The sequence below is a fragment of the Thiomonas islandica genome (assembly GCF_055383445.1).
Map to the genome: position 1 here is coordinate 227,190 of NZ_AP042391.1, position 113,309 is coordinate 340,498.

Below are 113,309 nucleotides of genomic sequence, written 5' to 3' on the forward strand. Positions count from 1 at the left end.
TGAACGTGCGCATGCTTATGGCCGAACCTGAAGGCAAGGAGACGGTGGCATGGTTCGGCGGCGGTATGGACCTGACGCCCTATTACGGCTTCGAGGAGGACGCGGCGCACTTTCACCGCACCTGCAAGGCAGCGCTGGCGCCGTTCGGCGACGATCATTATCCGCGCTTCAAGGCCTGGTGCGACGCCTATTTCTTTCTCAAGCACCGCAACGAGCCGCGCGGCATTGGCGGGGTGTTTTTCGACGACTACGCCGATGGCGGCTTCGACCGCGGCTTTGCGCTGATCCGCGCAGTGGGCGATGCCTTTCTGCCTGCCTATCTGCCCATCGTGGAGCGCCGCCGCGCCCTGCCCTATGGCGAGCGCGAGCGCGACTTTCAGGCCTACCGCCGCGGGCGTTATGTCGAGTTCAACCTGGTGTGGGATCGCGGTACGCACTTCGGTCTGCAATCGGGCGGACGCACCGAATCCATCCTGATGTCCATGCCGCCGATCGTGAAGTGGCGCTACGACTGGCATCCCGAACCGGGTTCTCCCGAGGCGCGGCTGTATGAGGTGTTTCTCAAGCCGCGCGACTGGGCCGCCGAGCCGTGAACCTGACCGCTGCCGCCATGCTGCCGCGCATCGGCCTGCTCGGCGGCAGTTTCGACCCCATCCACAACGCGCATCTGCAGCTTGCGCACAGTGCCTGCACCGAACTGGCGCTGGACGCGGTGTGGTTCATCCCCGCGGGCCAGCCGTGGCAGCGCGAACCACTGGCCGCCAGTGCGCAGCAGCGCTGGGAGATGGTGAATCTGGCCATCGCCGGCCTGCCGGGGCTGCGTGCCTGCGACATCGAGATCAGGCGCGAGGGCCCCAGCTACACCATCGACACCGTGCGCGCATTGCGCACCGCCCACCCCGACACCGCATTCACCTTCATCCTTGGTGCCGACCAGTTGCGCAACCTGCCCACCTGGAACGACTGGCGCGAGATCGTCGCGCTGGTCGATCTGGCCGCTGCGCGTCGTCCCGGCTATGACGATAGCGCCCCGCCCGAGCTGCTCGCCGCACTGGCTGCGCACGGCCACCGCCTGCACCGATTGGCCATGCCCGAGATCGATCTGTCGGCCACCCGGGTGCGCGAGCGCATCGCGCGCGGCCTGCCGCTTGACGCCCTGGTGCCCGCGGCTGTGGCACACTACATCGCACGACATCGCCTCTACCAGCACTGAAACCGCATGGATATCCGCAAACTGCAACGCACCATCGTCGACGCCCTCGAGGCCGTCAAGGCGCAAGACATCGAAGTGTTCAACACCGAAGCACTCACCAGCCTGTTCGACCGGGTGATCGTTGCCAGTGGCACTTCCAACCGTCAGACCCGCGCGCTGGCCAGCAGCGTGCGCGACAGCGTCAAGGCCGCCGGGTTCGAGGTGCGCAACCCAGAGGGTGAGGAAACCGGCGAATGGGTGCTGGTGGACTGCGGCGCTGCGGTGGTGCACATCATGCAGCCGCCGATCCGCGCGTATTACCGCCTGGAAGAACTCTGGGGCGCCAAGCCGGTGCATCTCAAGCTGGGCGGGGCGAAAAAAACGGGGGGCCGGGCAGCGGTCAAAGTGATTGCCCAGGGCCCGGACAGCCGCCCCGACGCGCCGGAGGAAGCCACCGACGCGCCCGTGCGCAAGACCGCCCGCCAGACCGCCGCCACCAAGCGCCCTGCGGCCAAGAAAGCCGCAGCGGAACGACCCGCGACGAAAACCGTCCCGGTGCGCACCTTGCCCGATGGTGAAACCAGCGTCGAGAAAAAGCGCGTCACCCGTGTCGTCGGCACGGCTGCCGGCGCGCGCCCGGCCCCATCGGCTGCGTCCACGCCTGCGCGCAAGCGGGCCGGAACCGACAGCGCAGCGCCTGCTGCCAGAGGTGCGGCGCAAAGTCGGGGAGCAAAACCTGCGACTGCCAAAAAAACCGCGGTCAAGACCGCCACGCGCAAGGCCCCGGCCAAGCGGGTGGCCGCCAAGAAGCTGATGTCTTGACCGCTTGCCAGGGCACGCTGCTGGGACCGGTTGCGGATGAAACTCTGGCTGCTCGCCGTCGGTCAGCGCATGCCGCGCTGGGTGGACGAGGCCTATGCCCACTACGCCAAGCGCCTGCCGCCCGAAACCCCGCTGCTACTGAAGGAAATCCGTGCCGAAACCCGCAGTTCCAACCTGAGCACAGAGGCGGTGATGGAGCGCGAGGCGCAGCGCATCAACGCCGCGCTGCCGCTGGGCGCCCGTGTCGTGGCGCTCGATGAGCACGGCCAGCGCCTGAGCACCGCCGCGCTGGCCGAACAGTTGCGGCTCTGGCGGCAGGACGGGCGCGACGTGGCGCTGGTCGTCGGCGGTGCGGACGGCCTGGCGCCGCGCATCAAGCAGCGCGCCGACACCCTGCTGCGCCTGTCCGATCTCACCCTGCCGCACGGCCTGGTGCGGGTGCTGCTGGCCGAGCAGCTCTACCGTGCCCACAGTCTGCTCAGCGGGCATCCGTATCACCGCGCCTGAATCCCCCCCAATGAGCGCCTCTTGTCGCCCCGCAATCCCCATGACCTTTCCCACCGCAGACAGTCTCTGGGCCGATGTGCTCGCCGTGCGCCGGCAGCAACCGCTGGTGCACAACATCACCAATCTGGTGGTGATGAACTACACCGCCAACGCCCTGCTCGCACTGGGCGTATCGCCCGTGATGGCGCATGCCCGCGAGGAGGTGCGCGACATGGCGGCAATCGCGCAGGCGCTGGTGCTCAACATTGGCACCCTCTCGCCCGATTGGATGGACGCCATGGGCATGGCGCTGGCCACCGCCCGCAGCCGCGGCATCCCGGTGGTGCTCGACCCGGTGGGTGCCGGGGCCACGCCGTACCGCAACCAGGCCATCGCCGCACTGCTGGCGATCGGCAGCCCCACGGTCCTGCGCGGCAACGGCTCGGAAATTCTGAGCGTAGCCGGAATGGGCGCCGCCACCCGCGGCGTGGACAGTGCGGCCGCATCCGACGACGCAGTGGCCGCCGCGCGCGATCTGGCCGCACGGCTGGGCGCGGTGGTGTGCGTCAGCGGCGCCACCGACCATCTGCTCGCGCCCGATGGCCGCCACCTGCGCCTGAGCAACGGCCACCCGTGGATGACCCGGGTCACCGGTGTGGGCTGCGCGGCCAGCGCGCTGATCGGCGCGTTCGGCGCGGTGCAGCCCGATGCGTTTGCCGCCACCGCCGCGGCCATGGCCTATCTCGGCGTGGTGGGCGAAGTGGCAGCGCAACGCGTGCAGGCCGCGGGCGGCGGCGTGGGCCAGCTGCAGATCGCGCTGCTCGACGGCCTGCAACTGCTCGACGCCGCCACCTTCCACACCCGCCTGCGCCTGGCCCATGACTAACAGGCCGTTGAAAAACGTCGCGAGGATGGCCAGATGCAAGGCGCACGGCGCGCAGCGACCGAGACATATCAAATAGATAGGCGAGGCAGCGAGCACCGTGCAACGCCGCAGATGGCCCACCGCAGTAGTTTTTCAACGGCCTGCTAAAGGCGCCCGCCGCTGGCCGCTGGCTGCCTTGCGGCTGCATCTGGTCACCGACGCCGCGCTGTGCGGCCCGCGCGGGGTCGAAGCTGTGGTTGCTGCCGCGGTACGCGGCGGAGTGACCTGCGTGCAGCTGCGCGAAAAGCAGCTCGACACCCGACGTTTCATCGAACGCGCCCGCGCGCTCAAGTCGCTGCTTGCGCCACTACAGCTGCCGCTGATCATCAACGACCGGGTCGATGTCGCGCTAGCGGTCGGCGCCGACGGGGTGCATGTCGGCCAAAGCGACATGGCGCCCGCCGAGGTGCGCCGGCGGATGCCGCACGCGCTGATCGGCCTGTCGGTGGAAAACGCCGCGCAGGTGCAGGCCGCGGCGCACTGCCCGGTCGATTACCTGGGCGCGAGCCCCGTCTTTGCCACACCAAGCAAGACCGACACCGCCCCGCCCCTCGGCTTGGACGGGCTGCGCATGCTGCGCAGTCTCACCCGCCTGCCGCTGATCGCCATCGGCGGCATCGAACTGGGCAATGCCGCGCAGGTGATGGCCGCTGGCGCCGACGGTCTGGCCGTGGTGCGTGCGCTGTGCGCCGCGCCCGACCCAGCCGCCACCGCGCGGGCGCTGCGCCGCGCCACCGACCTGCAACCCCTGCCATGATCTCCGCCGCCGACCCCATCGCCCTGCCCTCCCCCACTGCGCGCTACGCCCGCGTGCTCGCCATCGCCGGCTCCGACAGCGGCGGCAGCGCCGGCATCCGGGCCGACCTCAGGACCATCGCCGCGCCGGGTTGCTATGGCATGACCGCGATCACCGCCAGGCCTTCAGCCCGAACTGATCGCTCAGCCATAGCAGCCAGGCGATGATCAGCGGCATTGCCGCGCGGCTGACTACGCGCCGCACCAGCACTGAGCCGAGCTCGATCGCCGCCAGCGCCTGCGGCAGACCCAGCCCGGGGCGCAGCGACGCTCCACCTGCATGACCAGCAGCCCCACGCCCAGGCTGAAACACAGCGCCAGCGCGTCCCCGAATTCGAGCACACGTTCCGGCACCCGAACCGAGGCATTGGACGCATGCGCGGCGTCGGTCGAGGCTGTTTTGGCAGACCTCTCAAGGCTGGGTGGGTCTGGCGAGCATGGAGGGCATGGGCGACATTGCAGCCGGTTCGGCGGGTGCCAGCGGCCGGTAGACCTGCGCAAACCGCCGCTGCTCCACAACCCCGTAATCTCCAGCAGCGTACTGCAGCACCCAGTCGCCTGCGTTGCCGTGCAGCAGGTCGCCTCCTGCGCTGCGCGCGATGCGAAACGGGTGTGACATCTGCCGCGCCAGGACCGGAACGGGCTTGTTGATGTAAGCGCCATCCTGTCCGGCTTGCGTGGGCGCGAGGGGCAGGTAGCGGGCGTCGAAGCGGGCGCGGGAAACACTCCAGCGGTCGCCGGTCGATCCGGTGATGATGGCGTCGCTGCAGGCATAGCGGTTCGGGCCCTCGCGGCTGATGAGTTCGCCAGGATGGGCGGCAAAGCGCACCTGCACCGTTTCCTGCTTGATGTAGAGGGCTGCCTGCGGATCGGTGCGCAGATCCAGGTTTTGCAGCAGGGGCGGCGTTGCGCCGGTCATCTGGAGTTCGCTCATTTGCCGTCCAACTCTTCCCAGCGCTCCAGCGCCTGCAGCAGCTCCTCCTCGATCTGGGCATAGCGTTGCTGCATCTGTGCGATGCGTGCCGCCGCCAGGGCCGAGGCGTAGTTTGCCGGGTCGGCGATCTCGTCGGACAGCGCCTTCTGCTCGGCCTCGAGCGCGGCGATGCGCCCGGGCAGTTCATGCAGTTCGCGCTGCTCCTTGTAGCTCAGCTTACGCCGCGACGCAGGCGAGGACACGGACGGCGCGGCCCTGGATGCGGCCGCCTCCGGCCGCGGCGGCGGGGCCGGCTTGCCTGCTGCAGACTGCAAGGCACGGGCACGCTGCGACTGAAGCAGCCAGTCGGTGACGCCGCCCTCAAATTCGCGCCAGCGGCCCGGATCGTCGGGAGTGGATTCGCTGACGATGGTGCTGGTGACCACGTTGTCGAGAAAACGCCGGTCGTGGCTGACTAGGAACACGGTGCCGGGAAAGTCCTGCAGCAGTTGCTCCAGCAGTTCGAGGGTGTCGATATCCAGATCGTTGGTCGGCTCATCGAGCACCAGCACATTGGCCGGGCGGGCGAACAAACGCGCCAGCAGCAGGCGGTTGCGCTCACCGCCCGACAGCGACTTGACCGGCGAATGCGCCCGCGCTGGCGAGAACAGAAAGTCGCCCAGATAGCTCATCACGTGCTTGCGCTGTCCGGCGATTTCCACCCACTCGCTGCCGGGGCTGATGGTGTCGGCCAGAGTGGCATCGGGGTTGAGTGTTGCGCGCATCTGGTCGAAATACGCTACCTGCAGGCGGGTGCCCAGGCGGACGATGCCGCTGTCTGGCGCAATCTCGCCGAGGATGAGCTTGAGCAACGTGGTCTTGCCCGCGCCGTTGGGGCCGATCAGTCCCACCTTGTCACCGCGCAGGATGGTGGCGGAAAAGTCGCGCACGATGGTGCGCCCGTCGAACGCCTTGCTCACGCCCTGCAGTTCGGCGATGATCTTGCCGCTGGACTGACCGCCGTCCACTGCGAGCCTGACCCGCCCGAGCGACTCGCGCCGCGCGGCACGCTGCCGACGCAGCGCCTCGAGCCGCTGGATGCGGCTGACACTACGGGTACGCCGGGCCTCCACGCCTTTGCGAATCCACGCCTCCTCCTGCGCCAGCAGCTTGTCGGCGCGGGCGTTGCTTGCCGCCTCGTCAGCAAGCTCCTGTTCCTTGCGCGCCTCGTACGCGGCGAAATTGCCGGGATAGCTGCGCAGAACTCCGCGGTCGAGCTCGATGATGCGCGTGGCCACCGCATCGAGAAATGCGCGGTCGTGGGTAATCAGCACCAGGCTGCCGCGAAAGCCGGTGAGCAGTTCCTGCAGCCAGGCAATGGCATCGAGGTCGAGGTGATTGGTCGGCTCATCGAGCAGCAGCACGTCGGGCGCGGCCACCAGCGCCTGGGCCAGCGCCACGCGCTTTTGCATGCCGCCCGACAGGCAGCCCACGCGCGCGCTGCCGTCGATCTGCAGGCGCTGCAGCGTTTGCTCGACACGCGCTTCCCAGTTCCAACCGTCGAGCAGCTCGATGCGGGTCTGCAGCGCGTCCAGATCGTCGTCGGGCGCATGGCGCTCGAAGCGCTCGCGCAGGCTGCGCGCCTCGGCCACGCCCTGGCTGACCACGTCGAACACCGTCGAATCCGCCGAAAAATCCGCCTCCTGCGGCACATACACCCGGCGCAGGCCCTGCTGGACCTGCACCAGCCCGTCATCCGGCGACTCCAGCCCCGCCAGGATGCGCAGCAGCGAGGACTTGCCCGTGCCGTTGCGCCCGATCAGGCCGACGCGCTCGCCCGTCTCCAGCGTCATGGCGGCATGGTCGAGCAGGGCCACATGGCCGAAGGCGAGGCACAGGTCGGAAACGGAAAGAACGGCCATGACTGGTTTTCGAGGCGATACAGGGTGCATTGTGCCTGCCCGCCGCCCGGCAGCCCGGCGGCGCTACCATGCCCCAATGGATACCCTGCGAGCAGAACTCGCCGCACTGGCCGCCCGTCTGATCGTCGAAGACGGCCTGGACTATGGCAGCGCCAAACGCAAGGCCGCACGGCGTCTGCTGGGCGAGCATGCGGCGCACGACCTGCTGCCGAGCAACGACGAAATCGAGCAACAGGTGCGCGAGGAACTCGCACTGTTCCACGCCGACACCCAGCCGGCACAGCTGCTGCAGCTGCGCCGTGCAGCGTTGGCGCTGATGGAGTTTTTCGTCGCGTTCAACCCGCATCTGGCAGGTGCGGTGTGGAACGGCACCGCCCATGCGCATTCCGACCTGCATGTGCTGCTGTTCACCGACGACACCAAGGGCGTGGAAATTCACTGCATCGACCACGGTCTGGCCTACCAGGTCGGCGACGCGGCGCACTACGCCGGGCGCGGGAGGGTGGAGCGGTTGACCCTGCACTGGCCGCTGCCGGCCGGCGGCATGGTGACTGCGCACCTGAGCCTGTACAGCGAAAAGGACCAGCGCGGCGCGCTGCTGCCCGACGCACAGGGCCGCACCCCGCGCGGCACCCTCGCTGCGCTGCGGCGCCTGTTGGCAGCGGGGCCGGACGATGGCGGTCAAACCCCGGCGAACTGAGGCTGCTTTGCCGGCCATGCACAATGCGAGCCATCCTGACAGATGCGCCCCAAGCTATGAACAAGATCAATCTATGGATTTCCGCCGCCCTCGTTGCCCTGATCGTCGCAGTGCTGGCCAATGCCTGGTACCAACACCGCCGCACCGTGCCGGTCCAGGTCGAAAACAGTGCTGTCTCGGCGTTTTTTGCCGACAAACTGACTGATCTCGAAGGCAAGACCATCGATCTCGCGCAGTTCAAAGGCAAACCCCTGGTGGTCAACTTCTGGGCCAGCTGGTGTCCGCCGTGCATTGCGGAAATGCCGGATTTTTCCGACTTTTACCAGAAGAACAAGGACAAAGGCATTCAGATGGTCGGAATTGCGCTGGACAACCCGACCGCAGTGCGCAACTTCCTCAAAGCGCATCCGGTGAGCTATCCCATCCTCCTGGGCGGGATGAACGGTCTTGCGCTGAGCACCAGCCTGGGCAACAAGCAGGGCGGCCTACCATTTACCGTCGTGCTCGATGCCAGAGGCGACGTGGTGTTCCAGAAGCTGGGCAAAACATCGCTTGACGAACTCAAGAACGCCGTCCCTGCGGGAAACTGACAGCCAGACCGCTCCCCCCTTTGACCGCCCACCGCACCATGAGCCTGCCGCGCATCCTCGTTCTTCATGGCCCCAACCTGAACCTGTTGGGGCAGCGTGAGCCGCACATCTACGGCGCCACCTCACTGGCCGACATCGACCGGGCACTCCAGGCGCTTGGCGCCGAGCTGCAGCTGGAGGTCGTGCACTTTCAGAGCAATCATGAAGGCGCGCTGATCGACCGCCTGCACGCCGCGCGCACCGACGGCACGCGCTTTGTCATCATCAATCCTGCGGCTTACACCCACACCAGCGTGGCGCTGCGCGATGCGATCGCCGCCACCGACCTGCCTTTCATCGAGGTGCACCTGAGCAATGTGTACCGCCGCGAGCCGTTTCGCCACCACTCTTATTTTTCGGACCTGGCGCTGGCGGTCATCAGCGGTTGCGGCGCACACGGCTACCTGCTGGCACTGCGACACGCCGCCGCGGAACTGTCGAATGGCAAGAATTGATGGTCTAATGCGTCATATTCCAGCGAATTAACGACAGATCATGGATTTACGCAAACTCAAGACGCTGATCGACCTGGTCTCGGAATCGAATGTGTCCGAGCTGGAGATCACCGAGGCCGAAGGCACGGTGCGCATCGTCAAGGCGCCGCCCCAGCCCATCGTGCAATACGCCCAGATGCCCGCACCGATGGCGTACACGGCACCGGCCGCGCCGCCGGCGCCACCGCCTGCGCCTACGGTGCCCGCCGCACCGGCGCAGGCCGAACCCGAAGCACCAGGCCATGTGCTGAAGTCACCGATGGTCGGCACGTTCTACCGTGCCTCGTCGCCTGGTGCGGCACCCTTCGTCGAGGTAGGCGATGCGGTCAAGGTCGGGCAGACGCTGTGCATCATCGAGGCCATGAAAATCCTCAACGAGATCGAATCGGACAAGGACGGTGTGATCAAGGCCATCCTGGCCGAGAACGGTCAGGCCGTCGAATTCGGCCAGCCGCTGTTCGTGATCGAGTAAGGGCCTGGCGGCTGCGCACCGGCCGCGGCGACCTGCGCGGCCCCAATCTCTGCCCAGCTCGACCGGGTGCAGCCGCCTCATTCAGTACCTGAACGGACAACGCGCATGTTCAAAAAAATTCTTATCGCTAACCGCGGGGAAATCGCCCTGCGGGTGCAGCGCGCCTGCCGCGAACTGGGCATCCAGACCGTAGTGGTCTATTCCGAAGCCGATCGCGAGGCCAAGTATGTCAAGCTCGCCGATGAAGCGGTGTGCATCGGGCCTGCGCCCTCTGCGCAGAGCTATCTGCACATGCCGGCGATCATCTCCGCTGCCGAGGTCACCGACGCCGAGGCGATCCACCCCGGGTATGGCTTTCTGTCGGAAAACGCCGACTTTGCCGAGCGGGTGGAAAAGTCGGGCTTTGCCTTCATTGGTCCGCGGCCCGAGTCGATCCGGCTGATGGGCGACAAGGTCAGCGCCAAGCAGACCATGATCCGCTCCGGCGTGCCCTGCGTGCCCGGCTCGGACGGCGCGCTGCCCGACGATCCGCGCGAAATCACCCGGATTGCCCGCGCCATCGGCTATCCAGTGATCATCAAGGCAGCAGGCGGCGGCGGCGGGCGCGGCATGCGGGTGGTGCATACTGAGGCGGCGCTGCTCAACGCGGTGACCATGACCCGCAGCGAGGCCGGCGCGGCATTCGGCAACCCGGCGGTATACATGGAGAAATTTCTGCTGCAGCCGCGGCACATCGAAATCCAAGTGCTGGCCGATACCCATGGCAATGCGCTGTGGCTGGGCGAGCGCGACTGCTCGATGCAACGGCGGCACCAGAAAATTCTCGAGGAAGCGCCGGCCCCCGGGATTCCGCGCCGACTGATCGATCGCATCGGCACGCGCTGCGCGGATGCCTGCAAAAAAATCGGCTACCGCGGCGCCGGCACCTTCGAGTTCCTGTACGAAAACGGCGAGTTCTACTTCATCGAGATGAACACCCGGGTGCAGGTCGAGCATCCGGTGACCGAGCTGATCACCGGGGTGGACATCGTGGTCGAGCAGATCCGCATCGCCGCGGGGGAGAAGCTGGGCTTGCGCCAGCGCGCAGTGCAGTTCAAGGGGCATGCAATCGAGTGCCGGGTCAACGCCGAAGATCCATACAAATTCACCCCGTCGCCCGGGCGCATCACCACCTGGCATGTGCCCGGCGGACCCGGCGTGCGCGTGGACTCGCACGCCTACGCCAACTATTTCGTGCCGCCAAACTATGACTCGATGATCGGCAAGATCATCACCCACGGCGCCACGCGCGAGCAGGCAATCGCACGCATGCGCATCGCGCTGTCGGAAATGGTGGTCGACGGCATCCAGACCAATATTCCGCTGCACCGCGAGCTGATGGTTGATTCCCGCTTCCTCGAAGGCGGCACCAGCATCCACTATCTCGAGGAATACCTGGCAGCGCGGCACCAGGACTGAACCGCCATGCCCTACCGCGAAGTCACCATTGCGGTCGGAGAGGAGCAGGCCGACGCGCTGTCGGATGCGCTGCTCGAACTCGGCGCGCTCAGTGTCAGTGTCGAAGACCGCTTCGGTGACACCGCGCAGGAGCAGGCGCTGTACGGCGAGCCAGGCATGCCCGCGCCGAAGTCGGCCTGGGCGCAGTCGCTGCTGCGCGCATTGTTTGCCGACCAGGCGCAGGCCGACGCCGCGCTGGCCGCTGTGCTGGCAGCCCAGGCCCTGCCCGATCTGCAGGGCGTGCAGCAGACCACGGTCGAAGATCAGGACTGGGTACGGCTGACGCAGTCGCAGTTCCAGCCGGTATCGATCGATGACCGGCTGTGGATCGTGCCGAGTTGGCACGATCCACCCGACACCGCTGCCCCGGTCATCCGCCTCGACCCGGGGCTGGCCTTCGGCACCGGCACGCATCCGACCACGCGGCTATGTCTGCAGTGGCTGGCGCGCCAAATGCTGCAGGGTAAGAGCATGCTCGACTATGGCTGCGGCTCGGGCATTCTGGCCATCGCGGCGGCCAAGTTTGGCGCTGCGCCGGTGGTCGGGGTGGACATCGACCCCGATGCGGTGCAGGCCACCACGGCCAACGCCACCGACAACCGCGTGACCCTCCAGGCCGGCCTGCCCGATGCCGTCACCGGGTTACGCTTCGACCTGGTGGTGGCCAATATTCTGTCGGCGCCGCTCAAGCTGCTAGCTCCGGCGATCGCCGCGCATGTGCGCCCGGGTGGCGCGCTGGTGCTCAGCGGCATTCTGGAGCGGCAGGCAAACGAACTGATTGCAGCTTACGCGCCGTACGCCGCGCTGCAGGTCGATCAGGTACTCGAGGGCTGGGTCTGCCTGGCGGGTCGCACGCGCGACTGAATCCCGTATGGCACAGGCCACCCGCTGCCCGCACTGCCAGACCGCCTTCAAGGTGGTGCGTGACCAGCTTTTGCTGCGCGAAGGCTGGGTGCGCTGCGGCCACTGCGGCGAACCCTTCAACGCGCTCGATCATCTGATCGACCTCGGCCCGCCTGCCACACCGCCGGATGTTGCCGCCCCCGCCACAGAACCACCGCCGGCTATAGCACCCCAACCACCCTCCGCGCCGCAGGCCGAACCGCCTGTGCAGCCGCCCTCCGTGCCCACCCGCGCTGTGCTGCGCTGGCAGCAGCCGCTGGTCGAGTCTGCTGGTCAGCAAGGTTTCCTGCCGCTCACGGCGCAGCCCTACGCCCCCCGAACCGCGGCGCAGGACACGCACGCCGCCAAAACCGCGCGGCAAACCCCGTCCGACCCGTCGCAGCCCACCTCCGCCATCGCGGCAACACCGCAAGCGGCGACCGTCCCCCCCCACGAACAAGCTCCGGCCTGCGCACCGGCCACAGCACAAGACGACGCTGCGCCGCTGTCCGAATTCAACCTGATCGATGCGCTGCACTACCACTTCGCGCCAGACGACGTCGCGGCGGACCGCGACGGCACCGCACCTGCACCTGCCTCGTCCGCCAGCGCCCGGGAACCCGAATTTCTGCGACAGGCGCAGCGTCAGGCACGGTGGCGCAGCACGCCGGTGCGGGTCGCGCTAGCTGCGCTCAGCCTGTTTCTCGGACTGACTCTTGTGGCGCAGGCGGCGCTGTTCTGGCGCGACACCCTGGCGCAGCAGTGGCCGCCCAGCCGTCCCTGGCTGCAGCGCCTGTGCCAGGTCACCACCGGGTGCCTGTTGTCGGCACCGCGCGATCTCGATGCCCTGGTGATCGATGCCTCCGCGCTCAGCCCGGCGCCGCAGGGCCTGCGGCTGAGCGTACTGCTGCGCAATCGCCTGGACCGCGCCGTGGCCTGGCCGGCGATCGAGCTGACGCTGACCGACGCGCAGGACCGTATCCAGCAGCGCAAGGTGCTTGAGCCGGAGCAATACCTTCCGGCCAAGCAGGCTAGCGCCTCTGCACTGCGCGCAGGCATCGCCCCGGGGCAGCAGATCCAGCTGCAACTGCATCTGGCGCTGACCACGGCTGCACCAACCGGCTACAAGCTGGTGCTGTTCTATCCCTGAGCATCGATCGCGGCGCGCGCAACCCGGTAGATATCGCTGGCAACCAGCGCATCCCAGTCCATTGCAGGCTGAGTGGGCAGCAGATCTGCGCGGCGCTGGGCGCTGCGCGCATCGGGCGTCCACAATCCGCGATCCAGCGCGTCCTGCAGGTCGCGCAGCAGGGCATCGAGCGCGCTGCCGCCGCCCACCGGGCTCTGGTTGCACACCAGCGCCAGATCGCACCCGGCCTGCAGCGCCTGCAGTGCGGCCTGGCTCAGGCTGCGGCCCTGCGCCCGCGCCGCAGCCATGCCTAGGTCGTCGCTGATGATCGCGCCAGTAAAGCCGATGCGCCCGCGCAGGATTTGCCGCAGCCACACCGCGCTGAACCCCGCCGGCTGCGCGTCCACCGCCGGGTACACCACATGCGCAGGCATGACCGCGCGCAGCCCCGGTGCCAGCCCGCGATACGGCGCAGTGTCCGCTGCCAGCAGCGCGTCGAGCGGGCGCTCGTCCTGCGCCACCGCCACATGGGTGTCGGCCCGGGCGTAGCCGTGGCCGGGAAAGTGCTTGGCACAATGCGCCATACCCATGCGCGCCATGCCCTGCATCAGAGCCTGCGCCAGCACCGTGACCACCCGCGCGTCGGCATGAAACGCACGGTCGCCGATCACACTGGAGTCGCCCCAGTCGAGATCAAGCACGGGAGTGAAGCTGAAATCCACCCCGCAGGCGCGCAGTTCAGCGGCCAGGATCACGCCGCAGGCTGCGGTCCGGCGTATCGCGCCCAGCGCATCCTGCATCCAGTGCGCACCGAGCGTGCGCATCGCCGGCAGGTGGGTGAAGCCGTCGGTGCGAAAGCGCTGCACCCGCCCGCCCTCATGGTCGACCGCGATCAGCAGATCGGCGCGGACCGCCTTGATTTGCGCGCACAGCGCTCGCAGTTGCGCGCGGCTCTCCCAGTTGCGCGCAAACAGCACCACGCCGCCGACCAGCGGATGGCGCAGACGCCTGCGATCGGCAGGAGTCAACTGCAGACCAGCGACGTCGAGAATGAGCGCAGAGGGCAGGACAGGTTGCATCGGTTCAGGACGCAGGAGCAGCGAAGACTTCGGCCACGACCATGGCCAGCGCCGTGTCAGCCTCATCGGAAACCGACACCTGAAAGCGCAGCGACCGCGCCGCACACCACGCCTTCAGTGCGCCATGCAACACGATGGTTGGCTGACCACTGGGCAGCTTGAGGATTTCGCAATCGCTCCAGCGCATCGGGCTATGAAGCCCCAAGCCGATGGATTTGGAAAACGCTTCCTTCGCGGCAAAGCGCGTGGCCAGGTAATTGATGCCGCGCTGCTCCACCCTGGCCATGCGCCGGGCATATTCGCGCTGCTCGTCCGGGCCGAGCACCCGCGCGGCAAACCGGCTGCCATGCCGCGCCACCGCCGCGCGCATGCGGGCAATGGAGCAGACGTCGGTGCCGATGCCGTAGATCATGTCGCGCGCCTGCGCCGGGTTCAGCCGCGCGCCGCGGCCACGGCACCAGCGATCAACGCCTGGAAATCGCGCACCGCCTGGGTCAGGCCGACGAACACCGCATGGCCGATCAGTGCATGGCCGATGTGCAGCTCGCCGACCTCGGGCAGGGCGGCGATCGCCGCAGTGCTGCCCAGGTTCAGGCCGTGGCCGGCATTGGTCTGCAGCCCCAGACTGCGCCCGAGCTTCAGTCCGGCAGTGATACGCCCGAACTCGCGAGCGCGCACTGCATCGTCTGCCGCGTCGCAGGCATTGGCATAGGCGCCGGTGTGCAGCTCGATGCACGGCGCACCGGCGCGAGCGCTTGCCTCGATCTGCTGCGCGCTGGGCTCGATGAACAGCGACACCCGGCAGCCACAGTCAGCCAGCCGCGCGCAGGCCGCGCGCACGCGGTCGAACTGCCCGGCCACGTCCAGCCCGCCTTCGGTGGTGATTTCCTGGCGGCGCTCGGGCACGAGGCAGACCATCTGTGGACGCACGCGGCAAATGATGTCGAGCATCTCGGCGGCCAGCGCCGACTCGAAGTTCAGCGGTGCGGTGATCTCGGCCTTGAGCCGCTCGACATCGGCGTCACGGATGTGCCGCCGGTCTTCGCGCAGGTGAAAAGTGATGATGTCAGCCCCGGCCTGCACCGCCTGCTGCGCGGCGCGCACCGGGTCGGGAAAGCTGCCGCCGCGCGCATTGCGCAGGGTGGCGACATGGTCGATGTTCACCCCGAGCAAGGGCGTGGCAGCAGCGGGCACCAGGGGATTCATAGCTTGTGCAGGTCGATGAGAAGCTGGCGGGTACGCAGCGTCTGGCCGGAAAGATGATAGTGAAGCAGGCTGCGCATCAAGGCCTTGGCGGCGCGCGCCAGCGCCGGATCGGCTACCGCGGGCAGACCGTCGCGCAGCGCGAGCAGCACCTCGCCGCGCACCGCAGCAGGGTCTGCGGCGCTGCTGGGCGCCACACCGTGCTCAGGGTCGACCCGGTACAGCGCCTCGGGCCGCACCGGCTGTGAGGTCGCGGCCTCGATATGCAGCTGCGGCAGATGGCCCAGCTCGCGCAGCAGCGCAAACTCGAACTGTCGCAATACCGGTTCGAGCTCCGCCGGCAACGCATGCGGGCGCTGCGCCAGCGCGGCAACCGCGTGGTGATAGGCGTCGAACAAGCCTTCGTGCGCATCTTCGCGCGCCAGCAGACGCACCAGCAGCTCGTTGAAATAGAAACCACACAGCAGCGGCAGGCCGCACAGCGGCGCCTGTCCGCCTACCCATTCGGCACGGGTCAGGGTGCGGACCTCACCGCGCCCGCTCCAGCTGGCCTGGCAGGGCTGAAAGCCCAGCAGCACCGCACGCAGCGCCGAGGTCGGGCGCTTGGCCCCCTTGGCCACCAGCGCCAGGCGGCCATGCCGGCGGCTGAACACGTCGAGCAGCAGGCTAGTTTCCTTCCAGGGATAGCTGTGCAGTACATAGATCGACTCGTTCTGCACCCGCTCGATGCCGCTGCGCCGGCGCGCAGGCAGCACGCCGGCAGCAACGGATGCGGTATGCGCATCGGCAGCCCGGTGCGGGGCGGCGTCAATCCTCATACCCGAAGGCGCGCACTGCGGCCTGGTCGTCAGCCCAGCCTGAGCGGGTTTTCACCCAGACCTCGAGGAACACCGGGCCGCCGAACAGCGCCTGCATGTCCTGGCGTGCCTCGGTGGAAATGCGCTTGAGCCGCTCGCCGCCGGCGCCGATGACCATCGCCTTGTGACTGTCGCGGTCGACGATGATCGCAGCGGCGATGCGTCGCAGCGTCCCCTCCTCGGAGAACTGCTCGATGACCACGGTGCTGGTGTAAGGCAGTTCGTCGCCGGTGAGGCGAAACAGCTTCTCACGCAGGATTTCGGCCGCGAGAAAGCGCTCGCTACGGTCGGTGAGCGCGTCTTCCTCGAAGCGCCATTCGCCCTCGGGCAGATACGGCTGCATGATCGCGAGCAGGCGTGATGCGTCTGCGGCCCGCTGCGCGGACATGGGCACGATTTCCGCAAACGGGCGCAGCCGGCCGAACTCGGCCAGCCAGGGCAGGAGCGTCTCGCGTGGTGTCACCCGGTCGAGCTTGTTGAGCACGGCGATCACCGGGCGGTCGTTGGGCAGAAGCTCGAGCACGGTGCGATCCTGGGCGGTGAGCTTGCCGGCCTCCAACACCCACAGCACCAGATCGACCTCTGCCAACGCTGCGGTGACCGTGCGGTTCATCGCGCGGTTGAGCGCGTGCAGGTGGCGGGTCTGGAAGCCGGGCGTATCGACGAAGGCAAACTGCGCCTGTCCTTCGGTGCGCACACCGAGAATACGGTGGCGCGTGGTCTGCGCCTTGTGCGAGGTGATGCTGAGCTTTGCGCCGACCAGCGCGTTGAGCAGCGTGGACTTGCCCACGTTCGGGCGTCCGACGATGGCCACGGTGCCGAACTGGCGCGGGGGTTGCGGGGACGGTGCGGTCATGTCGGCTTGTGTGGTGTGGGATCACGGCGCGGCCCGGCATTCGCCGGATCGAGCGCCTGCGGGGAATTTTGCCGCGGTTCCGACGGCGCTGGCAGGCCATCTGCGCTGACCGAGGCACAGGCGACACGGGCATCGACCAGCACCGGCCGGTTGCCACCGCGCGCTGGGTGCGTTCCGCCGCGGCCGATGCGCTCGATCATGCGGGCGGCTGCAGCCTGCTCGGCGCGGCGGCGGCTGTCGCCCTCGCCGCGCACCTTCAACCCCAGCACGGGCACGGCGCATTCCACCTGGAACTGCTGCCGGTGCGCGGCCCCGCGCACATCGAGCACGGTATAGGTCGGCAGCGGCAGGCGCTGGCCCTGCAGGAATTCCTGCAACTGGGTCTTGGCGTCCTTGCGCACCACGTTGGCGTCCAGCGTGTCGAGCAGCGCGGCAAACAGCCGCTGCATCACCTGTTGCGCGACCTCGAACCCGGCTTCGAGGTAGATCGCGCCAAGCAACGCTTCGAGCGCATCGGCCAGGATGGACTCGCGCCGGGCACCGCCGCTTTGCAGCTCGCCTTCGCCGAGCCGAAGAAACTGGCCCAGCTCGATCGAGCGCGCCACCTCGGCCAGCGACTCGGCGCGCACCAGCGCAGCGCGCAGCCGGGAGAGCTGGCCTTCGTCCTGCCGCGCCGCTTGGTGATAGAGCCAGGCCGCGGCGGCCAGGTTGAGCACCGAATCGCCGAGGAATTCCAGTCGCTCGTTGTGATCGGCGCTGAAACTGCGATGCGTCAGCGCCCGCGCGAACAGTTTGCGATCGCGGAAGACATAGCCCAGCCGCGCTTCAAGTGCCGTGCTCACCCGAGGTTCAGTGCGATTGGCCCGCGTACTTGATCAGCAGGTACACCGGACCAGCGATGTGGATTTCCTTGTCGTAGGCAAATGACACCACGACCTTGTCGTTGACCTTGGTGATTTTCAGATCCTGCGCCGAGACCGACGAGATGTAGTCCACGTCGGCCATCTTGGCGTAGGCCGCGCGGATATCGGCCACGGTCGGCCCGGCCTTGGCGGCCTGGTCCACCGCTTTCTGGATCGCGAAATATTCGGTGGCCGTGGGCACCGCCTGCGCGCCGATGACGATGATGAACGCCAGAACCGCGCCCCAGAAAATCAGCCCGATCAGCGTGATGCCGCGTTGCTTGTCCTGCTGTTTCATGTCTACCCCGATTGGTCCGCCCGGCAAAGATGATCAATGAATCAGCCCGATGTTCTTCGGTGCGCTGAAATTCATCCACACCACAAAGGCCCTGCCGATGATATTGCGCTCGGGAACGAATCCCCAATAACGTGAATCCAGCGAGTTGTCGCGGTTATCTCCCATCACGAAGTAATTGCCGGGCGGCACCTTGCAGACGAAGCCCTCGGCGTTGTAGTGGCACATATTGCGATTCGGAAAATCGTCCGGCCCACCGATGACGTACGGCGGCGCCGCGGGGTTGACGATGATGCGGTGCCGATGCGTGCCGAGCTGTTCCATGTACTGTTTGTAGTAGGTCATCGTGCCCGGGTCGAAATAATCGGGCAGCGGGGTTTCGGGCACCGCCTTGCCGTTGATCACCAACTGCTTGTTTTCGTACGACACCGTGTCGCCCGGCAGGCCGACGATGCGCTTGATGTAGTCGATGCGCGGGTCTTTGGGCAGGCGAAACACGATGACGTCACCTCGTTTCGGCGGCTCGCCCTGGGTCAGGCGGGTCTGGAGCAGCGGCAGGCGCAGACCGTATTCGAACTTGTTGACCAGGATCAGGTCACCGGGCACTAGCGTGGGTTCCATCGAACCCGAGGGAATCTTGAACGGCTCGGCAACGAAAGAGCGCAGCAGAAAGACCACCAGGATGACCGGAAACAGCCCCGCGGTCCATTCCAGCCACCAGGGTTGGCTTTGCAGCCGCTGACGCGCGGCCTCGATGTCGGCGTCGCTCGTCCCGCTGCCGTCGAGCGCCAGCCCCTGCTGCGCCAGCGCACTGCGCCGCTGCTGGAGCTGCGCCGCAGCAGCGGCGGCGGCCCGCCTGCGCTGCGGCGCGAAATACCAGCGCTCGGCAAACCAGAATGCGCCAGTGACCACCAACAGGATGAAAAGCAACAAGGTGAAATTGACGCTGGGCGCGGTTTCCATACGGGGGATGCGATTGGGGAGTGTTCAGTCTTCGACTTGCAGGATGGCGAGGAATGCCTCTTGCGGCACCTCGACCGAGCCGATCTGCTTCATGCGTTTTTTTCCCGCCTTCTGCTTTTCCAGCAGCTTGCGCTTGCGGGTGATGTCGCCGCCGTAGCACTTGGCCAGGACGTTCTTGCGCAGTGCCTTGATTGTCTCACGCGAAATGATGGTGCCCCCGATGGCCGCCTGGATTGCCACGTCGAACATCTGCCGCGGGATGATCTCGCGCATCTTGGCCGCCACCTGCCGTCCGCGATACTGGCTCTGGCTGCGGTGCACGATGATGGACAGCGCGTCCACCCGGTCGCCGTTGATCAGCATATCGACCTTCACCACATCGGCGGCGCGGTACTCCTTGAACTCGTAGTCCATCGAAGCATAGCCGCGCGAGACGCTCTTGAGTTTGTCGAAAAAGTCGAGCACGATCTCGGCCAGCGGCATGTCGTAGGTCAGCATCACTTGCCGGCCGTGATAGGCCATATTGAGCTGCACGCCGCGCTTCTGGTTGGCCAGGGTCATCACCGGACCGACATAGTCCTGCGGCATGTACAGATGCACGGTGACGATGGGCTCGCGAATTTCGGCGATGCGGCCCTGATCGGGCATTTTCGAGGGGTTTTCCACCTCGATGACCTCGCCATTGTTGAGCACAACCTGATAGACCACCGACGGCGCGGTGGTGATGAGATCCTGGTCGAACTCGCGCTCGAGCCGCTCCTGCACGATTTCCATGTGCAGCAAACCGAGAAAGCCGCAGCGAAAGCCGAACCCCAGCGCCTGGCTGACCTCGGGCTCGTAGCGCAGCGCGGCGTCGTTGAGCTTGAGCTTTTCCAGCGCGTCGCGCAACGAGTCATACTCGCTGGCCTCGGTGGGATACAGCCCGGCAAACACCTGCGGTTGGATTTCCTTGAACCCCGGCAAGGGTTCTGTGGCGGGGCCGAGGTTGTTGGGCAGCTTTTTCTCCAGGGTGATGGTGTCGCCCACCTTGGCCGCCTGCAGCTCCTTGATGCCAGCGATGACAAAACCCACTTCCCCTGCCTCGAGCGCGTCGCGCGGCGCCGACTTGGGCGTGAACACGCCGAGCTGCTCGACGGTATAGGCGGCATGCGTGGCCATCAGCTTGATGCGCTCGCCCTTTTTCAGACTGCCGTCGACCACGCGCACCAGCATGACCACGCCGACATATGGATCGAACCAGGAGTCGATGATCATCGCCCGCAGCGGTGCGTCGGGCTTGCCCTTGGGCGGCGGCATGCGGGTGACAACGGCCTCGAGAATGTCATCGATGCCCATACCGGTCTTGGCGCTGCAGGCAACGGCCTGGCTGGCGTCGATGCCGATCACCTCCTCGATCTCGGCCTTGGCGCGCTCGGGATCGGCCTGGGGCAGATCCATTTTGTTGAGCACCGGCACCACTTCCACCCCCAGATCGAGGGCGGTGTAACAGTTCGCCACGGTCTGGGCCTCGACTCCCTGGCTGGCATCGACCACCAGCAGCGCGCCCTCGCAGGCGGAGAGTGAGCGGCTGACCTCGTAGCTGAAATCCACGTGGCCCGGGGTGTCGATCAGATTAAGTTGATAGGTCCGACCGTCGCGGGCGGTATAGCGTAGCGACGCAGTCTGCGCCTTGATGGTGATGCCGCGCTCGCGCTCGATGTCCATCGAGTCGAGCACCTGCGCCTCCATCTCACGGTCGGACAGACCACCGCAGCGCTGGATGATGCGATCGGCCAGGGTGGATTTACCGTGGTCGATGTGGGCAATGATGGAAAAATTGCGGATGTGATTCATGCAAAGGCCCGCTGGGGCGACCGGCTCAGGCCCCGCGGACAACCCTGCGGGAATGGCGCAACACGGGGAACATCAAGAAAAAAGGCGCGACAAGCGTGACGCGCCTTCCCGACACAGCGATTATTGGCAACTGCTGCTCGTCAGATGACCATTCTAACCCGGCACTTGGGCCGGGTTGGAGGCGCACTGCACGGTCAATTCTGCGGGCGCAGCAGCACATACAGCCCCGCGTCGCCCCGCCGCACCAGCACGGCGACCGGCTTGCCCGGGGGAAGCTGGGCGCTGATCGCGTTGAACTGGGCAGCGCTGCTCACCGCGGTATTGCCCACGGCGAGGATCACGTCGCCCACCCGCAGGCCGTCGCGTGCGGCGCCGTTGCGCACCGCCTCGACCAGCACACCGTTGCTCACGCCAAGCTGGCGCTTTTGCGCCTCGTTGAGGTCGATGACCTTCACACCCAGGGCGTTGGCCTTGCTCACGGCTTCCGGCTTTTGCTCGTCAGTAGGCTTGGCGCCGGGTTTTTTGTCCATCACCCACTCGCCGACCTTGACATTGAGGGTGAGGGTCTTGCCCATGCGGAGCACCTGCATCGGCACGGTCGCGTCGGGTTTGGTCTCGCCCACCAGTCGGGGCAGGTCATTGGCACGCTCGACCGGCTTGCCGTTGAAACTGGTGATGATGTCTCCCACCTGCACCCCGGCCTTGTCGGCTGCGCCGCCCTTTTCGACCACGCGCACCAGCGCCCCGCGGGCCTGGCCCAGACCGAGCGACTCGGCCAGCTCACGGCTGACCGCGTCGATCTGCACCCCGATCTTGCCGCGCACCACATAGCCCTGTTTCTTGAGCTGATCGACCACGCGCATCGCTTCGTCGATCGGGATGGCGAATGAAATGCCCATGAACCCGCCGGTGCGGCTGTAGATCTGGGAGTTGATGCCGATGACATTGCCGCGCATGTCGATCAGCGGTCCGCCTGAGTTGCCGGGGTTGACCGCCACGTCGGTCTGGATGAACGGGGTGTAGTCGCCCGTGTCTCGGCCCTTGGCGCTGACGATGCCGGCGGTGACCGTGTTCTCTAGCCCGAACGGCGAGCCGATGGCCACCACCCATTCACCCACCTTGACCTTAGACGAGTCGCCGATCTGCACCGTCGGCAATGGCTGCTTGGCGTCGATTTTCACCAGCGCCACATCGGTGCGCTTGTCCGCGCCGATCAGCCTGGCTTTGAACTCGCGCTTATCGGTCAGGGTGACCAGAATCTCGTCCGCCCCGTCGACCACATGCGCATTGGTCATGATGTAACCATCGGGGCTGATGATGAAGCCCGAACCCACGCCGGTGGGCCGTTCTTCCTCCTCGCCCTGGTCATTCTTGCCCCCCTTGGGCGCCTCCGGCGCGGGAATGGGCACGCCAAAGAAGCGCCGCAGCATCTCGCGGGTCTGCTCGTCGATCTGATCGCCGCTGCCCACGGCGACCTTTTTGAAGGTGCGGATATTGACCACCGAAGGCCCGGTCTTTTCCACCAGTGCGGTGAAATCCGGCAGGCCGCAGGCCATACAGGTCGTCTGGGGTGCCGAGCCCGCAGCCTGCGCCGGGGTCATCACCCCAGTGATCCCGAGCAATCCTGCACTGAGACAGACCAACAAAAACTTTTTCACTGATTTTTCTCCCTGATACACCCCGCCTGACTCCAAACGGACGATTTCCAATTCTGTTTCGATGCCCCGCGCCCAGCATACGGAAAACCCGGCTGGCGCGCTGTCGCAGGGGGCAAGCTGCGTCACTGCACCCGCACCACCGCGTCGCTGAAACGGCGCAGCGTGCGCTCGGGTACCGCGCCCATGACCGTCAGCCAGGAATCGCCCACCCGGCGCGACAGCGCCAGCGTGCCGCCCACGCGCTGCTCGGGCGCGACCGGCTCGGACAGACCGGATGCAGGCTGGATGAAAATGGAGACCGAAGCCAGCCCGTCGCTGAGCAGCCACTGCAACACCTCGGAGGTCTTCCCCCCCACCGTCATGCTGCGACGAAACACTCCCACCGTCTTGAATCCGGGCACAGACTCCGACAGCGTCCAGCCCTGCGACTGCAGGGTCACGGGCACCACTCGCATGCGTTCGACCGCATAGCCCGGCGGCAAGCGCAAACTATCCTGGACCAGGTCCAGGCGAGGCGGGATGTTGACCTTGAGCTCGGTGAAAGCGACCTGATCGATCACATGCCCTGCGGTATCGAGCGTCTGCGCCTTGACCAGCAGCTGCGAGTCGCGCAGCGACCACAGTCGATAGCCCCAGCGCCAGTCATCGCGCGGCAGAATGGTCGAGACCAGGCACTCATGGCCTGCGCAGCGCTCCAGCCCTGCGCGTTCGAGCCGGTAGTTGCGGTCGACCTCGCCGCCCGTGGTCTTGAGTAGGCGCGGAAAGCTGGCCTGTCCGGCCTGGTCGTCGACCAGCATCAGCCGATACTCGGGCCAGCTGGTGCGCACCTGATCGCCCAGAGACACCATGATGCGGCGCTGTCCGTCCAGGGTCTCGATGCGTTCGAAATGCCCCTGCGGAATGACATAGTGCACCAGGCTGGACGTACTGATGTCGTCACCACGCTGGGTGATGAACACTCCGCTGTAATTCATGCTGCGCGCTGCGGCGCTGACACTCTGCAGCCAGCGCTCCAGGGCGCGGCCGGGCACTATCGGCCCGGTGTGGTGAAAGGCACCGGAAGACGCCGCCGCGCCGGGCACGACACTGCCCGCCACGGCTTGGGCGAAGGCAGGCGCCGCCAGCAGCAGCCCGAGCAGCCCACCCCATGCCGAGCGCCGCAGACGGGATGCCCATCTGCAGGACATCCGGGCCGGATCTGTGCGCAAGCCGATCATCAGCGCGCAGAAGCAGCCGGTGCCGCCGGACGGTCTGCGACCACCCGCAGTGTCGCCGGCACCACCGGCATCATGCCGCCGGCCATTTGCTGATGCGCCAGCAAATACTCGACCATCGGCATCTGCGCGGACATGGCCACATGCTGCGGCATCTCCACCGCCGCGGCATTGCCGCCCGCTGCCACCAGACCGACGGGAGAAGACACTGGAACCTGCGCCGTGTTGTCGGTACGACGGGTTTCGCTCACGCGCACCTGCCACCCGCCAGATGGCGCCAAGGCCCCGGCCGACACGGTGACAGCCGGCTGGTTGGCCGCTCGCAGCGACCCTTGCCCGCCGTGCTGCAGACCGGGCAACGCCACCCAGGCCATCACCGCCACACCGCCCACGGCAGCCAGGCCTGCGGCCAGGCGGGTACTCCAGTGTGGATGGCGGTGCGGCGGGGCCACTCCCCTGTCTGCCGCAGCGGCAGCGGGCTGCAGCACGATGGGCTCGCGCGCGATCGCGGCGCTCACGCGCTGCAGGAATTCCTGTTCGCGCGGCATCGGCGTCAGGTCGACAGAGCGCAGCACATCGCCGATCTGCGCATACAGCAGCCAGTCGCTCCGCGCCACCTCGTCGGCGGCCGCCAGACGCACGAAGGCGGCGGCCTGCGCCGTGTGCGCACGAAATTCGCCCTCCCCGTCGATCAGGGCCGAGAGTTGCTCGCGCATGCTGTCTTGCGTCATGTTGTGTCTCCTGCTCACCAGTACCGAGAGTCCGTCCGCCGCGTCACCAGCGCTTACCGCTTTTGTGTTCGATCACCGGACGCAAGCGTTCGGAAATTGCCTCGCGGGCGCGGAAAATTCGCGACCGCACCGTTCCGATGGGGCATTGCATGACATCTGCAATCTCCTCATAGCTCAGCCCCTCGATCTCGCGCAGGGTGATCGCAGTGCGCAGATCATCGGGCAAGGACTCCATCGCCAGGTTCACGGTCTGCACGATTTCCTTGGAAATCAGCACGGATTCGGGCGTTTCGTTGTTGGTTAGTAACTCGGTCGGACTAAAAGTTTCTTCACCCGACCCCGACGCATCGCCTTCGGCGACGGTGGGATCGCGCAGATCGTCGGACAACGCCTTTTTCGCAGTGTTGACCGCAATGCGGTACAGCCAGGTATAGAACTGGCTGTCGCCGCGAAATTGGCCAATGGCGCGGTAGGCGCGCAGGAAGGTCTCCTGCGCGACATCTTCCGCAAGAGCGGGGTCGCGGATGAAGCGCAGCACCAGGCGGTAGATGCGCCGCTGGTATTTAGCAACGAGCAGATCGAATGCCTTCTGATGGCCGGCCTGAACCTGCTGCACCAGGACGGCATCGCTTTGGGTGTCTCGCTCCACTGGGGTTCAATGGGACAGTGCACCCAGGCGCAGTCGCAGCTCGCGAAAAATGCCAGGTTGGATGTCACTTGGAATGGGCAGCACCACGCGGCCGCGAGCGGTCAGCCCGAGCACCAGCAGCAGCCCAGGCAGAGCCAGGCCACGCACCTGCAGCAATTCTTCCAGACCGTCGCCGCGTTGCAGTCTCCAGCCACGCTCGCCGTGAAACAGCGTGAACGGGCGGATGCTCCAGTAGGGATACTGCGCCGACTGGATCGCCAGAAAGATGGCCGTGGCAAAGGTGCCCATCAGGCTGAGCGAATCGCTGTTGCGCCACACCCAGATGGTCCAGCCCGCGGCCAGCAGCGAGGCTGCGCTGAACAGTCCAAGCAGCAGATGCCAGCGGCCGAAGCGTTCGACCCGAATCTGCAAGGGTGCCAGGGTCTTCATGCCATCAGGTCAGAAAGACGCGGCTCGGGGGATCGCCGGCGCGGGCTGCCCGTTCAGACGCGCTTGAACAGCAGCGATCCGTTGGTGCCGCCGAAGCCAAAATTGTTTTTTAGCGCAAAGTCGATCTGCATGTCGCGTGCGGTATTGGCGCAGTAATCCAGATCGCACTCGGGGTCGGGTGTGTGCAGGTTGATGGTCGGCGGACACACCTGATGATGCACGGCCAGCACGGTGTACACCGACTCCACGCCCCCCGCCCCGCCGAGCAGGTGGCCGGTCATGGACTTGGTGGAGTTGACCACCAGCTTGTAGGCGTGGTCGCCGAAAGCCAGCTTGATGGCATCGGACTCGTTCTTGTCGCCCAGCGGGGTGGACGTGCCGTGGGCGTTGACCATCTGCACCTGATCGGGCGACACACCGGCATTTTTCAACGCCTGAAGCATGCTGCGGCGCGGCCCGTCGGTGTTGGGCGCGGTAATGTGACCGGCATCGCCGCTCATGCCGAAGCCGACGAGTTCGGCGTAAATCCGCGCGCCACGCCTAGCGGCCAGCTCGAAATCCTCAAGCACCATGACGCCGGCACCCTCGCCCAGCACAAAGCCGTCGCGGTCCTTGTCCCACGGTCGGCTGGCACCGGCGGGGTCGTCGTTGCGGGTGGACAATGCACGCGCGGAGGCGAAACCACCGATGCCCAGTGGAGACACGGTGGCCTCGGCGCCGCCGGCAATCATGACATCGGCATCGCCGGACTCGATCAGCCGCGCGGCTAGGCCGATGGCATGCAGACCGGTGGTGCAGGCGGTGACCGTCGCCAGATTGGGCCCCTGGAATCCGTACGTGATGGACACGTGGCCGGAGACCATGTTGATGATCGAGGCCGGCACGAAAAACGGCGTGATGCGGCGCGGACCGCGCTCGAGCAGTTCCCGGTGCGTGTTCTCGATCAGCGGCAGGCCGCCGATGCCCGAGCCGACCATGACCCCGACCCGCTCAGGGTCGAGCCCGGCCTGGTCGATGCCGCTGTCGCGCACGGCCTGCATCGATGCAGCGATGCCGTAATGGATGAAGGTATCCATGTGCCGCGCTTCCTTGGCCGGGATGTATTGCGTGACATCGAAATCGCGCACCTCTCCGGCGATCTGCACCGTAAACGCCGAGGCATCGAACTTGGTGATGCGCGCAACGCCCGACCGGCCGGCGATCAGGTTCGCCCAGTTGTCATCCAGGGTGTTGCCCAGCGGGGAAACCGCACCAAGGCCAGTAATCGCAATTCGTCGGCGAAGGGTCATGTGAAATCAGGCAGATCATGCCCGCCCGGACGCTCGAACGCGCACGAGCAAGGGGCACGGACGGGGTGAGGGAACGAAGAAAAGCCGGTTCAAGCCTTGTAGTGCGCCTTGGCGTAATCGACCGCGAGCTGCACCGTGGTGATCTTCTCGGCGTCTTCGTCGGGGATCTCGATGTGGAACTCGTCTTCCAGCGCCATGACCAGTTCGACGGTATCCAGCGAGTCGGCGCCGAGATCATCGACAAAGGACTTATCGTTGGTCACCTGGTCTTCTGCAACGCCCAGTTGCTCAGCGATGATTTTTTTGACGCGCTGTTCGATGTCACTCATTGAAACCTCCAGTGGAAATGTGAAAAATTTTAGCAAGCGCAGGCGCTGCTTCCGCCTCGGGGCAAGAGCATAACCCCGCCCGGCGACAAGAGGGCGCGATTTCGCGCAATCTCACTGCATGTACATGCCGCCATTGACATGCAGTACCGCACCTGTGATGTAAGCCGCACGCGGCGACGCCAGAAACGCCACGGCGTGGGCCACTTCGTCGGGCCTGCCCAGCCGGCCCAGCGGAATGCGCGCAAGCATCGGCTGGGTCTGCGCCTCGGTCAGGCTGCGGGTCATGTCGGTGTCGATGAAGCCCGGCGCCACGCAGTTGACCGTGATGTTGCGGCTGCCCAGCTCCTGCGCGAGCGCGCGGCTCATGCCGGCCACCCCGGCCTTGGCTGCGGCATAGTTGGCCTGCCCGGGGTTGCCCGCGGCGCCGACCACCGACGTGATGTTGATGATGCGGCCATAGCGCTGTTTCATCATCGGGCGCATCACCGCGCGCGCCATGCGGAACACAGCGCTGAGATTGGTGGACAGCACCGCGTCCCAGTCGGCATCGCTCATGCGCATGGCCAGCATGTCGCGGGTGATCCCAGCGTTGTTGACCAGCACGTGCAATGCGCCTTCGGCCTTGACGATTGCATCGACCAGCGCGGCACCAGCCTGGGTGTCGTTGACATCGAGCACCTCGCCGCGGCCGCCATGCGCCTGCAGCACTTCGGTGATGGCCTGCGCCCCGGATGCGGACGTGGCGGTGCCAATGACGCGCATGCCGGCTGCGGCGAGCTCGGCGGCGATCGCCGCGCCGATGCCGCGCGAGGCGCCGGTCACCAGCGCAATCTGGCCGGCAAGGGTGGGAAGGGCTGTGGGGTCGGTAGTGGAATTGCTCATGCCAGTGCGGATTGGATCGAGGGAACGACAGCGGCGTCATCGAGCGCAAAGGACTGCAGCGCCGGATCGATGCGCCGGGTCAGGCCGTGCAGGACTTTGCCCGGGCCGCACTCCACCAGGGTGGTGCAGCCCATCTGTGCCATGGCGCGCACGCACTCGACCCAGCGCACCGGATGACAGGCCTGGCGGGCGAGCGCATTGGCAATCGCCTGCGGCTCGGTGGGATGCGCCACGTCGACATTGTTGACCAGTGGAATGACCGGTGCTTTCAGCGGCAGGTCGCGAAGATATGCGCGCAGTTGCTCTGCAGCGCCCCGCAGCAGGCTGCTGTGAAAGGGGGCCGACACCGCCAGCGGCAAAGCGCGCTTGGCACCGGCGGCCTTGAGCAGTTCGCAGGCCCGCGCCACCGCGGCCTGGGTGCCGGCGATCACCACTTGCCCCGGGGCGTTGAAATTGACCGCCTCGACCGTCTCCCCGGTCTGCTGCATCGCCTGCGCGCAACCCGCGCGCACGGCATCGTCATCCAGACCGAGCACCGCGGCCATGCCACCCGTGCCCACGGGCACCGCATCCTGCATCGCCTGCGCGCGAAACCGCACCAGCGGCAAGGCGTCTGCAAGGGTGAGGCTTTGCGCCGCGACCAGTGCGGTGTACTCACCCAGGCTGTGCCCGGCCACTACATCCGGCTGTCGCCCGCCCTCGGCGAGCCAGAGGCGGTACAGCGCAACACCCGCGGTGAGCATCACCGGCTGGGTATTGGTGGTGAGGTTGAGCTGTTCGGCAGGACCCTGGTGAATCAGCGCGGCGATGTCCTGCGACAGCGCGTCACTGGCTTCCTGTAGGGTCTGGCGCACCGCAGGGTGATCGGCCACCCTACCTAGCATGCCGACCGACTGTGAACCTTGGCCGGGAAACACGAAGGCAAATTTCATGGTGAAACTCTGGAGAACGAGATGATCGGCGGCTTGCGCGCGGCAATTAGAAATCGACCACCGCAGCACCCCAGGTCAGCCCGCCGCCGACCGCCTCGAACAGCAGGGTATCGCCGCGGCGAATCTGGCCGGCACGCACCGCGACATCCAGCGCCAGCGGAATCGACGCGGCCGAGGTGTTGCCGTGCTGGTCGACCGTGACCACGATTTTCTCAGTCGGGATGCCGAGCTTTTTGGCGGTGTGCGTCATGATGCGGATATTGGCCTGGTGCGGCACCATCCAGTCCACGTCGGCTGGTGCGCGACCGGCCTTGGTCAGCGCCTCGCGGGCCACGTCTTCGAGCACATGCACCGCCTGCTTGAACACCGCCTGCCCATCCATTTTGAGGAACGGGCTGCCGGCGATCTCGCCGCCGCTCACCCGGCCCGGGGTGCACAGGATCGGCGCCTGCCGGCCGTCGGCGTGCAGCGCGGTGGACAGGACGCCCGCGGTGTCGCTGGCGCTGAGCACCACCGCGCCCGCGCCGTCGCCGAACAGCACGCAGGTGGTGCGGTCATTGAAATCGAGAATACGCGAGAACACTTCGGTGCCGATCACCAGCGCGTGCCGCGCCATGCCGCTGCGCACGAACTGGTCGGCCACGGCCAGCGCATAGACGAACCCGGCACAGACCGCCTGCAGGTCGAACGCGGCGCTGCCGGCTACACCCAGCCGCCCCTGGATCAGCGCGGCATTGGATGGGAAGATCATGTCCGGCGTGGACGTGGCCACAACGATCAGGCCGATGTCGGTAGGTTGCAGCCCGGAGGCGTCGAGCGCGCGCCGTGCGGCCTGCTCGCCCAGATCGACACTGGTCATGCCCGGGTCGGCAAAGTGCCGAAAGCGGATGCCGGTGCGGGCGACAATCCAGTCGTCGCTGGTCTCGATCCCGCGGCTGGCCAGTTCGGCCGCCAGCGCGTCGTTGCTGACCCTGCGGGAAGGCAGCGCGCTGCCGGTACCGGAAATTCGAGAGAAGGTGGACATGGGACGATTCGATCAGGGTGGGTGGGCGTACGCGCGGAGCGAACGCCGGGCTCAGGCCACAGGAGCCGGCGCGGCCACGGCCGGCTCCGGCTGGTGCATGGCCTGAAGGATGCGCTCGATCTGCCGCACCACATCACCGCGCACCGCCTCGCGCGCTCGCTCGAGCGCCTGCTCGAAGCCGAAGGCGTCTGCCGAACCGTGGCTCTTGATCACCAGACCGCGCAGGCCAAGCAACGCCGCGCCGTTGTAGCGGCGATGGTCCACGCGCTGGCCAAAGCGCTTGAGCACGGGCATGGCCACCAGTGCCATCAGCCGGGTCAACGCGGTACGGGTGAATTCCTCGCGGATCATGCCCGAGAGCATCTGCGCCAGACCTTCGGAGGTCTTGAGCGCGACATTGCCAACAAACCCGTCGCAAACCACGATGTCGGTCGTGCCCTTGAAAATATCATTGCCTTCGACATTGCCGTAAAACCGCAGACGCCCCTGGGCATCGGCCTGCCGCAGCAGTTCGGCGGCGCGTTTGATGGTATCGTTGCCCTTGATGACTTCCTCGCCGATGTTGAGCAGACCGACCGTGGGCTGTGCGTGCCCGCCGGCGGCGGCGTAGGCGGTGCCCATCACCGCAAACTGCAGCAGGTGCAGCGGCTCGCAGTCGACATTGGCGCCGAGATCGAGCATCAGCGTGCCCTGCCCTTTCTGATTGGGCAGATAGGTGGCAATGGCCGGGCGCTCGATGTCGTGCAGGGTCTTGAGCAGGTAGCGCGCCACGGCCATCAAGGCACCGGTATTGCCTGCCGACACACAGGCCTGCGCCCGGCCGTCGCGCACGAGTTCGATCGCGCGGCGCATCGACGAATCGCGCTTTTTCCGCAGCGCGACCTCGACCGGATCGTCAGACGCCACGACCTCACTGGCAGCGACCACCTCGACCCGCGCGTCGCTGTCCATGCGCAGCGACGCCAGCAGCGGCCCGATCGCCTCGGTCTGCCCCACCAGCAAAAGCCGACTGTCGGTATGCCGGCGCAGGAACTGGGCGCAAGCGGGCAGGATGGCATGCGCGCCATGATCCCCGCCCATCACATCGACCGCAATCGTGCAGGTCATGGCATGCACCGCGCTGGATCAGGCCGCGCGCAGGGCGATGTCTCGCCCGCAGGTGTCAAGCGACACGGGCAGCGCAGCAGCAAGGCTTACTCGTCGGACTTGGACTTGACGACCTTGCGACCGCGGTAGAACCCGTTCGGGCTGATGTGGTGACGCAGGTGCGTCTCGCCAGTCGTGGCCTCGACGGCCAGCGGCGGTGCACTCAGATGTTGATGCGCGCGGTGCATACCGCGCTTGGAAGGCGACTTCTTGTTTTGCTGGACGGCCACGGCAATCCCCTGTCAAAAATCATAGGATTATACGCTGGCTCGCCCGGCAGCAGCCAAGGACTGGGCCGACGTCGCCCAGCGGCCGAGGGCGTTCAGCGCGCCTTGCCCTGATCGATCAGCACACGCAGATTGGCAAAGGGTTGCTGGCGTGGCGGCTGATCTGCGGCGGCTTCCGGCGCCGCAGCTTGCGGGCAGGTCGCGTGCATCGGCACCAGCGGCATGGCCAGGATGAGCTGATCCTCGATGAGTTCGCACAGGTCGACCGGGTCCTGTGCCGGCAGGGCTTCGTCCTCGGCCTCGAGCTCTTCCTGCGTCAGCGGCGGCTCGCCCACGACCAGTCGGAACTGCACGGTCTCATCGATCGCTTGCACCATGCCCTGCAGACAGCGCTGGCAGGCCAGGTGCAGCTGCGCCTGTACACGCAGCGTCACCATCGCCTGCGGTTGCAGGCCGGTGCGCTCGCGCTCGAAGCCGCGCAGCGACCATTGCACGGGCGGACCAGCCTCCCCGGCGAGCAGGTCGCGCAGGCGGGACAGGGACGACAGCGCGACATGGCCGCGCAGTTCGCCGTGACCGCGGGCAAAGTCGAACAGCGCCAGCGCGTGCGGCGGACGGCCCGGCTCGGGCTCGGCGGAATCGGATTCGGGCGATGCGGCAGACATAACTGCAGTTTACTGGCTGCAACATCTCGCCGAGACACTGCGGCTGTGAGCTTTTACACTGTTTGGCTTGCGCTTGGGCGGCCTGCGCCGCCAGACTCACCTGCACAGACAACGATGAATGCATTGGCACAGTGGTTCCCGACCGGCTGGGAGCATTTTCTCTTCGGTGGCCTGATGATCGGGCTTGGCGTGAGCGTGCTGTTCTGGCTCACTGGTCTGATCGGTGGCATCAGCACCGCGTACACCGCGGTGTGGTCGCTGCTGACCCGGCACCCGTTTTTTCAGCATGAAAAATTCGTGTCCACGCGCAACTGGCGGCTGATGTATGGCCTGGGATTGATCGTCGGTGCCGTGGTGTTCACCTACACCCTCGGGCACGGCAAGGGCTTCGTCACCGCGGTACCGCTGTGGCAGTTATTCGTCGGCGGCATCGTCGGCGGCTTCGGGGCGCGCATGGGTGGCGGATGCACCTCGGGGCATGGGATCTGCGGCGTGGGCTCGGCACAGTTGCCCTCCATCTTGGCGGTCTTGATCTTCCTGACCACCGCCATCCTCACTGCACATCTGGTGCGCGCCCTTGGAGGGTTCTGACATGCAGCGTGTTCCTCCCCTTGCGGTCATGCTGTCGGCGCTGCTTGCCGGCGGACTGTTCGGCTTCGGTCTGGCCTGGTCCACCATGGTTCAGCCCGAAGCGATCCTGCAATTTCTGCTGTTGAAGAATCTCGGGCTGCTGCTGGTCATGGGAGGCGCAGCGGGTGTGACCTTCGTTGCCTACCACCTGCTGCCGCGGCTGATGAAGCGCCCGGTGTTCGGCGTGGTGTTCGGCAAGCATCCGTCGAACCTGGACGCCCGCACCCTGATCGGCGCGGCGATCTTTGGCGTGGGCTGGGGTCTGAGCGGCGTGTGCCCCGGTCCAGCGATCGCGGGGCTGGGTGTGGGCAACTGGCCGTTGCTGCTGAGCGTGGCCGGCATTCTGGTCGGCGCTTGGCTGCACGGGCGTTTTTTCGGCAAGCACTGATGGCCGGCGACGGCGCCGATCTGATCCTGGCGTCGACCTCGCGCTACCGCGCGGAGTTGCTGCGGCGGCTGCGCGTGCCATTCGTGCAGCGCCCACCCGAGGTCGATGAACGGTGCCGCAGCGGGGAGTCGCCCCGCGATCTGGCGCTGCGCCTAGCCGCGGAAAAAGCCCGGGCCGTGGCGCGCACCGCTCCCGGCGGCTGGGTGATCGGCTCGGATCAGGTGTGCATGCTGGGCGACGAGGCGCTGGGCAAGCCAGGCTCACACGCCGCCGCGGTAAAGCAGCTGCAACGGCTGAGCGGCCGCCAGGCGGTGTTTCACACCGCGGTCTGCCTAATCGCTCCAGACGGTACGCTGCAGGTGCGCGACTGCCCTACCGAGGTCGCGTTTCGCCGTCTGAGCCTGACGGAGATCGAGGCGTATCTGCGCCTGGACCAACCGTACGACTGCGCCGGCAGCGCCCGCGCCGAGGCGCTCGGCCCGGCATTACTCGAGCACATGCGCAGCGACGACCCGACTGCGCTCATCGGCCTGCCGCTGATCGCCCTGTGCGACATGCTGCGGCGCAGCGGTTACGACCTGCTGGACAGAGCGCAGCACTCAGCGCAGCGACCAGCCCAGACTTGACAGCGCCTGCACCGCTCCCATGCCGATCGACGCACCAAAGCGCTTAATCAGGCGCTGGGCGACGTTTTCCTGCGGGGTGTAGTCGATGATGTCCGGCACCTTGATCTTGTCGCGCGCGATCTGGTCGACCGTGCCATAGCCGTCGGCCAGCCCCTGCTGCACTGCGGACTCACCGGTCCACACCAATCCCGAGAACGTCTGATCGTTGACCTTCAGGCGGCTGCCGCGGCCTTTTTCGACCGCGGCGATGAACTGCTTGTGAATCTGCTCGAGCATGCCCAGCGCATAGGCCTTCTGGTCTGCGGGCATCGGGCTGAACGGGTCCATGAAGCCCTTGTTGGCGCCGGCGGTGAGCAACCGCCGGGTCACGCCCAGCTTGTCCAGCAGCCCGGAAAAGCCAAAGCCGTCCATCAACACCCCGATCGAGCCCACCAAACTAGCGGGATTGACATAGATGTCGTTGGCAGCCGCCGCAACGTAGTACGCCCCGGAGGCACACACCTCTTCGCAGACCGCATAGACCGGCTTGTCGTACTTGGCGCGCAGGCGCTCGATCTCGGCAAAGATTTGGCTAGCCTGCACCGGACTACCGCCCGGGCTGTTGATGCGCAGGATCACGCCCTTGGCCTGTGGGTCGGAAAACGCGTCCTGCAACGCGGAGTTGATGTTGTCGGCGCTGGCGGCCGAGTCGATGGAGATCTCCCCATTGAGCTCGATCAGCGCGGTATGCGGGCCACTGGATGCCGCGCCGCCGAAGTGGTCTGCCAGCGCTCCGAACACGACCATCCCGGCTAAGCCGAGGAAGACAAGGCGAAAAAAAATCGACCAGCGACGCGCGCGTCGCTTTTCGTTGACCACCTCCAACACCAGCTTTTCCAGCACCTGCCGCTCCCACGCCGAGGGTTGGACAGACGGTTCGGGACGCGGTGGGGCGGAGTCGGGGGGCAATGCACTCATGGATCTGTGCTCGGAAGAAAAACCAGCGCCGGGGACACCGGCAAAGTGGCGAGAATAGCAGCGGATCATGTCCGCAGCAGGCGCGGGTGTTGCTGGTTTGTACGCTTCATCGATCCGGCACGGACTGGGGCGAACTCAACCCTCCCAACCTCTGCCGCGCGGTGGAGCAGTGGAGGAAAGGCCGCGCACCGCCCGCAGGCGCGATAGGTGGATGCAGACCTTTGGCCGATGTCCTCAGACACCGCCAAGCTGCATCAACCGGGATTGCCGACGCTGGCAAGGATGTGGCTGAGCTGCTGTGCATCCGGCGGGCCGACCACCAGCATGGCGTTGCCCTGTTTGTCGCGGTATAGCAGAGTGGGCACACCGGGCGAGCGGGTCGCCTCGAGCAGGGCGTTGTTGGCGTTGAGGATGGCGCTGGTGGCTGGCAGCACGTCCTTGGCCGGCGCGATGCCGCCGCCCTGCCCTGTCGGGCCTTTACCGTAATTGAGCTCATTCTCGCGCAACGCTGCCAGGCGATCGTTGGCCTGCAGGATGGCCGCCGCCTTGGTGACACTGCTGGGCGCGAGCACCGCCACGGGCACCCAGCGCACCTGCAGCCCGTTTTTGCCCGCCTTGGAGCTGAGCGCGATGAACAGCTCGTGGCAATAGGGACAGTTGGCGTCAATGAAGACGTAGAGCAGACGCGGGCCCTTGCCCTGCGGAATGAACGTGGCCTTGTCGATCTCGGCCAGCACCTTCGCGGCGTTGGGGTTCTGCATCGGCTGGGCAAATGTCTGCAGCGGCATGGCGATGAGGCTCGCACCAGCGGCGACCGCGCAGATCATGCGCAACAGCCTACGACGATGGAATGACTGCATGGACGCTTCCTTTCCTGATCAAGTCTTGCATCGGCGGGCGGGGGGCGATGCTTTCGCTGCGGCGTCAGCGCAATGCGATGATGCCGGCCCGTTATGCAAGGGAGCTGCGGGCGGGCTCAATCCTTTTGTTCGACAGCGCCGCCCGCAGCGCCCGGCTGCGGCGGCTTGGCGTTGTCGTTCTGCTCACTGCGCGCATCAGGCGGATGCGTCTTGCGCTGCAGTTTGTCCTGCTTCTTGCGCTGCTTGGCAAGTTCTTTCTGGCGTTTTTCGTAGGCGTAATTCGGCTTGACCAATGCACTGTCCTGGTTGGGGGGTGGATGAACGCGCAATGGGGATGCCGATCGCGCAGAGTGATACCAGCCCATGCTACCCAAACACCAGCGCTTGCGCGCAAGTTCCGAAGGGTTCAGATCAGCCGGTGCTGCGCGGCGAGTGCCATGATGCGCTCGACCTCGGCGTCGCGGATGCCGAGATCGCGCAGCGCGTAGGCGGTGCGCACCACATATTCGAGCGTGGTGCCGTAGCGGCCACGGGCGGTACGCAGGATGTCGATGAGTTGCTGGTCGCTCAACGGGCCGGTGTCGCTCGGGCTGGTGGGCGACAGGGTGAAAGCCAGCGCCTGCACCTCGCCGTCTGGCGTGCGGGTGCGCAGCCAGCGCGGATCGTAGACGGCGCGGGGCATTTCCCGCTTCCACAGCAGGCGCAGTTCGCGCTCGGCCTGATACTGCGGCACGCGCAGCGCAATGCCAGTGCAGGAGCCGCCGGCCATCAGCGCGAACACCAGACCGGGACACTGCTCGGTGCCACGGTTGATGCGCGACCACATGCGCAGGGTGCGCCGCCAGCCCCAGACCCGTGCCGGGCGCACCTCGGTGTGCGCGACCTCGGGGTTCCAGATCAATGAACCGTAGCCGAAGACCCACAGATCGCCCGGCGGGCGGCTGGCCAGGGTGGCGTCGAGCAGGCGTTGCGGGTCGCGCCCCGGAAGCTGCGGCAGGCCGTAGGGGTCGTCGGCGTCTGGCATCATGCCCGCCTCGTGCGCGACGCCGTCTCGGCGCGGGCTGCCCGGCGGTTGCGACGCAGGCGGCCCGGCGCGGCCCGGTGCGGTGTCACCGCGGCAGCTCGGTCGACCCCATGAGGAACCGGTCGATTTCGCGGGCGGCCTGGCGGCCTTCGCGAATCGCCCACACCACCAGGCTTTGCCCGCGGCGCATGTCGCCAGCGGCGAACACCTTGGGTACGTTGGTGTGGTAGCCGGTCTCGTCTTCAGTGCCGGCCTTGGCATTGCCGCGCACGTCTTTGTCGATCCCGAAGGCGTCGAGCACGCTGGAGACCGGATGGACGAAGCCCATGGCCAGCAGAACCAGGTCGGCCTGCAGGGTGAACTCGCTGCCCGGCACTTCTTGCATGCGTCCGTCTTTCCATTCGACGCGGCACGCCTTGATCGCCTTGACCTTGCTCTTGTCCTTGCCGGTGCCCGGGAGGAATTCCTTGGTCGCCACGGCCCAGTCGCGCGAGCAGCCCTCTTCATGGCTGCTGGAGGTGCGCAGCTTGATCGGCCAGTATGGCCAGACCAAAGGCTTGTTTTCCTGCTCTGGCGGCTGCGGCAGCAGCTCGAACTGGGTGACCGACAACGCGCCGTGGCGGTTGCTGGTGCCGACGCAGTCGCTGCCGGTATCGCCGCCGCCGATCACGACCACATGCTTGCCGGTTGCGAGAATCTGCCCTTTGACCTTGTCGCCGGCGTTGACCTTGTTCTGCAGCGGCAAGAATTCCATCGCGAAATGGATGCCCTCGAGCTCACGCCCGGGCACCGGCAGATCGCGTGGATGCTCGGCGCCGCCAGACAGCAGCACGGCGTCGAATTCAGCCAGCAGCTGCTCCGGCGCGATGGTCTGCCTGGCCCAGTTGGCGACCTTGGATGCGGGCCCTTCCTTGGGCAGCTCGCCGACCAGCACCCCGGTGCGGAACGTCACGCCTTCGGCCTGCATCTGGTCGATGCGACGGTCGATATGGCTCTTTTCCATCTTGAAGTCGGGAATGCCGTAACGCAGCAGACCGCCGATGCGGTCATTCTTCTCGAACACGGTGACATCGTGGCCGGCGCGGGCAAGCTGCTGCGCCGCGGCCAGCCCGGCCGGGCCGGAACCGACGATGGCCACCTTCTTGCCGGTCTTGTGCTGCGGCGGCTGCGGAATCACCCAGCCCTCGTTCCAGCCGCGGTCGATGATGGCGTGCTCGATCGACTTGATGCCCACCGGCGCCTCGTTGATGCCCAGGGTGCATGCCGCCTCGCACGGCGCAGGACAGATGCGGCCGGTGAACTCGGGGAAGTTGTTGGTTGCGTGCAGCACCTCGAGCGCACGCTTCCAGTCACCTTGCCAGACCAGATCGTTGAAGTCGGGGATGATGTTGTTGACCGGGCAGCCGTTGTTGCAGAACGGAATGCCGCAGTCCATGCAGCGCCCGGCCTGGACCCTGGCCTTGTCTTCCGGCAGCTCGTGCACGAACTCTTTCCAGTGCTTGATGCGCACCGCCGGCGGCTCGTATTGCTCTTCCTGCCGTTCGAATTCCATGAATCCGGTGATTTTTCCCATGATCGATCCTCGATGATGTCCTGGCGTAGGCAGCTTGCGATACGGCCCGAATCACTTGGCCGGCACGCCGGCGGCGGTGCGCGCCTTGTCGGTGGCGGCCTGAGCCTCGCGTTTGGCGGCCAGCTCGCCCAGAGCGCGCTTGTATTCGTGCGGAAATACCTTGACGAAGCGGCTGCGCGCCTGCTCCCAGTTGTCGAGCAATTCCCGTGCGCGCTGCGAACCGGTCCAGCGCAGGTGTTCCTGCAGCAGCTTACGCAGCTGGGCTTCGTCGGTCTGGCCGCGATGCCACAGCGCCTCGGCAATTTGCGCCTTCTGCTCCGCGGCGGACAGCACCTTGTCCAGTGCGACCATCGCGGTGTTGCAGCGCTTGGCGAACTGGCCGTCGACGTCGTAGACGTAGGCTACGCCGCCGCTCATGCCAGCGGCGAAGTTGCGCCCGGTCTCGCCGAGCACGACGACGGTGCCACCGGTCATGTATTCGCAGCCGTGGTCGCCGGTGCCTTCGACCACCGCGGTTGCGCCCGAGTTGCGCACCGCGAAGCGCTCGCCGGCGACGCCGCGGAAAAACGCCTCGCCGTCGATCGCGCCGTACAGCACGGTGTTGCCGACGATGATGTTGCTCGGTGCCTCGCCACGGAAGTCCAGGCTCGGACGCACGACGATGCGCCCGCCGGACAGGCCTTTGCCGGTGTAGTCGTTGGCCTCGCCGATGAGGTAGAGCGTGATGCCGCGCGCCAGGAAGGCGCCGAAGCTCTGCCCGCCAGTGCCTTCCATCTGGATGTGGATGGTGTCGTCCGGCAGGCCGTCGTGGCCGTAGCGACGCGCGACTTCGCCGGAGAGCATGGCACCAACCGTGCGGTTGACATTGCGCACGTTCTGGATGAACTGCACCTTCTCGCCACGCTCGAGCGCCGGACGCGCGCGCTCGATCAGCACATGGTCGAGTGCCTTGGCCAGGCCGTGATCCTGCTCCTCGACATGGCGGCGCGGCACGTCGGCCGGCACCTCGGGTTGATAGAAGATGCGCGAGAAATCCAGACCGCGCGCCTTCCAGTGGTCAATCCCCTTGCGCGCATCAAGCAGGTCGGCGCGGCCGATCAGATCGTCGAACTTGCGAATGCCGAGCTGCGCCATGATCGCGCGCACTTCTTCGGCGACGAAGAAGAAGTAATTGACCACGTGCTCGGGCCTGCCGGCGAATTTTTTGCGCAGCACCGGGTCTTGCGTCGCCACCCCGACCGGGCAGGTATTGAGGTGGCATTTGCGCATCATGATGCAGCCTTCGACCACCAGCGGCGCAGTGGCGAAACCGAACTCGTCGGCACCAAGCAGCGCGCCGATGACCACGTCGCGCCCGGTCTTGATCTGCCCGTCGACCTGCACGCGGATGCGCCCACGCAGGCGGTTGAGCACCAGCGTCTGCTGCGTCTCCGCCAGGCCGATTTCCCAGGCCGAGCCGGCGTGCTTGATCGACGACAGCGGCGACGCGCCGGTGCCGCCGTCATGCCCGGCGATGACCACGTGATCCGCCTTGGCCTTGGCCACGCCCGCGGCAATCGTGCCAACGCCGCTTTCGGCGACCAGCTTGACGCTGATCGACGCGCGCGGGTTGGCGTTTTTCAGGTCGTGGATCAGCTGCGCCAAATCCTCGATCGAGTAGATGTCGTGATGCGGCGGCGGCGAGATCAACCCGACCCCAGGCACCGAGTAGCGCAGCATGCCGATGTACTCAGACACCTTGCCGCCCGGCAGTTGCCCACCCTCGCCGGGCTTGGCGCCCTGCGCCATTTTGATCTGGATCTGGTCGGCGCTGGCGAGGTATTCGGCGGTGACGCCGAAGCGCCCGGAGGCAACCTGCTTGATCTTCGAGCGCAACGAGTCGCCGGCCTTGAGCGGGATGTCGCTGACCACGCGCTGCGAGCCGAGCACCGAGGCCAGCGTGTCGCCGTCCTTGATGCCACTCGAGCCGGTGCGCATTTCCGGGCGATAGCGCAGCGGGTCTTCCCCGCCCTCGCCGGTGTTGCTCTTGCCGCCGATGCGGTTCATCGCCACGGCGAGCGTGGCGTGTGCCTCGGTCGAGATCGAGCCGAGCGACATCGCGCCGGTGGCAAAGCGCTTGACGATTTCCGACGCAGGCTCGACCTCGTCGATCGGGATCGCCTTGCCCGGGTCGAACCTAAACTCGAACAGCCCGCGCAGTGTGAGCATGCGACGCGACTGATCGTTGATGATCTGCGCGTATTCCTTGTAGGTGTTGAAGTTGCCGGCGCGTGTGGCGTGCTGCAGCTTGGCGATGGCATCTGGCGTCCACATGTGCTCCTCGCCGTGCGCGCGCCAGGCGTATTCGCCGCCCGCATCGAGCATGTGCGCCAGCAGCGGCGAGTTGCCGAAGGCATCTCGGTGCATGCGCAGCGCCTCTTGCGCCACCTCGAACACGCCGATGCCGCCGACCTGTGAGGCGGTGCCGGTGAAGTATTTGTCGACCAGCTCGCGCGACAGCCCGACCGCTTCGAAAATTTGCGCACCGCAGTAGCTCATGTAGGTCGAGATGCCCATCTTGGACATGACCTTCTGCAGCCCCTTGCCGATGGCCTTGATGTAGTTGGCCATTGCCTTGTCAGCGCTGAGATCGCCAGGCAGATCGCGCGCCATCGCAGCGATGGTGTCCAGCGCCAGATACGGATGCACCGCCTCGGCGCCATAGCCGGCGAGCACGGCGAAATGGTGCGTTTCGCGCGCGCTGCCGGTCTCGACCACCAGCCCGGTCTGGGTGCGCAGGCCATGCGCGGTGAGATGCTGATGCACCGCGCTCATCGCCAGCAGCGCGGGAATCGCCACGCGCTCGGCGCTCAGGTGCCTGTCGGTGATGATGAGGATGTTGTGTCCACCCTTGATCGCATCGACCGCCTCGGCGCAGATCGAGGCCAGCCGCGCCTCGATGCCTTCGGCACCCCAGGCCACCGGATAGCAGATGTCGATCTCGTAGCTGCGGAACTTGCCGCCGGTGTGCTGCGCGATCGAGCGCAGCCGCGCCATGTCGTCGTAGTCGAGCACCGGCTGGCTGACTTCGAGCCGCATCGGCGGGTTGACCTGGTTGATGTCGAGCAGGTTGGGCCGCGGGCCGATGAACGACACCAGCGACATCACCATGTTCTCGCGGATCGAGTCGATCGGCGGGTTGGTGACCTGCGCGAACAGCTGCTTGAAGTAGTTGTACAGCGGCTTGGCACGGTTGGACAGCACCGCCAGCGCGGCATCGTTGCCCATCGAGCCAACCGCCTCATCGCCCTTCTCGGCCATTGGCGCCATCAGGAACTTCAAGTCCTCCTGCGTGTAGCCGAAGGCCTGCTGGCGGTCGAGCAGCGGCACCGGCGACGGCTCGGGGTGGCCGAAGTGGTCGAGATCGTCGATGCGGATGCGCAGGTTCTCGATCCACTGCTGGTACGGCCGCGCATTGGCGAGCTGATCTTTGATCTCCTTGTCGTCGATGATGCGGCCGGCTTCCATGTCGATCAAGAACATCTTGCCCGGCTGCAGCCGCCACTTCTTGACGATATGGCTCTCGGGAATCGGCAGCACGCCGGCCTCCGAGGCCATGACGACCAGATCGTCGTCGGTGACGATATAACGCGCCGGGCGCAGGCCGTTGCGGTCGAGCGTGGCGCCGATCTGCCGGCCGTCGGTGAAGGCGATCGCCGCCGGGCCGTCCCACGGCTCCATCATCGCCGCGTGGTATTCGTAGAACGCACGGCGGCGCGGGTCCATCAGCGTGTGCTGCTCCCAGGCCTCGGGAATCATCATCATCATGGCGTGCGACAGCGGATAGCCTGCCATCACCAGCAGCTCGAGGCAGTTGTCGAAGCTCGCGGTATCGCTCTGCCCGGGGTAGATCAGCGGCCAGAGCTTGTGCAAATCGGCGCCGAGCACCGGCGACGACACCGCGCCCTCGCGCGCGCGCATCCAGTTGTAGTTGCCACGCACGGTGTTGATCTCGCCGTTGTGCGCAATCAGCCGGTACGGATGCGCCAGCGGCCACTCGGGGAAAGTGTTGGTGGAAAAGCGCTGATGCACCAGCGCCAGCGCCGAGACCACGCGCGGGTCTTGCAGGTCTTTGTAGTACTGCCCGACCTGGTCGGCCAGCAGCAGGCCCTTGTAGACGATGGTGCGCGCCGACATCGACGGCACGAAGTACTCCTTGCCGTGGCGCAGGTCGAGCTTCTGGATGGCGTGGCTTGCGGTCTTGCGGATGACGAACAGCTTGCGCTCCAGCGCGTCAGTGACCATCACGTCCGGGCCGCGGCCGATGAACACCTGCCGGATCACCGGCTCCTTGGCGCGCACCGCCGGCGACATCGGCATGTCGGCATCGACCGGCACGTCACGCCAGCCCAGCAGCACCTGCCCTTCGGCGCGGACTGCGCGCTCGATCTCCTGTTCGCAGGCCAGGCGCGAGGCCTGCTCGCGCGGCAGGAAGATCATGCCCACGCCATATTCACCCGGCGGCGGCAGTTCCACGCCCTGACGTGCCATCTCCTCGCGGAAGAACGCATCCGGAATCTGGATCAGGATGCCGGCGCCGTCGCCCATCAGCTTGTCGGCACCGACCGCGCCGCGATGGTCGAGATTTTTGAGGATCAGCAGGCCGTTTTGCACGATGTCGTGCGACTTGACCCCCTTGATGTGCGCCACGAACCCCACGCCACAGGCGTCATGCTCGTTCTGCGGGCAGTACAGACCGCCGCGCGACAGCGCAGCGATTTCGGAAGATGAGGCGGGCGTTTGAGACGTGGACATGGCAGGCTCCGCGAAAGGTCGACGACACAGACGCAATTTACTGCATTGCAGCAGGGGATGCAATCAAAATCTTTCAACATGTCCCCATTAAAAATGGGCAATGGGCGTGACCTCTGTTTTTTGGGGACAGATTACTTCGACGTCAGGCAGCACTTGTGCGAGGCCGCCCGCGCGGGGCCGGTAACACGCGCCGACCGCTGCCGGCCTCGATCTGCCGCAAAAACGCGACGTCACCCACCGCCGTGCCGCTGCGCAACGCGCGCTCCAGCGCCGACTCGGTGGCGTCGTCCAACCCCTGCTGCAGCCGCTCGCGGTAGGCGGCCTCGCGCTCGAAAGGCGTGTTGCCCAGCGCCCAATAGACCGCGGGGAGCGACAGCGGCGGCGCCACCTGCCCGGCCTGGGTTTCGCCGCAATGCGCGGCATGGCTGCTCCAGCGCCAATCCACCGCTGCCAGACCGTCGGCGTGCTCGGCGGCACGGTCAATCCAGACCATCGCCGCCAGCTCCCATTGCCCCGGCTGCACCACCGCACTGCGAAAGCGCCCGGCCCACACAGGGGCTGGATCAGGGTCCGCGCGGCCCAGTGCCCTGCTGGTGCGCCGGGCCAACCCCTGCACGAAGGTGGAGAGCTGCGCCGCCGACTGCGGTGTCAGCAGCAGCCGGACCGCCTGCGGCAGCACCGTGTAGGCGTGCAGCCGCAGCGCACCCGCCTGCAGGCCCTCGCGCATCCAGCGCACGAACTGGTCGCGCTGCGCGGCGTCGGCCAGCGGCTGGGCATCCGGTGCGGACTGCAGCTGCACCAGGTGCGCATGCCCGGGGCTGCACAGGCGAGGTTGTCGCGCCATCTGCGCGTTTCAGCGCGACGCGCCGCGACGCAGGGCATCGATCTGATCGAGCAGGTCGAGCACCAGTGCAGTGGCCGCAGCGTTGAGTTCAAAGTCGCGCTGCAGCCGCACGGCACGCCGCGCACGGGTCAGCGCCTCGCCGCTGAAGCGCCACTGCGCCAGAGGCACGGCAGGTGGCAGCGCGGGCAGCGGGTCGATCACGCCCTCTTCCACCAGATGCATGATCTGCGTGCGCTCCACCCGGCAGACCGCACAGAGATCGTCCAGGCTGATGTCGACCTGTTCTTCCACGACAATGCCGCACAGCGGCGCGGAGGTGTCGGTTGTGCTCATGCCTTGGCTCCTTACTTGAGGTGGGCGCGCGGGTTGAACCCGGGAAATTCGCTGCGAAAGCGCTGGTAGGCCGCCCGTGCCGCGTCGGTGTCGGCTGGCGGCAGGACGATTTGCGTCACCACGTACAGATCGCCCGGCGTGGCCCCGGGAATACCGCGGCCCTTGAGCCGCAGGCGACGGCCCGAAGCGCTGCCGGGGGGAATTTTCAGCTCGACCATGCCGTCGGGCGTGGGCGCCTGCACCTCGGCGCCCAGTGCCGCCTCCCAAGGCGCCAGCGGCAGATCGACGAACACGTCGCGCCCCTCGACACGGTAGATGCTGTGCGGATTGAACGCGACCTCCAGATATAGATCGCCCGCACCGCCTTCGCCCAGCCCCGGCGCGCCCTGACCGGCCAGACGGATGTGCTGCCCGGCGCGCACGCCTCTCGGAATCTGTACGCGCAGCGTGCGTTCGCGCGTGACCACATGGCCCTGCGCGTCAATCTCGGGCACGCGCAGGGTGAGGGTGCGGGTGGCACCGCGGTAGGCGTCTTCCAGGTCGATCAGGATCTGGGCGTGATGATCCTGACCGCGCATGTGCACGCCGTGGCCGCCTGCGCTGCTGCGCCGCGCCGAGCTGCGGCGACCAAACAGCGCCTCGAAAAAGTCGCTGAAATCGGCTTCGTCGCCGGGCGTGCCACCGCGTTGCTCGAAGCCTGCGCCCCAGCCCGGCGGCGGCTGGAAGTCCTGACCGGCGCGCCAGTTGCTGCCGAGCTGGTCGTAGGCGGCACGCTTTTCCGGATCCTTGAGCACCTCGTAAGCTTCGCCAAGCTCCTTGAACTTGGCTTCGGCTCCGGGCTCCTTGTTGACATCCGGGTGGTACTTGCGGGCGAGCTTGCGGTAGGCGCGCTTGATGTCGTCCTGCGTGGCGTTGCGGTCCACGCCCATTACCTTGTAGTAGTCCTTGTAGTCCATCATGCGTTCCTGTGCGGATTCAACCGTGTCATCAGATAAGGGCACAAACCCATTTTGCAAAATGGCAGGCAGCAATTTTCTGCTGCAGTGCCCGCGCGCCATGGGCCTAGAATACACAGGGCTTTGAATCCGCTGTGGCAGGTTGCGCGCCTGCAAGTGTCAGGCGGAACGCTGGGCGGGATCGGCACTCGGCCAGGGCCCAGGCCGGACTGCCGGGATGCCTGGTCGCCTCGAATCTTTCACCGCCGCCATCACACACTCCGCACGGATGAACACCACAATCCCGACCGACGACACCCGCCTGCCCGAACGTTTTTCCGACCTGGCACTCGACCCGCGCCTGCTGCGCGCCGTGGCCGAAATGGGCTACGAGACGCTCACGCCGATCCAGGCCAGGGCGATTCCGCTGCTGCTGGGTGGTCGGGACATCATGGGCGCAGCACAGACCGGCACCGGTAAGACCGCCGCATTCTCTTTGCCTATCCTGCAGCAATTGCTGCCTCTGGCCAACACCAGCATGTCGCCGGCACGGCACCCGGTGCGTGCGCTGATGCTCGCGCCCACGCGCGAGCTGGCCGACCAGGTCTACACCAACCTCAAGGCCTATGCCAAGTACACCCCGCTGCGCTGCGCCTGCGTGTTCGGCGGCATGGACATGAACCCGCAGAAGGAGGAACTGCGCAAGGGGGTGGAGCTGCTGGTGGCCACGCCTGGGCGGTTGCTCGACCACCTCGAGGCCAAGACAGTGAATCTGTCACAGGTGCAGTTCGTCGTGCTCGACGAAGCCGATCGCATGCTCGACATCGGCTTCCTGCCCGATCTGCAGCGCATCCTCGGCTACCTGCCGTCGCAGCGCACCACCTTGCTGTTCTCGGCCACGTTTTCACCGGAAATCAAGCGCTTGGCGCAGAGCTATCTGCAAAACCCCCTGCTGGTCGAGGTGGCGCGGCCAAATGCCACTGCGAGCAATGTCGAGCAGCGCGTCTACCAGGTGGACGAGGACGACAAACGCGCGGCACTGGTGCAGCTACTGCGCGACAACCCGCTGCCGCAGGTGATCGTATTCGTCAACAGCCGCCTGGGTGCCGGTCGGCTAGCGCGGGCGCTAGAGCGCGACGGCATCAAGGCCGCGGCGATGCACGGCGACAAGTCTCAGGCCGAGCGGCTGACCACGCTCGATGCCTTCAAGCGGGGCGAAATCCAGGCGCTGGTCGCCACCGACGTGGCCGCGCGCGGCCTGGACATCGCCGAGCTGCCCGGGGTCATCAACTTCGATGTACCGTTCAGCGCGGAGGACTATGTCCACCGCATCGGCCGCACAGGGCGCGCCGGCGCCTCGGGCCTGGCCATCACCCTGGCCACGCCGCGCGATGCCAAGGCGCTGGCCGACATCGAAAAGCTGATCAAGCGCCAGTTCGACCGGCTCGCGCTGCAACTGCAGCCCAGCGCACGCCCCCGCCGTGCCGCCGACGCTGCGCACGACGCACACGCGCCGCGCTTGACGCCCTTGCGCAACCCTCCGGCAGCTTCGGGCAGCACCGCCCGGCCTACGCGGCCATCGCACCACGACCCGTGGTTCGACAAGCCGTACGAGGCCGATCCGAACGCGCAACCGGCGTGGGAGCCGGCACCGTCTAGCCCCTCCGTTCAGGGCCAGCGAGCGATCTCACCCAGCATCCGCCCGCGACGCAAAATCGCCGCACTGCTGGGCGGACACGGCACGAAGTAAGGGCTGCAAAACGCCCAAGGCAACACTGAGTCAGTCCATTTGATACTGCGCGCCAGGCTGCGGGATGAGATGCAAGGCGCGCACGGCAGCCAAAGCCACAGCGAGGGCGAGCGGGGGCTGCGCCGCAGACCGCCCGCAGGCCAGCTGCGCGGCGCGCACGGAACTTTTATTCAGTGTTACCCCTATTTCATCTCGTCCTGCGGCGGCTGCAGGCGAAACTCCGAGGTCGACGCTCCTGAGGCCGCTTGCACGGACTCGGTGACCAACGGCAACTCGAAATCGAGGTCCGGCGCGGCAGACGCCAGCCGGGTCTCGAGCTCGACATGCTCGGCCGGCACGGCATCCGGGAACAGATCGCGCGCCACGGCGTAGAGCATCAGCAGATCGCGGTAGGCGGGCAGGTCAAAACCCATGCGGTGACGATTCGGGTCGTCGAGCAGCATGTGTTCGATCACGGAAACGCTCTGCGGCTTGCCCCACGCCAGGGTAATGAGTTTCATTGCGCGGTCGTAATCCATCAGATTGCGGCCCTGCCCAGATGCCGTCGCAGCCTCGTCCCATGACGGCACGGCCACGTTGAAGCGCCGCCCGAAGCGCTGATACAGCGCCTCGAATTCCTGTTTGCGTCCGTGCTTGCGGTACAGATCGAACAGCAGCAAGTAAGGCAGGGCATAGTGGCTGCTCGCGCTGTCGTCGAGCGATTTTTCGAGCAGGTCGATCGCCCGTTCGTCATCCCCGGTCTCGATGAAATATTCGGCCAATTGACTGGCGTCCATCAGTTCGTCGACCTGCACCTGCTTGCTCAGGGTTGCCGGCTGCAGAAAACGCGAATCCCAGCCGAAGCCCGAATGGCCCCAGGTGCTCGGCGGCGGGGGCGCGTCGATTTCTGGCTGCAGCGGACGACCATCCACCAGAGGCGGCAGACCAAAGGGCATGACCGGAGGATGGATGGTGCTGGCCTGCACCGAGGAGGCGGCCGACACGGTGGGAGTGGCTGCAGCAAACGGCATCTGGACGGGAGATTCCGCCGACGTCGCCGCAGTGCGAGGTGCGGCAAAGGGGCTGTCGGCCGGATCTGGATCGGCACCCCGTCGCCACAACCAGAAACTCAACACGCCCAGCGCCAGCAGGGCAGCGAGCAGACCGTACACGACGCTGGCGGAATAACTCTGCGCACGCACCCTCGCCAACTCGCGCTGCGCCTGCTGTGCCTGCTGCGCCGCCTGTTCGAACTGGCGCTGCAGCACATTGGCACGGGCCTGTAGCGCGGCGATCTGCTGCAGCGTGGGCTGAGCCTGGCCCGGAGCCGCGATGGCGTCGAAGATGAGCTGCCGCAGCTGGTTGAACTGCGCCCGCTGTTGCTGGCTGATGTTGGGCAAGGTCGCCGGCAGCGCCAGAGCGAGGCGCAGCTCCGGCCGCGCCATGATCTCGGACAGCCCCGACTGGTCCATTTCCAGGCGGCTTTGAGCTGGCGGGGGATGCGAAGTGACACGCGACGGACGCGGCGCCGGTTGCGCCGCAAGAGGCTGCAGGGACTTGACACGGGCCTGCCGCACGGCCGGAGATCTGCCACTGTGCTGCGGCACGAGCGGCACCGCGCCCGCTGCAGCCTGCGCCGCCGCAGACGCGCCCGCCTGCGGCGCAGGCTGTGTCGGCAAAAGCGCAGACTGCGCGGGCGCGGCAGGCGCTGCGGCCACCGCGCTGCCTGCGATCATCGGCATTTCCGGCGCCGGAGGATCGACAAGCAGGGTGTAGACCTGGGTGCGCTGGAATTGGCAGGCCAGATGCAGCCGCACCGTGACGATGGGCTCGCGCAGCGGCTGGAGGCTGCGCAGGTTCAGCGTCAGGCCATGATTGCTAGGGCTGGAGGTGATTGCCAGGCCGCCGACGTTGCCGCCCGACTCTCCTGCTTGCGCCTGTGCCTGCACGCAAGCCATCGGCAGGCTTTCCTGGCCATCGAGCCGCACGGGAATGTCCATGCGCAACGGCAGGCCCAGCTCCGCCCGCGTCTGCGGCGCGCCAATCATCAGCGCCAGCGCTGGCGCAGTCAGCAGCGCCCACAGCGCGCAGCCCAGCAGCCCCAGATGCAGCCGGGACAATACCCAGTTGCCACGTCCGTCAGGCGCAGAAATGGAGCGAAAGGCAACAGGCATTGCAGCAAGAAGACAACGGCTCGTCCGAGGTGGAAAAAGAATGGAAAGGCAATGTATCACGCGGTTTTCGACCGGATGAAGCACAGGCTGCGACCAAGAGAAAGCTTGTGAAAAATTTCACAGTCATCCGATTCTGTGTCGGATTGTCGCCACAGTCCCCGAAAACGCGCGGCGCGCTGCCTATGATGCGCGCATCCTCTGACCGCTACCGCCGGGCCGATCCGCACTGACCGCCCGCACACTGCGTTGCCAACGCTCGAGAGCCGAACCGCATGACCGCCGAACTTCGCGCCGAACGCCAAGGCGACTGCCTCGTGCTGCGCCTGGACCATGCCCAGACGCGCCACACCCTGACCGCTGCACTGTGCGCCGCGGTATTCGAGGCGCTGACCACGGCCGAACGCGATCGCGACATCCACGCCGTTGTGCTCACCGGCACCCCGCACCACTTCTGTAGCGGCCTGCAAGACCGCACCGCACTCGAACCGCTGCACGACTGCATCCTGGCGCTGCGCGACTGCGCGCCGCTGGTGATCGGCGCCGTGGAGGGCCAGGCGCACGGCGCCGGCGCGGCGCTGGCACTGGCCTGCGACCTGCTCGTCGCCGCGGACGACGCCCGACTGCAGCTGACCGACCCGGCGCTGCCCGAGGTCGATGTCGGCGGCGCGCAGTGGCTGGCCGCACAGCTGCTGCCGCGCACTGCCTGCAATGAGGCGACATTGCCTGGCCTCGGTCTGGACGCGATGCGGCTGCACCAGCTTGGCGTGGTCAGCCGCGTGTGCGCGCCGGGCGCCAGTCTGCAGACGGCGCTGCAACGCATCGAAGCCATTGCCGCCACTGCCGGCCGGCCGCGCAAAGCATTGCCCGGCCCCTGCCGGCAAGAGAGCGAGCTGCACCAGCACCTGAACCGCCAGCTGCGGCGCGGTGCAACCGATTGAGCATGGAAGCTGCACCCTCGCCCCGCATCAGCACCCTGCAGACCCGGCTGCACCGCTTCATGCAGACCGTGTTGTTGCCGCAGGAATCCAGTTTGAACGCCGCGCTGCGCAACACGGCGGCGACGCCGGGGCAAGGCGTGCAAGATCTGCTGGCACCGCTGCGGCAAAAGGCGCAGCTTGCCGGACTGTGGAATCTGTTTCTGCCGACCTCCACCCGCACCACGCAGGGGCTGAGCCATTGGGAATACGCGCCGATGATCGAGGCCATGGGGCGCATCGTCTGGGCAGCCGAGGTGTTCAACAGTGCCCAGCCCGATGCCGGCAACATGCAACTTCTCGATAGCTATGCCAGCGAGCCGTTGAAGGACGTCTGGCTCGACCCGCTGCTGCGCGCGCAGACCCGCAGCGCCTGGGCCGCCGCCGAGCCCGATGCCGACCTGCATCACCCCGATTCGTTGCAGACCCAGGCCCGCCGTGACGGCGAGCACTGGGTGCTCAGCGGCCGCAAGACCTGGGTGCAGGGCATGCTCGATCCGCGCACCGCGTGTGTGCTGGTGCTTTGCCGCACAGAGACCAAGGTGCCCCTGCACCAGCAGTTCAGCGTGCTGCTGGTGGCGCGCAGCAGCGACGGCGTGCACATCGGACGTCAGTTGCACGGCTGGGCCGCGGGATCCTCCGCCCTGACCGAAGTCGTGTTCGATGCGGTTCGCGTGCCTGCGCAGCACCTGCTTGGCCAGCCCGGGCAGGGGCTGGAGATACTGCAGGCGCGCCAGCGTATCGTCGGCCTGCATGAGGCGCTGTGGTGTCTGGGCGCGGCCGAGCGCGCGCTGGAGCTCATGGTGGCACGGCTGCAGACCCGGCGCAATGGCGACCGGTTCGCGGTGCACCATCCTGCATGGCAGCAGCGCATCGCGCATGCCCGCATCGGGCTGGACACCACCCGGATGCTCGCGCGGCGCACCGCCTGGCAGCTCGATCAGAACGACGGTGATCTACCGCCGCAGGAACTTGCGATGCTGCAAAGCCTGGCGCTGCCGCTGGCGCAGCAGGTGGTGCAGTGGAGCGTGCTGGCCCACCAGGCCGATGCGCTAGGTGACGACCTGCCGCTGGCCGCGCTGTCGGCACAGCTGCGGCTGCTGCAGCAGCTCGCGCCGCCGGTTGAAGCGCTGCACGCGCAGATCGTGCAGGGCGAGTTGTTGCGCTGACTGCTGCGCTGATCGCTGCGCAGGGCCGGTCGCTGCAAGCCCGCTGTGAACGTCGCACAATGTGACGGCGTTTTGCATCTTCCCATTCACACCGACGCGTCAGCGGCCTGCCGCCATGATCGACCTCTACTCCTGGGCCACACCCAACGGCCACAAGGTGCACATCCTGCTCGAAGAGCTCGGCCTGCCCTACCGCGTACATGCGGTCGACATCGGCCGTGGTGCGCAGTTCTCGCCCGAGTTTCTGGCGATCAGCCCGAACAACAAGATTCCCGCCCTGGTCGACTCCGACGGCCAGGACGACGCGCCGATCAGTGTGTTCGAGTCGGGCGCGATCTTGATCTATCTGGCCGAAAAGACCGGGCGCTTTCTGCCCGCTGCGCCGCGCCCGCGCATCTCGACCCTCGAGTGGCTGATGTGGCAGATGAGCAGCATCGGCCCGATGCTGGGGCGGGCGCATCACTTTCGCCAGTACGCCCCGGAAAAAATCCCCTACGCCATCGAGCGCTACACCAACGAGGCACGCCGGCTCTACGGCGTGCTCGACAAGCGCCTGGCCTCGAACGCCTATCTGGCGGGCCACGACTATTCCATCGCCGACATCGCCACCTTCCCGTGGTGCCGCAGCGCGGCCAAACAGGGCATCGACTGGGCCGAGTTCCCGCACGCCAAACGCTGGTTCGACGCCATCGCCGCGCGGCCTGCGGTGCAGCGCGGCCTGCAGGTGCTCGCCGACCAGCGCCCCGCGCAGATGGACGCCACCGCGCGTGAGCACCTGTTTGGCAAGACCCAATACCAGCGACGCTGAAGCAGTGCCGAAATGAAATTCGTGCGCTATGGCCGCAAGGGCCGCGAACAACCCGGGCTGATCGACCCGCAGGGCCGGCTGCGCAGCCTCACCGGCGTGGTGGGCGACATCGACGTCGGCGTGTTCGGCCCGGCAGGTCAGCGCGCGCTGCGCCGTCTGGACATCGACATCCTGCCGCTAGTGCGCGGCAGGCCGCGTCTGGGCGTGCCACTGGTGGGCATCGGCAAGTTCATCGGCATCGGTCTGAACTACCGCGACCATGCCAGCGAGACGCATATGGCGATCCCGATCTCGCCGATCGTGTTCAACAAATGGATCACCTGCATCAGCGGCCCGAACGACCCGGTGCTGCGTCCACCCGGAGCGACCAAGCTCGACTGGGAGGTCGAACTCGGCGTGGTCATCGGCCGGCCGACGCGCTTCGTGCGCAAGGCCGATGCGCTCAAGTCGGTGGCCGGCTATTGCCTGGTCAACGACGTCTCTGAGCGCGCCTACCAGCTCGAACAGGGCAGCCAGTGGAACCTGGGCAAGGGCTGCGACACCTTCGGCCCGGTCGGCCCGTGGCTGGTCAGCACCGATGAGATCGCCGACCCGCAGAACATCGACCTGTGGCTGGAGGTCAACGGCGAGCGCATGCAACAGGGCAATACCCGCGACATGATTTTCGGCGTCGCCGAGCTGGTGGCGTTTCTCAGCCGTTACATGACCCTGTTGCCGGGCGACCTGATCGCCACCGGCACTCCGCCCGGCGTGGGCATGGGCCGCAAGCCGCCACGCTATCTGCAGCCGGGCGATGTGGTCACGCTGGGCAGCCCGCAGCTTGGGGTGCAGCGCCAGCGCATCCGCAGCGCGGCGCAGCAACCGGAGTGATCGCGCAAAACGCGGCCCTCGGCCCGAGGCGCGCACACCAAGTCCACAGATCGCCCTCCCCAACCCTTCCGGCAAGCGGGGAGGCCACGTCTGAACCACGCGCGCGGCGCCGCTGCCTCCCCCACCGTGTGGGGGAAGTTGGAAGGGGGTTCAACCATCCCTGCCGCCGCCCGCCGGCGCCTCGCGCACCGGATGCTTGAGCAGCTTGCGCTGCAGGGTGCGGCGGTGCATCTGCAGCGCGCGGGCGGTAGCGGAAATATTGCCGCCATGCTCGGCCAGCACCTTCTGGATGTATTCCCACTCCAGCCGGTCCACCGGCAGTGGATTGGCCGACACCGGGCGGTCGGCCTCGGGGGCGTTCTGCTCCAGCGCGGCCAGAATGTCGCTGACCGTCGCCGGCTTGGGCAGATAGTTGGTCGCGCCGAGCTTGATCGCATCGACCGCCGTGGCGATACTTGCATATCCGGTGAGCAGCAGGATGCGGATGTCCGGATAGGCCGCGCGCAGCGGGGCGATCAGGGTCAGGCCGCTGTCGCCGGGCAGGCGCAGGTCGAGCACGGCGGCGTCGAACTCTGCCGTGCCGATCAACATGCGCGCGGCTGCAGCCGAGTCGGCATGCCACACCGTGATGCCGCGGCGTTCCATGGAATTGCGCGTGGCCGCAGCCAGCGCGGCGTCATCTTCGACCAGCAGGAGATTCATGGATGTCTCGTTCATGGGGAACCTCTAGACGCGGCCACTGCAGCGTGGCGCTGAGCCCGCCGCCGTCGCGCCGCGTGACGATGAGCGTGCCGCCCAGGCGCTCGATGCCGGCGCGCGCCAGCGCCAGCCCGAGGCCCCGCGCCTGCCCCTTGGTGCTGACAAAGTCGTAGCCGGCGCGCGCCAGACGGTCATCGGGCAGACCCGGGCCGCGGTCGAGCACGCTCACGCGCAGTTGCGCGGCAGTCCAGTCGGCCTCGACCTCGATCTGCTCGGGGCTGGCATCGGCTGCGTTGTTGAGCAGACTCACCAGCGCCGCGTTCAGTCCGGCGTCCACCCGCAACAGCGGCATCTGCCCCGAACCGCGCAACTGCAGCCGCGCCTGCGACTGCGGGCGCATCAGATGCCAGTGTTCGAGGGTCTGCGCCAGCCAGTGCTCCAGGGTTTCGACCTGGCCGCTGCGCTCGCGTGCCGCACCGGCCGCGGCGGTGATGTGGCCGAGCACGCCGCGAATCTGCGCCACCTGCGCCTGCATACGCTGCAGCACGGGGCCGAGCTCGTCGTCGCCGGTGTAGTCGGACTGCAGATCATCCACCGTCATCGCCAACGTGGCCACCGGGGTGGCGAGTTCGTGCGCCGCCGCCGCGGCCTGCATGCCCAGCGCGAACAGATGCTGGTCGCGCAGCGCGGCCTCGCGACTGCGGGCGAGCTCCACCTCGCGCTCGCGTAGGGCGGCTGCCAGCCGCGCGACCACGGCGGCCACCAGCAGGGCGGTGATCAGGAAGTTGCCCCACATGCCCAGCAGATGCGCGTCGAGCGCGCCGGTACTGACCCCGCACGCAGGCGTCTGCGGCACAGAAAAGAACGACACCAGCGAATACAGTCCGATGACCACCGCGGTCATCACCCAGCCGTACACCCACGGAAACGCCACCGCGCACAGGATCAGCGGCACGAGCAGCAGCGAAATGATGGGGTTGATCTCGCCACCGGTCCAGTACACCAGCAACGCGAGGATGAAAGCATCGGCCAGCAGATGTGCAAATCCGCCGCCCACCCCCAGCCCCCGCGCACTGCGGCTTTGCCACCACAACAGCAGCGCCAGCCCCGCCTGCAGCCCGATCAGCCCAAGCACGCGGTAGACCGGCCAGGTGATGTCCAGCGCCCGGTGCGCCCAGGGCATGATGGCCAGTTCGGCCAGCAGCAACACCACCCGCGCCGCCAGCAGGCGGTGCAGGGTGACTGCGGGCAGTAGCGCGGAACTGTCTGCCCCGCTCAGGGGCGGATGCGCAAGACGGGCGGAAAACGGCATGGCGGCACATTCTAGGAACCGGCCCACCCGTGCCGCCTCCGCATTGCCCCGCGCTGCGACAATCGGTCGCAGGGCAAAAAGGCAGCGGTCGCTGGACTTTACGGCAGCAGCACGGTCGAGCCGACGGTCTTGCGCGCCTCCAGGTCGCGGTGCGCCTGCGCGGCGTCGGACAGTGGATAGCGTTGCTGGATGTGGATGCGCACCTGGCCGCTGCGGATCAGCGCGAACAGGGCATCGGCCATCTGCTGCTTGACCGCCGGATCGGCCATGTGCGTGCCGAGCGTGGGGCGGGTGACATAGAGCGAGCCGGCCGCGGCCAGATCGGTGAGCTTGATCGGCGGCACCACCCCCGAGGCGTTGCCGAAGCTCACCATGAGTCCAAACGGCTGTAGGCAGGCGATCGAGCGCTCCCAGGTGTCGCGGCCGATGGAGTCGTAGACCACGGGCACACCGCGGCCGGAGGTGAGTTCCCTGACGCGGGCGACGAAGTCGTCGTGGGCATAGTCGATCGCGTGGGCATAGCCGTTTTCGAGCGCGAGCGCGCATTTTTCCGCCGAGCCTGCGGTGCCGATCAGCACCGCGCCGATCGCCCGCGCCATCTGGCCTGCAATCAGCCCCACGCCACCGGCAGCGGCATGCAATAGCGCCACGTCGCCGCGCTGCAGCGCCCGGGTACGGTGCAGCAGGTAATACGCGGTCAGTCCCTTGAGCATGCTGGCTGCGGCAACCTCGAACGCGATGTCGTCCGGCAGCTTGATCAGCGGCGCCACCGGCATGATGCGGCGCTGCGCATACGCGCCGGGCGCACCAGTGCAGTAGCCCACGCGGTCGCCCACGGCAAAGTCCTGCACCTCCGGGCCCACCGCCTCGATCACCCCGGCGGCCTCGCTGCCCAGACCGGCGGGCAGCGGCTGCGGATACAGGCCGGTGCGGTGGTAGACGTCGATGAAGTTCAGCCCGATGGCCTCGTGCCGCAGCAGCACCTGTCCCGGCCCAGGCGCGGGCAGTTCCAGCGTGCGCCACTGCAGCACCTCGGGGCCGCCGTGCTGGTCGAATCGGATCGCTTGGGTAGTCGTCATGTCGGAGTCTCCTGCAGAGGTTTTTCGTGCAGCCATAGCGCGAGCGCCGGCAGGCACAACAGCGCCAGCGCGGCGGCCAGGGTGAACAGCGCATCGGAGCCGATGGTCTGCCACAGCCAGCCCGCGCCGATGGCGGCAAGCAACTGCATCAGCCCGATGGTCAGGTGAAACAGGCCGAACGCGGTGCCGCGCAACGCAGGCGGCGCGGCGTCGGCCACGGCAGCTGAGAGTAGTCCTTGCGTGAGCCCCATGTGCAGGCCCCACAGCGCGACCCCAGCCCAAAACCCGGGCATACCCAGCGGCAGCACGCCGCCGAGCAACAACATAGCCAGCGCGAGCACCGAAAGCCCCAGGCCGAACAGACGCTTGCGTCCCCAGCGCGCAGCCAGCAGCCCCACTGGATAGGCCGACGCCGCATAGGCCAGCGACAACACTAGTGTGACCAACGCGATCCACACCACTGACACACCGATCTGATCGCCACGCAGCACCAAAAACGCCTCGGTCAGACGCGCCACGGTGAACAGCGCTGCCAGAACGACCACCTGCCAGAACGCCACTGGCAGCCGGCGCACCGCGCCCCAGTCCACCGCGCTGCGCCGCGTTGCGGCCGCGCTGCGCACTGGCGGCTGGCGCTGCGGCTCGTGCACGCCGAAGGCCAGGATCGCCACCGCGATCACCGCCGGAATCACCCCGAACCACAGCACCAGCCGCAGATTGTCGGCATACAGCGCGAGCAGGCCGATGGCCGCCAGCGGGCCGAGCACCGCGCCGACCGTGTCCAGACTCTGCCGCAGCCCGTAGGCGGCGTTGCGCAGCGCCAGCGGCGTGGCGTCGGCCACCAGCGCATCACGCGGTGCTCCGCGGATGCCCTTGCCAATGCGATCGATGAAGCGCGCGGCGATCACCTCGCCCGCGCCGCAAGCCAGCGGAAACAGCGGCTTGGTCAGCGCCGACAGGCCGTAGCCCGCCACCGCCAGCCACTTGCGCGAGCCGATGCGGTCCGACCACACGCCCGACACCACCTTGAGCATTGACGCCGTGGCCTCGGCAATGCCCTCGACCACGCCCACGCTGAGCACGCTCAGGCCCAATACCGTGGTCATGTACACCGGCAGCAGCGCGTGGATGAGTTCGGAGGACATGTCCATGAACAGGCTGACCAGGCCCAGCATCCACACGGTACGGGGAAGGCGGCGCGTAGCCGGGGCGGTGGCAATGGGCATGTGCGGCATCGATGTTCTGTTGACGGTGTGTTAAGCGCAGTCTAAGGGCCCGCGGCTAAAGTACGTGAGTTTCCTTTTGCAACCAGCCCCATGCGCCTGCTCCTCGTCGAAGACGACATGATGATCGGTGAAAGCGTGCTCGACGCACTGCGCGGAGAGGGCTATGCAGTCGACTGGGTGCGCGACGGTGTGATGGCCGACAGCGCGCTGCGCACCGAGCAGTACGACCTGGTGCTGCTCGACCTGGGCCTGCCCAAGATGGATGGGCTGGCCGTGCTCAAGGCGCTGCGCGCGCGGCGCGAGGCCACGCCGGTGCTGATTGCCACGGCGCGCGATGCGATCTCGGCACGCATCGAAGGGCTGGACGCCGGCGCCGACGACTATGTGCTCAAGCCCTACGACCTCGACGAGCTCTGCGCCCGCATCCGCGCGCTGCTGCGCCGTGCCGCGGGCCGCGCCGAGCCGGTGTTCAGCTACGGTCGCATCAGCCTGAACCCGGCCACGCACGAGGCCCTGCTCGACGGCGAGCCCGTCGCCTTGTCGCAGCGTGAGTGGGCCGTGCTCGAAGCGCTGATCGCCCGCCCCGGCATGATCCTGTCGCGCGCGCAGCTCGAGGAAAAGCTCTACAGCTGGAAGGACGAGATCTCGAGCAACGCGGTCGAGGTGTATGTCCACAGCCTGCGCAAGAAGCTCGGCGCCGACCTGATCCGCAACATCCGCGGCATGGGCTACATGATCGCCAAGGAGCCTACCGCCGCCGCGCCGTCCACTCCGCGCAACCACAGCGGCGGCGACGGCGCGGATACGCCAGCGGATGCCCACGGCAGCGGCGGAGGTGACGGCGGCAATGGAGGCGGCGCGTGAAATCGCTGCGTGCCCGACTACTGCTGCTGCTGTCCGCCGCAGTCACCGTCGCTGCGCTGGTGCAGGCGGTGGCGGTGTTCCACAACGCCATGAGCGAGGCCGACGCGGTGTTCGACTATCACCTGCAGCAGCTCGCCTTGTCGCTGGCCAGCGGCGACATGGGCCTGCCCGGCTTCGGCCCGAACGTCAGCCCCGGCAACGATGTCGACTATGTGGTGCAGGTTTGGGCACCCGACGGCCAGCGCATCTATGTCTCGCGTCCGCGCAGCGACCTGCCCAGCCAGGCCGTGCTCGGCTACACCAATGTGCAGGTCGGCGGCGAGCAGTGGCGGGTGTATTCCATGCAGGCCGGCGGCCGCACCATCCAGGTCGGGCAGAGCACCGCGACCCGGCAGGCGCTCGCGCTGGGGTTTGCGCTGCGTTCGATCTGGCCGATGGCCGTCATCGCCCCGCTGCTGCTGCTGGCCGTGGCCTGGGTGGTGCGGCGCTCGTTGCAGCCGCTCTCGGACCTGTCGCGCGAACTGGAAAACCGCGCAGCTACCAGCTTCGACCCGCTCGACCCGCATCCGGTGATCAGCGAAATGCAGCCAGTGGTGCGGGCGATGAACGGCCTGTTCGCCCGCATGCGGGCCGCGTTCGACACTCAGCGCATGTTCGTCGCCGACGCCGCGCACGAGCTGCGCTCGCCGCTGGCCGCGCTCAAGGTCCAGGTGCAGATGCTCACCCGCGCGCACGACGACAGCCAGCGCAGCGTGGCGCTGGCGCGGCTGGAAAGCGGCATCGACCGCGCCAGTCATCTGGTCGAGCAGTTACTACAGCTCGCGCGCAACGAGTCCGGCGCCGAGGAGGCGCTCGAACCCGTGAGCCTGCTCGATACGGCGCGTCTGGCGCTCTCAGACACCACCGAACTGGCGCAGACCCGCGGCGTGGACGCCGGCCTGGAAGACGCCGAGGACTGCACCGTGCTCGCCCCGCCCGGCGGGCTGCGCATCCTGGTGCGCAATCTGGTGGACAACGCGCTGCGCTACACCCCGAGCGGCGGCCGCGTGGACCTGCGCGTGCGCTGCGAGATGCGGCCGGGCGCAGACGGCACGCCGCAGCGCATGGCCGTTCTGGAAGTGGACGACTCCGGCCCCGGCATCCCGCCCGAGGACCGCCAGCGGGTGTTCGACCGTTTCTACCGCCGTGAAAACGCCCCGGCAGGCGGCAGCGGCCTGGGCCTGGCCATTGTGCGTAGCGTGGCCGAACGCTGCGGCGCCACCATCACCCTGGACACCTCGCCGCTTGGCGGCCTGCGCGTGCAGGTGGTGTTTGCGGCGCAGCAGGCGGCGCCAAACACGACATCCTCCGGTTTCAGCCCGGGTTAAGGCCCGTCGGCCATTGTCTTGTCATGGCGACGCGCAACACTTGCCGCAGTGCAGCAACTCCGCTTCAATCGAGTGGCTTTCCTCACCCTATCAGGAGACCCAGATGACCACACCATTGAGCCTCAAGGACAAGACCGCCCTCATTACCGGTGCCGCCAGCGGCATCGGCAAGGACATTGCACAGACTTACGCCCGCGCCGGGGCCAAGGTCGCGATCGCCGACCTCAACCTCGACGCTGCCCAGGCCACCGCCCAGGCGATCACCCAGGCCGGCGGCACGGCCATGGGCGTGGCGATGGACGTGACCAGCGAGGAGCAGGTAAACGCTGGCTGCGCCGCGGTGGCCAAGGCCTATGGCCCGGTGGACATCCTCGTGTCCAACGCCGGCATCCAGATCGTCAACCCGATCGAGAACTTTGCCTTTGCCGACTGGAAAAAACTGCTGGCCATCCACCTCGACGGCGCGTTCCTCACCACCAAGGCGGTGCTGCCCGGCATGTACGCGAAAAAGAGCGGCGTGGTGATCTATATGGGCTCGGTGCATTCACACGAGGCGAGCAAGCTCAAGAGCGCGTATGTGACCGCCAAACACGGGCTGCTCGGGCTGGCGCGGGTGCTGGCCAAGGAAGGCGGGCCCAAGGGCGTGCGCTCGCACGTGATCTGCCCGGGTTTCGTGCGCACCCCTCTGGTAGAAAAGCAAATCCCCGAACAGGCCAAAGAACTGGGCATCAGCGAAGACGAGGTGATCAAGAACGTGATGCTCAAAGACACGGTCGACGGCGAATTCACCACCACCGCCGACATCGCCAGCCTGGCGCTGTTCCTCGCCGCCTTCCCCACGGCAGCGCTCACCGGCCAATCCATCGTGGTCAGTCACGGCTGGTGCATGAACTGAGAAGAAAACTCACAACTTCTGACGCCATGCGCAGCACAACCCGCAGCACGCCGCGCCTGCAAGCGCAGCCCGCGCCGTCCTGCCGCGCCGATGCAGTGCTGGAGCAGGTGCGGCGGTACGAGCGCGTCGCGCTGGTGCTGCAGGGCGGCGGGGCGCTGGGCGCGTATCAGTGCGGGGTGGTGCAAGCGCTGGAGGACTGCGGCGTGCATCCGCACTGGGTGGCCGGCATTTCCATCGGCGCGATCAACGCCGCGCTGATCGCCGGCAATGCGCCGGGGCAGCGCACTCAGGCGCTGCGCAGCTTCTGGGAAACCGTCACCCAGCAGCCGCTGCTGCCCACCCTGCCGTGGGAATATGGCGCGGCGCTGAACTGGATTCCCGATCTGCTGCAGCCGCAACTGGCGGCGTTGCAGGGCCTGCGCGCGATCGTCGAGGGTCAGCGCGGATTTTTCGTGCCGCGCTGGCCGCTGGTGGGTCGCGGCCCGACGCAGGCCAGCTTCTACGACACCACGCCGCTGCGCGACACTCTGCAGAGGATGGTCGATTTCGACCGGCTCAACAGCGGCGAGACCCGCATCAGCGTCGGCGCGGTGAATGTGCGCACCGGCAACCAGGTGGTGTTCGACAGCGCGCAGATGCGCCTGGGGCCCGAGCACATCATGGCCTCGGGCGCGCTGCCGCCGGGCTTTCCGGCGGTGGAGATCGACGGCGAGTTTTATTGGGACGGCGGGCTGGTGTCCAACACCCCGCTCTCCCAGGTGCTCGGCGGCCATCCCAGCCATGACACCCTGGTGTTCCAGGTCGATCTGTGGAGCGCCGAGGGCGAACTGCCGCAGACCCTGCTCGACGTGGCCGAGCGGCAAAAAGACATCCAATACTCCAGCCGCACCCGCACCATCACCAACACCCTCAAGCGCGCGCAGGAGCAGCGCCGCATCCTGCGTGAACTACTCGCGCGCATTGCGCCCGCGCTGCGTGCGCAGGACGCGCTGTGCCAGCAGGTGCAGGCCATGGCGCAGGACAAGCGCTATAACGTGATCCACCTGATATACCGCGACAAGCCGTTCGACGGCCAGGGCAAGGACTACACCTTCGGCCGCGCGGAAATGCGCGCGCACTGGCGCAGCGGCTTGGACGACATGCACCGCACCCTCGATCATCCAGAATGGTTCGCCCCGCCTAGCGCCGAACAGGGTTTCGTCACCCACGATGTGCATGCCGAAGCCTGAGGCCCATGACAGGCTTACGGCACCCTGGCCGCTACTGCCGCCTTACTCGGCCAGCTTGGTCACCCCGCGCAGCTCGCAATCCATCACTGCCTGACGCAAGGCTGCAATCGCCTCGCGCCGGGTGAAGCTCTTGCGCCAAGCCAGCACCACGCGGCGCGACGGTACCGGCTCGGCAAACGGCACGTAGCACACATAATCTCGGCTCGGGTCCGCCGCGTGCGGTTGGCTCTGCTGCGGCACGGACAATTTGGGCACCACGGTGATGCCCATGCCCGACGCGACCATCTGCTTGATGGTCTCGAGCGACGAGCCCTCGAAAGTGCGGCGGATGCCTTCCGAGCTGGGCGAAAACCGCGCGAACTCCGGGCACACATCGAGCACATGATCGCGAAAGCAATGCCCGGTGCCCAGCAGCAGCATGGTTTCGTCGCGGATCTGCTCGGAACGCAGCGCCTTGCTGCCGGCCAGCCGGTGGCCACGCGGCACCGCGATGAGGAAAGGCTCGTCATACAACGGCGACACCGCCAGGCCCTGATCGGGAAAGGGCTCGGCCAGAATCGCGGCATCGAGCTCGCCGGTGCGCAGCATCTCGAGCAGCCGCACGGTGAAGTTCTCCTGCAACAGCAATGGCATTTGCGGCGTGCGCGCAATCACGTTGCGCACCAGCTCGGGCAGCAGGTAGGGCGCCACGGTATAGATCACACCCAGCCGCAACGGGCCGGCCAGCGGATCCTTGCCGCGCTTGGCAATTTCCTTGATCGCCGCGGCCTGCTCGATCACCCGCTGCGCCTGCTCGACGATTTCCGCGCCGATCGGCGTGATGCTCACCTCGTTGCCGCCGCGCTCGAACAGCCGCACGTCCAGCTCCTCCTCGAGCTTCTTGATCGCCACCGACAGCGTGGGCTGGCTGACGAAGCAGGCCTCGGCGGCGCGGCCGAAATGCCGCTCGCGGGCCACGGCGACGATGTAGCGCAGTTCTGTCAGTGTCATAGAAAGAATTAAAACAGAAACCAAGACAGATTGTGTCAATCAATGAAAGTGCGTCCAGTTCCGCACGGCCACTGCGAAGGAACCCCCCCTTGGGTGGAGACTTGCGCTGCAAGGCAGAGGCTGCTCACCTCAGGCGCTCAGCCAGTCGAAGCCCTCGCCCAGCCAGCGCACCACATGCTGGCGCGCGGTCTGCGCATCGGTGTGCAGCAAGTGCTGCGCGGTGTCGCGCGCCGCGTCGAGCAGGTCGGCGTCGTGCGCCAGATCGGCGTAGCGCAGTCCAGGCAGCCCCGACTGCCGCGCGCCGAACAGCTCGCCAGGACCGCGCAGCTCGAGATCTTTCTGCGCCAGGGCAAAGCCGTCGGCCAGATCGCGCATCGCCGCCAGCCGCGCACGCGCCGTCGGCGACAGCGGCGGCGCGTACAGCAGCACGCAGTCGGACTGCGCCGCACCGCGCCCGACTCGCCCGCGCAACTGGTGCAACTGCGACAGGCCGAAGCGCTCGGCGTGCTCGATCACCATCAGGCTGGCATTCGGCACGTCGACGCCGACCTCGATGACCGTCGTTGCCACCAGCAGCGCCACCTCGCCGGCGGCGAACGCCTGCATCGCCGCGCGCTTGTCCGCGGGCTTCATCCGCCCGTGCAGCAACGCGCAGCGCAGCGGCCGGCCGTCGGCGCCGGTGCCTGCCGCCAACACCGCGCTCAGCTCGGCGTGCGTGGCGATGGCGTTTTGCAGGTCGAGCACCTCGCTTTCCTCGACCAGCGGGCAGACCCAGTACGCCTGCCTGCCACGCTCGAGCTGCTTGACCAGACGTTGGATGAGCTGCGCGCGCCGGCCAGCGTCGAGCAGCGTCGTGCGCACCGGCTGCCGGCCCGGCGGCAACGCGTCGATGGTCGAGACGTCCAGATCGCCGAACAGCGCCATCGCCAGCGTGCGCGGGATCGGCGTGGCGCTCATCATCAGCAGATGCGGCTGCAGCCCCGCGCCGTCCATCCCCGCACGCAGCGCGTCGCGCAGCGCCAGCCGCTGCGCAACGCCGAAACGGTGCTGCTCGTCGACAATCGCCAACCCCATCCGCGCAAAGCGCACCTGCGACTGGATCACTGCATGCGTACCAATGACGAGCTGCGCCTGGCCGCTTGCCGTTGCCGCGAGCGCCGCCTGCCGCTCGCGCCGCGTCAGACTGCCGGCCAGCCAGGCCACGCACACACCGAGCGGCTCCAACCACTCGGCGAGCTTGCGCGCGTGCTGCGCGGCAAGGATTTCGGTTGGCGCCATGAGCGCGCACTGCCAGCCGGCGGCGATGCACTGCGCCGCCGCCAGCGCCGCAACCACGGTCTTGCCGCTGCCGACATCACCTTGCAGCAGCCGGTGCATCGGCACCGAGCGCGCCAGATCGCCGGCGATCTCGTCGACGCAGCGCTGCTGCGCCGCGGTCAGCGCAAACGGAATCGCCGCGCGCAGCCGCGCGACCAGCCCGGCGGCGTCGGCGCTGGCAACGAGCGCCGGCGCGCGCCAGCGCGCCCGTCCAGCGCGCGCCTGCTGTTGCGCCAACTGCTGCGCGAGCAACTCGTCGAACTTGAGCCGCTGCAACGCTGGGTGCGTGCGGGCCTCGAGCGCCGGCAGTGCCGCTGGCGGCGGCGCATGCAGCAGCCGCAGGCTGGACGCCAGATCGGGCAGGCCCAGCCGCTCGCGCAGTCGCAGTGGCAGCGTGTCGTCGATCTGCAGCCGCTCGAGCGCCGAACGCACCGCCTTGCGCACATAGCTCTGCGCGATGCCGCCCGCGCTCGGATAGACTGGGGTGAGGCTGCGCGGCAGCGGCTCGCCACCTTCGACCACGCGCCAGTTCGGGTGCACCATCTCCCAGCCGAACAGTCCCTGCCGCACCGGCCCGTGCAGGCGCAGCCGAACACCAGCGACGAGCTGCTTGAGCTGGTTCGGGTAGAAGTGAAACAGCCGCAGCGCAATCGGCTGCCCGCCGGGATCTAGCCGCAGGCGCACGAGCAATTGCCGGCGCGGCGCACGCTGCTGCACCTCTGCGCCGATGACCACCGCCTCGACCGTCGCCGGCTCATCGTCGCGCAGCGCCTCGGGCGGAGTCAGCCGGGTTTCGTCCTCGTAGCGCAGCGGCAGATGCAGCGCCAGATCCCAGTCGCTGCGCAGGCCCAGCCGCTGCAGCGGGGAGGTCTTGGGGCTGGACGATTGGCGCGCGGCGCTCATCCGAGCATTCTAGGAAGCGACCCACCCCGCAGCGCGGAATGTCCCCGCGCTGGCAGATGGTCGGGGGGTTTGGTTATATTGGTATCGTTTTGTTGCAAAACCACCTGTCCGCCATGTCCGCCCTCGCCGCCACCCTGCGCACAGCCTGGCTCGCCATGCTGGTGCTGCTGCTTGGGCTGATGCCGTTCATCCACGGCCACCTCGGGCAGCCGGTGCAAAACGGCTGGCATATCCACGCGCTGTCGAACGTCGACGAGCTTCGCTCCAGCCCGCAGTTTGCGGGCTTGGCCTGTGTCGCGCCCGGCCACCAGCACGCCGCGCATGCTGGTGCACAAGGCCTACGTGCGCCGGAGCCGAGCGATGTCGAGCTCGCCCCCGGCATCGCACCGACCCGCCTGCCGCAGATCCGCCCGGCGCAGGCCAACGGCGCGCTGGACGTCCCGCCCGCGTTGGCATGGCGCGTCGCCGCCTTACTGCCGCCCGCCGAACCTCCGGTTGGGCCACGGCACGGTCAGCCGCGCGATGCGCAGGCCAGGCTGCCGCGCCTGCACCACGGCCTGCCGCCTCCGGCGCAGGCACCGCCCCTTCCCCCTCTCCTCGCCTGAGGCGCGCAGCGGCAGCACATGCTGCTGCGTCGCATCGTCCGGCGCGCAAGGTACGGCCGCCCGTGCCGCGCGCTGCCGCCTGCATCCGCTGATTTTCGGAGCCCGGCGCTGCCGGGACGCCCCCATGAACCATGCCGTTTTTCCGCGCAGCACGCGGCTGCGCGTCGTCTGCGCCAGCCTGTCGCTGCTAGCGCTCGTCTATGGCCCGCCCGCTGCGGTCGCGGCGGGGCCGGCGATCATCCCCCTTTCTGCCGAGCAGCAGACCGCGCTTGGCGTGCGGCTGGCCGCGGTGCAGCCGGCCAGCGCCGCGTTCATCGACCTGCCGGCGCGCGTGACCGTGCCGCTGGCGCAGCAAGCGGTGGTCTCGGCCCCGGCCGCTGGGCTGGTCACGCGGCTGCTGGTCAGCCCAGGCGATGCGGTCAAGCCGGGGCAACTCGTCGCCGAGCTGAGCAGCCCGCAGATCGCGCAGCTGCAGCGCGAGCGCGCCGAGGCGCAAAGCCGGCTGCAGCTGGCGCAGCGGCAGTTGCAGCGCGACACGCTGCTGGTCGAAGAGGGCATTGCGCCGCGCGCTCGGCTCGACGCCAGCCGTGCGCAAAGCAGCGAGGCGCAGGCGTTACTTGCCGAGCGTGAGTTGGCGCTAAAACTCGCCGGCGCTGGCGCCGGGCTGACCGGCGCGGCGCAGCTGCGCGCGCCGCTCGCCGGCGTGGTCACGGAGGTGTCGGCCTTGCCGGGGCAGCGGCTCGACATCGGCGCGCCGCTACTGCGCATCGCGCAGCAAGGGCCGCTCTGGCTCGAGATCGACGCCAGCCCGCAGCAGGCCGAGACGATCGCACCTGGCGCTGCGGTCGAGGTGCCGGCGCAGCAGACGCGCGGCGTGGTGCAGGCTAAATCGCCCGCGCTGACTGCCGGGCAGACGGTGATGGTGCGCGCGCGGCTGACGCAACCCGGCGCGCTGCAGGCCGGCGCGGTGGTGCAAGCACGCATCGCGCTGCCGACACCGCCGGGAAGCTGGCGCGTGCCACCAGCGGCGGTAACGCAGATCGGCGGGCATGACGCAGTGCTGCTGGCGACAAATGGCGGCTTCCGCGTCGTGCCGGTGTCGATCGTCGCCCGGCTCAACGACGCGGTGATCGTGCGCGGCGTGCTCACGCCGGGCGCGCGCGTGGCGGCAAGCAGCGTGGTGGCGATCAAGGCGGCTGCCGGCGAGGTCGCGCCATGAGTCTGATCGCGCTCACCCGTACAGCGCTGCGGCAGCGGCTTCTCACACTTGGCCTGATGCTCGCGCTGGTGGCAGGTGGCATCGTCGCCTGGCGCCAGCTACCGATCGACGCCTTCCCCGACGTCTCGTCGCCGCAGGTCAAGATCATCATGAAATCGCCCGGCATGACGCCCGAGGAGGTGGAAACCCGGGTGGTGCTGCCGATCGAGCAGGAGGTGCTCGGCATCGCCAACAAGCGCATGGTGCGCTCGGTATCCAAATACGGCATTGCCGACATTACCGTCGATTTCGCCGAGGGCACCGATGTCTACTGGGCGCGGCAGCAGGTCGCCGAGGCGCTTGCGAACGTGCGCGGCGAGCTACCGGCCTCGGCGCAAGGGGGGTTGGCGCCGATCACGACGCCGCTGTCGGACGTATTCATGTTCACCATCGAGGGTCCGGCGAGCCTGGAGGCCAAGCGCAGTGCGCTGCAGTGGCTGATCCGCCCGGTGCTGCGCACCGTGCCCGGCGTGGCCGATGTGAACATGCTCGGCGGCGATGCGCGCGCGTACGTCGTGCAGCCCGACCCGGCGCGGCTGGCCGCCTGGGGGCTGACGCTCGACCAGCTGCGCCGCACGCTGCAGGTCAACAACAGCAACGACGGCGCCGGACGGCTCGACGAAGGCGAGGAAACGCGCATCGTGCGCGTGCAGGGCGCGTTCGCCGGCGCCGACGACATTCGCGACACCGTCATCGCCACCGTGCGCGGCACCCCGGTGCGCGTGGGCGATGTCGCGCAGGTCACGCTAGACAGCAGCACGCGCTACGGCATTGTCACCGCCAACGGCCACGGCGAGGCGGTCGAGGGCATCGTGCTCGCGCTGCGCGGGGCGAACGCGAAGCAGGTCATCGGCGGTGTGAAGGAGCGCATCGCCGAGCTCGAACCAAGGCTGCCGCAGGGCATGCACATCGCCGTGTTCTACGACCGCAGCCAGCTGGTCGAGCGCGCGGTCGGTACGGTCACACGGGCGCTGGCCGAGGCGGTGGTGCTGGTCATCGTCATGCTGCTGCTGTTCCTCGGCAACTGGCGCGCGGCGCTGGTGGTCGCGGTCACGCTGCCTCTGGCGGCGCTGGCCACTTTCGTGCTCATGCGCTGGTTCGGACTGAGCGCCAATCTGATGAGTCTGGGTGGGCTTGCGATCGCGCTTGGTATGCTGGTCGATGCTGCGGTGGTCGTGGTCGAAAACCTGGTCAACCACATGGCGCACGACCCCGAGTCGCCGCCCGCCACGCCCGCTGGCGGCCAGCCCGCCGCGGGGAACGCGCGTGTGCTGCGTGTGCTGCGCGGCGTTGGCGAAGTCGCCGCGCCGGTGTTCTCGGGGGTGGCGATCATCGCCATCGTCTTTCTGCCGCTGCTCACACTCGAGGGGCTGGAGGGCAAGCTGTTCCGTCCGGTGGCGCTGACCATCGTGTTCGCGTTGGCCGCCTCGCTGCTGCTGGCGCTGAGCATCGTGCCGGTGCTCGCCTCGCTGCTGCTCAAGGCCGCGCCGCACCGCGACCCCTGGCTGGTGCGCGTGCTCTCGGCAGGCTACCGGCGGATGCTTGACTGGAGCTTTGCGCATGCGCGCCTGGTCGTCGTCGTGGCGCTCGTTTCACTGCTCGTCGCCGGCTGGGCGTATACGCGCGTGGGCAAAACCTTCATGCCCACGCTCGACGAGGGCGACCTGATCGTGCAGCTGCAAAAGCTGCCGTCGATCAGCCTGGGCGCGACCGCCGCGCTCGATCTGCGCGTGCAGCAGGCGCTGCGACGCGAGGTGCCGGAGATCAAAGCGATCGTCGCGCGCAGCGGCTCGGACGATCTCGGCCTGGATCCGATGGGGCTGAACGAGACCGATATGTTCCTCGTGCTCAAGCCCGCGAATCAAGCAAACGCCGGGCCGCCCCAAGTTTCCTTGCCCCCCTCGGGAGGCGGCGAAGCCATAGGCATCGCCTCAGGGCCGACCGCCCCGTGGCGCGGCAGCAAGGAGGACGTGATCGCCGCGATACGCAAGGTACTCGAACGCTTTCCCGGCGTGGACTTCGGGTTCACGCAGCCGATCGAGATGCGTGTCTCGGAAATGCTCACCGGCGCGCGCGGCGATGTGGTGGTGAAGATTTTCGGCCCCGACATCACGCAGCTCGGCGCGCTGTCGCAGCAGGTGGCCGAGGTGCTCAAGACGGTGCCGGGTGCCGAAGAAGTGCTCGCCGCGCGCCCCGAGGGGGTGCAGTATCTGACCGTGCAGATCGACCGGCTCGCCGCCGGGCGCGCAGGGTTCGACGTCGACAGCCTGCAGCAGGATTTGCGCGCGCTGATCGAGGGCCAGCCGCAGGGCATGGTGCTCGAAGGCGTGCGCCGCAGCCCGCTGCTGCTGCGCGCCTCTAGCGATTTGCGCGCCAACCCGCAGGCCTTCGCGCAGGTGTCGATCACCGCGCCGGACGGCACCGCCTACCCGCTGTCGCAGCTCGCCAGCCTGGTGCCGACGCAAGGGCCGGTGCTGGTCGCGCACGAGGACGGCAGCCGCTTTGCTGCGATACAGGCGAATGTGCGCGGGCGCGATCTGGTCGGCTTCGTCGCCGAGGCCAAACGGCTGATCGCGCAGAAGGTGCCGCTGCCCGAAGGCGTGCGGCTGCAGTGGGGTGGACAGTTCGAGAACCAGCAGCGCGCAGCAGCCCGGCTGTCGTTGGTCGTGCCGGTGGCGCTGGCGCTGATTTTCGTGCTGCTGATGACCACCTTCGGCTCGCTGCGACAGTCGCTGCTCGTGTTTGCGAACATCCCCTTCGCGCTGGTCGGCGGGGTGATCGCGCTGTGGGCCAGCGGCCAGTACCTGTCGGTGCCGGCCTCGGTCGGCTTCATCGCGCTGCTGGGCATCGCCGTGCTCAACGGCGTCGTGCTGGTCAGCCATTTCAACGAACTGCTGCGCAGCGGGCTACCACTCGAGCAGGCGGTGCGCGACGGCGCGATGCGCCGGCTGCGCCCGGTGATGATGACCGCCAGCATCACCGCGCTGAGCCTGATCCCGCTGCTGTCGGCCAGCGGCCCCGGCTCGGAGATCCAGAAACCGCTGGCCATCGTCGTCGTCGGCGGACTGCTCAGCTCGACTGCGCTGACGCTGGTGCTACTGCCGCTGCTGTTCGCCCGCTTCGGCCTGCCGCCTGCCGCGCGCAAAGCGCAGGCAGCGCGTTCGATCCGCCCCCAGACGGAGAACCCCGCATGAAACACCAACCCACTCCCCCGAAGCCGCTTGCGCTGCGCGCCGCATGCACCGCGCTCGCCTGCGCGCTGGCCGCAGGCGCAACGGCGCGGCCCGTTCAAGCCGCGCAGCCTGGCAGCCGCCAAACCGCGGCAAGCGCCGCTCCCACCCAGCCGCGGCCTGCCGCAACCGCCACCGCCGGGGCCAACACCGCCCAGATGCACACGCTGCCGACGCTGCCAAGCCTCGACGATCTGCCAAGCCCGACGCTGCCAAGCGCGGCAGCGCTCGCACAAACCTTCGCCGGCGCGCCGGCCTTGTTCGACGCGCAGGCGATGCAGCGCGCCGCCACCAGCAGCGGCGAGGCGCTGCGCGCCGGGAGCAACGAGTTCACCGCGCAGGCGCAGTTGCAGCAGCGGCGCATCGACGTCTTGCCCGACAGCGGGCGCTACACCGAGTGGCAACTGCTGATCAACCGTCAGCTGCGTCTGCCGGCGCAGGCGCAGGCCGACATGCTGCTGGCCGAGGCACTGCAGACCGCTGCGCAGGCGACACTGTCTGCCGCGCGGCAGCGTTTGGCTGGTGATCTGTTCGATGCTTGGTTTGCCGCGCAACGCGCGCAGGCCGAGGCACAGCTTGCGCGGCACGATCTGCAACTCATCGACGCACAGCTCACCACGCTGATGCGGCGCCTTTCCGCAGGCGACGCCAGCCAGCTCGAACTCGAGCAGCTGCGCGCCGAACAAGCGCGCGCCCGCGCGACGCTGCTGCTGGCGCAAGGGCAGGCGGCGAGCAGCCGCGCCGCGCTGCTTGCGCGCTATCCCGCGCTCGGCAGCCTGCCAGCAAGCGGCGGCGGGGCGGGAAATAAGCCGGGCGAAGCGGCAAAGCCGCGCACTGGTTTGGACCCCGCGCAGACCGCGACAGCGGCGAGCGCTGGCGAGATCGGCACCGGCGCGCCGACCGGGTCTGGCGCTGACTTGACGGCGAGCCACGCCCCCGACGCCGAAGCCGCGCTGCCGCAGGGGCCGCTCTTGCCGCTCGTCATGCCCGCGGACGACATCGACGCGCTGCGCGCACGCGCACTCGAGCGCAATCCGCTGGTGGTCGAACAACGCGCCGCGCTGCACAAGGCGCAGGCCGCGAGCGCGCAGGCGCGCGCCGCACGCACGCCGCAGCCCACCGTCGGCGCCTACATCGGCTCGGACCGAGGCGGCGTCGAGCGCATCATCGGCTTGCAGTTGGCCGTGCCGTTTAGCGGCGTCGCGCGCGTGGCGCAGGAGCGCGCCGCGCTCGCCGAGGCCGAAGCTGCGCAGTGGCGTCTGCGCGATGCGCAGACGCAGGCGCAGGCCGAGTTCGCGCGGCTGCACGCCAGCGCGCAGGCGCAGGTCGCGGCACTGGCAGCCAGCGAAGCCTCGGCCCGTGCGCAGGCGCAGGCAAGCCACCGCATGTGGCGTGCGTACCAGCTTGGTGAAGCGGGTCTGGCCGACTGGCTGCTCGCCCGCCGCAGCGCGCTCGAGGCCACACGTCTGGTGCTGCAGGCGCGCTTCAACGCCGCCGCGGCGCTGGCGCAACTGCAGCTGCAGACCGGCTTGCTCGATCTGCCCTGGCGGTAAGGCGCCACGCCTGCGCCGCTCACACCCAGTCGCGCAGCGAAAACAGCCGCTGGTGTTCGCGGACGGCGTAGCGGTCGGTCATGCCGGCAAGATAGTCGGCGATCGCGCGCGGCTGGCGCGCCGGGTCGTCGCGCTGATAGGCACGCGGCAGCAGGCGGGGATCGGCGCAGTAGGCGTCGAACAGTTCGGTCAGCAGCCGCTGCGCCTTTGTGGTGTTGCGCAGCACCTCGGGGTGGCGGTAGAGCCGGCGCAACAGCAATTGCTGCAATTGCTGCAGCTGCTGCTGCACCGGCGCGCTAAAAGCGGCAAGCGGCGGGCTTGCACGCACGGCGTCGGGGCTGTCGACCCCAGCGGCGTCGATCCGCCGCTGCGTCTCGGCGACCAGATCGGCGATCAGCGCCGAGATCATGCGGCGGATGGTCTCGCCGACCAGGCGCTTGCCGGCCACGCCGGGATACGCGCGCCGCACCGCATCGAGATGGCCAGCGAAAAACGGCACGGTCTGCAGCTCGTCGAGATCGATCAGCCCGGCGCGCAGCCCGTCGTCGATGTCGTGGTTGTTGTAGGCGATGGCATCGGCCAGATTGGTGATCTGCGCCTCGAGGCTCGGCTGCCCGCCGTGCAGAAAGCGCGCCGCGACCGCGCCGAGCCGCTCGGCGTTGCGCCGCGAGCAATGCTTGAGGATGCCTTCACGCGTCTCGAAGGTGAGGTTCAGCCCGTCGAACGCGGCGTAGCGCTCTTCCAGCTTGTCGACCACGCGCAGCGACTGCAGGTTGTGCTCGAAGCCGCCACCGTCCGGCGCGACGCGGCGCATGCAGGCGGCCAGCGCGTCCTGCCCGGCATGGCCGAACGGGGTGTGGCCGAGATCGTGCGCCAGCGCGAGCGCCTCGGTCAAATCTTCGTTGAGCCGCAAGGCCCGCGCGATCGAACGCGCGATCTGCGCCACTTCAAGGCTATGCGTCAGCCGGGTGCGGAACAGATCGCCCTCGTGGTTGAGGAAGACCTGGGTCTTGTATTCCAGACGCCGAAACGCGCTGCTGTGGACGATGCGGTCGCGGTCGCGCTGGTAGGCGGTGCGGTCGGTCGGGGCCGGTTCGGCATGCGCGCGGCCGCGCGAGGTGGCCTCGGTGCAGGCCCAGGACGCCAGCCCGGCGGGCATGGCACGCGCAGAGGGGATCATGCAGCGTGCACCGCAGGGACCAGCCCCGGCTGCACATGCGCGGCGATGCTTTGCAACGCCTCGGCCATCGGTGCCGCATGCACCACCGGCCGTCCCAGGCCGTGCAGCAGCACGAAGCGCACCGCGCCGCCCTCGGCCTTTTTATCCACCTGCATCCATTGTTCCCACCGCGTCACGCCCAGATCGGGCGCGCGCACCGGCAGACCGGCGCGAGCGATCAGCCGCGCCAGACGCTCGGCATCGCGGCGCTCAAGTAGCCCCAGCCGCACCGACAGGTCCGCAGCGAGCACCATACCGGCGCCCACTGCCTCGCCATGCAGCCAGTTGCCGTAACCCATGCCCGCCTCGATGGCGTGGCCGAAGGTGTGGCCGAAGTTGAGAATGGCGCGCAGCCCGGCTTCGGTCTCATCCTGCGCCACCACCTGCGCCTTGATGCGGCAGCAGCGCGCCACAGCCTTGGCCAGCGCTGCATCGTCGCGCGCCATCAGCACGTCGATGTGGGCTTCGAGCCAGGCCAGGAAGTCGACATCAGCGATCACCGCGTGCTTGATGACTTCGGCCAGACCGGCCGACAGCTCGCGCGCCGGCAGGCTGTGCAATGTGGACAGATCGGCCACGACCAGCCGGGGCTGGTAGAACGCGCCGATCATGTTCTTGCCCAGCGGATGGTTGATCGCGGTCTTCCCGCCCACCGAAGAATCCACCTGCGCCAGCAGCGTGGTGGGCACCTGCACGAAGGGCACCCCGCGCATGTAGCTGGCTGCGGCAAACCCGGTCATGTCGCCGATCACCCCGCCGCCGAGTGCGAACAGCGTCGTCTTGCGGTCGCACTGGTGGCGCAGCAGGTCAGTGAAAATCTGGTCGAGCGTCTGCCAGGTCTTGTACTGCTCGCCATCGGGCAGCACGCAATGCAGCACGCGGGAAAAATGCGGCGCCAGGCTGCGCTCAAGCCGGGCCGCATACAACGGCGCCACGGTGGTGTTGCTGACGATCAGCGCAGTGGCCTGGCGCGCCGCGACCGGGGCGAACACCTCGGGGTCGCCCAGCAGGCCGGGGGCGATGCGGATGTCATACGCGCGACGGTCAAGCGCAATACGGACAGTGGTCATGGGCAGTCCTGTCGGGGAGATACCGCCATTGTAGGAAGGGCGGCACGCACCTCCGACCCTAGAACGCACGACGTCGCGCGGAGGTCTGCATCCAAAACGCATACACCGGTGGCGCCCGCAACGAGATCAGGACGCCTCACCCGATGTCGGCAACACCCCGGCCAGTTCCAGCTGCATCTGCACCATATTCGCCAGCAGTACGGCAGAGGGGCGCCCGGTATCGATGACGAAATGCGCAGTCTCGCGATACAGGGGATCGCGCACGCGGAACAGTTCATGCAGCTTGGCTCTCGCATCGCCGTGCTGCAGCAGCGGACGGCTGCGATCATGCCGCAGGCGATGCGCCAGATCATCCGCGCTGGCACGCAGATAGACCACGGTTCCGCGCTCGCGCAGCGCCTTGCGGTTTTCCGGTCGCAGCACCGCACCACCCCCGGTGGCAAGCACGATGCCCTCAAGCCGCGTCAGCGCGTCAATGGCACGCGCCTCAATGTCGCGAAATCCCGCCTCGCCCAGCCGAGAAAACAGCGTGGAAATCGTGCAACCCTGCTCGCGCTCGATCTCATGGTCGCTGTCGATGAACCGAAGGCCGACTCGTTGCGCGAGCGTGCGACCCACGGTGGTTTTGCCAGCGCCCATGAGACCGACGAGATAGATGCGCGACACGTCCAATCAGGATGTTCTCGTCGCCGTCCAAGTCACCGGTATTCCAGTGCCATTTGAACCACTGGTACTGGAAGTGGTACCACCTGGTGGTGGGGCCGCAGGTGCTGAAGATGAGCTCGTGTTTGATTGAAACAAAATTGTATAAGTAGACGAGCAAGTCGAAGGATTCGCAATCTGAATAAACTGGCCTCCAGGAATAAGTTGACAGGCAAACGGATCCTCTGCATAAATGCTCGTCACTGAATTAGAATTCGAGCCTGCCGTACCGCTTGTTGTTGTACTGTTAGCGTCAACAAAAATATTTGTTTTTCCCTGAAGTGAATCCAAAGATACCGGTGAAATGCCAGAGAAAAAGTTAATCACACCCCTAACATCTTGAAATTGCAATCCCATAGCATTACCAGAACCGTAATCTCGCCCGGTTACTTGGAACGTGCCCAGGGTAGCATCATTACAAGACCCCGATACAACTCCGGAAGCCGATACATTGATTTGACATGTACCCGAATAAGCAGGAATAGCACCAGCCGATGTATAAGAAACAGCCCACTTCCCTGCGTAGGCACTTACCACTCGGAAAACAACGTTCGCCTGAAACGGAGCAGATGCAACAGTGAGGTTATTCCCAAGACCGAGAATAAGTGTTCCCCCTGGTGCAATGAGAGACCTAAATTCAAGAGGCAAACCACCTGTAGGATTAGAGATAGAACTAGGAACAGTTGCCAGACCGGCAAATCCGATTTGCCTCAAAATCGGATCGGTAGAGCCGGCGATTTGGTATCCGCCAGCACTCAAAGGAGCATAATTAAGCCCAGATCCATCAGTTGCCGAGAATCCCCAGAGAACCGATTGACTCAATCCCTGTGTAGTTTGCGCTTGTACGACCACAGGCGTGGTATCTGTAATATTGTAACTACCATCATTGTTGGCAGGAATTACCGAAAGCCCTCCGGCGCTACTCTGAAGAACCTGCACAACGGTACCTGGTAAACTAGGTTGAGCGATAGTTGAATTATAGGAAGGAGTCGGCGTACCCCCACCGCCACCGCACCCAGACATCAGCACAGCGCACGCACCCGAGAGCAGCACGTTTTTATGGCTCATTTTCATGGCGGTTACCTCAATTTTGGATGATTACTTCAATTTATTGCAAAGGTACGAAGGTCCAGCCTATTGGCGAGCCAATCAAGGTAGTCTGTTTGGAATACTGCACAGCACTAGCAAATTGGAATGGCTTGCTAGCAGATGGACTGACCGTTACCGGGACTTGCGAGGTCACAACCTGAATCGAAAAACTTACACTTGGATATATCGTACCGGCGGCATTAAGTGGTGTCGCTTGAATAATCATTTGCGCCATCCCGTTTGAATCCGTCGAGGCTGTGCAAGAAGGATTGAAAGTTGGGGGCGTAGTTTGTGAAAAACACTGTACTAGCGAGGGGTTACTTACGTAGAACGTAACGACCTGCCCAGGAACAGGATGTTGATAAGGATCAAGTTGTTGGTAAACGACTGTCACAGGGACATTCATGGGAACCAAGGAAGGATTGAGCTTTCCTTGTGCCAACCATTGCAACGTCGCAGTGTTGGTATTTTTACTACCGAGTAGCGGCGTACCAGCACTGCCAGTACCTCCACCACCACAGGAAGCAAGAATCGCCGCAACAACCAAACCACCGATGATATAAACGGATTGTTTAATAAAAGTTCTCATAGAACCCCCAAAATCGCAAACTGCTATCAGGCTAGATGCAGCCAAATAATAAATCACTATTCAATTTACAAATATTTTCTAAAATGCCCAGTACGGGCCAACTCCGTAGCTTGTTTTTGCGCCGGATATCGCAGTCGCAACCGTTCTACCAAAATAAAATGGGAGTCCCAAAATAGAATAGCCAGGGAAGAAATCTGAATTCTGTAATGCAAGCGTCGGAATCACCGCCAAACTATTCTGAAATGCCGCAGTTGGATCGGCAAGGGTAATCGTTTGCCAGCTGGTAGGATTACCGTTACTGCCATTCAAACGGATTTGTATCGTAGACGAGGTAGACGGACAATATGGCCCTCCCAATTGACCGCAGACTGCTAGACCTGATACAGCCTGCAAGAATGGAGGGCGGCTATTGATAACTGGGCTTCCCGTCTGCGCCAAAACGTAGGCATTCGTTCCTGTATCTAAAAACGCAAAACTTGCAACTCCAGCAATGTTCGCAGCAAGCAGAGGAAATTCAACCCCTGGGACACTGGAATGATAAACCTGCAGTCCGCTCAAGCTATTGTTGGCTTGTGTTCCGATACCGAAGATGAGCGTACCGGTCATCCTGCTCTGGCTTCCAGCAGCGGCAGGAAAGGTTATCACGGTCCCATTATTATCTGTAGCAAATTGACTTACTGGGTTTGAGGTTTGCATTGCGATGGGCATGGTCACGGCATTGCAACTGCCCGTGCGTCCACCATGGCAAGAAAAATACATTTGCGCTGCGTTCGACTGCTCACAACTGATGCCACAGTCGGTTTTTTGCGGCCCTATACCCAGAATTCCTTTGAACTCGGGCAACCCATCGATGGCGTTGCTACTCTTCGCTGCGCATCCAGGAGGCGCGCTGACAGGGATGCTCGAATCCCCCGCCACAGTCACTGGGATGTTAGCTGCCACCTCTCCAGCCATCTTGATAGTCGCAATCCGTTGAGCCCCCCAGAAGTACCCGGCACCAAATTGCATGCATTCGGCTACTGGGTCACCATTTGTATAGACCTGCGCTGGCAACTTTAGATTCAACACACCTGGCATGATGCGTAAACCAGTCGAACCGGTGTCGAGCAATACATGGTCTATGTCTTGGCAATTGTTCTGCGTGTCACACACCATCACGGAGACATAGGGCCGATTCGGAAATGGGTTGTTCGAATTGAATATCTCAACGAATATGGGCATCTGATTCGGTGTGGACGGCGGTGCCGTCGCAACCGTGCCTTTGCCTCCGCCACAGGCAGACAGAATCGCAACAAAAAACGCTGCAGAAAAATACCGCATTAGCAAGCCCACCTTACGCACAGCTAAGTTCTGCATCGTTTATTCCTCAGCTCACGCCTCACTTAATTCGATAGATCTGCGTTAGTAACGATTTTCGGCGTCAAAAAGACCAACAACTCATTTTTGTTATACATCTTGCTGTTGTTCTTGAATAGATTACCAAGCACCGGAATATCTCCCAAAAGCGGTACTTTATCCGTTTGATTCTGTTCTTGCGAGGTGTAAATGCCACCTAGAACCACGGTACCGCCATTCTCCACTTGCACCTGCGTTGTCACAGTATTGGTATTAATGGATGGCACACCTGCGGTTGATGCGCCCGGGCTGTCCTTGTGAATTTCCACATTCATGATCACATTTCCATCGGGCGTGATTTGCGGGGTGACATCCAAGCTCAGAACTGCCTTCTTGAAAGTCACCGCAGTGGCGCCGCTGGAGGTCGCCTGTTGATAAGGAATTTCCGTACCTTGCTCGATCGTGGCCTTGCTCAGGTCTGCGGTGATCACGCGGGGCGAAGAAATGATCTTACCCTTGCCGTCTGCTTCCATTGCGGAGAGTTCGAGGTTGATGAAGCGGTTGGCCGCAGCGTTGAACAAACTGATACCCAAGGAACTCGGGACAGCACCAGCCAGCAAACTGCCGGGCAAACCGAAGGCGGGGAGATTGACAAACTGCGAATCCGCCAGTGTTGCCCCGGAGGAACCCGGTTGGTTTGTTTGTGCTCCGACACCTAGATAATTGCCGGTGACTGCCAAACGGTTATTCCCAGTACCAAAGCCCGGCACACCGCCCTGCAATCCACGAGCGTCCAGGAAACCCAGCTTCACCCCCAGACTCCGCCCGAACTGATCGCTGGCTTCCACAATGCGCGCTTCGATCATGACCTGACGCACGGGCTTGTCGATCTTGGCGATCAGCTTGGCGACCTCTTCCAGCTTGGACGGAATGTCGGTGACGAAAATTTGGTTGGTGCGCGGGTCGGCCAGCACAGTGCCGCGGGGCGAGAGGATGCGCGAGGTGGGTGCGGTGCTGGCGGTCAAGCCGGGCAGCAAGACGGGCGCTGGCGTGTTGGTGGCACCAGGTTGCACCCCGCCCGCAGCACCGGTGAGCATCGACACCACGGTGGCCGCTTTGACATAGTTGAGCTGGAAGGTTTCCGACCTGAGCGGTTCGAGCTCGCTGATCGATTTTTTGGCTTCGAGATCGGCCTTCTCGCGCGCCAGGATTTCATCGCGCGGGGCGATCCACAGCACATTGCCCTCCTTGCGCTCGCCCAGGCCCTTGGCGCGCAGGATGACCTGCAGCGCCTGGTCCCAGGGCACGTCTTTCAGGCGCAGGGTGAGGTTGCCGTTGACCGAGTCGCTAACCACCACGTTGAGGTGGGTGAAGTCGGCAAACACCTGCAGCAGCGAGCGCACGTCGATGTTCTGGAAGTTGAGCGAGAGCTTCTCGCCATGAAAACCGGGGCCATTACCCTGCACCAGGGCGTTGGGATTGGGCTGGACCCGGCGCAGTTCGAGCACGAACTGGTCGTCGGCCTGATATGCGCTTTGTTCATAGTCGCCGTTGGGCTGAATGACCATGCGCACGTTGTCGCCCATCTGGAAGGTGGTGATCGAGGTGACCGGTGTGGCGAAATCGGTCACGTCCAGGCGGCGACGCAGGTCAGGAGGCAGAGAGGTCTTGAGGAAATCGACCACGATGTTCTGGCCTTGCTGGTGGATGTCGACCCCGACCTGGTTGTTGGGAAGATTGACGATGACCCGCCCGGCGCCGTCGGCGCCGCGCTTGAAGTTGATCGCCCGCAACGCCAGCTGCTGGGTGTTGAGGTTATCGGCGAAATGCACGGTCTTCGCCTGCGGTGCGCCGGTGGCCACCGAGCTGGAGATGGTCGACTCATGCGGCGTGTTCAGCAGCACGAGCAGGCGGTTGCCGTCGATCTGGGTCTTGTAGGTAGCCGACTGGCGCAGATTGAGCACCACTCGCGTGCGCCCCTGGGCCTGTACCACGTTGGCCGACCGCAGATTGCCCTGCTCGAAGTTGACGGTCTGGCGATCGAGTGCCGATGCAACCCCGGGAAAGTCGAGCACGATGCGCGCCGGCTGGTCGATCACAAAGCCATTGGGCGCAGCAGCCAGAGGCTGGGCGAGATCGATCTGCACGATGGTTTCGCTACCCTGGCGACTGGCGCTGACGTTCTGAATCGCGTTGCCAGCCGCCCGCGCCGGTGCCACGCCGATACCCAACACGGCCGCCACCACCAAAAGTGCTGCCCCCAGATGCCGCTTGATTGGCGTATTCATTGTGTGCTCTCCTGCAATTGAAGGGTTGCCGGGCGTTCGACCCAGTCTCCGGTGGCATCCTGCACCAGTTCCCTCAACTCGACTTCGTGATCAGTGATTTTGATGATCTTGCCAAAGTGCTGTCCGGCGTATTCACCCACATGGGCGCGGTACAGCAGATTGCCCGCCTTGAGCAGGGCGTATTGCTGGCCTTTGATCTTGACACTGCCGACCATCTGGATCTGGTCGAGCGAATAGGCCTCGAGCGGCTGCTTGGGCCGGGCCAGTTCGGCCTGCAACAACGGATTGAGCTGCTGAGCTTCCTGCCTGGCGCCCACTTCGAGCTTGGCCGGGGAGAAAGGATCGGTGCCCGCCCCCGGATCGTAGGCAGCAGGAATGAAGGGCTTGGGCGGCTCGATGGGCTTGATGTGCGGATGCATGCTGGCACGTTGCTGCGCCATCCAGGCACGCAGGTCCTCATGCTGCTGGCCACAGGCCGCCAGCAGCAGCGCGGCCACAGCCGCAGTGCCGAGCAGCCGCAGGCGCGGGACGACATGCAGCGCGCTCATTTCTTGCCTCCCGTTTTCTTGGCGGCCTGCGCCTGCGCGGCGATTTCATCCGCATCCAGGTAACGGAAGGTCTTGGCGGTGGCTTCCATCACCATCGGTGCGCTGGACTTGGCGGGATTGGCCGTCAGGCTGATGTTGTTGAGGGTGACGATGCGCGAGAGCTTGGCGATGTCGGTGACGAACCCGGCCAGATCGGTGTAGCTGCCCTGCAGCTTGATCGCAATCGGCAGCTCGGCATAGTAGGGCTTGACATCCACCTGCCCCGGCTTGAATAGCTCGAACTGCAACCCACGACCGATGCCGGCCTGGTTGATGTCCGACAGCAGCGCATCCATTTCGGCCTTACTCGGCAGTTGCTTTTCCAGCAGCACCACATACTGCTGCACCTGCGCCTTCTGCGCCTTGAGCAGATCGAGACTGACCGCCTGCTCGAGTTTGGTGCGGTATTGCTCGCGCAGCGTGACCTCCTCCTGCTGCGCCGAAGTGAGTTGGTCGCGCGTGCCCGACAACCAGACGTACCAGCCCAGACCCAGGGTGAGCACGAACGCGGCGGCGAACACGGAGTAGCGCGGCCACTTCGGCCAGGTGCCGGGATCATTGGGGTTGAGACCACGAAACTGCGCCGCGATGTCTTCGAACATGCCGCCCAGATCGATTTTGGAAAAAGGAGACGTTGCCATCGCCTGCCTCACGACTTCGAGGGCGCCGCCGCGGCCGCACCAGACGCCGCCCCCGCCGGGGAGGGTCGCTTGAGCGTGGCGCGCAACTGGAACTGCGCCACCACGCGCGCCGTATTGCCCGCGCTCGCAGGAGCAATCTGCGAGCGGATCTCGATCAGCTCAGGCTTTTCCAGCCAGCCGTCCGGGCGACTGAGGTTGCGCAGAAAGTCGGCCACCCGCTCCTGGCTGAGCGCCACGCCCTGGATCAGCACCGAGTCGCCTTCCTGACGGATTTGCGTCAGCTGCACGCCGGCCGGGGTATCACGCGTGAGGTCGTCGAACAGGTGCACCGGCAGATTGCGGTCGGCCTGCAGGCTCTGCACCGCGTCCTGCCGTGCACGCAGCGCTTCGATCTCGGACTTGAGCGAGGCGATGTCCTTGATCTGGCGGTCGAGTTTGGCGTTCTCGGCTTTGAGGAAATCGTTGCGGCTTTGCTGCTGGGTGATCATTTCACTGAGCACGGTATACCCCAGCGTCAGCACTAGGCCACCCGCCAGAATGGAGGCGAACACGCCGGCGTAGAACGCCTCGCGCCGTTTCTTTCGCGCAGCCTCGCGGTGCGGGAGGAGGTTGATCAAGACGATGTTCATGACTGCTCCAGCCCCCGTCTCATTGCATGAAACGCCGCATCGCCAGGCCACAGCTGGTCAGATAGGATGGTGCCTGGCTACGCAGCTTTTTCTCGCGCACGGTTTCGGCAACCGCCATGCCTTCGAAGGGGTTGATGACCATGCAGGCGACCGAGGCGGTTGCCGTGATCTTCTCGGCCAGCCCCGGCAGGGCCGACGAGCCGCCGGCCAGCAGGATGTAGTCGACCCGGCCGAATGGTGTGGCACGGTAGAAGAACTGCAGCGCCCGCGTGATTTCCTGGGTGAGGCTGTCCATGTACGGCGCAAGCACCTGGGTGGGATAGTCATCTGGCAGGTCGGCAGCGCGCTTCTTGGTTTCGGCCTCCTCGAGCGAAAAGCCGTAGGTGCGGGCGATCATCTGCGTGAGCTGCGCCCCGCCGAAGGCCTGATCGCGGTCGTACAAGGTATCGCCGTTGCGCAAAATCTGCAGGCTGGTGGTGGTGGCGCCCACCTCGAACAGGGCCACCAACAGATCCAGCCCGCCGCGGGGCAGGCGCTCGATCAGCCGCTGCGCGGCCAGCCGCGACGCGAACGCTTCGATGTCCATCACAACGGGTTTGAGGCCCGCAGCCTCGGCCACGCCGCGACGGTCATCGACCTTTTCCCGGCGTGACGCGGCGATCAGCACTTCCTGATCGCCGGGCGACGTGGCGCTGGGCCCGAGCACGCAAAAATCGAGCGCCACCTCGTCGATGGCAAAGGGGATGTACTGGTTGGCCTCGCTCTCGACCTGGACCTCGACCTCCTCCTCGCGCAGTTCACCCGGCAGCACGATCTTCTTGGTGATCACCGCCGACGACGGCAACGCCATGGCCACCTGCTTGGCCTTGGTGCCGCTCTTGCGCACCACTTTGCGCACGGCTTCGACCACGTCGTCGAGCTTTTCGATGTTGCCATCGACCACCGCGCCTTTTTCGAGCGGCTCCATGGCCGCGCGCAGCAGGGTGTACTGGCCGCGCTGGTCCATGTCGAGTTCGACGAGTTTGACGCTGGAACTACTGATGTCCAGCCCGATCATCGGCGCAAAGCGCTTGCGAAACAGACTGCCTAATGTGGCCACTGAAGACCCCCCGATTGGATTGACCACCGTGTGCGCACAACCCGAGGACGGCGCGTTGGCGCATCGAACTGTGTACTGCCCCCGTTCGCGCCGCGGGTCGTTGGTGCCGCGAGTGCATATTGTTTCTTCAATCCTAGCAACAAGTCCTTGATTCAATAATGCGTAAACCCCGGCCTGCAACAAAAGCGTTGCAAAATTCCCACGACCTGCCAGACCCGGTGCGCCGTGAAATCTGATGGCACAGACCCGCGAATTTTTATAATTTGCAACAAAATTTCCTCATGCCCTACCCTCCCGATGCCCTGGAGCCGGAACTACGGCGGGCTCGCTCCGTCGATCTGACTTCATGACGCCCCCTCCTGCCTCCCCTGCCTCTGCCGCGCAGAACCCCGCGCCGTCGCCCTGGTGGGCACGTGCCCTCATCGGTCTGGCGGTCGCCGCGGCCGGTTTGACTCTGGCCGGCGTGCTCACCGTCGCCCTGGTGCTGGTGTTCAGCTGGCCACGGCTGCCCAGTCTGGCCGAGTTGCAGAACTACCAGCCGCAGATCCCGCTGCGCATCTACTCGACCGAGGGCCAGCTGCTGGGCGAATTCGGCGAGGAGCGCCGGGTGTTCGTGCCGATCGGACAGATGCCCGATCTGCTGAAAAAGGCGGTGCTGGCCACCGAGGACGACCGCTTCTACCAGCACGGCGGCATCGACTGGCCAGGTGTTGCCCGCGCGCTGTTGGCCAATCTGGAGCGCTCGCGCAGCCAGGGGGCCTCGACCATCACCATGCAGGTGGCACGCAACTTCTATCTGTCGCGCGAAAAGACCTTTACCCGCAAGCTGTTCGAGGTGCTGCTGGCGCTGAAAATCGAGCAGCAGATGAGCAAGGACCAGATCCTTGAGCTCTACATGAATCAGATCTATCTCGGGCGCAAGGCCTACGGCTTTGGCGCTGCGGCACAGGCGTATTTCGGCAAGCCGCTCGACCGTCTTTCGCTGGCGCAGATGGCCATGCTGGCTGGTCTGCCCAAGGCGCCCTCCGCGTACAACCCGATCAGCAACCCACAACGCGCACGTCAGCGGCAGTTGCATGTGCTGGGGCGAATGCAGCAGCTCGGTTGGATCACCGCGACGCAGGCGCAGCAGGCGCGCGACGAACCCCTGGCGCTGCGCACCGGGCAGTCCGACCAGGACATCCACGCGGGCTATGTCACCGAGACCGTGCGGCAGATGGTGTTCGAGCGTTTTCAGGAATCGGCGTACTCCCGTGGGCTGAATGTTTACACCACCATCCGCGCGCGGGACCAGTTCGCCGCATGGCAAGCGGTGCAGGCCGGCGTGCTGGCTTATGAGCTACGGCAGCCCTACCGCGGGCCGGACGCCTTCATCGACCTGCCCTCTCAGGTCAATGCCATCCCCGACGCGGTCGAGCAGGCCTGCGCCGACCGCGCGCCGGCCGACGGCATGCAATGCGCCGTCGTGCTTAGCGCCACCCCGGCGCTGGTCAAGGTGATGACCGGCGCCGGGCAGGCGATCGCCGTGTCGGGTGCCGGGCTGCGCCAGGTGCGTGCGCTCGGGTTGGGCGATAAGGCGCAGCCCAATGTCAAGCTGCGCGCCGGCGCTGTGGTGTGGCTGGCCTCGGAGGGCAAGGATGCATGGGTCATCACGCAGCTGCCGCAGGTGCAGTCGGCCTTCGTGTCGATGAATCCGGCCAACGGCGCGATCGTCGCGATGGTCGGCGGCATGGATTTCGCCCGTAACAAGTTCAACCACGCCACACAGGCCTGGCGGCAGCCGGGGTCGAGTTTCAAGCCCTTCATCTACTCGGCCGCGCTGGAAAAAGGCATCACCCCACTGACCGTGGTCAACGATGCACCGCTGTTCTTCTCCGCCGCGCAGACTGGCGGCCAGTCGTGGGAGCCAAAAAACTACGACGGCAAGTACGACGGCCCGATCACTTTGCGTCGTGCCGTGGCGCAATCGAAGAACATGGTCGCGATCCGCGTGCTCGACTACATCGGCCCGAAGTTCGCACAGACCTGGAGCACGCGATTCGGCTTTGACGCCAGCCGCCAGCCTCCTTACCTCACCCTGGCGCTGGGCGCGGGAACGGTGACCCCCTTGCAGATGGCTCGCGCCTACAGCGTGTTTGCAAACGGCGGCTATCTGCTCAGGCCCTACCTCGTGAGCAAGATCACCGATGCGCAAGGGCAAGTGCTGTTTCAGGACAAGCCGCAGCACGCAGGGGACGAGGCGCTGCGCGTGATCTCGCCGCGCAACGCCTATGTGATGGACAGCCTGCTGCAGGAGGTCACCCGCTCGGGCACCGCAGCGCGGGCGCAGGCCACACTCAAGCGACCCGATCTGTACGGTAAGACCGGCACGACCAACGATTTTCTCGATGCCTGGTTCTGCGGCTTCCAGCCCAGTCTGGTCGGCGTGGCCTGGGTCGGCTACGACACACCGAAAAAACTCGGCAACAAGGAAACCGGCGGTGCGCTCGCCCTGCCGATCTGGATTCGCTATATGCAGACCGCGCTGCAGGGCGTGCCTGTCGCGAGCTATGCGCAGCCCGAGGGCATCGTGATCGAGAACGGCGAGCCGGTCTACAGCAACTTTGCCGACGGCTCGGGCGTGCGTAGCCTGGGCTTGAGCGACCCGCTTCCACCGCCCGAGGTCACGCCGCAGGAGCGCAATTCCATCCTCGACCTGTTCCGCGACAAGAATTAGCAGGCCGTTGAAAAACGTCGCGAGGATGGCCAGATGCAAGGCGCACGGCGCGCAGCGACCGAGACATATCAAATTAGATAGGCGAGGGAGCGAGCACCGCGCAACGCCGCAGATGGCCCACCGCAGTAGTTTTTCAACGGCCTGTTAGGGCTTGTTAACGCCATTGATGCACCCGCCTGTCTGCGGCAAGGCGTCTGCAAGTCGTCGGGACCGGAAACGGGCGCAGGGCCGCGTCGCTAGGGCAGGTTGGGCAGATGCAGCGCCGGAGCATCCAGAGTGCGCATCACCCGCTGCAGTGCCGCGCCCAGCGTTTCGCCGGTGCGGGTGTCGCCCCAGTGGCTGCCGTTCCACACATAGTGATGGGCACCGGCGCGCGAGGCCAGCCAGATTTGGTGCATGGGTTGCTGCAGGTTGATGATGACCTGATCGCCGCTGTCGAGCTCCAGCCGCAGCACGGAGCCTTCACGCTTGGAGTCGATGTCGGCGGCATCGGCCGCGGCTTCGATCGCTGCCATGGCCTGTTCGGCAAGCTGCAGATAACGGGTGTCGTCGAGGGTGTGTTGCATGGATGGACGCAGGCGGGCTGATACACTCGAATTGGATGGACACACAGCTTAATCGACCCCTGCCATTGTCTGCCCTCGCGCGTCTGATCGCCGCAATGGTCGTGCTTGTTTTGCTGGGTGGATGCGGCCAAACCGGGCCGCTTTACCTGCCGGCGCCGCCAGCATCGTCGGCCCGTTCCTGAGTCGTGCGCCGTCACTCCCCTGACTGATGAAAACCTTGAGCCTGCCCACCTTGCCCGGCCATCCCCAGATTGCGTACGTCGACCGCTGCCTGCACATCGAGCAGGTCAGCGCCGCCCGCATTGCCGAGACCTTCGGCACACCCACCTATGTCTACTCGCGCGCGGCAATCGAGCAAGCCGCGCGGTGCTACATGGACGCCGCCGCGCAAGGGTCTGCGCAGGTGGCGCTGCGCTATGCAGTCAAGGCCAATTCCAGCCTGGCGGTGCTGCAGTTGCTCTCCCGCCTGGGCTGGGGCTTTGACATCGTCTCCGGCGGTGAGTTGCAGCGCGTGCTGGCAGCCGGCGGGCATGCCGGCAAGGTGGTGTTTTCCGGTGTGGGCAAGACTGCCGCAGAAATGCAGCTGGCGCTCGACATGGGCGTGGAATGCTTCAACATCGAATCGCCCAACGAACTCACCCTGCTCGACCGCGTGGCCCGGCAGGCTGGCAAGGTGGCGCGGGTGGCGCTGCGGGTCAATCCGGATGTGGACGCCGGCACCCACCCCTACATCTCCACCGGGCTGAAGACCAACAAGTTCGGCATTGCGCAGGAACAGGCGGTTGCACTGGCGGTACAGACCGCGCTGCTGCCGCATGTGCAGCTGGTGGGAATTGCCTGCCATATCGGATCGCAGATCACCACGGTCGAGCCGTATCTGGATGCACTGGACAAGGTGCTCGATCTGGTCGAGGCGATGGAGCACAAGGGTGCGCGCATCGAACACATCGACCTCGGCGGCGGGCTGGGTATCTGCTACACCGACGAATCGCCCCCGTCCCCACAACAATGGCTAGCGCCGCTGCTGGCCCGCATCGCGACGCGCGGCTTCGCGCATCGCGCCGTGATGGTCGAGCCTGGCCGCTCGATCGTCGGCAATGCCGGGGTGTTGCTCACGCGCACGCTCTATCTGAAATCCACGCCGGCAAAACACTTTGCCGTGGTCGATGCCGGCATGAACGATCTGATCCGCCCCGCGCTATACCAGGCCGAACAGATGGTCATCGCCGCGCAGGAGCGCACCGGTCAGGCGCTGCGTTATGACATCGTTGGTCCGGTCTGCGAATCCGCCGACTGGCTGGCACGCGACCGTGCGCTTGTGCTGGAGGAAGGCGACCTGCTCGCAGTGCTGTCCAGCGGGGCGTATGGCATGGCCATGGCATCCAACTACAACAGCCGAGGCCGTCCGGCCGAAGTGTTGATCGACGGCACCGACATGCACCTGATCCGCCCGCGCGAAACCGCGGAGCAGCTCTACGCCAGCGAGCGGCTGTTGCCCTGAGCAGTTGTGAAGATTTCGTCGCGAACGGCCCCTGCGCACAGCGCGCAGGGTCGAGACAGATCAACCAGATCGGCCGAGCACCACGCTTTGCGGCCAGCGGGCCGCGCAGCAGAACGATTCACAACTTCTGACCACTGGCGCGTGCCTGCGCCCACCGCACCTGCACTGCACGCCAGGCCCACCATCCGCGCAACCCGAGCAGCACCATGAGGACGAGGGCATAGACCGTGGGGCTGGCGGTGTTGTTCTTCGCCAGCTTGCCCCACCAGAAATGGAACACCGCCACGGCGCCCACGGCATACACCAGACGGTGCAAGCGCTGCCAGCGCTTGGCTCCAAGCAGCCGAATCATGCCGTTGGTCGAGGTCAGCGCCAGCGGCGTCATCAGCACCAGCGCGGTCATGCCTGCGAGCACGAAGGGATGCTTGGCGATGTCGCGCAGCGCCATGTCCATGCGCAACCCGTTGACCAGCCCAAGCCAAGCGGTGAAGTGCAGCACGGCATAGAAAAACACAAACAGCCCGAGCATGCGCCGAAAACGCGCCAGTTCCGCCCAGCCGGTGAGCTTGCGCAGCGGGGTGATGGCCAGGGTCAGCAGCAGCAGGCGTAGCGCCCACAATCCCGTGGTCCAGATCACAGTCTGCTCGGGGTTGGGGCCCAGATCGTTGGTCCAGCCGCGCCAGAACAGCGTGGAAAACGGCAACAGACAGAGCGCGAAAACGAGCGGCTTGGCCGCGCGCAGGCGTAGCACGCGACGCACCACCGGCAGCACAGGCGAGTGCATCGCGATCAGAAAAACTTGCGCAGATCCATGCCCTGGTACAGATGGGCGACCTGGGCGCCATAGCCGTTGAACAGTTGCGTCGGAACCCGCGGCGCGAACAGCCCGCCGAACGCGCCACCCTGCCCGATCAGGCGTTCGTTGGCCTGGCTCCAGTTCTGCGGACTGACATCCGGGTTGACATTGGAATAGAAGCCATACCACTGCGGCACGGCGCGCATCCACGAGGTGATGGGCTGTTTCTCCACCAGCCGGATCCGCACGATGGATTTGCCACCCTTGAAGCCGTATTTCCACGGAATCACCATGCGCACCGGCGCGCCGTCCTGATTGGGCAATACCTCGCCGTACAGCCCGAAGGTAAGCAGGGTCAGCGGGTGCATAGCCTCGTCCATGCGCAGACCCTCGAGGTAGGGCCACTGCAGAATGGGGTCGTTCTGCCCAGGCATTTCCGCCGGATCGAGCAGGGTGATGTATTCCACGTATTTGGCATTGCCTGTCGGTTCGACCGCCTTGAGCAGATGCGACAGCGAATACCCCAGCCAAGGCACCACCATGGCCCAGCCTTCGACGCAGCGATGGCGATAGATGCGCTCCTCCATCGGCGCGAGCTTGAGCAGATCGTCGATGCCGAAGGTGCGCGGCTTGTGCACCTCGCCTTCGACCACCACGGCCCACGGCCGGGTTTTCAGGCTGCCGGCATGTTGCGATGGATCGCTTTTGCTGGTGCCGAATTCGTAGAAGTTGTTGTAGGTGACGATGTCCTTGTACGGCGTGGGGGCCTGTGTGGTCGACAGCGCAGCGTTCTTTCGTGCCGGCAGCGCTGCCAGCTTGCCCGGCGCGGGGGTGCCGCCGGTCTGCGGCACAGCCTCAGCATGACGCGCGGTGAGCGCAGCTACCCCGGCTGCCGCGCCAATGCCCGCTGCCGCCAGGAAATGCCGGCGGTCCCTGTAGACCGCCTTGGGCGTGATGTCCGAGGGGGTGGGGTGTTCGAATCCCTGCTGCTGACGACGACTCATCGCTGTTCTCCTGCGTCAATGGGCGGCCTTCACCTGACCATGCGGCGCACCGTTTCACCGCTCGGCTCCGCTTTCGCCGAAGGCACCGGGGTGGACCTCATGCCCCCTGCTGACTGCCCTCTGTCGCGGCAGGAGTCATTGCGGGCCTTTCAACGAATCTGCGGCCTTCACTGATAGACGGAACGTCAGCAGTTTTATTCCGCGGCGGCGTTACTGGTGAAGCCCTCCTCACCATACGGCACCGGCGCAACCCCGTCTCGGTGCAGGGGATTGCGCAGATGAAAAAAGGCCCCGAAGGGCCTTTCCGACGCAGTCGCTGCTCAGAGCTTGCCGTAGGAATGCAGGCCGGAGAGAAACATGTTCACCCCGAGGAAGGCGAAGGTCGTCACCAGCAGCCCGGTCAGCGCCCACCACGCGGCGACCTGTCCACGCAGGCCTTTGATGAGGCGCATGTGCAGCCAGGCGGCGTAGTTCAGCCAGACGATCAGCGCCCAGGTTTCCTTCGGGTCCCAGCTCCAATAGCCGCCCCAGGCCTCGGCCGCCCACAGCGCGCCCAAGATGGTGGCGATGGTGAAGAAGGTAAAGCCAATGGCAATGGATTTGTACATCACATCATCCATCACCTCAAGCGACGGCAGATGTGCAGCGATGCGCTGACGGCCGTAGAGAATGCCGGCGACGATCAGCGCCGAAATGCCGGCGAATACGCCCCAGTATTCTGAAATACCCCCCTGACGGAACACCAGCGGCTCGAAGAACATGACAAAGCCGATGATCCACAGCGGGGTGAGTTTCCACCACGAGGTCTCGGTCGCGTGGGTCTTGATCAGATAGGCAAAGCCGACCATCGCAGCAATGGCAAAAGTGCCGTAGCCGATGAAGTTGGCCGGGACGTGCAGCTTCATCCACCAGCTCTGCAGTGCCGGCACCAGCGGTTGGATTTCGTAGGCGTTCTGCACCATGCTGTACCACAGCAGGAAGCCCACGGCCGCGCTGACCACCAGCATCGCAAACGCGCCCATGCTGCGGGTCTTGTACTTCTGCTCGAAGTAGAGGTAGAGAATAGTGGTCAGCCAGGAAAACAGCACGAACACTTCGTACAGATTGGACAGCGGAATATGACCGATGTCCGGCCCGATCTGGTAGCTCTCGTACCAACGCATCATGGTGCCGACCAGCGCCATAGTCACACCCACCCAAGCCAGGCGCGAGCCGAAATACTGGGCAAAGTTGGACTGCCAACCCTTGGCATCGCGCACCACACCGTCACCACCGCCGGCCATCGGGCCCGCCGAGGCCAGGGCGGCGGCGCCGGCTGTGTTCTGCGCGGGGCCGGTGAACATGCCGAACCAGTAGGCCGCAGTGCTCAGAAACAGCAGGAAGGCCATCCACAAAATGGCCGACTGGCTGGCGAGAAAATATTTGAGGAAGAAGACCTGCTCGCTGCGCGCCAGAACCGCATGTCCGTTGGGCCCCTGGTACAGCCAGATGCCCAGCAGCGAAAGCCCGGCCACGACCAGAGACAGATTCTTGATCGCAGTCCAGCCCCAGCCCAGGAACAGCAGGGTAGTGGTCGCGCCGAGGAAAATGAGCTTGACGTAATAGCTCATGTTCTGGCCGTACTGACTGAGCACGACCGCGTCGCCTGCGGCGATGAGCAGCAGGAAAATCCAGTCGTAAGCCGAACGTCGGCGCAGGTAAGCGCCAATGCCATTCTGGCGCGAAGGTTCCGAACTCTTGGAGTTCAGCGGCAGGCTATGGGATTTGCTGGCTAGTTCCATGGCGGGTCCCTGTTCAGGTCGAGGCAGTGTCCGGCTCTTTCGGCTGAGTCGGGTCGGTCGATGCTACGCCCAGACTGGCTGCGCGCAGTGTTTCAAATTCTTTCCGGTATTCCACGGTGCGGCGATTGGTGCTCATGGCCATGAGGATTTCGCTGCCGCCGCCGTCCCGGTCTTTCACCAAGAACCAGACCCGACGCTCGCGGATGTAGAGCATGGCAAACACACCCAGAATCAGCAAGACCGCCCCGGTATAGACCACGATCTTGCCGGGGGCACGGGCCACCTGGAAGATGCTGGCCTGCACCTGTTTGTAATTGGTCAGCTGCAGGTAGAGGGGAGCGGGGTAGAAAAAGCTGTCGGACAGCGCGAGCACGGCCGAGTCGAAAAACTTTTCATGCGCCGCATCTTGCGCCACAGGCTTCTGGCCGTTGGCTTCCCGGCTGATCTGCCACAGCTGCCACAGCGTGCCGTTGAGAATGCGCACGAACACATCCGAAGCCTGCTGCTGCTTGTCCGGCGGCACGGCAGCTTCGAGATACTGTGCCAGCGCGGGCAGGCCGCCCGGCGCCGGGACCACGGGTTTGCCAGTCTTGGGATCGGTCGGGATGTCTCCGGCAAAGATGTCGAGGGTGCGCCGGGCGGTGACCTGAAGCTGGTTTTTCAGCTCGACAGAGGCATTGGGTGGCAGTGCGGTGGCGACATACTGCACGGCGGCCTGTTCACGGTCCTTGGGATTGAACAGCGCGGCACGCAGATGCATCCAGCCATCGATCGAGTCGTTGCCGTCTGCCGGAATGCGCATGTATTTGTAGCCGGCATCGAGCGAACCGCGCTCACCGGCGAGAAATACCTTTTGGCCGTCGAGTTCGACCGGCAGCATGTAGTTGAAAAACTCGTGCGCCTGACCCGAGGCGTCGCGGATCTTGTACACCACTGCCGGGCCGATGTTCTGCAGGTGGCGCTCTCCTGGCGCCGCCACCGGCGCGCCCAGGTGCTGATCGAACCCAGCCATGAACGATTTTTCCTTGGGCTTCACGCCGGTGGTCTGCGCCGGGCTCATGTCCTGCACATTGAACACGCGCAGCTCGCGGAACTCGATCTGCAGGCTCTGCGCACCGTTGCTCAGCTGGCTGTCGCCCCCCACGGTGCCGGTCAGGTCGAAGCTCTTGTCGCTCGGCCCGTGCATCGGCCAGGCCTTGAGGAACAGCTGCGAGCCACCGTCGGCAAAACCCGACTGGAAGATGGTGACGCCATCATAGGTCAGCGGATGGTTGACCTCGATCTTCGCCGGGAAACTCTTGCCAGTCCTCGGGTCGGTAATCACCACGTCGCTGGAATACAGCCGCGGCATGCCAGTGGAATAGAAATCGATGTTGAATTTTTTTAAGTGGATGTTGAACGGCAGCGGTTGCAACAGCACACCATCGCCCATGGTGAGCACAGCCATATTGGATTCGCCGCCATCCGGAATCTGCAGGTTGCCGCGGTAGGTGGGGTTGTGCACAGACAGCCTGTTGACCTCGGGCACCTGCGAAATGAGCATATTGCTCTTGAGCGGCTCCTTGCCGAACATCCACATCTGTGCCTTGATCATCATGTCGCCGTCGAACAGCGCGCCTACGCAAATCAGCACGAAGGCCGCGTGCGCCAACACATAGCCCACGCGGTTGAGCCCGCCGGTCTTGGCGGCGATCATGGTCGACGCCGGCCCGCCCTGCTGCGCTACTGGCCGCTGCTGTAGCTTGAACTTGTAGCCGTGGTTGCGCAGCACCTGGGTGAGATGCGCGACGATGGTGGCGCGGTCTTCCGGGAAGGCGGCCTCGCCGCGCTCGTGGAAGTGGCGCAGGCTCTGCTCGCGCACGCCTTCCTTGTAGGTTTTCAGATCGGTGATGATCTTGGGCGTATTGCGGATCAGGCAAAGACTGGTGGACACGACCAGAAAGGTCAGGATCAGCAGGAACCACCAGGAGGAGTAAACGTTGTAGAGCTCGAACTTGCGGAACACCTCGGCCCAGAACGGCCCGAACTGGTCGATATAGTTGTTGTAGGGCTGGCCCTGCGTGAGCACGGTGCCGATGATGCTGGCCACCGCCACGACGACCAGCAGCGCGATGGCAAAGCGCATCGACGACAGCAACTCGATGAAGGCGCGCCAGGCACGCGACCCATGTTGCAGTTCCCAGCCGGAGGTGCTCAGGGTCGTGTTGGGAACGGGAGACGGTGTGGCGGACATAAAGAGGAGCGACGGGGCGAAAAAAGCGCAGCGGTTTTCAGGGCTGCGCGCTGGCGATGCCGCAGGTCGAGGGATGGATATGGATTACCGAGGTCGGAAGCGTCGAGCGCCGCCAAGGGCTGCCGCAATGCACGCTCAAACAGGCTTGCGGCGCGCCGCAACACCCAGCAGCAAAGCCGCCTGCAACGGACTCAAACCCCGCAACCCAATTGACAGGCCAATATAACAAAAGAGAAAAACCTCAATTTTGACTTCCCACAGCCCGCCTGGCGATGCATTTCGCCGCGCCGACGGGCACCCAGGCGGGTGATCTGGCCGGGCCGACCAGCCGAGACACCGAAGCCGCTGGGAGACAGAGCCTGCGCCACGCTGGAAAGTTCCGGTAACGACACGTATCGGGCGGCAATGCAGCGCGCGTCAGCGCGGTGTCGTGTTCGACACACGCAGACCGGCGGCGTAATCCGCGACTGCGGCGATCTGCCGGTCGGTCATGCGCGAGGCGATGTCGTGCATTTCCGGGCTGTTGCTGCGACTGTCGCTGCGGAACATCTGCAACTGGGTTTGCAGATAGCCCTGCCACTGCCCACCGATACGCGGGTAGCGCGATGGCATGCCCTGACCGCCCGGCCCGTGGCACGCCGCGCAGGCCGGCACGGCCCGGTCGGGAATCCCCGCCATCCAGATCGAGGCGCCGAGCTTGAGCGTTTTCTTGTCGGCCAGGGTCACCCCGGGCTTGAAGGTCTGGTGGCTGTAATAGAGCGCGACATCGCGGATCTGCTCATCGCTCAACATGGCGGCGATGCCGTTCATGATGGCGCTGATCCGCGCCGGTTGCTTGGCGCCCTTGGCAATGCGGTAGTCGTGCAGTTGCTTGATCAGGTAGTCGGCATGTTGGCCGGCCAGCTTGGGAAACTCGGTCGATGTGGCGTTGCCGTCGATGCCGTGGCAGGCCGCACAGGTTTGTGCCACCTTGGCGCCGGCCTGCAACTGCGCAGTGGTGGGGACGGGAAAGGAGGATTCCATCACACTGGAGGCCGCAGGTGGCGGGACGCCAGCAGCCCAGCAGGCTCCGGGCAGCAAAAGCAGCGAGGCAGCAAGATTCACGGCAAGGCGCGCGGCAACCGACGTGGTAGGCATGAACGGCGATCCATCAGTAGTTCGCCGTGCGCGACAAACAGCGACAATGCGGTGCCGCGCACGGCGTGGGTGCGGACGGCAGCGCGGTCAGCCCGCGCACCCCGTCCGCTTGTTTGCACGAGATGGCGCATCCTACCGATACATAAGTCATGGCGAATATAGGGAATTCCAGCAGGTCAGCGGCTCCAGTGCGGTTCAGCCCGCTGCTGCACAGCGCACGGTTCATGGTCACCAGTTCATCGACGGACAATCTGCCGCGCACCGACCTGCCGGAAATCGCCTTTGTCGGGCGCTCGAACGCGGGAAAGTCCACCGCGATCAACACCCTGTGCCAGCAGCGCCAGCTTGCCTTCGCGTCCAAGACTCCGGGGCGCACGCAGCACATCAATTTTTTTGCGGTCGGACCGAAGGATAGGCCCAGCGGGCTGCTGGTCGATCTGCCGGGTTATGGCTACGCTGCGGTGGGCAAGACCGACAAAAGGCGCTGGCAGCTTTTTCTTGCGCAGTACCTGGCCGGGCGTGCCCCCCTGGTGGGGCTGATCCTGCTGGCCGACGCGCGCCTGGGGCTGACCGACATCGACCTGTCTCTGCTCGATTTCATGGCGCCGGCCAGCGTGCCGCTGCATGTGTTGCTGACCAAGGCCGACAAGCTCAACCGGCAGGAGGGACAGCGGGCGGCACAGGCCGCGCGTGATCGCCTGGCTCAGCATGCGCAAGCGGTCGGGATGACCGCGCCGATCTCGCTGCAGCTGTTTTCCGCGACCCGGCTGCAGGGCATCGAGGCGGCGTCGCAGCTGATCGAGAGCTGGCTGGCCGAACATCGGGTGCCGGGCGCGCCGCAGCAGGCGGCGGATGCGGTCAAGGCCGCCCCAGGGTCAGATACACATTGACCTTCTGCCCTGGTGCCTTGGCCACACCGAAATACACCGGCCCCAGCGGGGTGTCGGTGCCCAGATAGACGCCGGCGCTGTCGCGCAGGTCGCCCAGGCTGACCCTGCTGCGCTGCGTCCAGGTATTGCCACGCTCAACCACCAGCCCCAGGTAGCTGGCGCCGCCGAACAGCCCCGGCGTGGTCAGTGCATAGCGGTAGCCCAGTCGGCCGTACACCAGATAGTTGCCGATCAGCTGGCCTTCGCGGTAGCCGCTGAGCGCATCGAACCCGCCGAGGGAAAAGTAATCCAGCCCCAGACCTTGGCGGTCGCGGAAACTCGCGGCGCGGGCGGCCAGTTCCACGGTGTGGCGTCCGACAGTGAAATCGGCCTGGCCGGATAGGTCGAGCCGGTCGTAGTTGCTGTCGCTGCCCAGGCTGGTTCGCGCGGCAAACACCTCCAGCCGGGCGCGCCAGCCGCTGGTGGGAAAGTAGGCATGATCGAGGCGGTCGAACAACGCCAGCGCCCGCACGCCGCCCTCGCGCAGAGTCTGGCCGTCGACCAGGCCGGTCTGACCGAGCAGATAGTCCGCCGAGATGTTGGCGCGGCTCACGCCCAGGCGCACCTCGCCGTAGCCGGTGATCGGCGCGCCAAGATCCAGACCGACACGGCTGGTGTTGAGGCGGTAGCGCACGATGGGGTTGTCGCCGCGGTACACATCGACCGGGCGGGCATCGAGATCGAGATACGGCGAGGCGAACGCCCGGTCGCGCGCATCGAGTGGCTGGTACAGCTCGGAAAACCAGCGGTTGCGCCAGCCGATCTGCAGGTCGTTGCGCCACTCGCCGCCCAGACCGTTCAGCCACGGCCTGCGCTGCGCCAGTTGCAGCGAGAAACGTGACTGGTTGCGCAGATCGGTATAGAGGCCCAGACCGAAGCGCAGATAGTTCGGCCCCCAGGGTTTCTCCTGCAGGCGGTATTCCAGCACCTGCCCCGGCGGGGTGTCGATCAGACGGTAGTCGACGCGGGAGAAGTCGCCCAGGCCGAACAGGCGGTCGACATCGCGGCGCACCGCGCCGAAATCGAGCGGCTCGCCAGCTTTTTGCTGCAGCTGCGCCTGCAAGGTGCGGTCGATTCCGGGAGCCAGCCCGCGCACCTCGACCCCGGCCAGCGGGGCGTTGAAGCGGGTTTGCGCCACCAGCGCCTGCGCCTTGCGGGCGAAGGCGTCGCGCCACCGGGCGTATTGCGCCAGGGGCAAGGCCAGCGGTGCGAGCTGCGCACGCGCAGCCATCACCGCGTCATAGCCGATCTGGATGGCACGGTTGCCGGCGGCGAAATCGACCGAGGAAATCGCGCCCAGATCGGGCGAAATCAGCACGTCGCCGGGCTTGAGGGTGGCGATCTGTGCGCGGATGTTCTGCTCAATCAGGATGTTGATCATCTGCGAGGTCAGCCCGACGATGTTGTCCAACGCCGTGCGCGGCAGCAGCGGCGTGCCGATATTGATCGCCACCACATGCTGCGCCCCCATGTCGCGCGCCACGTCCACCGGCAGGTTGTCCACCAGCCCACCGTCGCCGAGCAGCGCGCCGTCGACCTCGGTGGGCGGAAACACCCCCGGCACCGACATGCTGGCGCGCAGCGCACTGGCGAGCGCCCCGCGCTGCAGGATCACCTTCTGCCCGGTGACCATGTTGGTCGCCACGGCACGAAACGGGATGGGCAGCGCGTCAAAGTCGTGCACCCCGATCGCCGGCAGGGTGAGGTTGGTCAGCACCTGCTCGAGCTGGGTGGTGTTGACTGCAGCATTCGGAAACTGCACTTGGCCGCGGTCGCTCAGACCGAACTCCACACCGCCGGGCATTTGTTCGTCGGCCTGCTTGCGGCGGAAATTCAGCTCCTCGCGTGCCGGCCGACTGGACAGCACACCAGCCCAGTCCATACCGGAAACCTGGTTGCGCAGCACTGCGATCGACACGCCCTCGGCATACAGCCCGCCGATGATCGCGCCCATGCTGGTACCGGCGATGCAGTCGATCGGCACATGCAGCTGCTGCAGGGCCTCGAGCGCGCCGATGTGTGCAAAGCCCCGGGCGCCGCCGCCCGACAGCACTAGGCAGATGCGCCCATGCGACGGGGCCGACGCCGAACGCTGCTGCGCGCTGACAGCGGCCGTGGGCGAGGCCACGACCGCCGGCGCCAGGCCAACCAGCGCCAGCACCAGCGCCACGCGCATCAAGAGTTGGGGAAAACCTGCTGTCATGCAGACATTTTCGCCTGTCTGCATGGCGCACGCGGCATGGCCGCTTCCGACCGCCCGCGTCGGCTTGCGCAACCCTACACCACACGCACCGCCCACGACAGGAACCGCAGACCGGGGATCTCCAGCAACGCGGACATGGGCACCACCTCGCGGGCGCCCAGCGGGGTGTGCCAGCGCACAGGCTGGGGCAGGCAGTGGCACCCGACGGCGCGCATCGCGGACCAGACCAGCTCGGTGCAGTACAGCGCGTGCGGCGCGCCCAGCCGGAAGTCGGCGTTGAATGCCCAGCCGACATGCTGCAGCGCCCAGGCCGCCACTCGCCTCGCCTGCTCGGCATCGATCGGCAGCCGCGCCGCGGCGGCGTCGCGCACATCGGCGCCGTCGACGAACGCCTGCGCGGTGGTCAACCGCACACCGGTCTGCCCGCTGCGCTCGGGCGGGCAGGCATGCACCACCTGCGCAGCACCCTGCGCACCATGGCCGACCACCAGACCGACATGACTGAATCGCCCCGCCGCGTCGATCGCCTGCACGGCCATCCCTTCCAGGCTGACGGTGCGGCGAAACAGCAGATCGCCGGTCCGAAGCAGCGCTCCGTCCACCTGCCAGTAGCGCGGCGGTGGGCGCAGCGCCGCCCATGCCCCACCGGCCAACAGCACCATGACCGCACTGCTTCGCAGTAGACGCCTACGGCCAGTGTCTTCACGGCCCGACGTCATATGCCATCGATGGACAGAATGCGCCATTGATCACCCACTTTGCCGATACGCATGTTCTCGGTGTGTTCGCTGCCGTCGCGAAAATGCACGACATAGCGCACCGCCTTGTCCCCGCCCTGGTCGGTGACGCGCACGATGGTGATGTCGGCAACGCCGCCTTTGGCCAGGATTCGCGCCTGCACCTGTTTGAACGCCACCTGCATTTTTTCAGGGCCGAGGATTTGCAGATCCGGGCCGAGCAGGCTGTATGCAGCATCAAACCGACCGCTTTGCACATCGTCGTAGAACTGCGCGGGAATGCGGCGCGCCGGATCGCCGAGGTTCAACAGGTTTTTGAGCCAGTCGACAAAGCCGCTCCAGGGTGCGGGCTGCTGCGCGGCAGGAGTAGCGGTGTTCCCGCCAAAAGACTGCGCCGCCTGCCCCAGCTGATCGCCCAGCTGCTGCACCGCCTGACCGAGCGCGCCGCCAGCGCTGAGAAGACCCAGCTGCGCGCGCATGCCCAGCTCCTCGGCTTGCGACGGCAGCACCCAGCCCTGCGGGGTCTTGCGCAGCAGCAGAGTTTGCAGCAATGGTGCGGACAGTTGGCTCAACTGGGTGGACACCGGCGGCTGCTGTGCCCAGGCAGGCAGGCCGCTCCACTGCAGAGTCAGCCGCACCAGCGCCCAGTCCTGCGGAAGGCTCACCCCGGGCGGCAGGGGTTCGGTACCGTCCCTGCCCGGTTGCACCTGCCGTATGTCCTCGACGCGCAGGCCATCGGCCACGCACAGCGCGTCGTTGCGCAGGTAATGCGCGGCCTGCGGGCCCCAGGTGTATTTCATCTGCTGAATGAACCCGCTTTGCACCGGCACCGGCGCGGTGTAGATACCGGCCTTGACCAGCACGGCCAGCCAGCTTTGCGTATCCTGGTCCAGCGCGTTGACAAAAACCGGATTGGCCCGGTAGTTGAAATTGCGCAGGCAGGCGTCCTGCTGAAGCAGAGTGGCCTGGTGTTGCTGCAGCCAGGTGTCCGCCGCCGCCTGCAGCTCGGCCCGCGACGGCCCGCTGGCGCGTCCCAGCACCTGCCAGGCCAGGGCAGCCACCACGAGCAGCAACACGGTGAGGCCGCCGAGCGCAAACCAGCCTGCGCGCCGGCTCAGCCCGCCACGCGGCGGCGCTGGGGTGTTGGTTGCCGCAGCCTGGGTGGGAGCGGGGGCACCGGCCACGGGCGCGCCCGGTGTGCGCAGCGGCGCGCCGCAGGCCTCGCAGAACCGTGCATCATCGGCATTCTGCGTGCCGCAGAGGGTACAGAAGCGTGCCATCGTCGCCCCTTATTTCAGCCGGTGGCCGCAACTGCCGCAGAACATGTCGTCGGGCTGCACCACGGCGCCGCAGGCGGTGCAATGCCCGGTCGCTGGCGCCGCGGCCTGATCCACAACGGCGCGGGGCTGCGCATCCGCGGTCGGCTGGCCTGTTGTCGCCGGGGCAGCCGGCGGTGTCCCGACAGGTACCGGACGCGGTTTGTACTCATCGAGCCCTTGCTTGAACTGGGCCAGTTTCTGTCCAACCACTCCCGCGGCCTCCGCGCCGACGCCTTCGCTGACCGCGCGGTAGACGAAGATCAGGCCCAGGACATAGATCAGGCTGACCACCGACCAGGCCAGAAACCACACCAGCCCGATCGACATCGTCGCCGCAACCGCGGCTTGTACCGCATCAATCCCCACGCCTGACATGTCAGCGTAGCGGTGCCACATCAACATCCCGAAGTTTGCAGTCAATTCAGTCAAGGCCCCCGAGGCAAAGAACCCGCCAACCAGCATGCTGCCGACGAACACCACAGCAAAAATGAAGGCCATCGCTGGCAACACGATCAGCCCGAGCACCAGAAAGTGCATGAACACCTCGAGTGGCCGCTTGATCACGATGCCCACCGCCCGCGACAGGCTGGCGACAAAACCCTCGCCGTGCCACACCGCCGCGATCATCAGCGGCCCGGCCAGCAGCAGAACGGCATAGGCCAGTGCGACCACGACCACCAGCGGCCCGGCCAGCACGAAGCCGAAAAATCCACCCACCCCGGGGATGCGCCCCAGCAGCGACAACACAAACGCCCCCAGCAGCACCACGCCAAAGCCCAGACCGAGCAGGATCAGCAGGCCGATCACATACAGCGCCGACTGGATGCCGCCGAGAAACGCCGGACCGAAGCCGCGCTTCGGCAGGTCATACGCCTGATCCATCAGCATCAGGCCGCTGGCATTCATGCCGACCACGATCACGATACCGCCGATCAGGCTCATCAGCATCGCCACCAAAGCGCTGCCCGAACTCGCACCCGCAATCGCACCGCCGCTGATAGCAAGCCCGCCCAGGACGAAGCTGCCCGCCAGCATGGCCAGCGCGCGCCAGTTGTGCAAGGCCTCGTAGCTGCGCAGCAGCACACCGAGGTTGTTGGTGGTTTTCACGGTCATGTGGTCCTCCAAGGACTGTGGGTGATTGGAAGCGGGACGCCCGGGTCAGGGGTTGTTGTGCTGCTGCGCCGAATTCGGGCACTCGGGCACCTTGCCCCACAACGGGTCGGGCGACAGCGGTGCGCCGCAATATTTCCAGCGAGTTTCCTGGATGCAGAGTTGCTGAGTGAAGAAATTGCCCTTTTGCTCGCAGGCCGCCAGCCCCGCGCGCAGCGCCTGCAGCCTCCCGGAGGGCCGGGGCTGCGCAACGGGGGCGGACGGCTCGATGGGTGCGGGTGCCGGCTGCGGCGCGGGCTGCACCACGGGCGGCGCTTCTTGCTGCACCGGTGCCGGCGTGGCAACCCGGGCGGGGCTGACCTGCTCACGGCGCACCGGCGCGGGCTTGAAAGTTTCCGGACGAGACTTCGGCGCAGGCGCTGCCGCTGCTTCAACCTTCGGCTGCGGATGGGGCGCCGCTACCGTAACCGGTGCGGATGCGGCCTGCGCTGCCGAAGCGGGGTGTGACAGCGCAGGCGCGGCAGCCACCGCAGCCGAAGCCGCCGCAGAAGCAGACCGAGCCAGCGCAGCGGGCGCTGCGGCCGACGCAGGGTGCACGACCGCCGACGCGGCGCTGGAGCGTGCGATCGGCGCACTGGCCGGGGTCTGTGGCGCATGGGTGCGCGACCACCACAGACTGCCGCCGCCCACCAGCAGCAGTGCAATCACCGCTGTAGCCACGCCACCGATCAACACCGCATTGCCGCCCCTGGCCGCCGGCGCGGTCTGCGGCGGCATGGTGGCTGGACGAGGCTGCGACGGCGCGGCGGCAAACAATGCTGCTTCGGCCGCCCGCGCCCGGGACTGGATGTCCGCCTCCATCCGTGCGGTGGCTGCGCGCAGCTCCTGCTCGCGCCGCAAGCGTTCATGTTCCTGCCGCGTGGCAGGCTGTTCCCCGGCGGCCGGTCGTTCGCCGGCAGCGGGCTGCGTCGGCTGCTCGTCCCCTGCATGCACGGCGGCTGGCTTGACAGCGGCAGCAGCAACCTCGGCGCTGGGCTCGGCGGGTGCAATGCCGGTCGTCTCCTGTTGCAGTGTCTGCTGGGCAGGCCCTGCCGGCAACGCAGCAGTGTCTCGCAAAGCGCCGGCCTGCTCTGGTCCGGCAGGTTTGGGCATGGGCGCGCCACACTGTCTGCAGAATTTCGCCTCGTCCTTGTTTTCTGCTCCACATTGCGTGCAAAACCGTGACATCGCGATCCCCTGCTGCAAATGGGGTCGATATTAGCAATCGTTGCGGTCGTTGCAATGACTTTTTGTCTGGCAATCGGGATAGGGGGCGACCAGACCATCCTGGTCGATCCCCCTCCCACACCACCCGGCATGCGGGTCCGCACCGGGAGGTTCGAGTCGTTGAGGTGATGACAGGCGTGGCACGCCGAGCCGCTCGAAGGATGCGTTGTTCAGCACACGATGTATTTCCGACCGGCTGGCACGCCACCAGTACCGGCCGTGGCCGGCGATTTTCGCAGCCAGATCCTTGCTTGCACCGAGAGCGCGCAACTCACGGAACAGGGTGGTGCCACGCCGCCAGCGCTTCCATTGCAGCGCGCGCAACCTTCGTCGCAGCCATTCGTCCAGAGAGCGAAACACCTTCGGTGTCTGCGCCAGCTGGAAATATGCCTTCCAACTCCCCACGGTCGGTCACCCTTGCGCAGTTGCGCTTGGCTTCGCTCGCTGTGGTCAGCGGAGGGACTTGCACCCTCAAGAGGGCGCCCATGCTGGGGGCACAAAAAAAAGCCTGCCATCCTTGCGGGTGGCAGGCTTGGCACCGCCCGACTAGCCAAGGCAGGTCGGGCGAGCGCGACGCAGACGGTACAGCCTGGGTTTACATGTCCATGCCCATGCCGCCCATACCGCCGGCGCCGGCCGCAGCGGGGGCTTCTTCCTTCGGCGCTTCTGCGACCATGCACTCGGTGGTGAGCATCAGGCCGGCAACCGACGCAGCGTTTTGCAGCGCTGTACGGGTGACCTTGGTCGGATCGAGAATGCCCATCTCGAGCATGTCGCCGTAGGTATCGTTGGCGGCGTTGAAGCCGAAATTGCCCTTGCCTTCGAGCACCTTGTTGATCACCACGCTGGGTTCGCCACCGGCGTTGGCAACGATTTCACGCAGCGGCTGCTCGATGGCGCGCAGCACGATCTTGATGCCGGCGTCCTGGTCGTGATTGGCACCCTTGATCTCGCCCAGGGCCTGACGCGCACGCAGTAGCGCCACACCACCACCGGCGACGATGCCCTCTTCCACCGCAGCGCGGGTGGCATGCAGGGCGTCTTCGACGCGGGCTTTCTTCTCCTTCATCTCGACTTCGGTGGCCGCGCCAACCTTGATCACAGCCACGCCACCGGCGAGCTTGGCCACGCGCTCTTGCAGTTTTTCGCGGTCGTAGTCGGAAGTGGCTTCCTCGATCTGCACACGAATCTGCTTGACGCGCGCCTCGATGTCGGCGGCCTTGCCGGCACCATCGATGATGATGGTGTTTTCCTTGCCCACCTCGACGCGCTTGGCCTGACCCAGATCGGCCAGCGTGACCTTCTCGAGCGACAGACCCACTTCTTCGGCGATGACCTTGCCGCCGGTGAGGATGGCGATGTCCTCGAGCATGGCCTTGCGACGATCACCAAAGCCCGGGGCCTTGACCGCCACGGTCTTGAGAATGCCGCGGATGCTGTTGACCACCAGCGTGGCCAGCGCTTCGCCTTCCACGTCTTCGGCAATGATCAGCAGCGGACGGCTGGCCTTGGCCACTTGCTCGAGCGCGGGCAGCAGATCACGGATGTTGGAGATCTTCTTGTCGTGCAGCAGGATGTAGGGGTTTTCGAGCACCGCCACCTGCTTGTCCTGGTTGTTGATGAAGTAGGGCGAGAGGTAGCCGCGGTCGAACTGCATGCCCTCAACGATGTCGAGCTCATTCTCCAGGCTCTTGCCGTCTTCGACGGTGATCACCCCTTCCTTACCCACCTTGTCCATCGCCTCGGCGATGATCTTGCCCACGCTCTCGTCGCTGTTGGCCGAGATCGAGCCGACCTGCGCAATTTCCTTGCTGCTGGAGCAGGGCTTGGAGGCCTTCTTCAACTCTTCGACCAGGGCCGCCACGGCCTTGTCGATGCCGCGCTTGAGATCCATCGGGTTCATCCCGGCGGTCACGTACTTCATGCCCTCGCGCACGATGGACTGCGCCAGCACGGTGGCAGTGGTGGTGCCGTCACCGGCGTTGTCGCTGGTCTTGGAGGCGACTTCCTTGACCATCTGCGCGCCCATGTTTTGCAGCTTGTCCTTGAGCTCGATTTCCTTGGCCACGGACACACCGTCCTTGGTCACGGTGGGGGCGCCAAAGGAGCGCTCGAGCACCACGTTGCGGCCCTTCGGGCCCAATGTCACCTTGACCGCATTGGCCAGGATATTCACGCCCTCGACCATGCGGGCCCGGGCGTCAGAGCCAAAAATCACGTCTTTTGCAGCCATTGAAATTCTCCGTAAATGTCAGTTGAAGCGAGAATGCGAATCAGGCGGTGCCGATTACTTTTCGATCACGGCCATCAGGTCGTCTTCGCGCATCACCATCAGCTCGTCGCCGTCCACCTTGACGGTCTGGCCGGCATACTTGCCGAACAGCACGCGGTCGCCCACCTTGACCGCCATGGGAACCAGCTTGCCCGAGTCGTCGTGCTTGCCCGGGCCCACGGCCAGCACTTCACCCTGATCCGGCTTTTCCGCCGCGGTGCCCGGGATCACGATGCCGGAAGCGGTAGTGGTTTCTTGTTCGACACGCTTGACCACGACACGGTCATGCAGAGGACGCAATTTCATGCAAATCTCCTGAAGTTTGTGAAAAACCGGGCACCAGCGCGGTGCCGATCGACCGACCGCTGCAGGAACATCCCGAGCCTGCCGGCCACTGAACACCTTGAAGCGGCCAACACCGGCACCCAAGAAAGCCGCCGTTGTTAGCACTCACCTTCAACGAGTGCCAATTATAGGGACGACCTCCAGACTTTCAAGGGCGCACCTCCGCCATCGCCCCCTGCGCTACGCCCAACCCCGCAACCCACCACGGCAAAACTGCAACCAAACGAACCAGTTTGCCGTTCGTCGGCCAAATTCGACCGTTCGTCGGGAGTGCGCCTCGATGCGCTACGCAAAGATCTTCCCCGGATTGAGGATGCCCTTGGGATCGAGTGCGTGCTTGAGGGTGCGCATCAGGTCGAGGGCGGCGTCGCCGGCTTCTTCGCGCAGGAAATCCTGCTTGTGCAGGCCGATGCCGTGTTCGCCGCTGCAGGTGCCGCCCAGGGCGAGCGCGCGGCGCACCAACCGGGCGTTGAGCGCCTCGGCGAGTTCGCGCTCCTCGGGTTTGGTGGGGTCGATCAGGTAGCCGATGTGGTAGTTGCCGTCGCCCACATGGCCGACGACGAAGTAGGGCAGCCCGGCGGCTTCGGCCTCGGTGATGGTGGCGTTGATGCTCTCGGCCAGGCGGGAGATGGGCACGCAGGTATCGGTGGTGACGCAGCGGCAACCGGGTTTCATCTGCAGCGCGGACAGATAGGCGTGGTGCCGTGCTTTCCACAGCCGGCTGCGCTCCTCGGGGGTGTCGGCCCAGGCGAAATCGCCGCCCTGATGTTCGGCGGCGATAGCCTGCACCGCCTGCGTCTGCTCGCGCACCCCGGCGGGCGAACCGTGGAATTCCATGAGCAGCAGCGGCTTTTCGGACAGGTTCAGATGGTCGTGGGCATTGACCGCACGCACCGCGCCAGCGTCCATCAGCTCGCAGCGGGCGATGGGAATGCCGGCCTGGATGATGGCGATGGTGCAGTCCACCGCCTGCGCCACGCCGGGGAAGGAGCACACCGCCGCGGCCACGGCCTCGGGCTGCGGGTACAGGCGCACGGTGACTTCGGTGATGATGCCCAGCGTGCCTTCGCTGCCGACCATCAGCCGGGTCAGGTCGTAACCCGCGCTGCTCTTGCGCGCCCGGGTGCCGGTGCGCACCACGCGGCCGTCGGCCAGGACCACGGTCAGCGCCAGCACGTTCTCGCGCATGGTGCCGTAGCGCACTGCGTTGGTACCGGAGGCGCGGGTGGCGGTCATGCCGCCCAGGGTGGCGTCGGCGCCGGGGTCGATCGGGAAAAACAGCCCGGTGTGGCGCAGTGCGTCGTTGAGTTGCAGCCGCGTCACCCCGGCCTGCACCGTGGCCAGCATATCGGCCGCGGCGATGTCGAGCACCCGGTTCATGCGAGTGAGATCGAGGCTGATGCCGCCCTGCACCGCAAGCAGCTGGCCTTCGAGAGAGGAGCCAGCGCCAAAGGCGATGACCGGGTAATCGAACGCTGCGGCGAGCTTGACCGCGTCGGCCACGTCCTGCGTGCTCTGGCAATAGATCACCGCCGCAGGCGGCGGCGCGTCAAAGGGCGACTCGTCGCGCCCATGCTGCTGGCGCACCGCCAACGCGGTCGAGCACTGCGCGCCGAAACGCGCGACCAGGGCGTCGAGGAGTCCGGGCGGAACGGGGCGGGAGAAAATCTTCGGCGTGAGTGAGGCATTCATGGCGGCAGTCCTTGCAAACGCGGGGGCTTGGCGGTTTGGGCAAGAATACGCCGTTCACGCACTGGAGACGCACTGATGGGTCACCGCCTCACCGCCATTTCCACCCGCACCGGCGATGCGGGCACTACCGGGCTGGGAGACGGCTCGCGCTGCCTGAAGAACGCCGCGCGCATTCACGCGCTGGGCGAGGTAGACGAACTCAATTCCCACCTCGGGCTGCTGCGCAGCATGGGACTGCCCGATGCCATCGACGCCCTGCTCGGGCAGGTGCAGCATGACCTGTTCGACCTCGGCGGCGAGCTGTCGGTGCCGGGGATGACCCTGCTCAAGCCGCAACAGGTGGCTGCGCTCGACGCCGCGCTGGCGGAATACAACGGCAAGCTGCCGCCGCTGGCCGAGTTCATCCTGCCCGGCGGCACGCCGGCGGCGTCACAGGCGCACATCTGCCGCACCGTGGCGCGGCGCGCCGAGCGGGCAGTGGTTGCGGTAGCCCATGAGGCAGACCCGTCCGCTGCTGACGCAGCCCCGGCGCTGCGCGGCGAACTGCTGCAATACCTCAACCGCCTGTCCGACCTGCTGTTCGTGCTGGCGCGCACCTTGAACCGTGCCGGAGATGCCGCCAGCACCGAGGTCTACTGGAAGCACGAGCGCCAGCCTAGGGCCTGAAGCATGCCGCACCGCTTGCGCGCCCGACACATTTGTTCACGCCACCTGCACACGACGTTCATGTCGCGCTGGCAGGATGTGTCGCCCCCTCCTCCTATCCATCTCTGCCTGAGCATCTGCCCATGACCGCGCAACGCGACCCCGCCCGCAACCGCCCCGCCCCTCACGCGCGCCGCTGGCTGTGGATCGTCCTGGTCGTGGCGCTGGTTGCTGCTGCCGGCCCGGCGCTGGTCGGCGTCGACCGCCCTGTGCAGGCGCAAATACGCGGCGGCCCCGGTGGCATGAGCAAGGAGCAGATGCCGCCGCAGCCGGTTACCGCCGCGGTGGCACGTACACAGGCGGTGCCGGTGTGGCTGACCGCGCTGGGCACGGTCACGCCGCGCAGTTATGTGAACGTGATGCCGCGCGTGCCTGGACTGCTGCAAAGCGTGTATTACAGACAAGGCCAGATGGTCAAGGCGGGGCAGTTGCTCGCGCAGATCGACCCGCGCCCGTTTCGCATCGCAGTCGAGCAGGCCAGGGCGCAGGTGGAGCAGACCCAGGCGCAGCTCAGCGGCGCACAAGCCGATCTGCAGCGCTATGAAACCCTGCTGCAGCAGGATTCGATCTCGGCGCAGCAGGTGTCGGATCAGCGCACCACCGTGGCCCAGCTCAAGGCTACCCTCGACGCCAACAAGGCCGCGCTGGCCAATGCCGAACTGCAACTGAGCTGGACCCGCATCACCGCGCCGGTCTCCGGCCTGGTTGGGCTGCGGCCGGTGGATGCCGGCAACATGGTCACCACCTCGGGGGCGGTCGGCAGCAACACCAGTACCGGCACCAACTCGGCGTCGCCGGTGGCCACCATTGCGCAGGTACAACCGGTGGACGTGACCTTCGCGCTGCCGCAGCAGAACATCGCTGAAGTGGTCGGCCAGCTCATGGCCGGCAAGACCCTGCCCACCCAGGCCTGGGATGCGCGCAACACCCGGCTGCTCGAAACCGGCAAGCTGGTCGCAGCCGACAACCAGATCAACCCGGCTACCGGCACGCTCAATCTGCGTGCCGAGTTCACCAATAAGGACCTGACCCTGTTTCCCAACCAGTTCGTCAATGTGCGTCTGCTGGTACGCACCATTGCCGACGCGGTCGTGGTGCCGACCACCGCGATCGGCATCGGCGCACCCGGCAGCTATGTCTATGTGATCGGCGCGGACGGCAAGGTCAAGATGCGCGTGGTCAAGACCGGCGTGGCGCTCGACAACCTCACGCAGATCACCAGCGGCCTGCAGCCCGGCGAGCGCGTGGTCACCGACGGGCTGGACCGGCTGCGCGACGGCCGCACGGTGAAGGTGGTGCAAGCCGCGGGCAATGGCAGCCAAAACGCCGCGCACGCGCCAGCGCACAAGCCCGCAGCCAGCGGAGCGCGCTGACCATGGGCGCGTCACAGGAGGACAAATCGACCCCTGCCCAACCTTCCCCGCCCGCGAGGAGAGGGCAGGAAGGCGACGCGCCTGCGCCTGCCCCACCGCACGAGGGAGGCTGGGAGGATGCATCGCCCGAAAACCGCCCTAGCCCCTCGCGGCTGTTCATCCTGCGGCCCATTGCCACCACCTTGCTGATGATCGCGGTGCTGGTGGCCGGGTTCGTCGGCTACCGGCTGCTGCCGCAGGCAGCTCTGCCGGAGGTGGACTATCCCACCATTCAGGTCACCACCCTCTACCCCGGCGCCAGTCCGGATGTGATGACTTCGTCGGTCACCGCGCCGCTAGAGCAGCAGTTCGGGCAGATGCCGGGGCTGGCGCAGATGTGGTCGGTGAGTTCAGGTGGCGCCTCGGTCATCACCCTGCGTTTCGATCTGTCGCTGTCGCTTGGCGTGGCCGAGCAGGAGGTGCAGGCCGCGATCAACGCGGCGAGCAATCTGCTGCCATCCGACCTGCCGCAGCCGCCGATCTATGCCAAGGTCAACCCGGCCGACGCGCCGGTCATCACCCTGGGCATCACCTCGTCCACCCTGCCGCTGACCACGCTGTACGACCTGGCCGACACGCGGCTGAGCCAGAAGCTCTCGCAGGTCTCGGGCGTGGGCCTGGTCACGCTGTCGGGCGGACATAAACCCGCCATTCGCGTGACGGTCAACGGCCCGGCGCTGGCCGCACTCGGCCTGAGCATGGACAGCATTCGCACCGCGATTGTCGGAGCAAATGTCAACAGCCCCAAGGGCAGCATCAGCGGCAGCCAGCAAGCGTTCAGCATCGACGCCAATGACCAGTTGCAGTCGCCACAGCAATACCGCGACATGATCATCGCCTACTCCGGCGGCGCGCCGGTGCGGCTGGGCGACGTGGCCACCATCAGCACGGGCGCCGAAAACGCCTGGCAGGCGGCAATGGTCAACGGTAAGCCGGGCATCGTGATCAATGTGCAGCGCCAGCCGGGTGCGAACGTGATCGCCGTGGTCGATGCGATCCACAAGTTGCTGCCCAGCCTGCAAAACCAGCTGCCGGCGGCTGCCCAGCTCACCGTGCTGTCCGACCGCACCGTGACCATCCGCGCGGCCATTGCCGATGTGCAGTTCGAGCTGCTTCTGGCAGTGCTGCTGGTGGTGCTGGTGATCTTTGTCTTTTTGCGCAGCGTGCGCGCCACCTTCATTCCGGCCACCGCGGTGCCGCTGGCGCTGGTGGGCACCTTCGGCGCGATGTATCTGTGCGGCTTTTCGATCAACACCCTCACGCTGATGGCGCTGACCATTGCCACCGGCTTCGTGGTGGACGACGCCATTGTGATGATCGAGAACATCTCGCGCTACATCGAACAGGGCGAGCGGCCGCTGCAGGCCGCGCTCAAAGGCGCGGGGCAGATCGGCTTCACCATCATCACCCTGACCTTCTCGCTCATTGCGGTGCTCATTCCGCTGCTGTTCATGGGCGATGTGGTCGGGCGGCTGTTCCGCGAGTTCGCCATCACCCTGGCGGTGGCCATCGTCATCTCGGCGGCGGTATCGCTGACCTTCACGCCCATGCTCTGCGCGCGGCTGCTGCGGCACAAGCCCGAAGCCCAGCAGGGCCGGCTGTTCCGCGCCACCGGGCAGGCGTTCGATCGGCTGTCGGCCGCCTACACCCGCGCGCTGCGCTGGGTGCTGCGGCACCAGCCGCTGGTGCTGCTGCTGGCCGTGGGCACGCTGGTGCTCACCGTGCTGCTGTATGTGCTCATCCCCAAGGGCTTCTTTCCGGTGCAAGATACCGGCATGATCCAGGCCACCACCGTGGCGCCGCAGGACGTGTCGTTCCACTCGATGGCAGCGCGCCAGCAGGCGCTGGTCGATGCGTTACTCGAGGATCCGGCGGTGGCCTCGGTGTCGTCTGTCATCGGCATCGACGGGGTGAACACCACCATGAACACCGGACGGCTGCTGATCAACCTCAAGCCGCTGGCCGGGCGCCCGCGGGTGCAGGCCGTGATCGACCGGCTCGACGCCCGCGCCGCGCAGGTGCAGGGCATCGCCGCGTATCTGCAGCCGGTGCAGGACCTGACCATCAACGACATCGCCAGCCGCTACCCCTACCAGTTCAGCCTGTCGGCGAGCAGCACCGCCGAACTCTCCCGCGCCAACAATGCACTGATGCAGCGCCTGAAGACGCTGTCGCAGCTCTCGGGCGTGACCAGCGATCTGCAGGACCAGGGCCTGCAGGCCTATGTGGACGTGGACCGCAGCGTGGCCGCGCGGCTGGGTATCACCATGAGCGCGATCGACAGCGCGCTGTACAACGCCTTCGGTCAGCGGCTGATCTCGACCATCTTCACCCAGTCGGCGCAGTACCGGGTGGTGCTCGGGCTGGAAGGGGCGCACGGTGCGACGTCTGCCACCCCACTCCAACCTTCCCCGCCAGCGGGGAGGGAGCAGGAGATCGGCAGTGTGCTGCGTGCGTTCAATGACATTTACCTGAGCACCAGCACCGGGCGGGCGGTGCCGCTGTTGAGCCTCGCCACCATTACGCAGCGGCCCACGGCGCTGGCGATCGATCATCTCGGCCAGTTCCCGGCGACGCTCATTTCCTTTCAGCTCGCGCCCGGGGTGTCACTCGGAGAGGCGGTGGATGCGATCCAGCAGGCAGCCCGGCAGGCTGCGCTGCCGGCTTCGAGCGTCCTTACGTTCCAGGGCGCGGCCAGCGCCTTTCAGGCGGCGCTGTCCAACCAGCTCTGGCTGCTGCTGGCGGCAGTGGCCACCATGTACATCGTGCTCGGGGTGCTGTACGAGAGCTACATCCACCCGATCACCATTCTGTCTACCCTGCCGTCGGCGGGCATCGGCGCACTGCTAGCGCTGATGGGCACGGGGCACGACCTCACGGTGGTCGCGATCATCGGCATCATCCTGCTCATCGGCATCGTGCAGAAGAACGCGATTCTGATGGTGGACTTTGCGCTGGACGCGCAGCGCAACCAGGGCCTGCCCGCCGAGGAAGCCATGCTGCAGGCCGCGCACCTGCGGCTGCGGCCGATTCTGATGACCACCTTCGCTGCACTGTTCGGCGCAGTGCCGCTGGCACTGGGCACTGGCATGGGCGCGGAGCTGCGGCAGCCGCTGGGCATTGCCATCGTCGGCGGGCTGCTGGTGTCGCAGGTGCTCACCCTGTTCACCACGCCGGTGATCTATCTGGCGTTCGACCGGCTCAGCCGCCGGGTGAGCGCATGGCGCAAACGGCACATCCCCCTGCCTGCCTCCCCCACAGGCGGGGGAGATGAAGTCACTGCCTCCCCAGGTGTCGACAGGGACGAGGAGGGAAGGCGGTGAACCCGTCTGCGCTGTTCATCCGCCGCCCGGTCGCCACCAGCCTGCTGGCGCTGGCGGTGTTGCTGGCCGGGCTGATCGCGTTGCGGCAACTGCCGGTCTCGCCGCTGCCGCAGGTGGACTTTCCGACCATCGTGGTCAATGCCAGCATGGCCGGGGCCAGCCCGCAGGTGATGGCCGCCACCGTGGCCATGCCGCTGGAGCGCAGCCTGGGCACCATTGCCGGGATCACGCAGATGACCTCGAGCAGTTCGCTCGGCTCGACCCGCGTGATCCTGCAGTTCGATCTATCCAAAAACATCAACGACGCCGCACGCGAAGTGCAGGCCGCGATCAACGCTGCCAGGCCGCTGCTGCCCAGCGGGCTGACCGGCAACCCGACCTATCGCAAGGTCAACCCGGCGGATGCGCCGATCATGATCCTGTCGCTCACCTCTAAGACGCTGTCGCGCGGGCAGATGTTCGACGCGGGCTCGACCATTCTGGCGCAGAAGATTTCGCAGATTCCGGGCATCGGACAGGTGACCGTGGGCGGCGCGGCGCTGCCCGCGGTGCGTGTGGAACTGGACCTGCCGCGCATCAACGGCATGGGACTGAGTCTGGAGCAGGTGCGCCAGGCGATCGCCACGGCCAATGTCGACACCCCCAAGGGCGCGATCGACAACGCGGTGCACCGCTGGCTGGTCGGCGCCAACGACCAGATCTTCACCCCGGCGCAATATCGGCGCCTGGTCGTCGCATATCGCAACGGCGCGCCAGTGCGGCTGGATGAGATCGCCAACGTCTTCGAGGGCCTGCAGAACGATCGCAACCTCGGCCTGGCCAACGGCGAGCCTTCGGTACAGCTGATCATTTACCGCCAGCCGGGGGCGAACATCATCGACGCGGTCGAGGGCGTGAAGGCCGCACTGCCTCAGCTCGAAGCGTCGATTCCGGCGGCAATCAAGATCACGCTGATGTCCGACCGCACCACCACCATCCGCGCTTCGCTCAAGGAGGTCGAAAACACCCTGATCCTGGCCGTTGTGCTGGTGATCGCCGTGGTCTGGCTGTTCCTGCGCGACTGGCGCGCCACGCTGATTCCGGCGTTTGCCGTGCCGCTGTCGCTGGTGGGCACGTTTGGCGCGATGTGGCTGCTCGACTATTCGCTCGACAATCTGTCACTAATGGCTCTGATCGTGGCCACCGGCTTTGTGGTGGACGACGCGATCGTGGTGCTGGAAAACATCATGCGCCATGTCGAGCAAGGGCTCTCGCCCATGGCTGCGGCCTTCAAGGGCGCAAGCGAGGTGGGGTTTACCGTGCTGTCGATGAGCCTGTCGCTGGTCGCAGTGTTCATCCCGGTGTTGTTCATGGGCGGCATCGTCGGGCGGCTGTTCCATGAGTTCGCGGTCACCTTGTCGGTGGCGATCGGCATTTCGCTGCTGGTGTCGCTCACGGTCACGCCGATGCTGGCGTCACGTTGGTTGCGGGGGAAAACGCCCCCCGCCTCCACCCCTTCCAGGCGCGCAGTAGGGGGACAGACTCCTCCCCCACGCCATGGGGGAGGCACAGAGGAGGCAACGCATTGCGCAAATCCTGCCACCCCACCCCGACCCTCCCTGCCTGCGGGGAGGGTGCAGAACAGCGGGTGCGGGTCGCCGCTCGAACGCGGCTGGAACGCAGTGCACCGTGGCTACGCTCGCAGTCTGCGCTGGGCCTTGGTGCATCCGCTGCTGATGCTGGTGCTGTTCTTTTCGACCATCGGACTCACGGTGTATCTGTTCAAGATCGTGCCCAAG

104 protein-coding genes and 1 pseudogene (2 of these 105 cut by a window edge) are annotated in these 113,309 nt (G+C 66.2%); 38 read left to right on the top strand and 67 right to left on the bottom strand.

All coding sequences use genetic code 11. The annotated features are described in order from the left end of the window. From hemF to ACZ47F_RS01115, 7 genes and pseudogenes are all read left to right on the top strand, one after another. On the top strand, positions 1 to 593 hold the 3' portion of the coding sequence (gene hemF, locus ACZ47F_RS01085) for an oxygen-dependent coproporphyrinogen oxidase (RefSeq protein ID WP_464925470.1). It extends 325 nt beyond the left edge of the window; only the last 593 of its 918 coding nucleotides appear in the window; its start codon lies off the left edge, out of view; its stop codon occupies positions 591 to 593. A gap of 17 nt (positions 594 to 610) precedes the next feature. Next, the gene (gene nadD / locus ACZ47F_RS01090; RefSeq protein WP_464926552.1) at positions 611 to 1,213 is read left to right on the top strand and encodes a nicotinate-nucleotide adenylyltransferase; all 603 of its coding nucleotides are present in this window, start codon (positions 611 to 613) and stop codon (positions 1,211 to 1,213) included. A 6-nt stretch (positions 1,214 to 1,219) separates the two neighbouring features. Then, positions 1,220 to 2,014, top strand: a complete 795-nt coding sequence (gene rsfS / locus ACZ47F_RS01095; protein WP_464925471.1) for a ribosome silencing factor — start codon at positions 1,220 to 1,222, stop codon at positions 2,012 to 2,014. 36 nt (positions 2,015 to 2,050) lie between these two features. After that, on the top strand, positions 2,051 to 2,521 hold the full coding sequence (rlmH, locus tag ACZ47F_RS01100) for a 23S rRNA (pseudouridine(1915)-N(3))-methyltransferase RlmH (RefSeq protein WP_464925472.1): 471 nt from the start codon (positions 2,051 to 2,053) through the stop codon (positions 2,519 to 2,521). A gap of 40 nt (positions 2,522 to 2,561) precedes the next feature. Continuing rightward, a complete protein-coding gene (gene thiM, locus ACZ47F_RS01105; RefSeq protein WP_464925473.1) occupies positions 2,562 to 3,386 on the top strand; it encodes a hydroxyethylthiazole kinase in 825 nt (274 codons plus the stop codon). 175 nt (positions 3,387 to 3,561) lie between these two features. Then, positions 3,562 to 4,182: a thiamine phosphate synthase gene (gene thiE, locus ACZ47F_RS01110; protein WP_464925474.1), complete on the top strand. Its 621-nt coding sequence runs from the start codon at positions 3,562 to 3,564 to the stop codon at positions 4,180 to 4,182. Beyond that, a pseudogene (locus ACZ47F_RS01115) lies at positions 4,179 to 4,358 on the top strand (bifunctional hydroxymethylpyrimidine kinase/phosphomethylpyrimidine kinase); the annotation flags it as partial. The gene thiE and the pseudogene ACZ47F_RS01115, both read left to right, overlap by 4 nt. Here the strand turns inward: ACZ47F_RS01115 and ACZ47F_RS01120 are convergent. From ACZ47F_RS01120 to ACZ47F_RS01130, 3 genes are all read right to left on the bottom strand, one after another. Beyond that, entirely contained in the window at positions 4,333 to 4,533 is a 201-nt protein-coding gene (locus ACZ47F_RS01120; protein ID WP_464926659.1) for a hypothetical protein, read from the bottom strand. The pseudogene ACZ47F_RS01115 and the gene ACZ47F_RS01120 overlap by 26 nt on opposite strands. Before the next feature lie 99 nt (positions 4,534 to 4,632). Beyond that, complete coding sequence (locus tag ACZ47F_RS01125; protein WP_464925475.1) at positions 4,633 to 5,154, bottom strand: PGDYG domain-containing protein; 522 nt, start codon at positions 5,152 to 5,154, stop codon at positions 4,633 to 4,635. After that, on the bottom strand, positions 5,151 to 7,055 hold the full coding sequence (locus ACZ47F_RS01130; protein WP_464925476.1) for an ABC-F family ATP-binding cassette domain-containing protein: 1,905 nt from the start codon (positions 7,053 to 7,055) through the stop codon (positions 5,151 to 5,153). The genes ACZ47F_RS01125 and ACZ47F_RS01130 overlap by 4 nt, the downstream gene beginning before the upstream one ends. A gap of 76 nt (positions 7,056 to 7,131) precedes the next feature. On the opposite strand from ACZ47F_RS01130, the gene ACZ47F_RS01135 reads away from it, so the two are divergent. The 7 genes from ACZ47F_RS01135 (at position 7,132) to ACZ47F_RS01165 (ending at position 12,879) form a co-directional block, all read left to right on the top strand. Continuing rightward, positions 7,132 to 7,755 carry a hypothetical protein gene (locus ACZ47F_RS01135; RefSeq protein WP_464925477.1) on the top strand — a complete coding sequence of 208 codons (624 nt, stop codon included), beginning with the start codon at positions 7,132 to 7,134 and terminating at the stop codon, positions 7,753 to 7,755. A gap of 56 nt (positions 7,756 to 7,811) precedes the next feature. Next, the gene (locus ACZ47F_RS01140) at positions 7,812 to 8,345 is read left to right on the top strand and encodes a TlpA disulfide reductase family protein (RefSeq protein WP_464925478.1); all 534 of its coding nucleotides are present in this window, start codon (positions 7,812 to 7,814) and stop codon (positions 8,343 to 8,345) included. Between the two features lie 38 nt (positions 8,346 to 8,383). Continuing rightward, on the top strand, positions 8,384 to 8,839 hold the full coding sequence (gene aroQ / locus ACZ47F_RS01145; RefSeq protein ID WP_464925479.1) for a type II 3-dehydroquinate dehydratase: 456 nt from the start codon (positions 8,384 to 8,386) through the stop codon (positions 8,837 to 8,839). 40 nt (positions 8,840 to 8,879) lie between these two features. Further along, a complete protein-coding gene (gene accB / locus ACZ47F_RS01150) occupies positions 8,880 to 9,350 on the top strand; it encodes an acetyl-CoA carboxylase biotin carboxyl carrier protein (protein WP_464925480.1) in 471 nt (156 codons plus the stop codon). Positions 9,351 to 9,455: 105 nt separating this feature from the next. Then, complete coding sequence (gene accC, locus ACZ47F_RS01155) at positions 9,456 to 10,808, top strand: acetyl-CoA carboxylase biotin carboxylase subunit (protein ID WP_464925481.1); 1,353 nt, start codon at positions 9,456 to 9,458, stop codon at positions 10,806 to 10,808. A 6-nt stretch (positions 10,809 to 10,814) separates the two neighbouring features. Continuing rightward, positions 10,815 to 11,711, top strand: coding sequence for a 50S ribosomal protein L11 methyltransferase (gene prmA, locus ACZ47F_RS01160; protein WP_464925482.1), 897 nt, complete (start codon positions 10,815 to 10,817; stop codon positions 11,709 to 11,711). 7 nt (positions 11,712 to 11,718) lie between these two features. Then, positions 11,719 to 12,879, top strand: a complete 1,161-nt coding sequence (locus tag ACZ47F_RS01165) for a zinc-ribbon and DUF3426 domain-containing protein (RefSeq protein WP_464925483.1) — start codon at positions 11,719 to 11,721, stop codon at positions 12,877 to 12,879. On the opposite strand, the gene nagZ is transcribed toward ACZ47F_RS01165, so the two are convergent. The 22 genes from nagZ to ACZ47F_RS01275 form a co-directional block, all read right to left on the bottom strand. After that, a complete protein-coding gene (nagZ, locus tag ACZ47F_RS01170) occupies positions 12,870 to 13,937 on the bottom strand; it encodes a beta-N-acetylhexosaminidase (RefSeq protein ID WP_464925484.1) in 1,068 nt (355 codons plus the stop codon). The genes ACZ47F_RS01165 and nagZ overlap by 10 nt on opposite strands. Positions 13,938 to 13,941: 4 nt before the next feature. Beyond that, positions 13,942 to 14,349, bottom strand: a complete 408-nt coding sequence (gene acpS / locus ACZ47F_RS01175; RefSeq protein WP_464925485.1) for a holo-ACP synthase — start codon at positions 14,347 to 14,349, stop codon at positions 13,942 to 13,944. Positions 14,350 to 14,369: 20 nt separating this feature from the next. After that, positions 14,370 to 15,143 (bottom strand): pyridoxine 5'-phosphate synthase, encoded by a 774-nt coding sequence (locus tag ACZ47F_RS01180; protein WP_464925486.1) that lies wholly within the window; start codon positions 15,141 to 15,143, stop codon positions 14,370 to 14,372. Continuing rightward, positions 15,140 to 15,958, bottom strand: a complete 819-nt coding sequence (gene recO, locus ACZ47F_RS01185; RefSeq protein WP_464925487.1) for a DNA repair protein RecO — start codon at positions 15,956 to 15,958, stop codon at positions 15,140 to 15,142. The genes ACZ47F_RS01180 and recO overlap by 4 nt, the downstream gene beginning before the upstream one ends. Continuing rightward, a complete protein-coding gene (gene era / locus ACZ47F_RS01190) occupies positions 15,948 to 16,853 on the bottom strand; it encodes a GTPase Era (RefSeq protein ID WP_464925488.1) in 906 nt (301 codons plus the stop codon). The genes recO and era overlap by 11 nt, the downstream gene beginning before the upstream one ends. After that, a complete protein-coding gene (gene rnc / locus ACZ47F_RS01195; RefSeq protein ID WP_464925489.1) occupies positions 16,850 to 17,695 on the bottom strand; it encodes a ribonuclease III in 846 nt (281 codons plus the stop codon). The genes era and rnc overlap by 4 nt, the downstream gene beginning before the upstream one ends. A 7-nt stretch (positions 17,696 to 17,702) precedes the next feature. Further along, a complete protein-coding gene (locus ACZ47F_RS01200; RefSeq protein WP_464925490.1) occupies positions 17,703 to 18,053 on the bottom strand; it encodes a DUF4845 domain-containing protein in 351 nt (116 codons plus the stop codon). A 33-nt stretch (positions 18,054 to 18,086) separates the two neighbouring features. Then, positions 18,087 to 19,013, bottom strand: a complete 927-nt coding sequence (gene lepB / locus ACZ47F_RS01205; RefSeq protein ID WP_464925491.1) for a signal peptidase I — start codon at positions 19,011 to 19,013, stop codon at positions 18,087 to 18,089. Positions 19,014 to 19,037: 24 nt separating this feature from the next. Next, entirely contained in the window at positions 19,038 to 20,846 is a 1,809-nt protein-coding gene (gene lepA / locus ACZ47F_RS01210; protein ID WP_464925492.1) for a translation elongation factor 4, read from the bottom strand. A gap of 194 nt (positions 20,847 to 21,040) precedes the next feature. Beyond that, positions 21,041 to 22,504, bottom strand: a complete 1,464-nt coding sequence (locus ACZ47F_RS01215) for a DegQ family serine endoprotease (RefSeq protein ID WP_464925493.1) — start codon at positions 22,502 to 22,504, stop codon at positions 21,041 to 21,043. Between the two features lie 122 nt (positions 22,505 to 22,626). Continuing rightward, entirely contained in the window at positions 22,627 to 23,691 is a 1,065-nt protein-coding gene (locus tag ACZ47F_RS01220) for a MucB/RseB C-terminal domain-containing protein (RefSeq protein ID WP_464925494.1), read from the bottom strand. A 29-nt stretch (positions 23,692 to 23,720) separates the two neighbouring features. Further along, positions 23,721 to 24,449 (bottom strand): sigma-E factor negative regulatory protein, encoded by a 729-nt coding sequence (locus ACZ47F_RS01225; protein ID WP_464925495.1) that lies wholly within the window; start codon positions 24,447 to 24,449, stop codon positions 23,721 to 23,723. Between the two features lie 43 nt (positions 24,450 to 24,492). Continuing rightward, complete coding sequence (gene rpoE, locus ACZ47F_RS01230; RefSeq protein ID WP_464925496.1) at positions 24,493 to 25,098, bottom strand: RNA polymerase sigma factor RpoE; 606 nt, start codon at positions 25,096 to 25,098, stop codon at positions 24,493 to 24,495. Positions 25,099 to 25,104: 6 nt separating this feature from the next. Then, positions 25,105 to 25,527, bottom strand: a complete 423-nt coding sequence (locus ACZ47F_RS01235) for a hypothetical protein (protein WP_464925497.1) — start codon at positions 25,525 to 25,527, stop codon at positions 25,105 to 25,107. Positions 25,528 to 25,580: 53 nt separating this feature from the next. Continuing rightward, positions 25,581 to 26,816, bottom strand: coding sequence for a beta-ketoacyl-ACP synthase II (gene fabF, locus ACZ47F_RS01240; protein WP_464925498.1), 1,236 nt, complete (start codon positions 26,814 to 26,816; stop codon positions 25,581 to 25,583). 89 nt (positions 26,817 to 26,905) lie between these two features. Further along, a complete protein-coding gene (acpP, locus tag ACZ47F_RS01245; RefSeq protein WP_464925499.1) occupies positions 26,906 to 27,145 on the bottom strand; it encodes an acyl carrier protein in 240 nt (79 codons plus the stop codon). 111 nt (positions 27,146 to 27,256) lie between these two features. Beyond that, a complete protein-coding gene (gene fabG / locus ACZ47F_RS01250; RefSeq protein ID WP_464925500.1) occupies positions 27,257 to 28,027 on the bottom strand; it encodes a 3-oxoacyl-ACP reductase FabG in 771 nt (256 codons plus the stop codon). Beyond that, a complete protein-coding gene (gene fabD, locus ACZ47F_RS01255) occupies positions 28,024 to 28,959 on the bottom strand; it encodes an ACP S-malonyltransferase (RefSeq protein WP_464925501.1) in 936 nt (311 codons plus the stop codon). Before fabD ends, fabG begins: the two co-directional genes overlap by 4 nt. Positions 28,960 to 29,005: 46 nt before the next feature. Then, complete coding sequence (locus ACZ47F_RS01260; RefSeq protein WP_464925502.1) at positions 29,006 to 29,983, bottom strand: beta-ketoacyl-ACP synthase III; 978 nt, start codon at positions 29,981 to 29,983, stop codon at positions 29,006 to 29,008. A 51-nt stretch (positions 29,984 to 30,034) separates the two neighbouring features. Then, a complete protein-coding gene (gene plsX, locus ACZ47F_RS01265) occupies positions 30,035 to 31,090 on the bottom strand; it encodes a phosphate acyltransferase PlsX (RefSeq protein ID WP_464925503.1) in 1,056 nt (351 codons plus the stop codon). 86 nt (positions 31,091 to 31,176) lie between these two features. Next, complete coding sequence (gene rpmF, locus ACZ47F_RS01270; protein WP_464925504.1) at positions 31,177 to 31,359, bottom strand: 50S ribosomal protein L32; 183 nt, start codon at positions 31,357 to 31,359, stop codon at positions 31,177 to 31,179. 92 nt (positions 31,360 to 31,451) lie between these two features. Beyond that, positions 31,452 to 32,021, bottom strand: a complete 570-nt coding sequence (locus ACZ47F_RS01275) for a YceD family protein (RefSeq protein WP_464925505.1) — start codon at positions 32,019 to 32,021, stop codon at positions 31,452 to 31,454. Between ACZ47F_RS01275 and ACZ47F_RS01280 the strand changes: the two genes are divergently transcribed. The 3 genes from ACZ47F_RS01280 to ACZ47F_RS01290 are packed head-to-tail and all read left to right on the top strand — an operon-like array spanning position 31,911 to position 33,665. Then, complete coding sequence (locus ACZ47F_RS01280) at positions 31,911 to 32,612, top strand: YeeE/YedE family protein (RefSeq protein ID WP_464925506.1); 702 nt, start codon at positions 31,911 to 31,913, stop codon at positions 32,610 to 32,612. The two genes, ACZ47F_RS01275 and ACZ47F_RS01280, sit on opposite strands and share 111 nt — an antisense overlap. Before the next feature lies 1 nt (position 32,613). After that, a complete protein-coding gene (locus ACZ47F_RS01285; protein WP_464925507.1) occupies positions 32,614 to 33,039 on the top strand; it encodes a DUF6691 family protein in 426 nt (141 codons plus the stop codon). Continuing rightward, positions 33,039 to 33,665 (top strand): Maf family protein, encoded by a 627-nt coding sequence (locus tag ACZ47F_RS01290; RefSeq protein ID WP_464925508.1) that lies wholly within the window; start codon positions 33,039 to 33,041, stop codon positions 33,663 to 33,665. The genes ACZ47F_RS01285 and ACZ47F_RS01290 overlap by 1 nt, the downstream gene beginning before the upstream one ends. On the opposite strand, the gene ACZ47F_RS01295 is transcribed toward ACZ47F_RS01290, so the two are convergent. From ACZ47F_RS01295 to ACZ47F_RS01335, 9 genes are all read right to left on the bottom strand, one after another. Next, complete coding sequence (locus ACZ47F_RS01295; RefSeq protein ID WP_464925509.1) at positions 33,639 to 34,622, bottom strand: S49 family peptidase; 984 nt, start codon at positions 34,620 to 34,622, stop codon at positions 33,639 to 33,641. The two genes, ACZ47F_RS01290 and ACZ47F_RS01295, sit on opposite strands and share 27 nt — an antisense overlap. A gap of 254 nt (positions 34,623 to 34,876) precedes the next feature. Beyond that, on the bottom strand, positions 34,877 to 35,482 hold the full coding sequence (locus ACZ47F_RS01300) for a thioredoxin fold domain-containing protein (protein ID WP_464925510.1): 606 nt from the start codon (positions 35,480 to 35,482) through the stop codon (positions 34,877 to 34,879). Between the two features lie 116 nt (positions 35,483 to 35,598). Further along, positions 35,599 to 35,775, bottom strand: a complete 177-nt coding sequence (locus ACZ47F_RS01305) for a hypothetical protein (protein WP_464925511.1) — start codon at positions 35,773 to 35,775, stop codon at positions 35,599 to 35,601. Between the two features lie 113 nt (positions 35,776 to 35,888). Beyond that, complete coding sequence (locus ACZ47F_RS01310) at positions 35,889 to 36,509, bottom strand: gamma-glutamylcyclotransferase (RefSeq protein ID WP_464925512.1); 621 nt, start codon at positions 36,507 to 36,509, stop codon at positions 35,889 to 35,891. 82 nt (positions 36,510 to 36,591) lie between these two features. Beyond that, entirely contained in the window at positions 36,592 to 38,079 is a 1,488-nt protein-coding gene (locus ACZ47F_RS01315) for a glutamate synthase subunit beta (protein ID WP_464925513.1), read from the bottom strand. A 51-nt stretch (positions 38,080 to 38,130) separates the two neighbouring features. Beyond that, positions 38,131 to 42,873, bottom strand: coding sequence for a glutamate synthase-related protein (locus ACZ47F_RS01320; RefSeq protein WP_464925514.1), 4,743 nt, complete (start codon positions 42,871 to 42,873; stop codon positions 38,131 to 38,133). A gap of 142 nt (positions 42,874 to 43,015) precedes the next feature. Then, positions 43,016 to 43,717, bottom strand: coding sequence for a transposase (locus ACZ47F_RS01325; protein WP_464925515.1), 702 nt, complete (start codon positions 43,715 to 43,717; stop codon positions 43,016 to 43,018). A gap of 9 nt (positions 43,718 to 43,726) precedes the next feature. Next, the gene (locus ACZ47F_RS01330) at positions 43,727 to 44,050 is read right to left on the bottom strand and encodes a chaperone modulator CbpM (protein ID WP_464925516.1); all 324 of its coding nucleotides are present in this window, start codon (positions 44,048 to 44,050) and stop codon (positions 43,727 to 43,729) included. Positions 44,051 to 44,061: 11 nt separating this feature from the next. Continuing rightward, complete coding sequence (locus ACZ47F_RS01335) at positions 44,062 to 45,006, bottom strand: DnaJ C-terminal domain-containing protein (protein ID WP_464925517.1); 945 nt, start codon at positions 45,004 to 45,006, stop codon at positions 44,062 to 44,064. A gap of 268 nt (positions 45,007 to 45,274) precedes the next feature. On the opposite strand from ACZ47F_RS01335, the gene ACZ47F_RS01340 reads away from it, so the two are divergent. Then, a complete protein-coding gene (locus tag ACZ47F_RS01340; protein ID WP_464925518.1) occupies positions 45,275 to 46,735 on the top strand; it encodes a DEAD/DEAH box helicase in 1,461 nt (486 codons plus the stop codon). Positions 46,736 to 46,917: 182 nt separating this feature from the next. Here ACZ47F_RS01340 and ACZ47F_RS01345 read toward each other — a convergent pair whose 3' ends face one another. Continuing rightward, entirely contained in the window at positions 46,918 to 48,834 is a 1,917-nt protein-coding gene (locus ACZ47F_RS01345) for a tetratricopeptide repeat protein (protein ID WP_464925519.1), read from the bottom strand. A 326-nt stretch (positions 48,835 to 49,160) separates the two neighbouring features. Between ACZ47F_RS01345 and ACZ47F_RS01350 the strand changes: the two genes are divergently transcribed. The 4 genes from ACZ47F_RS01350 to ACZ47F_RS01365 all read left to right on the top strand — a co-directional run bounded on the left by ACZ47F_RS01350 (position 49,161) and on the right by ACZ47F_RS01365 (position 52,709). Beyond that, the gene (locus tag ACZ47F_RS01350) at positions 49,161 to 49,826 is read left to right on the top strand and encodes an enoyl-CoA hydratase-related protein (protein WP_464925520.1); all 666 of its coding nucleotides are present in this window, start codon (positions 49,161 to 49,163) and stop codon (positions 49,824 to 49,826) included. Positions 49,827 to 49,828: 2 nt separating this feature from the next. Beyond that, positions 49,829 to 51,031: an acyl-CoA dehydrogenase family protein gene (locus ACZ47F_RS01355; RefSeq protein WP_464925521.1), complete on the top strand. Its 1,203-nt coding sequence runs from the start codon at positions 49,829 to 49,831 to the stop codon at positions 51,029 to 51,031. A 115-nt stretch (positions 51,032 to 51,146) separates the two neighbouring features. Further along, positions 51,147 to 51,839, top strand: coding sequence for a glutathione S-transferase N-terminal domain-containing protein (locus ACZ47F_RS01360; RefSeq protein WP_464925522.1), 693 nt, complete (start codon positions 51,147 to 51,149; stop codon positions 51,837 to 51,839). 12 nt (positions 51,840 to 51,851) lie between these two features. Next, positions 51,852 to 52,709, top strand: a complete 858-nt coding sequence (locus tag ACZ47F_RS01365) for a fumarylacetoacetate hydrolase family protein (RefSeq protein ID WP_464925523.1) — start codon at positions 51,852 to 51,854, stop codon at positions 52,707 to 52,709. Between the two features lie 150 nt (positions 52,710 to 52,859). Here the strand turns inward: ACZ47F_RS01365 and ACZ47F_RS01370 are convergent, their stop codons facing one another. The 4 genes from ACZ47F_RS01370 to ACZ47F_RS01385 all read right to left on the bottom strand — a co-directional run bounded on the left by ACZ47F_RS01370 (position 52,860) and on the right by ACZ47F_RS01385 (position 57,025). Next, positions 52,860 to 53,426 (bottom strand): response regulator transcription factor, encoded by a 567-nt coding sequence (locus ACZ47F_RS01370; protein WP_464925524.1) that lies wholly within the window; start codon positions 53,424 to 53,426, stop codon positions 52,860 to 52,862. Then, complete coding sequence (locus ACZ47F_RS01375; protein ID WP_464925525.1) at positions 53,386 to 54,720, bottom strand: ATP-binding protein; 1,335 nt, start codon at positions 54,718 to 54,720, stop codon at positions 53,386 to 53,388. The genes ACZ47F_RS01370 and ACZ47F_RS01375 overlap by 41 nt, the downstream gene beginning before the upstream one ends. Before the next feature lie 98 nt (positions 54,721 to 54,818). Beyond that, positions 54,819 to 55,799, bottom strand: a complete 981-nt coding sequence (locus tag ACZ47F_RS01380; RefSeq protein ID WP_464925526.1) for a quinone oxidoreductase family protein — start codon at positions 55,797 to 55,799, stop codon at positions 54,819 to 54,821. Next, positions 55,796 to 57,025: an MFS transporter gene (locus ACZ47F_RS01385; RefSeq protein ID WP_464925527.1), complete on the bottom strand. Its 1,230-nt coding sequence runs from the start codon at positions 57,023 to 57,025 to the stop codon at positions 55,796 to 55,798. The genes ACZ47F_RS01380 and ACZ47F_RS01385 overlap by 4 nt, the downstream gene beginning before the upstream one ends. A gap of 90 nt (positions 57,026 to 57,115) precedes the next feature. On the opposite strand from ACZ47F_RS01385, the gene ACZ47F_RS01390 reads away from it, so the two are divergent. The 4 genes from ACZ47F_RS01390 (at position 57,116) to ACZ47F_RS01405 (ending at position 61,380) form a co-directional block, all read left to right on the top strand. Beyond that, a complete protein-coding gene (locus tag ACZ47F_RS01390; protein WP_464925528.1) occupies positions 57,116 to 57,889 on the top strand; it encodes a response regulator in 774 nt (257 codons plus the stop codon). Further along, positions 57,886 to 59,256, top strand: coding sequence for an ATP-binding protein (locus ACZ47F_RS01395; RefSeq protein ID WP_464925529.1), 1,371 nt, complete (start codon positions 57,886 to 57,888; stop codon positions 59,254 to 59,256). Before ACZ47F_RS01390 ends, ACZ47F_RS01395 begins: the two co-directional genes overlap by 4 nt. 103 nt (positions 59,257 to 59,359) lie before the next feature. Next, positions 59,360 to 60,151, top strand: coding sequence for a 3-hydroxybutyrate dehydrogenase (locus ACZ47F_RS01400; protein ID WP_464925530.1), 792 nt, complete (start codon positions 59,360 to 59,362; stop codon positions 60,149 to 60,151). A gap of 26 nt (positions 60,152 to 60,177) precedes the next feature. Next, the gene (locus ACZ47F_RS01405; RefSeq protein WP_464925531.1) at positions 60,178 to 61,380 is read left to right on the top strand and encodes a patatin-like phospholipase family protein; all 1,203 of its coding nucleotides are present in this window, start codon (positions 60,178 to 60,180) and stop codon (positions 61,378 to 61,380) included. A 42-nt stretch (positions 61,381 to 61,422) separates the two neighbouring features. Here ACZ47F_RS01405 and ACZ47F_RS01410 read toward each other — a convergent pair whose 3' ends face one another. Together ACZ47F_RS01410 and recG are read right to left on the bottom strand one after the other, a co-directional pair. Continuing rightward, positions 61,423 to 62,370: a LysR substrate-binding domain-containing protein gene (locus ACZ47F_RS01410; protein ID WP_464925532.1), complete on the bottom strand. Its 948-nt coding sequence runs from the start codon at positions 62,368 to 62,370 to the stop codon at positions 61,423 to 61,425. A 129-nt stretch (positions 62,371 to 62,499) separates the two neighbouring features. Next, positions 62,500 to 64,590, bottom strand: coding sequence for an ATP-dependent DNA helicase RecG (recG, locus tag ACZ47F_RS01415; RefSeq protein ID WP_464925533.1), 2,091 nt, complete (start codon positions 64,588 to 64,590; stop codon positions 62,500 to 62,502). A 113-nt stretch (positions 64,591 to 64,703) separates the two neighbouring features. On the opposite strand from recG, the gene ACZ47F_RS01420 reads away from it, so the two are divergent. From ACZ47F_RS01420 to ACZ47F_RS01435, 4 genes are all read left to right on the top strand, one after another. Continuing rightward, positions 64,704 to 65,195 carry a hypothetical protein gene (locus ACZ47F_RS01420; protein ID WP_464925534.1) on the top strand — a complete coding sequence of 164 codons (492 nt, stop codon included), beginning with the start codon at positions 64,704 to 64,706 and terminating at the stop codon, positions 65,193 to 65,195. Between the two features lie 124 nt (positions 65,196 to 65,319). Further along, entirely contained in the window at positions 65,320 to 66,414 is a 1,095-nt protein-coding gene (locus ACZ47F_RS01425) for an efflux RND transporter periplasmic adaptor subunit (protein ID WP_464925535.1), read from the top strand. After that, positions 66,411 to 69,647, top strand: a complete 3,237-nt coding sequence (locus ACZ47F_RS01430; RefSeq protein WP_464925536.1) for an efflux RND transporter permease subunit — start codon at positions 66,411 to 66,413, stop codon at positions 69,645 to 69,647. Before ACZ47F_RS01425 ends, ACZ47F_RS01430 begins: the two co-directional genes overlap by 4 nt. Beyond that, positions 69,644 to 71,236: a TolC family protein gene (locus ACZ47F_RS01435; RefSeq protein ID WP_464925537.1), complete on the top strand. Its 1,593-nt coding sequence runs from the start codon at positions 69,644 to 69,646 to the stop codon at positions 71,234 to 71,236. Before ACZ47F_RS01430 ends, ACZ47F_RS01435 begins: the two co-directional genes overlap by 4 nt. A 19-nt stretch (positions 71,237 to 71,255) precedes the next feature. Here the strand turns inward: ACZ47F_RS01435 and ACZ47F_RS01440 are convergent, their stop codons facing one another. From ACZ47F_RS01440 to ACZ47F_RS01490, 11 genes are all read right to left on the bottom strand, one after another. Next, positions 71,256 to 72,416, bottom strand: a complete 1,161-nt coding sequence (locus ACZ47F_RS01440) for a deoxyguanosinetriphosphate triphosphohydrolase (protein WP_464925538.1) — start codon at positions 72,414 to 72,416, stop codon at positions 71,256 to 71,258. Further along, entirely contained in the window at positions 72,413 to 73,525 is a 1,113-nt protein-coding gene (aroB, locus tag ACZ47F_RS01445; protein WP_464925539.1) for a 3-dehydroquinate synthase, read from the bottom strand. Before aroB ends, ACZ47F_RS01440 begins: the two co-directional genes overlap by 4 nt. Positions 73,526 to 73,651: 126 nt before the next feature. Next, on the bottom strand, positions 73,652 to 74,197 hold the full coding sequence (locus tag ACZ47F_RS01450; RefSeq protein ID WP_464925540.1) for a shikimate kinase: 546 nt from the start codon (positions 74,195 to 74,197) through the stop codon (positions 73,652 to 73,654). Continuing rightward, positions 74,198 to 75,301 (bottom strand): hypothetical protein, encoded by a 1,104-nt coding sequence (locus tag ACZ47F_RS01455; protein ID WP_464925541.1) that lies wholly within the window; start codon positions 75,299 to 75,301, stop codon positions 74,198 to 74,200. It lies immediately after the preceding gene. A 34-nt stretch (positions 75,302 to 75,335) separates the two neighbouring features. Continuing rightward, positions 75,336 to 75,950, bottom strand: a complete 615-nt coding sequence (locus tag ACZ47F_RS01460) for a hypothetical protein (RefSeq protein WP_464925542.1) — start codon at positions 75,948 to 75,950, stop codon at positions 75,336 to 75,338. A gap of 33 nt (positions 75,951 to 75,983) precedes the next feature. Next, the gene (locus ACZ47F_RS01465; protein WP_464925543.1) at positions 75,984 to 77,261 is read right to left on the bottom strand and encodes a DUF3443 family protein; all 1,278 of its coding nucleotides are present in this window, start codon (positions 77,259 to 77,261) and stop codon (positions 75,984 to 75,986) included. A 26-nt stretch (positions 77,262 to 77,287) separates the two neighbouring features. Beyond that, positions 77,288 to 79,528, bottom strand: coding sequence for a type IV pilus secretin PilQ (pilQ, locus tag ACZ47F_RS01470; protein WP_464925544.1), 2,241 nt, complete (start codon positions 79,526 to 79,528; stop codon positions 77,288 to 77,290). Next, entirely contained in the window at positions 79,525 to 80,076 is a 552-nt protein-coding gene (locus tag ACZ47F_RS01475) for a pilus assembly protein PilP (RefSeq protein WP_464925545.1), read from the bottom strand. The genes pilQ and ACZ47F_RS01475 overlap by 4 nt, the downstream gene beginning before the upstream one ends. Further along, on the bottom strand, positions 80,073 to 80,756 hold the full coding sequence (locus ACZ47F_RS01480) for a type IV pilus inner membrane component PilO (RefSeq protein ID WP_464925546.1): 684 nt from the start codon (positions 80,754 to 80,756) through the stop codon (positions 80,073 to 80,075). Before ACZ47F_RS01480 ends, ACZ47F_RS01475 begins: the two co-directional genes overlap by 4 nt. Positions 80,757 to 80,764: 8 nt before the next feature. Beyond that, positions 80,765 to 81,385 carry a PilN domain-containing protein gene (locus tag ACZ47F_RS01485; protein WP_464925547.1) on the bottom strand — a complete coding sequence of 207 codons (621 nt, stop codon included), beginning with the start codon at positions 81,383 to 81,385 and terminating at the stop codon, positions 80,765 to 80,767. Between the two features lie 19 nt (positions 81,386 to 81,404). Beyond that, complete coding sequence (locus ACZ47F_RS01490; RefSeq protein WP_464925548.1) at positions 81,405 to 82,484, bottom strand: pilus assembly protein PilM; 1,080 nt, start codon at positions 82,482 to 82,484, stop codon at positions 81,405 to 81,407. A gap of 346 nt (positions 82,485 to 82,830) precedes the next feature. Between ACZ47F_RS01490 and ACZ47F_RS01495 the strand changes: the two genes are divergently transcribed. Then, positions 82,831 to 85,200: a penicillin-binding protein 1A gene (locus tag ACZ47F_RS01495; protein WP_464925549.1), complete on the top strand. Its 2,370-nt coding sequence runs from the start codon at positions 82,831 to 82,833 to the stop codon at positions 85,198 to 85,200. A gap of 236 nt (positions 85,201 to 85,436) precedes the next feature. On the opposite strand, the gene cyaY is transcribed toward ACZ47F_RS01495, so the two are convergent. Further along, positions 85,437 to 85,766, bottom strand: coding sequence for an iron donor protein CyaY (gene cyaY / locus ACZ47F_RS01500; RefSeq protein ID WP_464925550.1), 330 nt, complete (start codon positions 85,764 to 85,766; stop codon positions 85,437 to 85,439). 95 nt (positions 85,767 to 85,861) lie between these two features. On the opposite strand from cyaY, the gene lptM reads away from it, so the two are divergent. Together lptM and lysA are read left to right on the top strand one after the other, a co-directional pair. Then, the gene (lptM, locus tag ACZ47F_RS01505; RefSeq protein WP_464926553.1) at positions 85,862 to 85,948 is read left to right on the top strand and encodes an LPS translocon maturation chaperone LptM; all 87 of its coding nucleotides are present in this window, start codon (positions 85,862 to 85,864) and stop codon (positions 85,946 to 85,948) included. A 26-nt stretch (positions 85,949 to 85,974) separates the two neighbouring features. Beyond that, positions 85,975 to 87,267 (top strand): diaminopimelate decarboxylase, encoded by a 1,293-nt coding sequence (lysA, locus tag ACZ47F_RS01510; RefSeq protein WP_464925551.1) that lies wholly within the window; start codon positions 85,975 to 85,977, stop codon positions 87,265 to 87,267. Between the two features lie 118 nt (positions 87,268 to 87,385). Here the strand turns inward: lysA and ACZ47F_RS01515 are convergent, their stop codons facing one another. From ACZ47F_RS01515 to ACZ47F_RS01535, 5 genes are all read right to left on the bottom strand, one after another. Continuing rightward, positions 87,386 to 88,051, bottom strand: a complete 666-nt coding sequence (locus ACZ47F_RS01515; RefSeq protein WP_464925552.1) for a protein-methionine-sulfoxide reductase heme-binding subunit MsrQ — start codon at positions 88,049 to 88,051, stop codon at positions 87,386 to 87,388. Positions 88,052 to 88,056: 5 nt separating this feature from the next. Then, positions 88,057 to 89,067 (bottom strand): protein-methionine-sulfoxide reductase catalytic subunit MsrP, encoded by a 1,011-nt coding sequence (gene msrP / locus ACZ47F_RS01520; RefSeq protein ID WP_464925553.1) that lies wholly within the window; start codon positions 89,065 to 89,067, stop codon positions 88,057 to 88,059. A 320-nt stretch (positions 89,068 to 89,387) separates the two neighbouring features. Continuing rightward, complete coding sequence (ccsB, locus tag ACZ47F_RS01525; RefSeq protein WP_464925554.1) at positions 89,388 to 90,848, bottom strand: c-type cytochrome biogenesis protein CcsB; 1,461 nt, start codon at positions 90,846 to 90,848, stop codon at positions 89,388 to 89,390. 13 nt (positions 90,849 to 90,861) lie between these two features. Continuing rightward, entirely contained in the window at positions 90,862 to 93,081 is a 2,220-nt protein-coding gene (locus ACZ47F_RS01530; RefSeq protein ID WP_464925555.1) for a cytochrome c biogenesis protein ResB, read from the bottom strand. Positions 93,082 to 93,498: 417 nt separating this feature from the next. Beyond that, entirely contained in the window at positions 93,499 to 94,218 is a 720-nt protein-coding gene (locus tag ACZ47F_RS01535; protein ID WP_464925556.1) for a c-type cytochrome, read from the bottom strand. 224 nt (positions 94,219 to 94,442) lie between these two features. Between ACZ47F_RS01535 and yihA the strand changes: the two genes are divergently transcribed. After that, positions 94,443 to 95,108, top strand: coding sequence for a ribosome biogenesis GTP-binding protein YihA/YsxC (yihA, locus tag ACZ47F_RS01540; protein WP_464925557.1), 666 nt, complete (start codon positions 94,443 to 94,445; stop codon positions 95,106 to 95,108). Here the strand turns inward: yihA and ACZ47F_RS01545 are convergent. The 9 genes from ACZ47F_RS01545 to ACZ47F_RS01585 form a co-directional block, all read right to left on the bottom strand. After that, positions 95,077 to 97,374, bottom strand: a complete 2,298-nt coding sequence (locus ACZ47F_RS01545; protein ID WP_464925558.1) for a patatin-like phospholipase family protein — start codon at positions 97,372 to 97,374, stop codon at positions 95,077 to 95,079. The genes yihA and ACZ47F_RS01545 overlap by 32 nt on opposite strands. A 50-nt stretch (positions 97,375 to 97,424) precedes the next feature. Further along, the gene (locus ACZ47F_RS01550; RefSeq protein WP_464925559.1) at positions 97,425 to 98,012 is read right to left on the bottom strand and encodes a YiiX/YebB-like N1pC/P60 family cysteine hydrolase; all 588 of its coding nucleotides are present in this window, start codon (positions 98,010 to 98,012) and stop codon (positions 97,425 to 97,427) included. Positions 98,013 to 98,065: 53 nt separating this feature from the next. Beyond that, positions 98,066 to 99,367, bottom strand: coding sequence for a zinc ribbon domain-containing protein (locus tag ACZ47F_RS01555; RefSeq protein ID WP_464925560.1), 1,302 nt, complete (start codon positions 99,365 to 99,367; stop codon positions 98,066 to 98,068). Positions 99,368 to 99,376: 9 nt separating this feature from the next. Next, the gene (locus ACZ47F_RS01560) at positions 99,377 to 100,519 is read right to left on the bottom strand and encodes a zinc ribbon domain-containing protein (protein WP_464925561.1); all 1,143 of its coding nucleotides are present in this window, start codon (positions 100,517 to 100,519) and stop codon (positions 99,377 to 99,379) included. 45 nt (positions 100,520 to 100,564) lie between these two features. Next, complete coding sequence (locus ACZ47F_RS01565) at positions 100,565 to 101,743, bottom strand: zinc ribbon domain-containing protein (RefSeq protein WP_464925562.1); 1,179 nt, start codon at positions 101,741 to 101,743, stop codon at positions 100,565 to 100,567. A gap of 30 nt (positions 101,744 to 101,773) precedes the next feature. Further along, positions 101,774 to 102,187 carry a group II intron maturase-specific domain-containing protein gene (locus tag ACZ47F_RS01570; protein WP_464925563.1) on the bottom strand — a complete coding sequence of 138 codons (414 nt, stop codon included), beginning with the start codon at positions 102,185 to 102,187 and terminating at the stop codon, positions 101,774 to 101,776. Positions 102,188 to 102,377: 190 nt separating this feature from the next. Further along, positions 102,378 to 104,015, bottom strand: coding sequence for a chaperonin GroEL (gene groL, locus ACZ47F_RS01575; protein WP_464925564.1), 1,638 nt, complete (start codon positions 104,013 to 104,015; stop codon positions 102,378 to 102,380). A 54-nt stretch (positions 104,016 to 104,069) separates the two neighbouring features. Next, positions 104,070 to 104,360 carry a co-chaperone GroES gene (locus ACZ47F_RS01580; protein WP_464925565.1) on the bottom strand — a complete coding sequence of 97 codons (291 nt, stop codon included), beginning with the start codon at positions 104,358 to 104,360 and terminating at the stop codon, positions 104,070 to 104,072. A gap of 324 nt (positions 104,361 to 104,684) precedes the next feature. Continuing rightward, positions 104,685 to 106,091 carry an FAD-binding oxidoreductase gene (locus ACZ47F_RS01585; RefSeq protein ID WP_464925566.1) on the bottom strand — a complete coding sequence of 469 codons (1,407 nt, stop codon included), beginning with the start codon at positions 106,089 to 106,091 and terminating at the stop codon, positions 104,685 to 104,687. Positions 106,092 to 106,166: 75 nt separating this feature from the next. Between ACZ47F_RS01585 and ACZ47F_RS01590 the strand changes: the two genes are divergently transcribed. The 4 genes from ACZ47F_RS01590 to ACZ47F_RS01605 all read left to right on the top strand — a co-directional run. Further along, positions 106,167 to 106,757, top strand: a complete 591-nt coding sequence (locus ACZ47F_RS01590) for a cob(I)yrinic acid a,c-diamide adenosyltransferase (RefSeq protein ID WP_464925567.1) — start codon at positions 106,167 to 106,169, stop codon at positions 106,755 to 106,757. Positions 106,758 to 106,879: 122 nt separating this feature from the next. Further along, positions 106,880 to 108,169, top strand: a complete 1,290-nt coding sequence (locus ACZ47F_RS01595; protein WP_464925568.1) for an efflux RND transporter periplasmic adaptor subunit — start codon at positions 106,880 to 106,882, stop codon at positions 108,167 to 108,169. A 188-nt stretch (positions 108,170 to 108,357) separates the two neighbouring features. Beyond that, on the top strand, positions 108,358 to 111,531 hold the full coding sequence (locus ACZ47F_RS01600; RefSeq protein ID WP_464926554.1) for an efflux RND transporter permease subunit: 3,174 nt from the start codon (positions 108,358 to 108,360) through the stop codon (positions 111,529 to 111,531). After that, positions 111,528 to 113,309: the 5' portion of an efflux RND transporter permease subunit gene (locus ACZ47F_RS01605; RefSeq protein ID WP_464925569.1), read on the top strand. 1,446 nt of this gene lie beyond the right edge of the window; the window shows 1,782 of its 3,228 coding nt (coding positions 1-1,782); the start codon lies at positions 111,528 to 111,530; its stop codon lies beyond the right edge, outside the window. The genes ACZ47F_RS01600 and ACZ47F_RS01605 overlap by 4 nt, the downstream gene beginning before the upstream one ends.

Bases quoted from the DNA above. Each gene is read 5' to 3' on its own strand.
- ACZ47F_RS01425 (WP_464925535.1), top strand. From the start codon at position 65,320: ATGAACCATGCCGTTTTTCCGCGCAGCACGCGGCTGCGCGTCGTCTGC.
- ACZ47F_RS01300 (WP_464925510.1), bottom strand. From the start codon at position 35,482: ATGCAGTCATTCCATCGTCGTAGGCTGTTGCGCATGATCTGCGCGGTC.
- lepB (WP_464925491.1), bottom strand. From the start codon at position 19,013: ATGGAAACCGCGCCCAGCGTCAATTTCACCTTGTTGCTTTTCATCCTG.
- ACZ47F_RS01260 (WP_464925502.1), bottom strand. From the start codon at position 29,983: ATGTCCACCTTCTCTCGAATTTCCGGTACCGGCAGCGCGCTGCCTTCC.
- fabD (WP_464925501.1), bottom strand. From the start codon at position 28,959: ATGAAATTTGCCTTCGTGTTTCCCGGCCAAGGTTCACAGTCGGTCGGC.
- ACZ47F_RS01355 (WP_464925521.1), top strand. From the start codon at position 49,829: ATGGAAGCTGCACCCTCGCCCCGCATCAGCACCCTGCAGACCCGGCTG.
- ACZ47F_RS01350 (WP_464925520.1), top strand. From the start codon at position 49,161: ATGACCGCCGAACTTCGCGCCGAACGCCAAGGCGACTGCCTCGTGCTG.
- ACZ47F_RS01530 (WP_464925555.1), bottom strand. From the start codon at position 93,081: ATGTCCGCCACACCGTCTCCCGTTCCCAACACGACCCTGAGCACCTCC.
- ACZ47F_RS01585 (WP_464925566.1), bottom strand. From the start codon at position 106,091: ATGAATGCCTCACTCACGCCGAAGATTTTCTCCCGCCCCGTTCCGCCC.
- nagZ (WP_464925484.1), bottom strand. From the start codon at position 13,937: ATGCAACCTGTCCTGCCCTCTGCGCTCATTCTCGACGTCGCTGGTCTG.
- ACZ47F_RS01590 (WP_464925567.1), top strand. From the start codon at position 106,167: ATGGGTCACCGCCTCACCGCCATTTCCACCCGCACCGGCGATGCGGGC.
- ACZ47F_RS01410 (WP_464925532.1), bottom strand. From the start codon at position 62,370: ATGACACTGACAGAACTGCGCTACATCGTCGCCGTGGCCCGCGAGCGG.
- ACZ47F_RS01360 (WP_464925522.1), top strand. From the start codon at position 51,147: ATGATCGACCTCTACTCCTGGGCCACACCCAACGGCCACAAGGTGCAC.
- ACZ47F_RS01440 (WP_464925538.1), bottom strand. From the start codon at position 72,416: ATGATCCCCTCTGCGCGTGCCATGCCCGCCGGGCTGGCGTCCTGGGCC.
- ccsB (WP_464925554.1), bottom strand. From the start codon at position 90,848: ATGGAACTAGCCAGCAAATCCCATAGCCTGCCGCTGAACTCCAAGAGT.
- ACZ47F_RS01435 (WP_464925537.1), top strand. From the start codon at position 69,644: ATGAAACACCAACCCACTCCCCCGAAGCCGCTTGCGCTGCGCGCCGCA.
- yihA (WP_464925557.1), top strand. From the start codon at position 94,443: ATGGTCACCAGTTCATCGACGGACAATCTGCCGCGCACCGACCTGCCG.
- pilQ (WP_464925544.1), bottom strand. From the start codon at position 79,528: ATGAATACGCCAATCAAGCGGCATCTGGGGGCAGCACTTTTGGTGGTG.
- aroQ (WP_464925479.1), top strand. From the start codon at position 8,384: ATGAGCCTGCCGCGCATCCTCGTTCTTCATGGCCCCAACCTGAACCTG.
- ACZ47F_RS01480 (WP_464925546.1), bottom strand. From the start codon at position 80,756: ATGGCAACGTCTCCTTTTTCCAAAATCGATCTGGGCGGCATGTTCGAA.
- plsX (WP_464925503.1), bottom strand. From the start codon at position 31,090: ATGACCTGCACGATTGCGGTCGATGTGATGGGCGGGGATCATGGCGCG.
- recO (WP_464925487.1), bottom strand. From the start codon at position 15,958: ATGAGGATTGACGCCGCCCCGCACCGGGCTGCCGATGCGCATACCGCA.
- ACZ47F_RS01475 (WP_464925545.1), bottom strand. From the start codon at position 80,076: ATGAGCGCGCTGCATGTCGTCCCGCGCCTGCGGCTGCTCGGCACTGCG.
- ACZ47F_RS01380 (WP_464925526.1), bottom strand. From the start codon at position 55,799: ATGACGACTACCCAAGCGATCCGATTCGACCAGCACGGCGGCCCCGAG.
- ACZ47F_RS01340 (WP_464925518.1), top strand. From the start codon at position 45,275: ATGAACACCACAATCCCGACCGACGACACCCGCCTGCCCGAACGTTTT.
- ACZ47F_RS01325 (WP_464925515.1), bottom strand. From the start codon at position 43,717: ATGGCGCGACAACCTCGCCTGTGCAGCCCCGGGCATGCGCACCTGGTG.
- ACZ47F_RS01430 (WP_464925536.1), top strand. From the start codon at position 66,411: ATGAGTCTGATCGCGCTCACCCGTACAGCGCTGCGGCAGCGGCTTCTC.
- ACZ47F_RS01580 (WP_464925565.1), bottom strand. From the start codon at position 104,360: ATGAAATTGCGTCCTCTGCATGACCGTGTCGTGGTCAAGCGTGTCGAA.
- ACZ47F_RS01225 (WP_464925495.1), bottom strand. From the start codon at position 24,449: ATGACGCAAGACAGCATGCGCGAGCAACTCTCGGCCCTGATCGACGGG.
- ACZ47F_RS01400 (WP_464925530.1), top strand. From the start codon at position 59,360: ATGACCACACCATTGAGCCTCAAGGACAAGACCGCCCTCATTACCGGT.
- groL (WP_464925564.1), bottom strand. From the start codon at position 104,015: ATGGCTGCAAAAGACGTGATTTTTGGCTCTGACGCCCGGGCCCGCATG.
- ACZ47F_RS01140 (WP_464925478.1), top strand. From the start codon at position 7,812: ATGAACAAGATCAATCTATGGATTTCCGCCGCCCTCGTTGCCCTGATC.
- ACZ47F_RS01385 (WP_464925527.1), bottom strand. From the start codon at position 57,025: ATGCCCATTGCCACCGCCCCGGCTACGCGCCGCCTTCCCCGTACCGTG.
- ACZ47F_RS01600 (WP_464926554.1), top strand. From the start codon at position 108,358: ATGATCGCGGTGCTGGTGGCCGGGTTCGTCGGCTACCGGCTGCTGCCG.
- ACZ47F_RS01200 (WP_464925490.1), bottom strand. From the start codon at position 18,053: ATGAAACAGCAGGACAAGCAACGCGGCATCACGCTGATCGGGCTGATT.
- ACZ47F_RS01555 (WP_464925560.1), bottom strand. From the start codon at position 99,367: ATGGCACGCTTCTGTACCCTCTGCGGCACGCAGAATGCCGATGATGCA.
- ACZ47F_RS01565 (WP_464925562.1), bottom strand. From the start codon at position 101,743: ATGTCACGGTTTTGCACGCAATGTGGAGCAGAAAACAAGGACGAGGCG.
- lepA (WP_464925492.1), bottom strand. From the start codon at position 20,846: ATGAATCACATCCGCAATTTTTCCATCATTGCCCACATCGACCACGGT.
- cyaY (WP_464925550.1), bottom strand. From the start codon at position 85,766: ATGCAACACACCCTCGACGACACCCGTTATCTGCAGCTTGCCGAACAG.
- ACZ47F_RS01550 (WP_464925559.1), bottom strand. From the start codon at position 98,012: ATGGTGCTGTTGGCCGGTGGGGCATGGGCGGCGCTGCGCCCACCGCCG.
- ACZ47F_RS01465 (WP_464925543.1), bottom strand. From the start codon at position 77,261: ATGCAGAACTTAGCTGTGCGTAAGGTGGGCTTGCTAATGCGGTATTTT.
- ACZ47F_RS01330 (WP_464925516.1), bottom strand. From the start codon at position 44,050: ATGAGCACAACCGACACCTCCGCGCCGCTGTGCGGCATTGTCGTGGAA.
- ACZ47F_RS01315 (WP_464925513.1), bottom strand. From the start codon at position 38,079: ATGGGAAAAATCACCGGATTCATGGAATTCGAACGGCAGGAAGAGCAA.
- ACZ47F_RS01455 (WP_464925541.1), bottom strand. From the start codon at position 75,301: ATGAAAATGAGCCATAAAAACGTGCTGCTCTCGGGTGCGTGCGCTGTG.
- thiM (WP_464925473.1), top strand. From the start codon at position 2,562: ATGACCTTTCCCACCGCAGACAGTCTCTGGGCCGATGTGCTCGCCGTG.
- accB (WP_464925480.1), top strand. From the start codon at position 8,880: ATGGATTTACGCAAACTCAAGACGCTGATCGACCTGGTCTCGGAATCG.
- ACZ47F_RS01390 (WP_464925528.1), top strand. From the start codon at position 57,116: ATGCGCCTGCTCCTCGTCGAAGACGACATGATGATCGGTGAAAGCGTG.
- prmA (WP_464925482.1), top strand. From the start codon at position 10,815: ATGCCCTACCGCGAAGTCACCATTGCGGTCGGAGAGGAGCAGGCCGAC.
- msrP (WP_464925553.1), bottom strand. From the start codon at position 89,067: ATGAGTCGTCGTCAGCAGCAGGGATTCGAACACCCCACCCCCTCGGAC.
- ACZ47F_RS01285 (WP_464925507.1), top strand. From the start codon at position 32,614: ATGCAGCGTGTTCCTCCCCTTGCGGTCATGCTGTCGGCGCTGCTTGCC.
- ACZ47F_RS01495 (WP_464925549.1), top strand. From the start codon at position 82,831: ATGACGCCCCCTCCTGCCTCCCCTGCCTCTGCCGCGCAGAACCCCGCG.
- ACZ47F_RS01295 (WP_464925509.1), bottom strand. From the start codon at position 34,622: ATGAGTGCATTGCCCCCCGACTCCGCCCCACCGCGTCCCGAACCGTCT.
- ACZ47F_RS01165 (WP_464925483.1), top strand. From the start codon at position 11,719: ATGGCACAGGCCACCCGCTGCCCGCACTGCCAGACCGCCTTCAAGGTG.
- ACZ47F_RS01370 (WP_464925524.1), bottom strand. From the start codon at position 53,426: ATGAACGAGACATCCATGAATCTCCTGCTGGTCGAAGATGACGCCGCG.
- recG (WP_464925533.1), bottom strand. From the start codon at position 64,590: ATGAGCGCCGCGCGCCAATCGTCCAGCCCCAAGACCTCCCCGCTGCAG.
- ACZ47F_RS01320 (WP_464925514.1), bottom strand. From the start codon at position 42,873: ATGTCCACGTCTCAAACGCCCGCCTCATCTTCCGAAATCGCTGCGCTG.
- ACZ47F_RS01545 (WP_464925558.1), bottom strand. From the start codon at position 97,374: ATGCAGACAGGCGAAAATGTCTGCATGACAGCAGGTTTTCCCCAACTC.
- nadD (WP_464926552.1), top strand. From the start codon at position 611: ATGCTGCCGCGCATCGGCCTGCTCGGCGGCAGTTTCGACCCCATCCAC.
- ACZ47F_RS01485 (WP_464925547.1), bottom strand. From the start codon at position 81,385: ATGAACATCGTCTTGATCAACCTCCTCCCGCACCGCGAGGCTGCGCGA.
- ACZ47F_RS01375 (WP_464925525.1), bottom strand. From the start codon at position 54,720: ATGCCGTTTTCCGCCCGTCTTGCGCATCCGCCCCTGAGCGGGGCAGAC.
- accC (WP_464925481.1), top strand. From the start codon at position 9,456: ATGTTCAAAAAAATTCTTATCGCTAACCGCGGGGAAATCGCCCTGCGG.
- ACZ47F_RS01365 (WP_464925523.1), top strand. From the start codon at position 51,852: ATGAAATTCGTGCGCTATGGCCGCAAGGGCCGCGAACAACCCGGGCTG.
- ACZ47F_RS01405 (WP_464925531.1), top strand. From the start codon at position 60,178: ATGCGCAGCACAACCCGCAGCACGCCGCGCCTGCAAGCGCAGCCCGCG.
- ACZ47F_RS01420 (WP_464925534.1), top strand. From the start codon at position 64,704: ATGTCCGCCCTCGCCGCCACCCTGCGCACAGCCTGGCTCGCCATGCTG.
- rsfS (WP_464925471.1), top strand. From the start codon at position 1,220: ATGGATATCCGCAAACTGCAACGCACCATCGTCGACGCCCTCGAGGCC.
- acpS (WP_464925485.1), bottom strand. From the start codon at position 14,349: ATGATCTACGGCATCGGCACCGACGTCTGCTCCATTGCCCGCATGCGC.
- ACZ47F_RS01220 (WP_464925494.1), bottom strand. From the start codon at position 23,691: ATGTCCTGCAGATGGGCATCCCGTCTGCGGCGCTCGGCATGGGGTGGG.
- acpP (WP_464925499.1), bottom strand. From the start codon at position 27,145: ATGAGTGACATCGAACAGCGCGTCAAAAAAATCATCGCTGAGCAACTG.
- ACZ47F_RS01235 (WP_464925497.1), bottom strand. From the start codon at position 25,527: ATGAAGACCCTGGCACCCTTGCAGATTCGGGTCGAACGCTTCGGCCGC.
- ACZ47F_RS01180 (WP_464925486.1), bottom strand. From the start codon at position 15,143: ATGAATCCCCTGGTGCCCGCTGCTGCCACGCCCTTGCTCGGGGTGAAC.
- ACZ47F_RS01125 (WP_464925475.1), bottom strand. From the start codon at position 5,154: ATGAGCGAACTCCAGATGACCGGCGCAACGCCGCCCCTGCTGCAAAAC.
- lptM (WP_464926553.1), top strand. From the start codon at position 85,862: ATGGTCGTGCTTGTTTTGCTGGGTGGATGCGGCCAAACCGGGCCGCTT.
- ACZ47F_RS01135 (WP_464925477.1), top strand. From the start codon at position 7,132: ATGGATACCCTGCGAGCAGAACTCGCCGCACTGGCCGCCCGTCTGATC.
- ACZ47F_RS01515 (WP_464925552.1), bottom strand. From the start codon at position 88,051: ATGCACTCGCCTGTGCTGCCGGTGGTGCGTCGCGTGCTACGCCTGCGC.
- lysA (WP_464925551.1), top strand. From the start codon at position 85,975: ATGAAAACCTTGAGCCTGCCCACCTTGCCCGGCCATCCCCAGATTGCG.
- ACZ47F_RS01335 (WP_464925517.1), bottom strand. From the start codon at position 45,006: ATGGACTACAAGGACTACTACAAGGTAATGGGCGTGGACCGCAACGCC.
- ACZ47F_RS01275 (WP_464925505.1), bottom strand. From the start codon at position 32,021: ATGTCTGCCGCATCGCCCGAATCCGATTCCGCCGAGCCCGAGCCGGGC.
- aroB (WP_464925539.1), bottom strand. From the start codon at position 73,525: ATGACCACTGTCCGTATTGCGCTTGACCGTCGCGCGTATGACATCCGC.
- era (WP_464925488.1), bottom strand. From the start codon at position 16,853: ATGACCGCACCGTCCCCGCAACCCCCGCGCCAGTTCGGCACCGTGGCC.
- rlmH (WP_464925472.1), top strand. From the start codon at position 2,051: ATGAAACTCTGGCTGCTCGCCGTCGGTCAGCGCATGCCGCGCTGGGTG.
- fabG (WP_464925500.1), bottom strand. From the start codon at position 28,027: ATGAGCAATTCCACTACCGACCCCACAGCCCTTCCCACCCTTGCCGGC.
- ACZ47F_RS01130 (WP_464925476.1), bottom strand. From the start codon at position 7,055: ATGGCCGTTCTTTCCGTTTCCGACCTGTGCCTCGCCTTCGGCCATGTG.
- ACZ47F_RS01280 (WP_464925506.1), top strand. From the start codon at position 31,911: ATGGCCGCGCAGTTCGCCGTGACCGCGGGCAAAGTCGAACAGCGCCAG.
- ACZ47F_RS01595 (WP_464925568.1), top strand. From the start codon at position 106,880: ATGACCGCGCAACGCGACCCCGCCCGCAACCGCCCCGCCCCTCACGCG.
- ACZ47F_RS01535 (WP_464925556.1), bottom strand. From the start codon at position 94,218: ATGCCTACCACGTCGGTTGCCGCGCGCCTTGCCGTGAATCTTGCTGCC.
- ACZ47F_RS01310 (WP_464925512.1), bottom strand. From the start codon at position 36,509: ATGATGCCAGACGCCGACGACCCCTACGGCCTGCCGCAGCTTCCGGGG.
- ACZ47F_RS01560 (WP_464925561.1), bottom strand. From the start codon at position 100,519: ATGACCGTGAAAACCACCAACAACCTCGGTGTGCTGCTGCGCAGCTAC.
- fabF (WP_464925498.1), bottom strand. From the start codon at position 26,816: ATGACCCTTCGCCGACGAATTGCGATTACTGGCCTTGGTGCGGTTTCC.
- ACZ47F_RS01290 (WP_464925508.1), top strand. From the start codon at position 33,039: ATGGCCGGCGACGGCGCCGATCTGATCCTGGCGTCGACCTCGCGCTAC.